We start from the raw sequence: 115,343 nt of genomic DNA, 5'->3' as shown, positions 1-115,343 counted from the left end.
TTATGAAGGGACTCCGTCGGAATGGATCTGCGGCAAGGACATGATACTCGCTCTGATAGGAAAGATCGGGGTAGAGGGAGCCCGCTACATGGCCCTCGAATTCCACGGAGAGGCTCTTGGAAAGCTTGGACTTGATGACAGGTTCACCCTGTCAAACATGGCCATTGAAGCAGGGGGAAAGACAGGTCTGATAAACCCTGATGAAAAACTCCTCCAATACGCCCGCGAACGTGCGGCGAGGCATTTTGAGCCGATCTTTGCCGATAAGGACGCAGTCTATGCAGCTTCCCTCACGATAGATGTGACAGATATGGAACCTCAGGTGGCAATGCCGCACCTGCCTGAAAATGTAAAACCTGTATCTGAGGCTGCAGGAACACCTGTCGACCAGGTCTTCATCGGCTCCTGCACCAACGGCAGAATCAGCGACTTAAGAAGTGCTGCCAGGATACTCAAAGGAAAGAAAGTACACAAGAAGACAAGGCTTATGGTCATCCCGGCATCTTACGAGATCTACCGCCAGGCGATGAAGGAAGGGCTTTTTGATATATTCCTCGACGCAGGAGCAGCGATCTCGACCCCAAGCTGCGGCCCATGCCTCGGAGGCCACCTTGGTATCCTTGCCGCAGGCGAACGCTGCATATCGACAAGCAACAGGAACTTCGTAGGCAGGATGGGATCGCCAAAAAGCGAGGTAATCCTGGCCGGTCCTATGGTAGCGGCAGCATCCGCAGTTGCAGGCCACATCTGCCATCCAAAAGAAATAATGGCATAGGAGGCAAAGAGATGGACACGACATTAAAAGGAAACGCCTGGGTTTATGGCGACAACGTTGACACTGACGTAATAATCCCCGCAAGATACCTTGTTACAAGCGACGAAAGATCTCTGGCTGCCCACTGCATGGAAGATATCGATGAGACTTATGCAAAAGGAGTATCGAAGGGCGACGTTATAACCGCAGGCAACAATTTCGGCTGCGGCTCAAGCAGGGAACACGCCCCTATCGCAATAAAAGGATCCGGTGCATCCTGTGTTATAGCAAAATCATTCGCACGGATATTCTACCGGAACGCAATAAATATCGGTCTCCCGATCCTTGAATGCACTGAGACAGACCGAATTGCAAAGGGAGATCTCATTGAGATAGACCTGACAAAAGGAACTATTACAAACAGAACAAAGGGCGAGACGTACCATGCCAAGCCTTTCCCTGAATTCCTGCAGAGCCTCATCGGTCTTGGGGGGCTGGTCCCCTACGTCAGGACAAGACTTTCTGAACAAGGACGGTAATCAAAATGAAAACATATAAGATAGCGGTAATACCCGGTGACGGGATAGGCCCCGAAGTGATCGGGGAGACCATAAAAGTTCTTGAAAAATCCGGCGAAAAATTCGGCTTTTCTTTCGAGTGGGAAAAATACCCTTACGGAGCAGGGCACTACCTGGCGACAGGTGAGGTAATTCCTGAAGAGGCTATTGAAGAGATGTCGAAATGCGATGCCATGCTCCTCGGCGCTATCGGCGACCCGAGGGTAAAGCCCGGCATCCTGGAACAGGGCATCCTGCTTGCCTTCCGCTTCCGCTTTGATCAGTATGTCAACCTGCGTCCCGCCTTTTCACTGCCGAAAGTCCATACTCCCGTCGACCTAAAGGGGGCGAAAATGGATTCTGTGGTAGTCCGTGAAAACACTGAAGACCTTTACATGTGCATAGGTGGTACTACAGAAACAGGTGTACTTGAACTTCCCGTAGATGTCAGCAGGGGCAAATATGAACTCAAAGGTATGGTCAGCCTGAGAACAGATCCGGGGTATCCCTTCGCTGCACAGGCTGCCATTAACAGCAGACCGGGCGTGGAAAGGATCACTAGATACGCATGCGAGCTTGCAAAAAAACGCGGAGAAGATACAGTGACAGTAGTATCCAAATCCAACGCGGTCTCTGCACTTTACGGATTCTTCGAAGAAACAGCAAAAAGGGTAATGGCAGAGGAATACCCAGGGCTCAAATATGCCATGGTAAACGTGGATGCCCTCTGCTACCACCTGGTTCGCAACCCGGCGGCTTACGGAGTACTGCTCTGTCCGAACCTCTTCGGTGATATAATCAGCGACCTGCAGGCCGGACTGGCAGGAGGACTCGGTACAGCCGCGGGAGGAAACATCGGGGACGGTCTCTCGATGTTTGAGCCGGTACACGGCTCTGCGCCTGACATTGCTGGCACAGGCAGGTCAAATCCTGTTGCGGCGATACTTTCTGGAGCCCTGATGCTGGAACATCTTGGGGAGCAGGAAGCCTGTAAAGCTGTAAACTGCGCCGTATCAGATTTTCTTGAAAATGCAGCTGAAAATGAGCTGCCATTTGAATTCGGCGGAACAGCCGCCTTTGACCAGGTGGGAGAGAGTATCAGAAAGTATATTTAGCAAAGTTACACACCGGCCACTGATCCGAGGCTCAGGTGGTGTCGCTTTTACAATAGGAGGTATTTCCAATGGCTAAAATGAACGGAGCCCAAATGGTGGTCAAGTCCCTTGAAGCAGAAGGTGTGGACACGATATTCGGCCTGCCCGGCGGAACTGTTATCCATCTTTATGACGCAATATATGACTCAAAGATCAACCACGTGCTGATGCGCCATGAACAGGCAGCTTCGCATGCCGCTGACGGATATGCGAGAGTGAGCGGAAAGCCCGGGGTATGCATAGCCACATCCGGTCCCGGAGCAACAAATCTGGTGACCGGTATCGCCACTGCAAACCTGGACTCCGTTCCCATGGTTGCTATCACCGGACAGGTAGCAACCACGGTGATCGGAACAGATGCTTTTCAGGAGGCAGACATCATGGGAGCTACTATCCCACTTGTAAAGCACAGCATGCAGGTGAGGACTCCGGAACAGATACCCTCTGCAGTAAAAAAGGCTTTTTACATCGCCTCTACGGGAAGGCCGGGGCCTGTCCTGATAGATGTACCGGCGGACGTACAGAAAGGTTTCGGAGAATTTGAATACCCCGAAAACATAAGCTTCCTGGGGTATGATCCTGAGAGAGGATCAGATCTTTCTCAGCTTGACGATGCTGTCTCTCTTCTTGAACATGCTGAGAGACCGGTCATCTTTGCAGGGGGCGGCGTGATAAGGTCTGGAGCAGCCGGAAAACTTACAGAACTTGCGGAGAAGCTGGAGATACCGGTAGTCACATCCCTTCTTGGAAAGGGAGCTTTCCCGGAATCACATCCGCTGGGGCTCTCACTCGGAATGGCAGGAATGCACGGTCATCCTGTAGCTAACAGGGCACTCATGACAGCTGATGTCATCCTCGCGATCGGATCCCGTTTCAGCGACAGGACCACGGGAAAGAGATCGAGCTTTGCTTCTGCGGCAAAAATAATCCATATCGACCTCGATCCTGCAGAGATAGATAAAGCTATAGGTTCTGAAGTCTGGCTTGTGGGCGATGCAGGTAAGATCATTGACGCGATCACAAGCTCAATGAAGAAAAAATACTTCGACCGTTCAAACTGGCTTGAAGAGCTTGAGATGATACGGCAGAAAGAGCCGCTTCCCAGAAACGAATACGCAGGAGAGATAGCTCCCTGGCAGGTAATAGAATCTCTGCGCGAGATAACCGGCGGCAAATCAGTGCTTACAACAGAAGTTGGCCAGCACCAAATGTGGGCAGCTCTCCACTACAAAGTCGAAGAACCGCGCCGCTTCGTGACATCAGGAGGTCTCGGAACCATGGGATTCGGCTTTCCAGCGGCGATAGGAGCTGCACTAGCATGTCCCGGCCAGCACGTCTGCTGCATCGCAGGTGACGGGAGTTTTATGATGAATATCCAGGAGCTCGACACCTGTGCGCGGTACAATATACCTGTCAAGGTCTTCATCCTCAACAATTCCTGCCTCGGTATGGTCCGTCAGTGGCAGCAGCTCTTTTATGAACACCGTTACTCTAATACTATCTACAACCGCAATCCTGATTTCGTAAAAATTGCAGAGGGTATGGGCGTAAGCGGTTTCTCAGCTACCAGACCGGAAGAGATAAGGAAAACGATAGAGGCGGCTTTGAACGTCCCGGGCCCCGCTCTAGTAGATTTCAGGATCCCGCAGGGGGCACTCGTGCTTCCCATGGTCCCTCCGGGCGGATCGATAGACAAGATGATACTTAACTGAGGGGAAGGATCTAAGAATGAACAGCGACAAGGCAAAAAAGGGTTATCAAAGAAGCCCTCACCGCTCCCTGCTTAAGGCGGCGGGATATACGGACTGGGAGATAGAGCGCCCATGGATAGGCGTGGCGAACTCTTACAACGCCATAATACCGGGACACGTTCATCTTAAGACCATAACAGAGGCTGTAAAGGCCGGCATATACGCTGCCGGCGGACTCCCAATAGAATTTCCTGTGATAGGAGTCTGCGATGGTATAGCAATGAACCATGAGGGCATGAAGTTTTCTCTGCCAAGCCGCGAGCTGATCATGGATTCGATTGAAGTCATGGCCCGCGGACATGCCTTCGACGGTCTTGTCCTCGTTACCAACTGCGACAAGATAGTCCCCGGAATGGCTATGGCTGCAGGCAAACTTAACCTCCCTTCCGTCGTGATCTCCGGCGGCCCTATGATGGCAGGCACCATGAAGGGAAGGGTCCTTGACCTAAACAGTGTTTTTGAAGGGGTCGGGATGAAGGCGGCAGGCAAAATTTCAGATGAAGAACTAAGGGATGTCGAAGACAATGCCTGTCCCGGATGCGGATCATGCTCGGGGATGTTCACGGCAAACACCATGAACTGCATGATGGAGGCACTCGGACTCGGGCTTACCGGAAACGGTACGATCCCGGCCGTCCATGCCGGTCGTGTCAGGCTAGCCAAAGATGCGGGACGGGCAATAATGACACTCGTTGAAAAGAACATAAGGCCAAGGGATATCCTTACGATGGAAGCTTTTGAAAACGCTCTTGCCGTCGATCTCGCCCTTGGAGGATCTACGAACACCTCGCTCCACCTTCCTGCGATTGCATGGGCCGCAGGACTTAAACTCCCTCTAGAACTCTTCAACGAGATCGGAGCAAGGGTCCCCCATCTCTGTTCAATGAGCCCAGCGGGTCATCACCATATTGAGGACCTCTGGCAGGCCGGGGGAGTCGAGGGACTTATGGCAAGACTTCTTGAAAAAGGCCTGATACACGGAGAACTGATAACTGTCACAGGAAATACCGTAAAAGAAAACCTCAAAAAGGCAAAGGTCGTAAACGACAACGTTATCCGCCCGGTCGAAGACCCTTATCACAAAGAGGGCGGACTGGCCTTTATGAAAGGCACTCTGGCTCCGCTAGGAGCTATCGTAAAACAGTCTGCCGTGCTTCCGGAAATGCTCGTACATGAAGGACCCGCAAGGGTCTTTGACTGTGAAGAGGAAGCAAGCAAAGCCATCCTGAACAATGAGATAAAGGACGGAGATGTGGTAGTCATCCGTTTTGAAGGACCTAAGGGAGGCCCCGGAATGCGTGAGATGCTCACACCGACCTCCGCCATAATGGGTCAGGGCAAGGGAGGCACAGTCGCACTCATAACAGACGGCCGTTTTTCCGGAGCTACGAGAGGCGCTTCCATCGGACATGTTTCTCCTGAGGCAGCTGTAGGCGGTCCTATAGGACTAGTTGAAGAAGGAGATATCATATCGATCAACATTCCGGCAAAAAACCTTGATCTTAAGGTAAGCGAAGAAGTGCTCGCAAAGAGAAGAGAAAAATTCGTTCCCCGAGTACAACCGACAGACAGTCCTTTCCTCACAAGATACAGGGCATTTGCAAGTTCCGGTGTCGAGGGAGCGGTACTGAGGGATAAACCACTATAAGTGGCACGACCCAAAGAACCCGACTGTTATCATTAAAAATGATAGTATTTGATGTTTTCGGGGGTGTCCGCTGCATGGACATCCCCTATTATTATGCCTAAAAGCAATTTTTACGAGATAGATCCGGGCCAATAAAAAGCTTTAATGCCCAATAGTCGCAACAATGTTGCAAAAACAAAGAGGCTCTACTATAATCCTCTTGTTGATACTTAGTTGCAATAGGAGGTCTTTAATGTGATTGTGCCAAAATCTTTTAAGTTCTCTCTTCTTTCTCTGTTCTTATTGATCCTCTCTCTCTTCACACTTCCGTTACCCGCAAACGCCGATACAAACCTGACTGTATTCGCTGCGGCGTCAATGACAGAATCTATGAATATGATCGCGGAAGCGTACAAAAAAACAGTCCCTGACGTAAAGATCATCTTTAATTTTGATTCAAGCGGCACCCTGAAAACACAGATCGAACAGGGTGCGGAGTGCGATATTTTCATATCGGCAGGCCAGAAGCAAATGGATCAGATCGACATTAAGGCGGCTTCCAAGGTAAACACCAAGAAACTTGACCTTGTAATGGATGGGACACGTTTCAACATAGTTTCCAATAAAGTTGTGATGGTGGTTCCAAAAGGGCACAATCCCAAAGGGATCAATGACTTTAAAGATGTAGTCACAGAAAAGGTTTTTATCATTGCACTCGGTAATTCGGATGTTCCGGTCGGACAATACTCGGAAGAAATATACAGAAATCTTGGCCTTTGGGACAAACTTAAAAGCATGAACAAAATAAGCTACGCAAGTAATGTAAAAGAAGTTCTTTCACAGGTCGCTGCCGGAGCCGTTGATTGCGGTGTTGTATACAGCACCGATGCCGCAACATCAAAAGGTGTGGATGTTGTAGCAGAAGCACCGAAGGGAAGTCACCGGCCGATAACTTACCCTGCAGCAATTTTGAAGAATGCGAAAAATCCCGAAGCGGCGAACGCATTTATTGCTTTTCTTAAGGGACCGGAAAGCTTAAAGATCTTTAACAAAATTGGATTCGCTGTTCCAGCCAAATAAGAGAACCCGAATTAATTAAGGGGTGGTCATGCATGGATAAGACGTGGCCATCCTTTTTCATAACTAACTGAATAGGGGTAAAACATGGACTGGTTTCCTCTTTATAATTCGTTGAGAGTAGCATTGATTTCAACATTCATTACATTTTTCCTGGGAATATTTGCCGCGCATTACATTGCAAAAACACCTCGGCTTATTAAAGGGGTGCTTGATGGTATTCTGACTTTGCCTCTGGTTTTGCCCCCAACTGTGATTGGATTTTTCCTGCTAAAAATTATAGGCCCGTTGGGACCGGTAGGTTCGCGGGTTCTTGAAGTATTTGGCTTTAAATTGACTATGACGTGGTATTCGGCTGTTTTCGCAACAACAATAATTTCCTTTCCCTTGATCTATCGCACTGCCCGAGGCGCGTTTGAATCATTTGACAGCACACTGCTCTACTCAGGACAAACTCTCGGATTATCGAATACCTTCCTATTCTGGCGGGTCGTGATGCCAAACTGCAAACAGGGTATCCTCGCCGGCGCAGTTCTCTCTTTTGCGCGTGCGCTTGGAGAATTCGGAGCTACAACAATGGTCTCCGGCTATATTCCAGGCAGGACCGCAATAATATCTACAACGGTATACCAACTTTGGAGAGAAGGAAACGACGCTCTTGCCTATAAGTGGGTATTTATAAATCTTATAATTTCGTTTATAGTACTGGTAACGGTAAATATGCTCGAAAATAGCTATAAACAGCCTGTTGGGGCAGCGAAAGATCATTTTGAGCATGAAGATTAGAGGTAAAAATGTCAATATACGTTAAAATAATTAAATCGTTCGGTAATTTCGTCCTTAACACCGAGTTTGAAGCGGGGAATGAGATACTGGCTCTGCTGGGATCTTCAGGTTCCGGCAAAAGCATGACGCTGAAATGCATAGCTGGCATAGTCAAACCGGATGAAGGACGTATCGTCGTAGACGGCGTAACATTGTTTGACTCAGACAAGAAGATCAACCTGAGCCCTCAGGAAAGACATGTCGGATTGCTTTTCCAAAACTACGCCCTTTTTCCTAATATGACAGTGGAGCAGAATCTTTATACCGTTCTGAAAAACTGTAATGGGCAAAAGAACACAAAAGAACGGTTAGACCTCCTTCTGGAAAGTTTTTATTTAACAGGACTTGAAAAACATTATCCTGGACAGCTTTCAGGGGGACAGCAGCAGCGTGTTGCTCTTGCCAGAATTATGGCAAGTGATCCTAAAATCATAATGCTTGATGAACCATTATCGGCCCTTGACAGTTATCTGCGTTGGCAGGTCGAAAAGGAACTCACAGAAATCCTTGGTAAATACAAAGGGAGCACTCTTTATGTATCTCATAACAGGGATGAAGTTTACAGGCTATGTAAGAAGGTATGTGTCATAAACAAAGGCCATTCTGAAAAGGTCAGTTCGGTCAATGAATTCTTCAATTCTCCATCAACATTAGCGTCAGCTTTGCTATCAGGATGCAAAAACTACTCAAAAGCAGAAAAACTATCACATAACACTGTGCATGCTTTCGACTGGAAAGTTAACTTAAGGTGTAATACCTTTATACCTGATGATACGAAATATATTGGCGTACGGGCTCATAGAATCCTTCCTTTTCGCATGGGTGATGAATGCCAAAACAAAGTTATTTGCCGCGTACTTGAGATCAGACATGACCTTTTTTCCGTTATTATTACACTGACACCTCAGGACGCTGATCCAAAAAAAGAATTTTCTCAAATTCAAATGGAACTGCCTTCTATTGAAGATAATTTTGTTCTGCCGGGAGATATTATGGCAGTAAACATCCCTATTGATATGATTATGCCCTTAAGAAAATAGGTAAATACAAAAATAAGCATATTTGGTCGTGCCACATAATTACAGCCCAAAAATTTATCCGCACTCCCAAAATCAGGCTTGTTGGTGATTGAGACAAAAAACCCCGAGTGATTTCAGCAGTTTTTTCAGGTCGAAGCTGCAGGATGCCATCAAGACCGTTTATTTCATCCCCCGATTCTGCCCTCCTGCCAGTTGCCTGCCATAACATAGTATTCTTTCAGCTGTCATATTGCCGATTTTCATGTAACTTTTTACTCCTGTATCCTTTGTCGCAGTAAACATCTTCCTGACAGCGGCCAGCTATTTCCTCCACTGGTTCAGTGTGTCCGACGGTGCAGCGATGTCATTCGGTGATCCCTTGTATGTCCTTGTTCCAGGTGTCCAATTGCCTTTCCGGATTGTGACTGATGCATTCAGCAAATTTTTTATTCAATAACTAATTTATTCATGCTTTTCAGTGACGATTTAGTAATTTGAAGCTAACTGAGCTTCTGCACATAATCACAAATGGATGACAATAGGAGAATCACGAATCGATAATAAATATTACTAAAATTAATGTTTTTAAATTAAAATAAATAATATAACTACTTTTAGTTACTAATTTTACTATATGATTTATTTATTTCTGTAAAAATACAAAAACATCTCTTGACTCGATAATCTGATCAGGTTATCATACTCGCGACACTTAAATGCAACCTAGTTGCATTTAAAAAATATCAAGGGGGTTTTTGGTTTGAGCAACGCTCTTTTTAGTTATGAAAAACCGTTTAATGATGTATCCAGAGATTACGCTCCGGGATCAATGGATAGAAAACTTCTAAAAGAAGCCATTGAGGAAATATCTTCTAATGTCGCAGAAATACCTCTTATCATAGGTGGAGAAGAGATCCGTACCGGCAATACAGGCAGTGTCGTTATGCCTCACGATCACAAACACAGGTTGGCGGTCTATCACAAAGCAGGAAGTGCGGAAATGGAAATAGCAATCAAGGCGGCCCTTGATGCCCACAATAAATGGGCGGGCATGTCTTACACCGACCGCGCAGCAATCATTATGAAAATAGCGGAGCTGATAAAAACAAAATATCGCTACATATTAAACGCAGCTACGATGATGGGGCAAAGCAAAAACGTATGGCAGGCTGAAATAGAATCAGCCAGCGAGACCATTGATTATTTCCATTACGGCGTCCACTATATGAGCGAAATTTACAAAAATCAGCCAACATCAGAGGATGGGGCCATTAACTGTGTTGAATACAGGCCTCTTGAAGGTTTCGTTTACGCAGTATCTCCTTTCAATTTCACCGCTCTCGCGGCAAATCTCCCGATGGCCCCTGTGCTGATGGGAAACACCGTGGTATGGAAACCGGCAACCACATCACTGCTGTCAAGCTACTATCTGATGAAGATTTATGCAGAAGCGGGACTGCCCGCAGGGGTTTTAAACTTCATGCCAGGCCCTGGATCGGTGGGCAGCAAGGTAGTACTTGCGCATAAGGATCTTGCCGGCGTACACTTCACAGGTTCAACCCAGGTTTTTAACGGTTTGTGGAAGGGTATAGCTGAAAATCTGAACACATATAAGTCATACCCCCGTCTTGTCGGTGAGACAGGCGGCAAAAACTTTGTTTTCATGCACAATTCAGCAGACGCAACAGAAACTGCAACTGCTATGATAAGAGGCGCTTTTGAATATCAAGGGCAAAAATGTTCTGCAACATCACGCTGCTACATTCCCGTAAGCCGCTGGGGCGAAGTTAAGAACCAACTGGATGAAATGATGGTATCCATAAAGACAGGAGATCCCCGTGATTTCCGTAATTTTGTAAATGCCGTCATTGACGAAAATTCTTTTGACAACTGCATGAAGTACATAAGTTACGCAAAAAAGTCGTCTGAAGCAGAAATAATCCACGGCGGCTCGGGGGATAAAAGTATAGGATACTTTATCAAGCCTACGATAATTAAGACCGTCAATCCGCACTTTTTGACAATGGAAGAAGAAATATTCGGACCTATCCTCACTCTTTTCGTTTACGATGACGATAAATTTGAAGAAACAATGGACATCTGCAATAACACATCTCCATACGCCCTTACAGGAAGCTTCTTTGCAAAAGACCGTGCGGCGATAAGAAAATCGCATGAGGCACTGAAATACGCAGCAGGCAATTTCTACATAAACGACAAAACGACAGGAGCCTGTATAGGGCTGCAGCCGTTCGGCGGCGGACGGGCATCAGGGACAAATGACAAGGCCGGGAGCCAGTTGAACCTCTTAAAATGGGTTTCCCCGAAGACAATAAAAGAAATCCTTATGCCGCCGCGTTGGTATTCATATCCTTTTATGGAAGATAAATAGACTCTGACAAACCTCTGTCTCTCCTTTCTCCTGGTGCCACCTACTTCAGGTTGGCGCCGATAAAAAAGAGCGGGCCGAAGATTTTTTCCTTTCTTCGTCCCGCTTTTATTGATTTGTTTGTACGTTCTGATCGGTCCTTGTTAGGCGGACAAGCTTCAATGTGTCTGATGAGGCAGTGGCAGAAACCTTGTCAAACAACCTCTCTTCACACTTCAGTTCAAGTAGATGTTTTTGATACAGTGATTTGAAAATATCCCCTATTTCCTGCAATATACAGTATCTATAAGGGTCCCGTCGCGATATTCAACTACTGCGGCAATTTTATCGTGATCAAATTCAGCAGGACGCGGGACGCCTGTGAGTTTTTCGACTTCCTTCTTCAATTCCGTGATATCAACGACCGGGAGCCCTGATTTTAAAGCAGAGCCAAGAAGATCTTCCCTGCGGGGGTTAATGCAGATCCCCCTCTCAGTTACGATGGCGTCTACTGTCTCACCGGGTGTCGTTACTGTTGTGACTTTGTTCTTTATTGAGGGAACGCCCCCCCTGAAAGAAGGAGCGACCACTATAGAGAGTTTTGCCCCCGCGGCAGTATCCTGATGTCCGCCGGATGCGCCTCTGAGTACTCCATCATGTCCTGTGAGTACGTTTACATTAAAATCCGTATCGACCTCAAGAGCTGCCAGGATGACGCAGTCCAGGTTGTTTACTATACACCCTGCATTAAAGGGACTAGCATACCAAGAGGCATCTATTTCGATGTGTTTCGGATTTTTCTGCATCGAATTTGTAACAGCCGAATCAAAACTCTGGACATCAAAGACTGCGTCAAAGAGCCCCTCCTCAAGCATGCCCGCCATATACCCACCCACTCCGCCAAGTCCGAAGCTGCCGCAGAGACCTTTTTCCTTCATATATTCCCCGAGATATTTTGCCACAGCCAGGCTTGCTCCGCCCACTCCCATCTGAAAAGAGAAACCAGGCTCTAATATTCCTGAAGCTTTCATCAGCCGGAAAGAATCTTTGGCGATCTTCAGGTCAACAGGGTTCCTTGTTATCCTTGCAGCTCCTGTCGCGATCTTTTTCGGATCTCCCAGACTGTCGACACATACTATGCTGTCTACCAGGTACTGCGGTATAGAGATTCTGGGATTAAGCGGATATTCCACAAGGTTGTCCGTTATAGCGACGACATGCCGCGCATATCTGGCATCCGTTATTGCATAACCAAGGGAACCGCATGCGGAAGGCCCTGTACTGCCTGTGATATTGCCAAGTGGATCGCAGGCAGGAGCTGCAAGGAATGCGACATCTATAGATATCGATCCTTCCTCTATAGCCCTGGCCCGTCCACCATGGCTGCGGATCACTACGGGTATTTCCAGCTCGCCGCCGGATAGAAGCTTCCCGAGTTCGCCGCGGACTCCAGAAGTATAAAGGCGGTTTATCAGGCCGCTGCGGATATAGTCAGCAATACAGTCGTGGGCATCCGGTATCGAGCTTGGAGCAAGGGTAAGACCTTTAAAACCCATTTTTCGCAGGACATCAAGGACCATGGGTATCACGGCATCACCATTTCTCAGATGGTGGTGGAACGAGATCGTCATTCCGTCTTTCAGTCCCGACAGTTCCACAGCCTTTTCAATATTTTCAACGACCTTGCTCCTGGCAGGCGCCGGACGGCGCAGCTGCATCTGAGCCCCCACAAATGCGCCGGGCTGACCGAGCATGGCAAATGGTGACTCATATGGAGCAAAAGACCCGACTCCGGGAAGTTCAAGAGGAACGTTTCTGCCCAGGGAATTCAGAGTCATATACATTACGAGCCACTCCTTTCAAAACCATAGAGATCTGCAAGGTCCAAAAGATGGCGGGCTCTTGCCACAACAGGAGCATCTACCATTTTGCCGTCAACAGAGATGACACCTTTACCCTCTTTTTTCGCATTTTCCGCGGCTTCCATTACACGAATCGCTTTTCTGAATTCTTTTTCGTTCGGCATGAAAGCCTGATGGATCGTTTCTATCTGATCGGGATGTATGGCCGCCTTGCCGGTAAATCCAAGACCCACTATCGATCTGCATTCCTTGAGCAGTCCTTCTTTATCACTGATGTCTGCCCACACCGTGTCATATACATCCACACCGGCAGCACGTGCTGCAACTACGACTCTGCTTCTCGCATAAAAAAGTTCCCAGCCCTCTTTAGTTTTCTGGACACCCATATCTGCCGTAAGGTCCTGTCCTCCAAGTGTAAGGGCCTGGACACGAGGGCATGCGGATGCTATAAAGAATGCGCTCTCTACACCCACGGCTGTTTCGATCATTGCATGTATTCTCACTTTTCCGACAGGAATGGAATTCGCTTTTTCTATCTCTTCAATTTTTTTGTCCGCGGCCAGAACATCTGCGGGACCATTGCATTTTGGGATCCTGATGGCAGCGGGGGAACATGGGATGATCTCCTTCAGGTCGTCATCAAAAAATTCCGTATCCGCGCCGTTTACCCTGACAGTTACAATGAGATCCTTAAAATCATAATCCTGTAAGTAGCAAGCGACCATTTTTCTTGCTGCATCCTTCTCCGTGAGAGCCACTGCATCTTCAAGGTCAAGCAGTATGCTGTCAGCTCCAAAGACTGGCGCGTGCTGGATCATGCCGGGAGAATCGCCTGGAATATAAAGCATTGAACGGCAGGGCTTCATTCTTTCGCCACTCCCTTTATGGCACGTATGAGAGCTGTTTCGAGTCGCGCCTTTATCGTTATCTCAAGGGCACCCTGATCCTGGATCGATATCTCAGCTCCGCTGAGGCCGTATCTTTTTGACACGTTCTCAACAAGCGCCATCGTCCTTTCAGCAAAAACTTCGCTGTTGGCCCCTTTATATTCCAGTTTAAGCTTTTCAGCCGGTGAAACCGTCACCAGGCAGTCGGATGATTCCAACGTCCCGGCGCTGGCGGTCTTAAGCAATATCAATCTGCCCATCACCTTTCATTCTTAGTCAACGGAGGAGGAAAATTTCTTTCCTCCTCCCTTTGATTATATTACTTTATCTGAGCTTCTCCGCTACTGCATGGAGAAATTCTTCCGTTGTAACGACCTTTTTGTCGTATATATCAGCTATAGATGCAATGTCCTTGGTCATTATTCCCGATTCTATCGTCTCTGTTGAGGCTCTTTCAAGTCTGTCGGCAAAGGACTGGAGCTCTTTTATCCCATCAAGCTCCCCACGCTTCCTGAGAGCACCCGACCATGCGAAAATAGTCGCCATTGGGTTGGTGGAAGTCGCTTCGCCCTTGAGATATTTGTAATAGTGGCGGGTAACTGTACCATGTGCCGCTTCGTATTCAAAGACGCCATCAGGGGAGACAAGGACCGATGTCATCATTGCAAGACTTCCGAATGCAGTGGCTACCATATCTGACATAACATCACCATCGTAGTTTTTGCAGGCCCAGATAAAGCCCCCTTCAGAACGTATTACTCTTGCTACCGCATCATCGATCAGGGTGTAGAAATATTCTATCCCGCATTTTTCAAAATCCGCCTTGAATTCTGCATCGAATATTTCCTGGAAAATATCCTTAAAGCGGTGGTCATACTTTTTTGAGATGGTGTCTTTGGTTGAAAACCAGAGAGGCTGTTTAGTAGCAAGCGCATATTTGAAGCATGAACGCGCAAAGCTCCTTATTGACCTGTCAAGGTTATGCATGCCCATAACGACACCGCCACCCGTAAAGTCATGGACCAGCTCTTTTTGAGCTTTTCCCTCATCGCCGTCAGCAGGCTCAAATGTCATATAGACCCTGCCAGGAGTATCAATGACCATCTCTACATCCTTGTATATATCACCGTATGCGTGACGTGCGATCGTGATCGGCTTGTTCCATGTTCTTACAGTGGGACTGATACAGTCAAGAAAGATAGGAGACCTGAAGACGGTTCCGTCAAGTATCGCCCTTATTGTCCCGTTTGGGCTCTTCCACATCTGTTTAAGATCATATTCTTCGACTCTTTGCTGGTTCGGCGTTATTGTGGCACATTTTACTGCTACGCCGTATACTTTTGCCGCCTCGGCGGCTTCCACAGTTATCCTGTCATCTGTTTCATCGCGTTTCTTTAGTCCAAGGTCGTAGTATTCTGTTTTCAGGTCAATATAAGGTTCAAGCAGGATCTCTTTTATTTCCCCCCAGATGACCCTGGTCATTTCATCCCCGTCCATCTCGACCAACGGTGTCTTCATTCCAATTTTCATATCATTCCCACCCTTCTCTTTGGATATCTAAATGTATTTGATCACTGCTTTTTTTCTGTTTATCTCACTCTGAAGATCGTTCTGCAGCGAGTAATAATTCATAAGGCATCCTGCAAGGATGATCTCCCTGTCCTCCCTGGTGAGGCCCGGCATCTTAAGCGTGATATCCGTCCTTGAAGCTCCGTGTATCACGACAGCATGGATCTGATCGTGGCCTTCCATGACTGCGCTGCGGATCCCGGGTATGAATATCCAGTCTCCTACGGAAAGTTTTTCCCTGTTTTCCCGGGCGATGATAAAGGGTATCATTCCCCAGTTGATGAGATTGCTTCTGTATCTTTTGGTTGCATACTCTTCTGCAATGTTTGCCTGGCCACCGAGTACTTTCTGGGAAGATGCCGCCTGTTCACGGGCAGAACCGTCCCCCGGTTTTACAGCGAATATTGTGCTGCCTATTCCTGTATTTTTTAGGGGATCGTTTGTTTTAGTCAGTGCAAGCACGGATTTAAGGTCAAAAGGTACCTCCCCGGATCCGGCATCAGTCGTCTTTCTGCGCGTGTTTTCAAGAGCCTGGACCGCTTTTGCCCTGCCTACATATCCCGGATCCTTGCGTGAAAGGGCGTATTCAGCCAGTTTCAGCGGATTGGAGCGAAGAGATGACGTCTCACCGGACGGAATAAGTTCATCCGTGGTCGTAACAGGATCGGTAATTACCGAGGCCACGCTGAGCATCAGATTTTCTGCCAGGGGATAGACCCTGGGCCACGGACGGATATTGGGACCATATACGAGTTCCCTTTCGGACTGAGGCTTTCCAAATCCGCGATAGACCTTTTTGTCGTATATCTCTTTTCGAAATGTATATTCGACATCATGGAGGAATTCCCCATATTGCTCCGCTGAGGTGAGGATCCCGCCATTCGCGGCAGTAGCCGCTATCGATCTGGCATCCATAAGAGCTACAGAAGCAAGCTGCCCGCCGTCAGGTTTTGAGCCCTCCCGGTTAGGGAAATTCCTGGTGGTATGTCTGATGCTTAGCCCATTGTTGGCAGGAGTGTCACATGCTCCGAAACATGGACCGCAGAAGGCTGTCCTTACAGTCGCTCCCACAGACATCAGGTCATAAAGGGTGCCGTTTTCCACGAGCTCCATCTTTATCGGCTGGCTGCCCGGATATACGCTCAGCGAAAACTCGCCGATCCCTGATTTGCCTGCCTTGAGTATCTGCGCCGCTGCTACGATGTTGTCCGGTGTACCTCCCGCGCATCCGGCAATGACGCCATGATCGACACAGAGACGTCCGCTGCGGATTTTATCCTTAAGGGAAAGCGTGAGATTGGGATTCTCTATCTGCCCTGAGGCTTCTTTCTCTACCTTTTCCAGTATATCCCCGGCATTTTCGTTCAGGTCATCTATCGTATAAACGTTGCTGGGGTGGAAGGGCAGGGCGATCATTGGCTTGACTTTATCAAGATCGATCACCACGGCTCCGTCATACCACGCAGCTTCATCTGGATCAAGCTGCGTGTAATCAGCGGGTCTTCCGTGTATCTCATAATATTTTTTCACACTGCCGTCAGTCCTCCATATAGAAGAGAGACAGGCTGTTTCAGTTGTCATTACGTCTATCCCGTTCCGGAATTCTACAGGCAGGCTGCTGACGCCCGGACCAACGAATTCCAAAACTTTGTTTTTTACAAAACCATCTTTGAAAACCGCCCCTATGAGAGCAAGGGCAACATCCTGCGGACCTACGCCGGGATGCGGCGAACCCTTAAGATAAACCGCTACGACCTCTGCACGAGGGAAGTCATAAGTATGGCTCAAAAGCTGTTTTACCAGCTCCGGACCTCCTTCACCTATCCCCATCGTTCCGAGCGCACCATACCTCGTATGGCTGTCAGAACCAAGGATCATCCTGCCGCAGCCCGTCATCATCTCCCGTACATATGAGTGGATAACAGCCATATGCGGAGGAACGAAATCCCCCCCGAATTTCTTTGCTGCGGAGAGTCCATAGACATGGTCATCCTCGTTTATGGTCCCGCCAACGGCACAAAGGCTGTTATGGCAGTTTGTCAGCACATAGGGTATCGGGAATTTTTTCATGCCGCTGGCTATCGCAGTCTCAATTATCCCCACATAGGTAATGTCATGTGATGCCAAGGCATCAAAATGTATCTTTAATTTTTCACCCGTCTTATCTGCATTGTGCGCCTGCAGGATACGACAGGCAATGGTTCCGTTTGACGCTTTCATCTTGTCGGGCAGGACACTTCCCATTGGATCGAGGCCTGCGTTTGTCAAGCGGTCGTTTATCTCATCCATGTTGATATTTTCCGCCTCTTCTACCAAGAGGTTTCCGCGGAGCAAATATACTCCTTTTCTGACCAACTTCAGCACTTCCATCCACTCCTTTTTGATTCTTCAGCTCTGTTCCTGCCATTTCACAAAATCTTACAGATATTCTGTTACCAGGATCAATAAGCCCATCTCACCTCCTCCACAATTACTTATAAAAAACCAATGATGCCCTTAAATGTAAACATTAAAATTTGCTAAAGATAATTTTAAAGAATGAAGTTTATTGTTTTGTACTCGTTTTGAATTCTACGGACAGGGTCAGGCTAATAAAAGTTTTGAAAATTAGCATTTTTTGTTAAATTATCTGAAAACACAAATTTTTATATTTATTATCGATAACGCTCTTAAGCTTGAAAATCTGCAGACAGATCAGATGAATCAAATGCTCTCTGTTATCCATGCCCCTGCTGCAGAGTGACTTTCCCCTGCAAATGCAGATACCTTGTTGCTTGCTAGTCTTTACTATTAAGGCCGGATGTGGATCTTTTATGATATTTACAAGCTATACCGCTTTCTGCTTTCGTTGTGTGTTACACATATATATACACATTTTGCTAAAACGTCAATATAATTTTCACAATTTGAGCCATATTTTGAATAGTACGTTAATTGCAAGCAATTCTAACATGAAAGATATCGGTAAATTTGACAATGTCTGACTATTTTTTCTGTGAACATCTGACCTGTCATGCTTCGGAACAACAAAAAAGACCGAAGGATCGTCCCTTCGGTCTTCCATATCTATTTTCGGGTTAAATCGGGTAAATGTCCCTGTCAGTCCTGCCTTCTCTTGAGAAGGAGCTTTATCGGCCTTGCCGCAGGCACAGCAACAGGGACTTTGTCAAAAGACCCTTCGGCCTTCATGTCCTCGCCTTCCGGCTGAAGCTTTTTGTCTTCCTCTTTCCTGTAAAGGACCTGCATTGACTTTGAGCCGTCGCGATATATCGTTATTCCCTTGCATCCCAGTTTCCACGCGAGGACATAAGAATCAAGCACGTCCTTCTTTGTGCTCTCGTGTGGGAGATTGACCGTTTTTGAGACCGCAAGGTCTGTGTATTTCTGGAACACTCCCTGGGTGCGGACATGGGAGAGCGGAGCCACATCATGGGACGTGATGAAAACAGATTTTATTACATTTTCCGGCAGTTCTTCTTTGAAGGCCTCGGCATAATGCCTGTTCACCTGTTTCATGATCACCTTTGTACCGTCTATCTGGGTGCGTACCCGGGTGTGCTCAAGCGCGAAGAGGGGTTCGATCCCCGAAGAACAGTCCGCAAGAAGAGCTATCGTTCCGGTGGGAGCGATGCATGTAAGGGTCGCGTTGCGGCGCCCAAGATGTTCAAGCGCTCCTGGTATGCCCTTTTCTTTTCCAAGTTCAACTGATGTTTTGTGCGCCGTATCTTTGATCAGGGACATTATCTTTTCTGCAAGCTCTATGGCCTGTTCGCTGTCATAAGGGATCCTCAGCTGGAAAAGAAGGTCAGCCCAGCCCATCACTCCAAGCCCGATCTTGCGCGTATGCCTGACCGCTTCGGATATTTCCGGAAGCGGATAGTGGTTTACGTCTATCACGCTGTCAAGGAACCTCGTAGCAATAGCTGCTGTCTTCTTTAAAAGTTCATAATCAAACTCGCCTTTTATCGCCATTTTGGCCAGGTTTATCGATCCCAGGTTGCAAGCCTCGTTAGGATATAGGGGTGATTCGCCGCAGGGGTTGGTACTGGTAAGAGGGCCAAGATCAGGGGTTGTATTTCCCCTGTTGATGGCATCCAGGAATATTATTCCCGGATCTCCTGTCCGCCAGGCTGTCTCTGCGATTTCGTCAAGAAGTCCGGCTTCAACTCCATCAGGGGCAGCCTCTGCTTTCTCCATAAAACTGTCGAAAACACCCACAGAAATATTGAAATTTGCGATCGTCCCATCTTTGTCCTTACAGTGTATGAAGTCGCGTATATCCGGGTGGTCAACGTTGAGGATGCCCATGTTGGCTCCCCTGCGCATCCCGCCCTGCTGGACCGTTTCCGTTGCCTTGTCAAAAAGGCTCATAAAGGAGATCGGACCCGATGCCCGTCCGTTCGTGCTGTTAACTTTTGCCCCGCTGCTGCGCAGGTTTGAGAAATTGAAACCTGTTCCTCCTCCGCTCTTGTGGATCAGCATCTGTTTCCTTATCGCCTCACATATGCTTTCCATAGAGTCTTCAATCCCTATAACAAAACAGGCAGCCAGCTGACCATGGGGGGCGGGGCGCCCGGCATTCATGATAGTGGGACTGTTGGGCAGAAATAGAAGCTTTGCCATCACATCGTAGTATTCGTCGGTCCATACATACTGGAGCGGGGCGGTTTTTTCGGCAGACGCGACATGCCTGGCTACACGCAAAAGCATCTGCTCAGGTGTTTCAGATGAATTTCCGAAATCGTCCTTCCACAGGTAGCGGTCGTTGAGTATCTCTCTTGCTGGTTTATTAAATTCCGGTTTCTGCAACATAATGATATAAAACCTCCCTTTGATCTTAAGGGCAATAATTCCGTCAAATTATCTGATGACAATAATTATAATAACATAAAAATTTATATATGTAAGTGGCAAAACACTATATGCAATAGAACCTTATCCACCAAACACTACATATTGTGTGGTTATCTATGTGGATATCAGTGAATGGGAAGGGGAAAGAACCGAAATTTGATATTTATCTGTGCCAGGTGTCCTTTGAGAAGAGCACGAGGATCGTGTACAGCTCCAGCCTTCCGCAAAGCATGCAAAATGAATATATCCACTTTGCGGCGTCATGCTGGGAGGCAAAGTTATCAACTGGGCCTACAGCCCCAAATCCGGGACCAACATTTCCAAGCGTTGTGGCTACGGCGCTGAAAGATGTTATCAGATCCTCTCCTGTCGCTGACACAGCAACGGAGGAAAAGACGAAAATCAGGACATATAAAACAATAAAGGTCGCCGTGGAAGCCACCATCCTGCTCTCTATCGTCTGATTTCCCACCCTTACTGTGATCGCTGCATGGGGATGGATAAATCTTTTTACTTCAGCAGCGATCTGCCGGAAAATGACCTGGATACGGATACATTTGATGGATCCTGCAGTGGAGCCCGCGCAACCTCCGATGAACATCAGTGATAAAAGCAGTACCTGCGTGAATGGAGGCCAGAGCGAATAATCCGCTGTTACATATCCTGTAGTGGTCATTATGCTAACAACCTGGAAGGCACCGTAGCGTAGAGCGTGCATAACAGTGTGTGAAAAACCCTGTGTGTAAAGGTAAAAGGATATGGCAAAAGTTGCTGCAAAAGCTGTCTTCACATAAAAAATAAACTCCGGATCTTTGTATGGGTTGAGGCTCTTCTTTTTTATTGCCAGAAGATGCAGGTTGAAGTTAGCTCCCGACAAAAACATTATTATGGTAAGCGCCCAATCAAAATACGCTGAATCATAGGCCGCTATACTGGCGTTTCTTGGAGAAAACCCTCCTGTGGATACAGTTGTGAATATATGGCAAATAGACTCATAAAAACTCATGCCTCCTGAGAAAAGCACGGCTATTCCAAGGATAGTCAGGCCCATGTACACCTTCCAAAGCATCGTCGCGACATCCTGTATCCTCGGACTTATTTTTTCCAGCACTGGTCCGGGTACTTCTGCCTTGAAAAGCTGGGTAACGCTCATTCCAAGCATGGGGAGCAGGGCAAGGGTCAGAACAACTATACCCATTCCTCCAAGCCATTGGGTCTGTGCCCGCCACATAAGAATACCCCTGGGATTCATCTCAATATTGGTGAGTATTGTTGCTCCTGTCGTGGTAAACCCGGACATCGCTTCAAAATAAGCATCTGTGAAGGAGGGGATGTAGCCTCCTGCAATGTAGGGAAGGCACCCCTGGAGAGAGGCGAATATCCATGCAAGAGCCACAGCGGCAAATGCCTCTCTTGTTCCCATATCCTTTGCCCTGGCCTTGCAACCAAATAAGAAGAGGATCAGCGAAAAGAGACAACCCGCTGCGATCGAAATTGTAAAGGCTCTGATGTCGCTGCTGCCATCTTTAACTGCCCATCCGAGCGGCATCAGCATGCATAATGAAATCAGAAAAACTATAACGGCAAGAAATCTTGCGACCACTCTTAATTTCACCTTGCTGATTCTCCAAGAACTTCCATTACCTGCGGCATTGTGTTCGCAGAGGCAAATACAACTATTTTGTCTCCCTTTTTAAGTTCTGTCCTTCCTGTTGGAATGAGTAGTTCCTGATTTCTCTCTATAAGGCCTATTATCGACCCGGCAGGCATGTGAAGATCCATAAGAGCCATGCCCACGGATGGCGATTCCCCTGACAGGGTCAGTTCAAGAGCTTCGGAACTGATTTCTTCAAAGACAGTGAGTACCCTTGAAGAGCCGGGGTAGCGGACGTATCGTATTATGACCTGTGCTAGTGTCTGGTTTCTGTTTACTATGGAATCCACTGGGATATGCTCTGTCATTCCCAGGTAATTCGACCTTTTGACCACTGCTATGCTCTTTGAAACTCCCAGGGTCTTGCCAAGAACTGCAAGCATAAGGTTGGTCTCGTCCTGATCTGTTGCGGCAACAAAACCATCCGCCTTGTCGACTCCTTCTGAAAGAAGCAGCTCAGAATCCGCACCGTCCCCGCATATCACCAGCACTTCAGGAAGTTCGGCCGCTATGCGCTCGCTCTTGGCTTTGTCCTCCTCGACTATACAGATCTCGATCCCGGGCGTTCTGGTTATCAGACGTTTGGCTGTCTGAAAACCTATTTTTCCTGCTCCTATTATGAAGACCCTTCTCAGTTTTTTTGAAAGAGAGGGCTGAAAAAGCGATTCAAGCTCATGAACCTGGTCCCGATAGCACATTGAATAGCATATGTCACCGGGCAGCAGAGCATCGTTAGCTTTCGGAACAAAACTTTTGCCATCTCTCTGGATCGAGACAACAAGTGTGATAAGATTTGGATTTTTCTTCCTTACATCACATAAGGGCATCTCTTTTATTACTGAGTCCTCTGCTATCCTGAAGACGTATATGCCCGCCTTGCCACCTGCGATCTCAACGGCATGGAGAGCTCCTCTTACCTCAAGAAGTTCCTCAAGTTCCCTTGCAACTGACCTTTCCGGAGAGATAAGCATATCTATGCCAAGGTCCTTTGCCCAACCCTCGTTATCTGTGAATTCAAGGCCTACAGCTCTGGCAATGACATGAGGTACACCCATTTTTTTTGCGATCCAGCATGACATTATGTTGACTTCGTCCTTGTTGGTACAGGCAATGAGAAGGGGTATATCCTCAGCTCCCGCCTTGACTCCGGCTTTTTCAAGGACACTGGGCCTGGCTCCGTTTCCTCTCACTACCATAACGTCGAGGTCGTTCTCGACACGGATGGCCCTCTCTTCGTCATCTTCAACCACAATTATGTCGTGCCCATCGGCAGAAAGATCTTTAGCAACGTTGTAACCTACTTCTCCGGCTCCGACAAGAACGATCTTCAAATCTATTCCGCCTTTCAAATAAATCAAATATTTGCTTCAATCAACTTTAGTAAATATCTTATAGCACCATACACGATAAAAGCAAGCTAGTAGAGTATATTTGCAACTATACCTGAACTATAGAAAACGGAGGCGGCTTAAGCCGCCTCCGTTTTCTTCTTTAAAATGCATTTATAAAAGTTACAGCCTAACCCTTTTTCTTCATTTTTTCAGCATCCATTGTCCTTTTAAGAGCCCATGCAAAGGAACCGAAACCAACAGCGATGCAAAACACCATGTTGAGCTGCCACATATTTATTTCCTCCTTTTTCCACTCAGGCCGGAGTTAATCCAGCTTGTTGGAATGGACAAGTTTCTTTGCCATGGTTCCGTTAAGGATGAAGAGGATCACAGCAAGGAGAGTCCATTCAACGACCATGGATCCGGGGGTATAGGCGTACTTCTGCAGCGGCCAGAACTTGAACCACTCTCCGGGATACCATGTCATTGACTGATATACCCACCAACCCCAGACCAGTGCAAATTCAACGGGGAAGAATCTGATCACAGTCCACATCCACTTGACATGCATATCTGAGCAGGGGGCGATTTCTTCTTTCCATAGCTTTTCAACACCAAACTTCATAGCAGCTATTGAATAGAAGAGTCCGACCATCAGAAGAGCCACTCCCCAGACCATGTCCTGGTTTTCGAAGATACCATTGTCGAGGGCTGACCAGCTTCCAACTACGAGGAAGAATGCAGTTACGAAAACTGTCGCCTTCGGACGGCTGAAGCCCATGTCCATAAGGTTGCGGCATCCAAGCTCGACCATCGCTATGACCGAGCTGAGCGCAGCTGAGAAGAGTGCTATAAAGAAGAGGACCGCCATAATGAATCCTCCGGTTGTATGGGCAAACAGGTTTGTAAGGTTGACAAAGGTCAGTCCGTTTGCGCCTGATTTCATTACTGCCATAGGATCGGGAGCGAGCGCAAAGACTGCCGGAAGTACGACCATGCCTGCCAGCATCGCTGCGACCATATCTCCGAATGTTGCGGTGAAGGCGTTGAGCATGATGTCCTCATCCTTGGCTGCATATACGAAATAGACGTGGAACATTCCCCAACCTGCTCCGGATGACCAGGCTGCCTGAGTAAAAGCTGCAAGCCAGACATTGGGGCGGGTGAAGTCGACCAATTCTACGTGGTACATGTACTCCAGGCCTTTCCATGCACCAGGGAGCATGATCACTCGGACGAGAAGGATAGCCAGAAGGATAAAGACCGCTGGGATCATTATTTTGTTTGCCTTCTCGATACCGCCCTGAACACCGCGTACGATAATAGCAGCAGCGATAAGGACCGCGGCCACAAACCACATCCATGCCTCAACTGCAGGAGGAGTTGTGGCAAAGTTCTTCCAGACTTCGGAAGTAAGCTCTGTGCCGCCTGCCTGTACCTGCGTAAGGAAACCGGTAAAAATCAGAGCAAGGTACTTCATGACCCAGCCAAGAACTACGACGTAGTAGCAGCCGAGCATTACGCAGACCATCGCACACCAGGCTCCTACCCAGGTCCAGTTGTCGCCCAGAAGCACCTTGAAGGCTCCAGCGTTGGCCATACGGGTCTTTTTTCCAAAAACGGATTCAGCACAAATCAGAGGTACCGCCCAGAAAAATAATGCAATGAAACAGATAAGAATAAACGCGCCACCATTGTTGCTTGCTACTTCACGCGGGAAACGCCATATATTTCCCGTACCGACTGCCATGCCAAGAACTGTTGCAATAAGTCCCCAGCGGCTTGAAAACTGATCGCCGCCCTGTTTGATTTCAGCCATACGTTAGACCTCGCTTTCTTATCGATATTTCTTATTTTGAATTAAATAATAAAAAGCAAAACAGACAGTTGCTCTCATTCGGGCCTGAATATTGACAGAAATACTTTGCAAATCCCCCTTTCTTAGTCATAGTCAATGAATTCGAATATATATACAAAATAGATATTCAGAACCCAACTTATTAACAGCTTACCATATATGAACTTTAATATCAATAATATAAATTTTGATAACCTTTGTCTTTTTTACCAAAAAATATTTGTGAAATATCTGAACAATCTGGAAGTACAAACTTTATTTATGCAATAAAGCACCGTTTATTTCAATTTTTTTCTAAATTTGGCTTTAAAACTTTCAAATTTGCTTCATAAAAAATTCAGTTCAGAAACATCAAGAAATATCTTTTTTAATATAAATTTTTATAAAGTATGACATATATGTCAGAATATTTAGAAATAACTATCAATTTGTTGGCATGTTTATTTTGGGATGGTATGACGAAAAGTGACAGACAAGGATATCCAACTTCCACAAAGACAACGATCGGGCAAAAAACGGTGCCCGATCGGGGAAAAAGATGTTCTTATTGTATATTTATATTAACAAAGAAGACCTATTGTATCGAATTTCGTTAAAAACTAACATAAATAAATAAAATTATTCAAACTATGAATATATATAATTTAATTCTTTAATTTTATCTCTTGTTTTTCTTCTAATTTTTTTTCCAGCCTGAGCAGTTCGTTTCTGGTATCAGAATCCATATTCTTCATGATCTCATTCCGATAGAGCATGCCAATGTCATTCCTGGAAAATCCCGGATGCGACTCAAGTTCAGTGTATGCGCTCACCTTTTTATCCTTAAAAAAAACATCAAAGTCTGCAAAACGCTGTCCCATCTCGTTGTATTCCAGTCCCATGGCTATCTTTTTAATTTCCTGCACTTCCATCGGTGTAAATATCTTCACAAGGTAGATCGGTACGCTCATCATCACCATAGCCTGGTCCTTGCCCCATCTTTCCGCAAGGACTACGCCCACCTGAAGGCCCTGGGTGGCCATCCAGAGCCTCTGTCTGTGTATATCAAAATATCCGTTTGCGTCATATATTTTGATCTCGACATCATTCCAGTCAGGGGTGCCCATTGCATCTCCGAGATACTCTATCCCTCTGATCCCAAGGTATTGGATAATTGCACCCTTTGACCTGTCATGTATCAGCAGCGCCTTTTCGTACATGTCGTTAGCGGAGACAGCTCTGTTTATCGCTTTTTGGGTAAAATATATGACTGACGATGTTCCTGGTATGTAATTTCGGAACATCGGATCCCTGCCGATTATTTCCCCGCCCAGATCTTCGTGTATCGCCCGGATGCCGTTCTCTATGTTGCCCATCAATCTCATCATTATGAAGCCTGGCATCATTTTGACCTCTTCAACACCACTTATAAGCCTCTTGTTGATCAGTGTACAGAGAAGGAGTTCAATAGAGTTTTCAGATACGAATGTCTCCTCTTCTTCTTCTTCGGTGAGCAGGTCAGAAGATGAAATAAAAAAAATCAGCCTCCTGTTGTTTCCATATATGCCCAGTGCTTTTTCAGGGTCCAGGGATACCAGTGAACCCCACTCATTGAGATATTTTTTAATTTCGCCAACCTTATCTGTTGCATGAAGGACAAGACTTTCCGGACCGCTTCTGACAAGAGAGAGCATTAAGAAAACCTCCTATTATAATGATATGCGTTTACGTTCGAGCCTGGCATCATTCGTCCCCGGCGGATATTTGAAAGGGATCACATCTCCTGTCTCCATGTGTATCAGGTGCATTTTTTCAAGTCCGTTCAGAAAAAACCTTCCGCATTCATCTATAGAAGTAGGATGTTCCATACTGTGTCCAAAGAGGTTGTACTCTCCGGCATCGTTCATTACGTCCTCATAAGTATGACCGGCCCTGAAACGGAAACTTCCTATGTAAAAACGACCGGGCCTGCTCCATACCTGGATCGAAGAGTTCTCTGTCATTTCAAGCAAACTCGGAAGATGGTCATGGTTTCCGGTAAGAAGGATGGCCCCACATGTTTCGTCAGTGAGCAGGTTCAAAAGCACACGAAGTTTTTTTCTGTAAAGATCTATCATGCCCGGCCTGGTCTCAAGCTTTATGTCATCTACGAGATCCCCTGTATGTACTATCCATGCCGGACGAAGACGCTGTATGGCTCTCCGCAGGTAGGGAAACATGGCCGAAGGGGTGTCAGAAATGTGAAGGATCATGTCCCTGCCGTCCAAAGGAGGAGGATTGAGGCCCGCCCGCACTGCAATATTATCTATTCTGCTCCTGATAGGACAGTTTCTTATCTCCTCAAGCGTCGGCTTGGGCAGGTTGCTCGGCAAGTGCAGAGTCGTCATGTTCTTCACCTCTTAAATTAAAAACTGGATTTTTATCTGAACTTCTATTCAAAATCAGACCTTTTCCAATGATATTATAGCAGGATGATGCATAAAAACCATTTCAAACTGCATGAGCACTTATGAACAAAATACTTGTTTTTTTACCAACCAACATGTAGGATAGCAAAAGTAATCGATTGTTCTCCGAGCCTGTCCGCCTAAAGATATTATCCATGGGGGCCGGGCCGTTAGGGTTTCGCTGGAAACGGCGGAGCCTCCCTTTGGAAAGGAGAACGGCTGTCTGTACTTTATTCGGCCGTCTTCTCCAGTGAGGACGGCCGATTTCTGTTTTTAAGGGATATTACACAAAATCCCAACCCTCCCTTGCGAGATCGCCCCCAACGATCTCGCATCTTCATTATTTATAACTGCAATTAAGTTGCAAATAATAGTAAGTTTTCTTTTTTTCTATTAAATTCACGACAAAAACAAATAAATAGTGTAGAATTACGTCTATGCCATATATTTTACTTTTATGGCTTTTGTCTCCTGATCAAATCAAGAGACTACCCTGAATCTGTTTTTCCTGCGGCGCATGCTATGGAAAACAGACGTTAGGGCGGATCTGGAAACGGATCCGTCTCCCATTGTGGAAAGGGGGCAAATATTTCGCCACGTGCGATATCAATATCAATGCCCTCCTATTCTTCAAGGTCTCAAAAAGGTTTTTAGCACCAATACATCTTTTAAGGAGGGGTATCCCCATGAAAAGCAACAAACGTTTCTTACTTTTTATCACCATCATTGCAGTATGCATGCTCACTTTGGGCTCATTTGCATATGCCAAACCGCCCGTTCTCAGAATGGCAACAACTACCAGCACCGACAATACAGGCCTTCTCGATTATATGGCTCCTATCCTGCTGAAGGATACAGGGATCGAGATCCAGTGGGTATCCGTCGGAACAGGAAAGGCACTTGAGTACGGACGTAACGGAGATGTTGACGTAGTCCTTACCCATGATCCGGCAGCCGAAGACAAGTTTATGTCAGACGGCGCAGGTGTTAACCGACGTAAGGTCATGTACAACGACTTCGTCCTGATCGGCCCCGCAAACGACCCGGCAGGTATAAAGGGCAAACCCATAACCCAGGCGATTGCGACAATAGCCGCGAAGGGACAGCCTCTTGTGAGCCGCGCGGACAAATCCGGTACACATTCAGCAGAACTTAAACTTCTCAAAGAGGCCGGAGTCAAAGATTTCGACAAGGCGACCTGGTATGTACAGACAGGACAGGGAATGCTCAATACGATCAACATCGCTGATGAGCGCAAAGGGTACGCCCTTGCTGACAGAGGCACATTCATTAAATATGACGCAAATCTCAAAGGCAAACCGGGGCTCGTTATAGTAGTAGAGGGAGACAAACAGCTCCTGAACATGTACAGTGTTATGGCTGTCAACCCTATCAAACACCCGCATGCAAAGTACGACCTTGCCATCAAGTACATCGACTGGATCACCTCTTCAAAGGTCCAGAAGGATATCGCAAACTTCAAGCTGGAAGGCAAGCAGCTCTTCTTCCCCAACGCCGAGATCAGAGCCGGACACTAAACTATTTTTAAATAAGATTTGACCGGACTGGGTCCTACCTTCAGGGCCCGGCCTGGTTCTAAGGAGGGTAACGGGTGGATTTCATTATTCAAGGTTTTTTCCAGTCCATAGGGCTTATTGCATCAATGGACGAGGAAACTGTGAATATTGTGCTTACAACTCTGAGACTGACCGGCCTTTCCATGCTCTTTATTCTTGGACTTGGCCTGCCGCTGGGCTTTGCGTTGGGTTATTTCGATTTCCCCGGTAAACACCTTCTCAGAACCATAACAGACACCCTGCTTTCACTTCCTACCGTTGTAGTGGGGCTTCTCGTTTATGCCTTTATATCGAGAAGAGGTCCCCTCGGTGATTTTCAGCTTCTTTTCACCATTCGCGGAATGGCGATAGGACAGATCATACTAGGGCTGCCGATCGTTATTTCTTACACGGCCACTGCTATAGAAGGCCTTGACAACAGGCTGAAACTTACTCTGCAGACGCTCGGGGCTTCAGGCGCAAAACTTGCTGTAACAAGCCTCTGGGAAGGACGTTTTCAGATCCTTGTCGCCGCGCTGACCTCCTACGGAAGGATCATAGGAGAGGTAGGTTCAGCGATGATGCTGGGCGGAAACATCAAGTGGCACACAAGAACGATAACTACTGCGATAACGCTTGAGACAGGCAAGGGAGATTTCGCCCTTGGCATAGCCCTGGGAATAGTTTTGCTCTCAATTTCATTCGCATTGAACATCTCCCTTTCTTTTCTAAGGAGAAGAGTGGGAAACAGCTAGGCAGAAAAAATTTTGCATATTTCGGAGGTTGCTCTTTCATGAGAAAGGTCAGATCAGCACTTGCATTAACCCTCATATTGCTATTTTCCATCCCCGCATTTGCCGGGACAATTAAACTCTCGAGCACTATCGGTCCGGTAGACGCCGGAATAATCCCTCTTCTCGCTGAAACATATAAAGCGAAGACCGGAACTGACTTCGTAATTGAAAAGGCAGGAACAGGCGCCACACTTAATAAGGCAAAGACCGGAGATTTTGACATGGTCGTCGTACACGCGAGAGCTCTTGAGGACCAGTTCATCAAGGATGGTTTCGGACAGAACCGTAAGGACATAATGTACAATGACTTTGTCATCCTCGGTCCAAAGGAAGATCCTGCGGGGATCAAGGGCATGAAGTCGGCCGCCGAAGCGTTTAAAACAATAGCCGCAAAGGGTGTTCCCTTTATCAGCCGCGGCGACATGTCCGGGACCTACGTTTCAGAGATGAACGTATGGAAGGCCGCAGGCATTACGCCCGACGGAGAGAAAGACGAGTGGTACACAGTTTTCTCGCTTGGCAAGCTCGGCAACGGAGCAACAACTGATTTCACAGACAAGCGCAACGCATATACGATAATGGACAGGGCAACATACCTGACCAAGAAAAAGGGATTGAAGATCGTTCCGCTTGTAGAGGGCGATCCGATCCTTCTCAACCTCATCGCTGCGATAGAAGTCAGTCCCAAGAGATTCCCGAACGTCAACAACGCAGATGTTGTAAAATTCGTTGACTGGCTCTGCGATGACGACGCTCAGATGATAATTAAGGATTTCAAGGTCAAGCAGTACGGAGAACCGCTCTTCTTCCCCAACTCAGACCAGTGGAACAAAAAGCATCCCAAGTAATATAATCAGATCATCGGCGGGTCCGGCCACATTATATATATGGCCGGACTTCCTGCCCCGGGCATTCATCATTACCCGGGGCCCGTGCAAACAGTAAGACCGGAGGAGAAACAATGGATCCCAGGATCATTTATGAGATCAAAAACCTGACTCACAGCTACGGAAAAGGGCCTCAGACTATCAATATCGACTATCTGAGAATATGCGAGGGCAGCGTAACCGGAATAGTAGGCCCCAACGGAAGCGGCAAATCAACACTTCTGAGGGTCCTGGCTTTCCTTGAACCTTACACAGGCGGTTCTCTTTTTTTCGGCGGCCTTGATCCTTCGGGTAAAGAGGTCGACATAAGAAAAAATGTCACATATCTCCTTCAAAATTCCTACCTTCTGAAAAGGTCTGTTTTTGAAAACATCGCATATGGACTGAGGCTGAGAAGTGAGACAGCCGGCCTTGAAGAAAGAGTCCATGATTCTCTTGAACGGGTTGGACTCTCTCCATCAAAATTTGCCCATAGACCATGGTACAGACTCTCCGGCGGTGAAGTCCAGCGTGTGGCCCTGGCCGCAAGGCTGGCGCTCCATCCCAAAGTACTTATCCTTGACGAACCTACCGCAAACGTGGACGAATCAAGTGCTTTACTTGTCAAAGAGGCTGCTGTATCAGCATGGAAAGAGTGGGGAACAACTGTAATAGTAGCCACTCACGACCTTCCCTGGCTTACTGAGGTATCTACGGACATAATAAGCCTTTTCCGCGGGAAGATAATAGGACACGGGACCGAAAACCTGATACACGGACCGTGGATCAGGGAGAACGGGAGCGTAGTCAGAACATTGACCGACGGACAGAAGATCCATGCCCTCATAAAGGAAGAGGCGGAACTTCACGCAGCAGTGCTAAACCCTTCGGATATCGAGCTGATAACGGATAGCGAAATAGTCTCTTTATATGCGAACAGGCTCAGGGGAACGGTCACAAGCATGGCGCTTGAGAGAGCAACCGGATCAGCCCTCATTTCAGTTCAGACAGGCGATATTATCCTGAAGTCACGGATGCCGGTCGAAAAAATAAAAGAAGTGCAGATCTCCCCTGCATCAGAAGTCACTCTGTCCTTTTCACCGGAAAACGTCCGCTGGATTTAGATAGCCGCTTATACTGTTTACCAAACAGATTCCTGTTTAAGTGAAAATAATGTAGAATGATATGGTGTTGCAGCAAACTTTTGCTTATGTCTGCTGCAAATGATCAGCGTGAGAGGATGATATATATGTGCGGCATCATGGGATATATTGGAGATAGAGACACAACTAAGGTTATCCTGGAAGGGCTGGCAAAACATGAATACAGGGGCTATGACTCTGCAGGAATAGCCGTTATAAAAGATGGCGTTATCCATGAGCTCCGTACCACAGGAAGAGTCTATCAGCTTGCAGAAAAAGTCGCAAAAGAACATTTCAACGGAGATTTCGGCATTGGCCACACCAGATGGGCAACACACGGCGGGGTAACCGAGAACAACGCCCATCCTCATATGAGCAGCGACAATAAGGTGGTCCTGGTCCACAACGGTATAATTGAGAATGCGAGAGAGATCAGAGCTGACCTTGAAGCAGAAGGGATAAAATTCCACACTGAGACAGACACTGAATCAGCGGTCCAGTACCTTGCCTCGGTCTACTGCGGAGACCCGAAGGAAGCCATAGTCAAACTTACAAAGAGAATAAGAGGCGCTTTTGCCCTTGTGATAATGTTCCACGATAAACCAAATGAGATATGGGTGGCGAGAAAAGGTTCGCCGCTGGTAGTCGGACATGCAGGAGAAGAGGGTTTCTGCGCTTCCGACCCGACCGCATTGCTGGAATTCACCAGGGATGTCTGGTTCATGGACGACGACGAGATCGCCATGATATCAAAAGGCGGCTGCACTTTCTACGATTTCGACGGAAACCCTCACGAAAAGGAATCCATGCATCTGGACTGGGAAGCTGCCATGACCAGCAGAGGAAATTACCCGCACTTTATGCTGAAAGAGATACATGAGCAGCCGGAAGTAGTTACTCATACTCTTCTTGGAAGGGTCGCCTCCAACAGAGTGGATCTGAGCCATGAGCTGGATTGGACACCGGAACAGATATCAGGATGGAAAAAGATCCATTTTGTTGCCTGCGGCACCTCGCATTATGCAACGATGGTAGCAGCGCGCATAATGGAGGAGGTCGGGAACTTCGAGATAAGGACCGAGGTCGCCTCGGAATACCGCTACAGAAATATCCCCATCGGACCCGACACCCTCGCCGTATTCGTATCCCAGTCAGGGGAAACGGCCGACACTCTGCATGCGGCAAGGCTTGCCAAAGCAAAGGGAGCAAAATGCATCGTCGTGACAAATGTGCGGGGATCAACTATCCACCGTGAGGTTGGTGAAGCACTGATAACACCGGCCGGACCCGAAATAGGCGTGGCCGCGACAAAGACATTCATGGCTCAGATAACGGTACTCACCCTTCTGGGACTTTACCTTTCAAAGCTGAAAAACGAACTCTGCCCGGAAACTGAGCAAAGGATCGTTTCTGCGCTGATGGACATACCTGCCAAGCTCGCTTCGATCCTGGAAAAAGAAAAGGAGATAGAGGCTGTGGCCAGGAATTTTGCTGATGCAAGAGGCTTCTTCTTTATTGGAAGAGGTCTGGCCTATCCGCCCGCACTGGAGGGCGCACTCAAACTAAAAGAAATCTCCTATCTGCACGCTGAGGCATACCCGGCAGGAGAGATGAAGCACGGACCTATCGCGCTGCTCGACAAGGAGCTCCCGGTGGTCGCGCTTGTACCCAAAAACGACCTTTGGGAAAAGACCATTTCAAACATTGAAGAATCAATGGCAAGGAACTCGCCGATAATAGCCCTTGCAACAGAGGGAGATACTGAAATTGAACACTATTCAAAAAATGTCATATTCACACCCGAAACCGAGCCGGAGCTGTTCCCCTTTATTGCGGTCGTGCCGCTGCAGCTTTTTGCTTACTATATAGCAAGGCAGCGCGGCTGTGATATAGACATGCCCAGAAACCTTGCCAAGTCTGTGACGGTGGAATAAAGACCCTAACAAAGAGATATCAGGGGAGGCTCTTTGCAGGCCGGCTTGACGCCGCCGGAGGGAGCCTCTTTGTTTTTTGCTGATTTCATTATTAAAAGGGGATAAATCTTGAAAAAGAATAAGATCGTAGCGATATTTATGCTCATATTGCTTTGCCTGACCTGCGTGCTGCCCTCTTTTGCATGCGCATCCGACAGCGATGATACGAGCTTTGAGACATTTTTGTCTGTTCTTAAGGCGTGGGGGACTTTTCTTGCCAAAATCACCGGATCCTACGACACCCTGGACAATATTTCCATCTTCTCAAATTTTGCAAGGATGTGGCACGATTTTGTAGGATCGGAAGGTTTCAGCGTTGAAAGGCTTTTTGACGCTATCATGAGGTGGCTTGGCATTTCCATCATGATGCAGCAAGAGGAAGGGCCTCAGGAAAGTTATTCGATATGAAAGCATGGGTGTACATCCTACGGTGCTCAGATGGTTCCCTATACACAGGGTGGACCAACGATATAGAGAAGCGGTTTGCTTCGCATAACCGGGGCACAGCCTCAAAATATACGAGGGGCCGGAGACCTGTCGAGATCGTCTTCAAAGAGGGGTTCGAGACAAAAGAAGAGGCTATGTCGCGAGAGGCAGAGATTAAGTCAATGACAAGAGCAGATAAGCTCCTGATCGTTGATCAGGGTAACAAATAATATAATTATTGATAAACGTATGCTATATATAGTACAATATATTGTAACTCAAATTTAATGTAAGGATATTTGTCTTTTGTTTCTTTGAATATCCGTAAAGAGGGGTCAGGCATGAAAGGTCGTACAGATGTAATTGTTGGCGTTCAGTGGGGAGACGAGGGCAAGGGGCGCGTAGTCGACGCACTTGCAGGCAAGTCAGGCGTAGTAGTCCGTTATCAGGGCGGAGCGAACGCAGGACATACCGTGGTAGTTGAGGACGAAAAATATGTCTTTCACTTACTCCCTTCCGGCATCCTCTATCCCGGCAAAGTTTGTGTCATCGGAAACGGGGTAGTGATAGACCCTGAAACGCTCTTTGCGGAACTTGATGATCTCAGGGATAGGGGAAAGACCCTTGCCAGGCTGATCGTCAGCCATGGCGCGCATATTGTCATGCCATATCACAAGCAGCTTGACAAACTGGCTGAGGGAGCAAGGTCAGAGGGCACAAAGATAGGAACTACAGGACGTGGGATCGGTCCATGCTACTCCGATAAGTTCGAAAGGGTCGGAATAAGGGCGGAAGATCTTGTAAACCCGGAAATTCTGAAAGAAAAACTTCTGATAAACATAGAACTTAAAAATAAGATCCTGACAAGGATCTATGGCTCCGAGCCCTTGGATCTCGATAGTACGTACGAGACAGCCCTTGAGTGGGGCAAAAGGATAAAACCGCTTCTTGGAGACGCTTTCCTTGAGATACACCAAGCGCTTGATTCAGGAAAGAACGTCCTATTCGAAGGAGCCCAGGGGACCCTCCTTGATGTCGACCACGGGACATATCCTTTTGTCACGAGCTCCAGCCCATGCTCTGGAGGAGCCTGTACCGGAGCAGGGATAGGACCGGGAAGGATAGACCGTGTGATAGGAGTCACCAAGGCTTACTGCACCAGAGTAGGAGAGGGTCCCTTCCCTACCGAGGACAAGGGCTCTCTGGGGGAACAGTTGAGGACAAGGGGCGGGGAGTTCGGCGCTACGACCGGACGTCCAAGGCGCTGTGGCTGGAACGACCTTGTGGCAGTAGACTACGCGGTAAAGATAAATGGAATAGACGGGCTTGCGCTGACAAAACTTGATGTCCTTTCAGGATTTGAAAGAATCCAGGTCTGCACTGCTTATGATATCGAAGGAACCATACATAAGAATTTTCCAAGCAGCTGTGCGAAACTGGCAAAAGCAGTTCCGGTTTTTGAGGAACTACCGGGTTGGAAGGAGGATATCAGCAAGTGCAGAAGATTTGAGGATCTTCCCTCTGCTGCACAAGACTATGTCCGTTTCATCGAGGAAAGGGTGCTGACACCCGTCATACTTATCGGAGTCGGACAGGGAAGAGAAGATACTATTCTGAGAGGTATATGAAGCTAAAAAATATATGTACTGTACTGCTTCTGCCAAACCTGAAAATGGGAAAATGATGAAAACCGATAAAAACAGAAAAACAGTAATCGTAAGAGGCGGCGGAGATCTTGCCACAGGCATAATATACAGGCTATGGAGATCCTGTTTTGATGTTTTGTGCCTTGAGATCCCCCGCCCCACTGTTGTAAGGCGTTCCGTTGCTGCAGCCCTGGCTGTTTACGACGGAAACTGCCGGATAGAAGATATGGATGTATGCCTGGCAGAGAACCCTGATCAAATAGATTTCAGCAAAGGGATAAACGTATTGATAGACCCTAAGGGAAATTCCATCGCCGTACTTAAACCATTCGCTGTCATCGATGCTATGATGACGAAAAGAAAGACCGGGACCAACAGAAATATGGCAGATCTTGTGCTGGCGATAGGGCCGGGCTTCAAGGCGCCTGAAGATGTTCATGGGATCATTGAGACAAAGAGGGGACATTCCCTGGGAAGGCTCATCACCAAAGGACGTGCAGAAACCGATACGGGCATTCCCGGAGAGGTCCTTGGATATACATGTGAACGTCTCTTAAGGTCTCCCTCGGATGGATACCTCTCCCCGGCCTCATTGATCGGAGAGAGGGTAAAAGAAGGGGATGTCATCGGATCGGTAAACGGCATCCCGGTAAAGGCTCAGATAGGAGGCGTAGTTCGCGGTCTTATACACCCTTCAGTATTAGTCAGGGAAGGCTCCAAAATAGGAGATATCGATCCCCGGAATGAACCGGGCAACTGCTGCATTATTAGTGACAAAGCCCTTGCCGTCGGAGGAGGAGTCCTTGAGGCGATACTCCGTTTCGAAGCAAGGGGCAGGTTGGATTAATCTTCTTTTCTAAGAGCGGTAGCAGGCAGCTCCACTATATCGCCTTCCTGTTCCTCATCATGATCGATAGGCTCGCTTCCCGCAAAATCTGAGTGATCTTCCCAACTTTCGTCCGTTGTATCTATCACTTCGGAATTGCTCTTTCTATAGCTTCCGCCGCTGAAAGGATCATAGCTCTTCGATGTATAGACCCTGACTCCGTTGCCTCTCAGTAACCCTGCAATGATCAATGCAAAGAGAACTATTCCCACCAGTCCCGCGATGAGTATTATGGCCGGGAAGGCAAATCCGAATATCAGCGTTCCGATAAGTAAAAAGACCAGTAGTCTCATTAAGTCTCTCTCCTTCAGGATCTTTTCTGCCTGTTATCCTTTGTGGCAGTACGTGGTTTCTTTTTCCTGCTTTCGGCCACAGGTTTTCCTCTTCCGGTACCGCCAGCCGCCACAGGTTTTTTAGCAGATTTATTTATGCTTCTTTTTTTCTTTTCATCCGTCCCCGAAGGACGGTCTGCACTTTGTCCTTCGGATCCAGCCCTGTAAGAAGGCCTTTTTGCGGCTCTTGTTGTGCCGCTTTCTTTCTTCTCATCCGTCCCCGAAGGGCGGTCTGCACTTTGTCCTTCGGATCCAGCCCTGTAAGAAGACCTCTTTGCGGCTCTTGTTGTACCGCTTTTTTTCTTCTCATCCGTCCTCGAAGGGCGGTCTGCACTTTGTCCTTCGGATCCAGCCCTGTAAGAAGACCTCTTTGCGGCTCTTGTTGTGTCGCTTTTTTTCTTTTCATCCGTCCTCGAAGGACGATCTGCACTTTGTCCTTCGGATCCAGCCCTGTAAGAAGGCCTTTCTTCTTTCATCTTGCCGCTTCTGTATCTCTCTTTCGGCGGGGCGTCAGTCTTCCTTCGTTTATCCTCTGAGGCAGGTCTCTTTGCTCCGCGCTCTTCAACAAATCCACCGGATGCCTTTGTCCCCGCTCTCTCTGTTTTTTCCCTCTTCTGTCCGACCGCATCGGATCCGCTTTTGCCCCTGGAGGGTCCTGACGTTCTTCTGGGATCTGACGCCTCCCTTTTGGGTGCACGAGACTCTTTCTTTTTTGCCTCAAAAGCAGGTTTTACCTTTGGTCCCGGTTCAAGTATGCATGGATCACCGGCCATCGTTTTTCTTCTCAGCTGACCGCATGCAGCGTCAATATCGGAACCCAGTTCCTCCCTTATCTCTGCTTCGAAACCGGCTGTGACAAGTACCGAACGAAACTTAAGGATGTTTTCAGGAGAGGGTTTCTCATAACGGCCGTCGACCTGGTTGAACGGGATCAGGTTGATGAAGACATGTATGCCCTTCAAATAGCGCAAAAGCAGTCTGGCATGTTCAACACTGTCGTTTATTCCTCCGAAGAGCGCGTATTCTATTGTGATCCTGTTGCCTGTTGTCTTCTGATATTCCTGCATGGCCTTCCTCAGCTCATCAAGCGGGAATGTCTCGTTGACCGGCATAAGGCTGCTTCTCAAATCATCATCAGCCGCATGCAGGGATACTGCAAGGCGAACTCCCAGGCCGGATGCTGCGAGATCCCGTATGCCGGGCACTATACCCGAAGTAGAGATCGCAATGTGTCTGATGCCAAGATTTCTCATATCCGGATCGTTAAGCATCCTGACTGATTTGAGTACCGCCTCGGTATTGAGGAAGGGCTCACCCATCCCCATGTAGACTGCGTTGTTGATATCGCGGCCAACAGATCTTTCCATGGCAAGGAACTGGCCTGCGATCTCTCCGGCAGAAAGGTTCCTTACATAGCCGGAAAGCCCCGTGGCGCAGAATGTGCAACCGAGAGGACATCCTACCTGTGTCGAAATACAGGCCGTCAGCCTCTCTCCCTGTCTCATAAGGACAGATTCGACACTTTGGCCGTCACGCAGCTGCCAGAGATATTTTCTTGTTCCGTCGATCGATGAACGCTGTTCCTTTATCAGCAGGGGAGCCCCGAAATCTATCTTTGACTCGAGCAGATCCCTAAGCGTCTTTGAGAGATTGGTCATCTCAGCGACATCAAAGGCCCTTTTCTGCCAGATCCACTGGCAGATCTGATCCGCACGGAACCTGGGCTCACCAAATTCCTTATCAAGGATCTGTGACCATTCGCTGTTATCAAGATCCAAAGCATAAATTTTATCTGTCATTAATTTGCCCAAGGCTCAGCGAGGTCGGGATATAGAGGAAATCCATCTGTCAGTGCGGCCATGCTAGCCTTTACTTCTTTCTTTATCAGATTGTTTTCCGGATTTGAAAGTACTTTTTCGATAGCATCAGCTATTTTTTCCATTTCAGGCTCTTTCATCCCTCTGGTCGTTACGGCGGCTGTTCCAAGCCTTACTCCGCTTGTAACCATTGGCTTGGCAGGGTCGAAGGGTATCATGTTTTTATTGGATGTAATGCCGACTTCTCCCAGAAGCACCTCTCCCTCTTTGCCTGTCACGTTCCTCGAACGTACGTCAAGCAGTATGAGGTGGTTGTCGGTACCTCCCGAAACAAGGCGGAAACCTCTGTCAGTAAGCGCTTTGGCAAGGGCAGAGGCATTGCTTACTACCTGGCTTGCGTATTTTTTGAACTCTTCAGTCCCCGCAAGCATGAATGTGACTGCTTTTCCTGCTATCGAATGCACCAAGGGCCCGCCCTGTATCCCCGGAAATACTGTCCTGTCAAGGGTCTGAGCATACTCTTTTTTGCAGAGCACAAAAGCTCCTCGTGTACCTCTGAGTGTTTTATGCGAGGTCGAGCTGACATAATCAGAATAGGGCACAGGGTTGGGGTGCGCACCTCCTGCTACAAGCCCCGCAATGTGGGCCATGTCCACGAGAAGTACCGCCCCCACCTCATTTGCTATCGCACGGAAGCGGGCAAAATCTATGAACCGGGGATAAGCGCTTGCGCCTGCAACTATGAGTTTGGGCCTCGTCTCCTTAGCCAATCTCTCTACCTCGTCATAGTCGATCGTCTCTGTTTCCCTGTTTACTCCGTAGCCTACGATGTTGTAAAAACGGCCTGAAAAATTGACCGGGTGACCGTGTGAAAGATGTCCGCCGTGATCTAGCTTCATTGAAAGGACCGTATCCCCCGGATCGACTGTGGCAAAGAATACTGCCTGGTTTGCGCTTGCTCCTGCATGCGGCTGTACATTGGCATGTTCGGATCCGAAAAGTTCACAAGCCCTTTTTATGGCAATTTCTTCTATCTCCTCAACAAACTCACACCCGCCGTAGTACTTTTTATAAGGGTAACCCTCCGCGTATTTATTGGTAAGGATAGAACCCTGTATCTCAAGCAGGGAACGGGGGACAAAGTTTTCTGACGCGATGAGCTCTATGTGGACCCTCTGTCTTTCCAGTTCGCTTTCAGCAAGGCCATATATCTGCGGGTCCAGACTTTTCAGCGTCTCTGTCATAATCTTATTCATCTATTGCACTCCTTTTTTATTATTCTTTATATGATCCTTATGATTATACCAGTTCAAGAACAGAATGAAGGAGAACATTACAGCCGTTCTCCAGGTCTTTGATATCAGACCATTCTTCGGGGCAGTGGCTTCTCCCTCCGACAGAAGGAACGAATATCATAACAGTTGGACAGAAAGAAGACAAAAACTGAGCATCATGCGAAGCCCCGCTTTTCATCTTCATTGAATCAAGCCCGAGAAAAGAGGCTCTGGATTCGACAAGTCCGACCATACCACTGTCAAAAACTACCGGAGCCGCCTCAGCTGCCTTTTTGAATTTGTATTTTAGTCCCCGTCTGACCGCACAGGATACTATCAGCCTTTCAACTTCCCTTTCACCCTCTTCAAAAAGCTCTGTATCAAACTGCCTGAAATCCAAAGTAAAGGAGCACTTTCCGGGAACTATGTTTATAATGTCTGGCCTGGGAGCTATTCTTCCCATAGTTGCAACGCTTCCCCTGCCCAGCCTGAGTGCCAGTTTCTCTGCTTCAAGGGCAAGCTCTGCGGCAGCAAGAAGTGTGTCTTTTCTCATATCCATCGGAGTTGAACCGGCATGGTTCGACTCGCCGTAATACTCTCCCGTCCACCAGGCCAGCCCCTGTATGCCCTCAACGATCCCTATGGAAACACCTTCTGCGTGCAGCCTTGGCCCCTGCTCTACGTGCAGCTCCAGATAGCAGCCGACAGGCGTAGAATTCGTTCCTCTGTAGCCTATGCGGTCAAGTTCTTCTGCTACTGTTACACCGCTGTCATCCCTTGAAGATAGCAGTTCTCCAAGTTCGACCTTCCGTGTGTAGTAAAGGCTTCCCATCATATCCGGCTGGAAACGCGCACCCTCTTCATTCGTGAAGGCGGCAACGACAAGAGGCCTTTTAGCAGAGACTTCATTCTCATTCAGGGTCCTTATCACTTCCAGACCGCCAAGGACACCGTACACTCCATCGAACATTCCTGCGTCCCTCACTGTATCTATGTGGGAGCCCATCATCACGGGAAGCTCTGAAGGATCCGATCCCTCTCTTATCCCGAATATATTTCCTATCTCGTCAATTTTTACTTCAAGACCCTCGTCTCTCATCCATCTGCAGAGAAGATCGCGTCCGGCTTTGTCTTCATCAGTAAGTGCCAGCCTGGTCCGGCCGCCGCTTTCGGGGTCGAAGCCGACTGATCCCATTTCCCTTATTGAGCTGATAAGCCTTTCTCCGTTTATCCTCAAATGTGGCCTGATTTTATCGTTCATTTTTCCTCATTGTCCTCCCGGAACTTTATTTATGTATAATTATGACTGACCGGTAAAAAAATGCAAATATAACTATGCTTATTTAGAGGAGGGCTTCTCCTGAATATCATTGATGCCCATGTGCACATTTATCCGCCGGAAATAGAACGTGAAAGAGAAAAGATATCGGAAAAAGAACTATGGTTCGCAGGAATGATAAATTCAAAAGTGCACAAATGGGGCACTGCTGAATCCCTTATAAGCCACATGGACCTGTATGGAATAGAATCGTCCCTCGTTACGGGGTTCGCTTTTCGCGACCAGGGTCTTTGCAGGATCATGAACGATTACGTCCTTGATTCAGCGAAAAGATACAGGGGCAGGATAATTCCTCTGGCAGTTGTCTCTCCCTGTGCAAAAGGCGCCATGGAAGAGATCCTGCGCTGCGCGGAACTTGGAGCCGTAGGGATTGGGGAGCTTTTCCCTGATGGGCAGGGCATGGATATATCCGATCCCGGGCAGACATGGCGCATGGTCGGAACCTGCATGGAAACCGCGATGTTTATACTTTTCCACACAGCTGAACAGGTCGGTCACCAATATACAGGCAAGGGTCACACAGGGCCCGAGGATGCCGCAGCTTTCTGCATGAACCACCCCCAGATCAAGGTAGTATTCGCCCATTTTGGCGGAGGGCTCTGGGCATATGAGTCGATGCCTGAAATGAAACTTGCCCTCTCTAACGCCTATTACGATACTGCCGCATGGCCATGGCTCTACAGCCACAAGGTAATCGAAGGGATATTCGCTGCCGGGGCAGGATCAAAGGTCCTTTTCGGATCAGACTGGCCAATTCTCCAATATCCACGATACGAAAATCTTCTCTCCCTCACGGGGCTATCTCAGGGACAAAAAGAAATACTGCTCTGTCACAACGTCCGTGACTTTCTGTCATCAGCAGATCATGACCAGGACATATAAAAGGAAACCCCTGGCAGGTGGACCGCCAGGAGTTTCCTTTTATATGGTTTGTAAATAGCGGGGTTTTCCCCGGTTTCCTTATGCAGACAGGGAGAGCAGGGAGCGATAGTTTGGGTAAGCCATGTTGTCCGACGATATGTAAATCTCGACGGAATCAGAAATCTTCCTGATATCTGTCATCAGGGGAACAGCCTCTTCCACCAATGCGTCCGCATGCTTCCTGAGGCTGAGTTTTGCCATTCTTTCCTTCATCTCGACAAGTTCTTTTGTCTTTTCCATAAGGTTCAGTTTCGCCTGGGCAAGTCTGGCAATATGTCTCTTCCATGCGTCAAGACCTTCTACATCACACCCCTCGGCAGATGAGAAGGATGCTTTCTCCAGGATGATCTGCTTAGATAGGGCAGGCAGTATGCCTTCCCATATCATGTCTCGAAGCACCGACATTTCGATCTCTACGTTCTTTACGAAGGATTCCATCCGTATTACATAGAAGGATTCCATCTCTTTTTTCTTGAATATCCCCAGTTCTTCAAGCATATCAAGGGTCTTAGGTTCAACGAAAAGGTCTATTCCTTCGGGTATCGTCCCGGCTTTGACTATGCCCCTTCGTTCCGCCTCTGCATGCCATTCATCTGAATAGGCATCTCCCTCGAACCGGATCTTCCTGTTCATCTTCGAAACTTCTCTAATTGTGCAGAGGGCTGCATCTATTGCATCTTCACCCTTGTTTATACGATCTTCGAAGATATTGATGAATTTTTCCAAACCTGCTGCCCATACAGAGAGTATTGCGGTGACCGGGACAGCCATTGCCTGCGAAGCACCCGGAGCACGGAATTCAAACTTGTTTCCGGTAAAGGCGATCGGACTTGTCCTGTTCCTGTCGCTGTCAAAAGCTATAATTTCGGGAAGCTTTGAAAGTCCGATATCCATTGTGTTCTTTGCAGGCATGTCTCCGTCACAATTGCCATCTTCTATCTCTCTTATTATCCTGTCTATCGCCTGTCCCAGATAAACGCTGATGATGCTTGGCGGCGCTTCGTGACCACCAAGCCTGTACATGTTCCCGGGAGTCGATACAGATGCGTGGAGCAGTCCTGAGTAGTCGGCCACACCCATAACGAATGAAGAGAGGAAGGAGAGGAATATCACGTTCTTCCTGTGGTTTGAGGATGGCTTAAGAAGGTTCCTGCCTTCGCTGTCCTGGAGTGAAAAGTTTATGTGCTTGCCGCTTCCGTTCATATCCATAAAGGGCTTTTCGTGGAATAAAAGACGCAGTTGGTGCTGATGGGCCATTTTCCTCATCGTTTCCATTATCAGCTGGTTTTGGTCGCAGGAGAGATTCGCCTCTGTAAAGTTGGGCGCGAATTCAAACTGGCAGCGCGCAACTTCATTGTGCCTCGTGGCAAGATCGACACCCAGCCTTGCAAGGTCTCTCTGGACGTCTTCCATGTAGGCAAGTACTCTGGTGGGGATGGAGCCGAAGTAATGGTCTTCCATCTTCTGATCCCTTGGCGGCGGAGAGCCAAGGAGAGTCCTGCCGCAGAAGCGGATATCGGTCCTCTGCTGAGCACGCGGCCTGTCAAGAAGGAAAAATTCCTGTTCTCCTCCAACCGTTGCCCTCACATACCTGACACCTCTGTTGCCAAAAAGCTTCAACATCTTTAGGGCGCGGCTCTCCACAGCTTCCATAGACCTCAAAAGATATGTCTTAAGATCGAGAGGGGAACCGTCATATGCCAGAAATACCGAAGGAATGCATAGGGTGCCTCCCTTGGGGCTTTTTATAATAAACGCGGGGCTTGTTGGATCCCATGCGCTGTATCCCCTTGCTTCAAAAGTGCTCCTTGTTCCTCCTGAGGGAAAGGAAGACGCGTCGGGTTCGCTCTGCATAAGATCCTCCCCTCTGAAGGTCTCAAGAGGAAATCCGTTGTCATCTGCAGTCACAAATGCAGTGTGCTTCTCAGCCGTCAGCTCGGTCAGCGGATGGAACCAATGTGCCCAGTGGCTTGCCCCCTTGCTGACTGCCCAGTCCTTCATCGCAAGGGCAACAGTATCTGCTATGCCTGAATCCATCTTCTGCCGTCCTTCGATCGCACCTATCAGGTTTTCATATACATCCCTCGGAAGGCGCTGCTTCATTGCTTTTGGATCAAAGACAAGTGACCCGTAAATTTCTCTCATTTTTGGAAATTCTTTAATTTCCTGCATCCAACATCCCCCCAAGGGTAAAATAAAAATATCACTGTTGGTTTATATCACTTTATAAGCACTATGACAAGCGTATTTTTTTGCTTAGCTCTATAGATTATCAGTCAAAAACTGTAAATTTGTTATTTTATGCAATAGACAATAGTTTTTACAAAAAAATGTCCGCACTCATCGTGAAACAATAGATGGTCTTTTCCGTGAAAAAAGTGTATAAAAGACTAGCGTGCAAATAAAAAATACAAACCGATCAAAATGTTAGATTCCCAGACATCACAGCATAATTTCCGGTTAAGAAGCAACTGATTTTTCTAAAGGGAGTGTGGCTAATGAAACGATCAGGCTGTATTTTTCTCTTGTTTTTGTTTATTTTTTCTCTTCTTTGCCCCTTTTCTCCTTTGCATGCGGCTGAAAACGAGGAGACTTCTGAATGGACTTTTTCCGCAACTCCCTACGTCTGGTTTTCCGGCCTCAACGGTACGGTGGGAGTAAGGGGGCACAAGGGCCGCATAAGCTTGAGCTTCTCCGAGATCCTTTCGGACATGAAAACCACCGGGATGGTGGCCTTACAGGGACGCAAGGGAAACCAGTATTTCTTTTTCGACGGCATGTATCTTGATCTCTCGGACACCGAGCAGGTTTCCGCCGCTATGTTCACTGACATCGGCGTTAAGATGACCCGCCTTCAGGCCGCGTGGGGTTTGCGCGTAAAGGAATGGGAGTCGTCCTCTCTTGACGTTTTTGCAGGTTTGAGATATTGGAATATCAACAGCGATCTTACTTTCAGAACCGTGTCGGTCCCCTTAAGGCACTACAGCGAAACCGAATCCTGGCTGGACCCGATCGTTGGCTTCCGCTTCACGAAAGATCTCTCTCCAAATCTGGCATTTGTTGCAATGGCCAACGGGGGCGGTTTCGGTCTCGGATCGGATTTTACCTGGGAAGGAATGGTAGATCTGTCGTGGAGGCTTTCTGACAGGACATCCTTAGAAGTCGGATACCGTTATCTTTATGTCGATTATGAAAATGACGGCTTTGTGATGGACACTTATAATGACGGATTTTTCATAGGCTTCACTTGGAAATTTTGAGGTAATGCTGCGTCCATTTTCTTCCGCCCCGCCGCATTCTATTTTTGCTAATATTGCTTTGAAGATTTTTATAAAAAACATTATGACGGGACAATCCAAAATCATCGGAGGTGTTTTGCGAATGAAATTGATAACGGCTCTTGCATGCGGACTTCTTACCTTTTCATGTGTCATAGCTCCCAAAGCCGAAGCGTGTTCCCGTGTGGTGTACCATGGCCCAGAGAATACGATCCTTACTGGAAGGACCATGGACTGGAAGGACATGGACATGAAGACTAAACTGTGGATCTTCCCCAAGGGTATAGAACGGGACGGAAGATTTAACGACGCGCCTTTCAAGTGGAGATCCAAGTACGGCAGCGTGATCGTCTCTGTCTACGATGCCGCAACTTCGGAGGGAATGAATGAGAAGGGACTGGTCGCCAATATACTTTGGTTGGCCGAATCCGAATATCCCGATCCGTCATCCGGAAAACCTCTTATGAGCCTTTCCGCATGGCCCCAGTATGTACTTGACAGCTTCGCTACAGTTGAAGAGGCGGTCAAGATCCTGGCCAGGGAAGAATTCACCGTCATCACCGGGGAAATGCCCGGACGCGGCGGACTGGCGGACTGTCATCTGGCACTTTCAGACCCAACCGGCGACAGCGCCATCTTAGAATACGTCGGGGGCAAACTTCTTATACATCACGGCAGGGAATATGTCGTTATGACGAACTCTCCCCTCTATGATCAACAGCTCGCGCTGAACTCCTACTGGAAAGAGATCGGCGGACTGTCTATGCTGCCGGGGACCAATCGCTCAGCCGACCGTTTCGTCCGTGCCTCTTTCTATCTGGACGCTATTCCTAAGACGGCGAACATACAAATGGCCGTGGCAGGCACTTTCAGCGTGATAAGGAATACATCCGTCCCCCTGGGCATCACCACACCTGATCATCCAAACATCTCTTCTACCCTGTGGCGCACCGTCTCTGACCAGAAGAACCGTGTATTCTACTTCGAGTCGGCCCTGGAGCCCAGCTTATTCTGGGTGGACATGAAGAAGGTGAACTTCTCGAAGGGAGCCCCGGTCAAGGTGCTTGTTACACAAAATGGACGTTTTTTTGCCGGGGATGCGTCAGCGTACTTCGAGCCGGCGAAGCCGTTCGAATTCCTCGGGGAGGACCAGCTCTAAAACTAAAACTGAGATAAAACAGACTCTGCCGGAAGGACCCCCTTTTGTGTTTTTGTAACTCTCCGTTACAATTTTACAAAACAGGGCCTTCCTTTTTTTGCAATCTCATTACAACGATTTTCACCTGCAAGACAGCTGAAATAGCTGATATTATAAAAGAAAGAAAGAGGAGGACAAAATGAAAGAAATAAGATCAAAGATCACAGTAATAAAGGGCGACATAACAAAGGAAGAGACCGATGCCTTAGTTAACGCGGCAAACAGCACCCTCCTCGGAGGAGGGGGCGTAGACGGCGCGATCCACAGGGCTGCCGGTCCCGAACTTCTCGCTGAATGCTCGGGACTTGGGGGCTGCCCGCCGGGAGAGGCCAAGACCACTGCTGCATACAGACTTCCTGCAAAATTTGTCATACACACAGTCGGACCCGTCTGGAGGGGCGGGAACTCGAATGAAGAAAAAATTTTAGCAAATGCTTACAGGAACAGCCTTAAAGAGGCTCTCCGCGTCGGGGCAAAAACAGTTGCATTCCCCGCGATCTCCACCGGCGTCTACCGCTTTCCTCCGGACCTTGCCGCCGATATTGCTGTCATGACCATCATTTCGTTCCTCAGGGAGCATGATGCGATCGAAGAGGTCAGGCTGGTATGCTTTTCAGACGGATCGGCGGAGCACCACAGGAAGGCCCTGGATAAACATTTATCCTGATAATTTCTGCCTAAACCAATATTTACTATATAATATCCGGTGTTCGCTGATAATTCGGGAGGTAACATAAACTGATCGAGATAAAAGATCTCCAGGTAAATTTTAAAGAGAATATAGTCCTTGACAGGATAAGCTGGTTTATAACCCCCAAGAGCAGGATAGGGCTTGTCGGTGACAACGGAGCAGGAAAAACTACCCTGCTCCGTGTCATCGCCGGTGAGACGGAATATGACGGGGGCAGCCTGACCATACCCAGGGACCATAGGGTCGGCTATCTTCCGCAGGACCTGGTGGAGATAGACGAAATGCCGCTCCTTGACTACCTCAAAAGGCGCGCAGGACTTGAGGATCTTGCCGCTAGGCTCTCTGAAACAGAGCATATCATGGCCTCCCTTGATGAAAACTCACAGGAACTGCGGTCGATGCTTGCCGTTCATGAACGCCTGCAGAGAGAGTTCGAGGCAAATGGAGGATTCGGCTTTGATGTTGAGGCAAAACAGGTCCTGAAGGGACTGGGATTCCGCCCCGAAGAGGATGCGGTACGCATGACCTCAGAGTTTTCCGGAGGTTGGAAGATGCGCGTGGCTCTTGCCGCTCTGCTTCTCTCCCGGCCTGATATTCTCCTGCTCGACGAGCCCACCAACCACCTTGACACAGAGAGCATGGAGTGGCTGGAAAACTGGCTGAAAGATTTCAGGGGTACTATCATTGCAGTATCCCACGACCGGAGGTTTCTCGATAAAATGGTCACATCCGTCGCGGAGCTTACGGGGGGCAGGATCAACCTTTATTCCTGCGGCTACGAAAAGTTCCTTAAGGAACGTGAAGAACGTCGGGAGAGGCTTGAAGCAGAATGGGAACAGCAGAAGGAAAAGATCGAAAATATCCAGCGCTTCGTTGAGAGGTTCAGGTATAAAGCGACCAAAGCCACACAGGTGCAAAGCAGGATAAGGCAGCTCGAGAAGATGGAGATAACAGAACTCGAGGGACCCTCAAAAAGCGTTCACTTTAAGTTCCCTGATTCTCCAAGAAGCGGTTACGAGGTCTTGTCTTGCAAAAACCTGACAAAAAAATACGGCAGGAAGACTGTTTTTGAGGACCTTGAACTAACTGTCCAAAGGGGAGAAAGGCTGGCTCTGGTCGGCATAAACGGAGCAGGGAAATCAACCCTCCTCAGACTGATGAACCTGTCGGAAGGGCCAACAAGCGGGGCCGTCACATACGGACTGAACGTAAAAAAAGCATATTTTTCACAGGAAAGCGCTCAGAACCTTGATTACAGCAATACTATATGGCAGGAAATAAATAATACAGGCTCAAAGATGCTGGAGGGGGCAAAGCGCAATCTTCTGGGAGCATTCCTTTTTTCCGGAGACGATATACACAAGCCAATATCTGTCCTGTCGGGAGGAGAAAAATCGAGGGTAGGCCTGCTGAAGATGCTCCTCTCAGAATCAAACCTCCTGATCCTTGACGAACCTACCAATCACCTTGACTATGCCACAAAGGAACTATTTCAGAAAGCGCTCCTTGAGTACGGCGGTACGATAATCATCGTCTCCCACGACCGCGCGTTCCTGGATGACCTCGTGGAAAGAGTTATAGAGATCAGGGACGGCCGTCTGTACGACTATCCGGGCAACTATTCCTGGTTCATAGAGAAAAGAACGATGCAAACAACCGCTGAGAGTGAAAACGACGAAAACGAAAAAACCGATCAGTCTCAGGCAGAGAGATCAAAAGAACAAAAAAGGATCGAAGCGGAAGAACGCAACAGGATCTACCGCGAGAGAAAAGCCATTAAAGACAGACTATCACCAATTGAGAAAATGATAGAAAAAGATGAAAAGCGTAAAGAGGAGATATCCGGGCTTCTGTGCGAACCTGAGGTCCTCGATGATTCGACTAAAGTGCAGTTACTTATGATAGAACTGAAAGATACTGAGAAGCGCCTTGAAGAGAACTACCCACTCTGGGAGGAGCTTGCGGCAAAAATAGAATCGATAAAATAGCTGGCAAAAGACGGGAGGCTGCAATTAATGCTTTATGACAGCATAGAAAACTTCATCAGGTACGCTCCGAAAATGATTCCGGAGTCAAATTTCCTCATACCCTTTCTTGAAGCTGTCGGATCAAGGTCGTTTGAAGAGATAAAGAATATGGAGCCCGGTGCTCTGGACCTCCGGTTCGGTGAGTATGAGACCCGGGGTGCAGAGGAAGTTCCCTTTGAATCACACCGGACATTCTGGGATCTGCAGATAGTAATGGATGGTGAAGAGCTGGTGGGGTATTCCCCGCTTGGAGCTCTCAGGGAGACAGCCGAATACGACCCAGTAAGTGATATTACCTTCTACTCCGGCAGCGGCCAGATGTTCAGGCTGGAAAAAGGCATGATGATGCTTCTCTCCCCCTTTGACGGACACCAGCCCGGAGTGAGTTCAGGCAAAACTCCCTCCCGGATACGCAAGATCGTTGTTAAACTTCCCTGGTAAATAAGTAATGGGAACTCTGCTGCGGTTCCCGTTACCTTTCTTCTTGTTTAAGTTATCGGTGTTAATACTTTTCCTCAGTTCGGAGGCAGACTGACCAGTAAGTATCGCCCTGGCTATTTCCCTGCCAGTCCAAGCTGCAGGACGGCAAGGGCAGCACCCGGCTTAACATCAAGGCCGCATGAAATTGCGGCTCGTTCTATAGCGGCAATTCCCGATACAAGCATGTGCTTGTCAAGATTTCCCATGTGTCCCATCCTAAACCCTTTTCCTGCATATTCTCCGAGGCATCCTGCCAGTAGCGCTCCCTCATCTGCACAGGCGGCACGGAAAGAGGCGTCGTCCACCGGCATTTTTTCTGGATAGAGGAAGATAGAAAGGGTCGGGGAGCGATATCCATTTTCGGCAAGAGGCCTGAATCCTATAGCGGCCATGGCTTCAACTACAAGGCCGGCATGATCCCTGTGACGACGGTATCTCTCCTCAAGTCCCTCTTCCAGCATGATCCTTACAGATTCTTTGAGAGCTGCGATGTTGTTGACCGCAGGAGTGCCCCAATATTTCTTGGTATCTGTCATAACAGGTATCCAGCGTGCGTAATCTATGTATGATTCCCTGATGGATCCCATCTCTTCGCGTTTTTTCAGCGCCCTCTGTCCGGCCCAGACTATCGCCATTCCGGGGACAGAGCAAAATGCCTTCTGAGTGCAGGTGAAATAAACATCTATACCCCAGGCCATGTCAGCTTCAACACCGCCGCCGGCAGCCACTCCGTCAACAACAAAAAGGACCTCGGGGTGTTTTTCTTTCATCATTTTCGCCATTTCCTCAAGAGGAAGCTCGACGCCCGTTGATGTTTCAACGTGGGTAACAACTGCGACAGTATAGCCTCCTTTTGAGAGTTCGCTGTCAACTTCCTCCGTTGTTACCGATTTTCCCCACTTCGCCTCCATGGGCGTAATGTCCAGGCCCCTGTTTTTACAGATTGAGATGTAACGGTCTCCGAAATGTCCGTTTGAACAGACCAGCACCTTGTCCTTCTCACCAGCAATATTTGCTATCGCCATTTCCATTCCCATGGTCCCTGAACCTGCCACAAGGAAGGCTATCCCGTCGCAGTTCATGATCGATCTCAGTTCAGCAAGAAGGCACTGGAATTCGGCGATGAAATCCGGATCTGTGTGTGCCTTGACTTCGCTTCCAAGTTTCTGGAGCACGCTTGGCGAGACAGGTACGGGGCCCGGTATCATAACAAGTTTTTTTGTGGGAATCATCATTTGACCTCCAGTCATATTTCAGCTTTCTTTGAAACTCATTAAATATCAAACATATTATATGATATGGATCTATTTTCTGCCTTCAAATACCGCTCCGCAGATAAAAAAGATACACACTCTTTTCTTTCTGCTAGAATACTTCTGCTGTGAGAAAAGCAGGGGAGACATCAGGAAAATGAAATCCAAAAGTGAAGAATTTAAGGGCGGGCTTTATGTCGTAGCGGCAGGAATGTGCTGGGGCATGACAGGAACTGTACAGGCACTTGCGCCTGAAAATGCCACACCCCTGACGATAGGTTCAGCTAGGGTCTTCGGGGCGGGGCTTCTCTTATTGATATGGACTTTTTTTTGTCGCAAAAAGATCATTAGCGGGGAAAAATGGAACTGGACAGGCATTCTTATTGCCGCTTTAGGTCTGACTGCATACCAGTTTGCCTTCTTCTCTGCAGTGAGGCTCACCGGAGTCGCGATCGGCACCATGGTGGCGATAGGATCAGCTCCTGTCCTCGCCGGGATACTGGGCAGGTTTTTTTTCAAAGAATGCCTTTCACCCAGATGGTTCATCTCGACCCTGCTTGCCATAACAGGATGTTTTCTGCTAGTGGCAGCCGGCAACAGCAATTTCAGCTCTGTCAGCATCCCCGGGGCAATTCTTGCCTTCGGAGCCGCGCTCTCTTATGCGATGGAAGGAGCAGGACTGAGGATAATTGGAAAGAGGGATCCTGTTGAAACGGTCTCCCTGATCTCCATGCTAAGCGCTGTCATGGCGCTGCCTTGGCTGATAACCGGCGATATTTCATGGATCTTTGAACTCAGAGGCATGATCTGCGTTATCATCCTCTCGGTCTTTACAACGATACTTCCATTTTCTCTTTTTACAAAGGGTATAGAGAAGATAACCCTCGGGAAGGCATACACCCTCTCCCTCTCGGAACCTATGACCGCCTGGCTGCTCTCTGCCTTGCTGCTTGGTGAACGACTCTCTCTGATTGGATCGCTGGGGGTATTGATCCTTTTCAGCGGAATAATTACTCTCGCATGCGATAATAGTAAATAAATTAATCTTCTTTTTTAATGTTTTTTACCCAAATTATATTTTATTATAATATATATTGTAAGCATTATCTTCTTTTAGTTTAAATATTTCTGATATGTATGAAAATCGCTTGACTTATATTGCCTCTCGGTTATTATAATCCGTGCGCAAAGAGTACCTGTTTGGGTGAATATTCAGAACCTTTTCACTCTTACAGTCCCCGACACGCAAGGAGGTAATCATGCGAAAGATATGGAAAATGCGGAAGATCTTTATTCCGCAGGCAGTCGCGTTGCTGTTTGTATTAACAACAGTGGTCCTTTCTCCCAATACGGGACTATGCAGCGTGCCAGCCAATAAAACATTAAGCAACACCTCTGCTGAAGGAGCCATCATCACGACCACATATGAAACAAAAAACGATGAGGGCAAGCTTGTAGTAAAAACTACATCTTCAGTAAAAAAGAGAGAGATCGCACTTCCACGCGCCGCCTCAGGCGAAGATACCAATACCAGCAGATTTCTTAAAGGACTTGACGTTTCAGTTGTGAACGCGTTGGGTAAGATGGGTCTTGCTCCCGAGCATATTGACAAATGGATAGGCAACCATCCAGATTCAACCTTGAAAGAGCTAAACAAAATGCCTGCCAACAAACAACGTAAGGTAGCAAATATTGCGACCTTCATCAGATCCATCAACACAAAAATATCTCCTCAGATAGCATGGAGAGAGGCTTCTGCTCTTGTTTTCTACAGCGCTAAATACAACGTTCCGACAGACCTGTCTGTAAGCATAGCAAAGACAGAGAGCCTCTTCAACCCTAGCGCGATGAGCAACAAGGGTGCTCTGGGGGTAATGCAGGTAATGTGGAAGGTCCACCACGGAATGCTTAGTGCAAGAGGCGTAGCTACGACAAAAGATCATATGTTTGATCCTGAGCGCGGTGTAGAGGCAGGAGTACTTTTGCTTTCCCGCTACATAAGCGCATACGGGACAGTCCAGAAAGCTCTCAACAGATATTACGGGGGTATTTCCGTTTCGTACCTCAAAAAGGTCAACAACAACATGGCTCAGCTGAAACGCCATTCGGAGAAAACGGGGTTCTGATCTATAACAATAACTACTTTAAGCGCAGAGAAAAGCCCTATCCAAATGGATACGGGCTTTTCTCTGCCTAAACTTCAAAAGAACCGACGACCGCAGTGTGGTCTGACGGGCGTTCCATTGCCCTGAGAGATCTTTCGACCCATACCTTCCTGCTTGCTTCTGCCATAACTTCAGTACCGACTATATGGTCTATCCTCCAGCCGATATTTCTTGAAAGCGCATCCTTTATCCTGTAATCCCAGAAGGAATACTCTCCATCTCCCGGCAGGTGTTTTCTAAAAATATCAACTAACCCCCAGGACATGACCCCGGCAAATGCATCTTTTACATCACTGTGGAAGCATACATGGTTCGTCTTATTTTTCGGATTGGCGACATCGAGTTCTGTAGGTGCAACGTTAAGGTCGCCAAGCCATAAAAGTTTATCTTTGGGAGTGAAGTTTCTTTCGAACAGATCCCGCACCCTATGAAAGAACTTCAGTTTATACAGGTAATCGGGATTGTCTATCTCTTTGCCCTGAGGAATGTAGGTGTTCAGGATGTTCAGGTTCCCGAATCTTGCCAGTATCACGCGGGCATTCTCCGATTCCTCCCTCTCCGGGTCAACAGCCCCGTCGTTAAGTCCGAATGAAGCCTCGTCAGGTTCGATCTTCGAGATGACAGCGACACCGTTATAAGATTTCATTCCTTTATAGAGGCAATGGTAGCCCAGTCCCTTAAAAAAATCCCGGGGGAATTCCTCATCGCGGCATTTGGTCTCCTGAAGGCATAAGATATCAGGGGCTCCTCCTGAAGTGAGAAAGTGTTCAAGTACCGAGATCCTGCTTTTGACAGAATTTACGTTGAAAGTGCCAATATTGATCAGAGACATTCTATTCCCTCCCTGTAAATGTTTATTACATAATAATGTATTAAGTATACACTCAACTAATAATAGAGAAAGATCGAAATATATCAAAAATATATCACAAAATATATCAGAAATATTGCATTAATTGGGTATGCCTGTTAAAATATCTCACATGATAAAAATTGCGGCTTCTCACTTTGTTTCTGTATACTGCTGTTGTATGGAGGGCTTCGGAGGTTGATCCGCGCTGCCCGGTTGGCTGTTGCGGTCATAGACTTAACAGCAGGTATTTAAAAATTTGATTAGGAAACATAAGACCTGCTCCGGCAGGTCTTTTTTATTAGAAAAAACATAGGACAAATCGATTTGAAAAGGGTGATATGAATGTCAGCTTGGGAATATATCAAAAGTGATTTTGAGGCTGCGATGCGTAACGATCCTGCGATACCCAAAGGTATAAGGGGAGTACTTGAGGTCGTCCTCTGTACCCCTGGGTTCCTTGCGATCACATTCCACCGTGCCTTCCACTTCATGCATTCAACTATGCACATCCCGGTACTGCCCCGTTTCCTCTCGCTGATAGTAAGATGGTGGACAGGGATCGAGATCCACCCGGGAGCAAAGATCGGCAAGGGTTTCTTTATTGACCATGGAGCAGGAGTGGTTATCGGAGAGACAGCAGAGGTCGGCAACAACGTTACCCTCTATCAGGGAGTTACACTGGGCGGGACAGGCAACGAGAAAGGTGCGAAGAGGCATCCGACCATCGAATCAAACGTTTTCGTCGGCAGCGGAGCAAAAATACTGGGACCGATAACGGTCGGGGCAAATTCCAGGATAGGAGCCAACAGCGCCGTGCTTAAAGATGTCCCTAAAAACGCCACAGTTACCGGAATGAGGGCAAGAATAATAAAGATCGACGGCAAAAGAGTAAGCGAGTGCGCGGCATGCATGAACCCGGAAGAACTCTGGGCAAAGCTCTTAAGGATGGAGGAAGAGATGGCCATGCTTAAAAAAGAGATAAAGCACCTTAAGGGAGAAAAAGATGAGCCTGTGATCCCTTCTCATGTAGAGGTCGAGGTTCTTCATAAAAGAAAAGAATGATTTCTCGAGCCAACTTAAACTGGTCTGTTATTCAGTTTCTTCCGCAGTCCCGGATCCTTTCTCAGGTCCCGGGACTCTTCTTTGGGAAAGATAGACCCCAAGCAGTATGAGCAGTCCGCCAGCTGCGGCAAAGATGGTGATCCTCTCGTGAAGGACAACAGCAGCGGAGAGCATAGCTATCGGAGGAGTAAGGTATATCAGGTTGTTTGCCCTTACTGCACCAAGTTCCCATATGACTTTGTTCCAGAGAAGAAAGCATAGTGCAGAAGCAAATACCCCGAGAAAGATAAGGTTCCCAAAAACTTCCTTCTCCATAAGTACTCCTGGATCCCATTCAAAGAGCGGGGTAAAAAGAAGCGGGATAAGAGACAAAAGCGAATAAAAAAAGGTTTTCCTTGTTATCACGACTGCTGAATAGACAGCCCTGTTCAGGTCCCTGATAATTATCGAGTAGAAGGCAAAAGAGAGCGCAGCAATTATCGCCAGTATGTCACCTACAGGGTTAAGTTTAAGGACAAAATGACCGTTGAATACTATAAGGAAGACTCCTGCCAGTCCGAAGACACACCCGTATATAAAGTTGACCGAAATTCTTTCATTTTTAGTCATAAAATGTGAGACCAGGCCGGTCAGCATCGGAGCAGTCGCGACAAGCAGAGAGACATTTGATGCTGTGCTGAACGAGAGGGCAAAATTTTCACAGAGAAAATAGAGGGTAACGCCCAGAAAACCTGCGAGGGCAAATTTTGCCTCGTCACGTGAGTTAAGCGGCCAAATGATCTTAGGGCTTGCAGCAAAGAAAAGAAGATAGGCTATCACATATCGGTAAAAAAGGATCTCCGTAGGTGACAGATGATCAAGAAGAATTTTTGTTGAGACAAAGGTTACGCTCCATATAAAGATAGCAAGCAATGCCAGAGAATAACTGAGTATTATGTTTTTGCGCATTGGCAGGTAGTCTCTTTTCCCTTAATATTCCTGTCCCGCGCTGTTTTTCAAGGCGGCCAGACTGACAGGTGATATTGTATACTGTTTTTTATCCGGTGTCTTGATATTTTGCATTTTTGGGGTCAAATTGTTAGAATCAACAGGGCATGTGATACATATAAATCGGGGGCAAAGAGATGGACGATAAAAATTACCCACTGGTAAGAATGAAGAACATCGATAAAATCTTCTATGGCTCATACGCAAACAGAAATGTTGATTTTGAGCTTTTCAGGGGTGAGGTCCACAGTATTCTGGGCGAAAACGGAGCAGGCAAAACTACTCTCATGAACTGCCTCGCAGGAATATATCTGCCTGATGCAGGAACTATAGAAATTGAAGGAAAATCGGTAATACTTTCCAACCCGCGCCTGGCGATAGAGAATGGAATAGGCATGGTCCACCAGCACTTTATGCTCGTTCCCGTATTTACTGTCTGGGAAAACATGGTTCTTGGTCTCAAAGATGAGCCTCTCAACCTGAATAAAAACAAGATAATCGAAAAAATCCGCGGCCTCTCAGAAAAATACGGCCTCAAGGTCGACCCGGAAGCAAAGATATGGCAGCTTTCTATAGGAGAGCAGCAAAGAGTGGAAATACTAAAAATGCTCTACAGGGGGACAAAAGTTCTTATTCTTGACGAACCTACCTCCGTCCTCACCCCTCAGGAGACGAGGGAGCTTTTCCGAACAGTTAAAAACATGATCAGCAACGGACATGGCATAGTCCTTATCTCACATAAGATAGAAGAGATCATGGAAATATCCGACAGGCTCACGATCCTCAGGAAGGGGGTAAAGGTCGGAACCGTGCCTGCAAAAGGGATCTCCAAGGAGGAGATCGCTGAAATGATGGTCGGGCATCAGCTTGAAGGAATAGTCATTTCGGAGGACAGGCCCAAACCGGGAGAGACCTTTCTTGAATGCAGGGGCGTCTGCGTTAAAAATGACCGCAATATCCAGGCCCTGACAGATCTCACGCTTTCACTGCGGTCCGGAGAAATACTGGGGATAGCCGGCGTTGACGGCAACGGTCAGGAAGAACTCTGCGAGGTGCTTGCCGGACTCCGTGCCCCTGAGAACGGAGTGATCGTGATAGGAGGAAAAGACATTACAGGATCCTGCACAAGAGACTTTATCAATTCGGGCGTGAGCTACATCCCCGCAGACAGGAAGGGCGTAGGCCTTATTCCCAACATGAACGTTGAGGAGAACATGCCCCTTAAAAATTACTGGGAGCCTCCGGTAGAGACAAAGAAATACTTTATGGACTGGGAATACATTGCAAAATTTGCTGTAGAGAGAGTAAAAAAGTATGATGTACTTGCCCCTTCAATGCGTGCGCCTGTAAGGATCCTGTCAGGAGGCAATCTGCAGAAACTGATGCTGTCCAGAGAAATTTCCGATGGAACAAAGGTCATCATAGCCATGCAGCCAACATGGGGGCTTGACGTCGGAGCAGCTGAATTTGTGCATCAGCGCCTCATGGAGGCAAGGGACAACGGAGTGGCCATACTGCTTATATCCAAAGATCTGCAGGAACTGATGTCTATCTCAGACAGGCTGGCTGTTATCTACAGCGGTTCAATAGTAGGCGTGATAGAGGATCCGCGAAGCACCGATGCAGAGACTCTCGGGCTTATGATGGCAGGAGTAAGGCCGCAGACCTAAAAAATGACAAGTGCCGGCTTTTCAATGAAAGATACTCCGAAAAATCTTTTCTCTGGTGTGCTGCAATAAACAGAATATTCAGCTGTGATACCGGTATTTTTATGAACCGGACATTTTTACAGCTGCACCTTTTATTTTTTCATTTAAATGATAGAATCTAACCTGCGCCACTTATCGGTGCTTTTTATGCTTTGATATAGAAGTTTTCGCTTTATAGGACAAGAGGAGGAAATCTATATGAAACTTCCGTCATTCTGGGGAGGAATACACCCGCCCCAGAAGAAAGATCAGACTGTCAACAAAAAAATTGAGAAGTACCTGCCCAAAGGAGATCTTGTCTTTCCAATGGCACAGAGCCTCGGAGCACCATGTCAGCCAGTGGTGAAAAAGGGAGACAGGGTACTTGTGGGACAGAAACTGGGTGACAGCGAAGCGTTCGTTTCAGCACCCGTCCTCTCAAGCGTTTCGGGAACGGTGAAGGATATCGCGCTGAGACTTACATCAGCAGGGATCTATGAAAACTGTGTCATAATCGAAAACGACAACTGCTATGAAAAAGACCCATTCTGGGCGCCTCTCGAAAATTACGCCACCGCAGACCCCAGGGAGTATCTTAAAAGGATAAGAGAAGCAGGCATAGTCGGTTTTGGGGGCGCGACCTTCCCTACAGCGGTAAAACTTTCCCCGCCGCCGGACAAGAAGATCAAATGGCTGATAATAAACGGCGTCGAATGTGAACCATACATAAACTGTGATAACCGACTCATGCTGGAAGAACCGGAAAAGATCGTTGAAGGCCTTAAGCTTCTATTGAGGCTCTTCCCCGAGGCAGAGGGAATCATAGGCATAGAGAACAACAAGCCTGAGGCGATAAAGACAATGGAGTCCGAAATCGCTAAACAGGGACCAGGAAATATCTCCGTTGCAGCTTTGGCAGTAAAGTATCCCCAGGGAGCAGAAAAAATGCTCATCGAAGCCGTGACAAAACAGGAGTACATCATGACCGCTCTTCCTGCCGACGTAGGATGCATAATCCTTAACGTACGCACAGTGCATCAGATAAGGGAGGCAATTGTTGCCGGAGATCCTGCGTTGACAAGAATAATCACAGTGACAGGCGAAGCTGTGGCAGAACCTAAAAACATCCATGTGCCGCTCGGGACTTCGATGCGGGAATTGATCGACTTCTGTGGAGGTTTCAGGGAACAGCCGGTCAAGGTTATCTCAGGCGGTCCCATGATGGGAGTCTCCCTCCGTTCAATAGATATCCCGGTAGTTAAAAGCACTTCGGGGATCCTTGCCCTGACAGCTTCAAACTCTCATCTTGCCCCTGAATCAGCCTGCATAAGATGCGGACGCTGCTTTGAGGGATGCCCCATGGGCCTTATGCCCAGCGTCCTGAACCCGCTTGTCCTGATGAGAGACTATAAGGCTTTCGAGGAGACCGGCGGGATGAACTGCATCGAATGCGGGGCATGTTCCTATAGCTGCCCGGCAAACAGACATCTCACCCAGTCGTTCAGGGACGGCAAATCAACTATCATGGCAATGCGCAGAAAGGCGGCGGTCAAGTAATGGAAAGACTGCTTGCAGTATCAAGTTCACCTCATATTCATGCGCCCCAAGACACCAGGGTGATAATGGCGTGGGTCCTTGCCGCCCTCGCTCCTGCGGGTCTGGCAGGCATATATTTCTTTGGGCTCAGGGCCGCCGCAGTAATGGCCGTCTGTGTAGCAAGCTGCAAAATATCCGAGTATGTCTGGCAGAAGCTGGCAAAACAGAACGTCACGGTAGGAGATCTTTCTGCCGCTGTCACAGGCCTTCTCCTGGCCTATAACCTCCCGCCCTCTATCCCTTTCTGGATGGCGGCAGTGGGAAGCGTCTTCGCAATAATCATCGTAAAACAATTCTTCGGAGGCATCGGCTGCAATATCGTCAACCCTGCCCTCGCGGGAAGGGCCTTCATGGTATCAAGCTGGCCCGTTTCAATGACATCGTGGACCCTTGATGGTGTTTCCGGCGCAACACCTCTTGCCATGATAAAAGAGGGCTCGATAGAGAACCTGCCGGGGATATACGATGTATTTATCGGCAACATAGGAGGCTGCATCGGAGAAACTTCTGCCGCAGCCCTTCTGATAGGTTTCGCCATACTGCTTTATAAAGGCATCATCAGCTGGCACATACCGGTGGTCTATATCGGGACGGTAGCTGCTTTGACTGCGGTGCTCGGAAGACCGGCAGGACCGATGTATGAAGTAATAGCAGGGGGTCTTTTCCTGGGAGCCATCTTCATGGCTACGGACTACACAACTTCCCCTATGACGAAAAAAGGACAGGTGATTTTCGCTCTGGGGTGCGGACTTCTTACCTCACTCATCAGGGTCTTCGGAGGATACCCTGAGGGTGTTTCTTACTCAATACTGATAATGAACCTGACTGTTCCGCTGATAGACAAATTTGCACGACCCCGTATATTTGGGGAGGTGAAGAAGCATGGCTAAGATATTGAGACTCGGCGCTGTGCTCTTTATCATCACAGCTGTGACAGGACTTATACTTGGCGGAGTCTATACTATGACACTCGAACCGATCCGCTCAGCAAAAGAAAAAGAAAAAATGGCGGCATTGGCAGAAACTCTTCCGGAAGCCTCTGATTTTGAGGGAATGGACAGCCCGCTGGATCACAGTATCATTAAGGAAGTAAACAAAGGATCAGCGAACGGAGAGACTGTGGGATACAACATAACGGTGACTCCGAAAGGATACGGCGGCCTCATAGAGATGGTGGTCGGGATCGACGACGAGGGCAAACTGATCGACATCAAGATACTAAGCCATACAGAGACCCCGGGACTTGGCGCAAAGGCTGCCGATCCTGCTTTCTCTGATCAGTTCGAACAAAAGAACGTAGACAGGGTAGTAATAACAAAGACAACACCGGCTGAGGAAAACGAGATCCAGGCCATATCAGGAGCCACCATAACTTCAAGCGCAGTGGCTAATGGTGTCAATACAGCGCTTGAATACTGGGCAAAAAACCTGAAAGGGGAGGGGAATAAGTGATGATGAGTCCTCTCAGACTGCTTAAAAACGGAATACTTACAGAGAACCCGACCTTTGTACTTGTGCTCGGTCTATGCCCGACCCTGGCGGTCACCACGAGCGCTTCAAACGGTTTCGGGATGGGGCTTGCTGCTATGGCAGTGCTTATGGGCTCCAATGTCATGATATCCATGATAAGGAAATTCATACCCGACGAAATTCGCATCCCGGCTTTCATCGTAGTCATTGCGGGATTCGTGACCATAATCCAGCTCCTGATATCAGCATACGCTCCTGCTCTCGATAAATCACTGGGCATATTTATCCCTCTGATCGTCGTAAACTGCATAATACTTGCCAGGGCTGAGGCATTTGCTTTCAAAAACGGGGTGATCGACTCTCTTTTCGACGGGATCGGCATGGGGCTTGGATTTACATTCGCCCTCACATTCATCGGAGGGATAAGGGAACTTCTGGGAAACGGCTCTATTTTCAATTTCTCGGTGATACCCTCATTTTACCAACCTGCCCTACTTGTCATACTGGCTCCCGGCGGATTCATCACACTGGGAATTCTTATAGCCCTTTTCAGGAAGATCCAGCTCAGGAAAGAGGAAGAGTCCACAGGCTTCAAACCTGACTTTGACGGCTGGAAAAAACTTGATTCCTGTGAGGGCTGCGGACTAAAGAAATACTGCGGGGGCGGCGGATTAAGCCTGCCCTGTACGAAAGAAGAAAAGGAGGGTGACGCATAATGTCTCTGCTTGCGCTCTTCTTCGGAGCCATTTTTGTAAACAACATTCTTCTGGCACGCTTCCTCGGCTGTTGCCCATTTTTAGGTGTATCAAACAAATTGGAAACAGCAAGGGGAATGGGCCTTGCCGTAATATTCGTTATTGTGCTCGCATCGACTATGACCTGGTCGGCATACACTTTTATCCTTGTACCATTGGGCCTAGAATACCTTTACACTCTATCGTTCATCCTAATAATAGCTGCCCTTGTACAGTTTGTTGAGATAGTGCTCAAAAAAGTCCAGCCGGGGCTCTACAAATCGCTTGGCATATTTCTCCCGCTGATCACAACCAACTGCGCCGTTCTCGGTGTAGCGGTCATTAATATGAACGAGAAATATAGCTTCATAGAATCGATCGTTCACGCCGCAGGAGCATCTGTCGGATTCCTTCTGGCGATATTACTCATGGCGGGCATAAGGGAAAGAATTGAGATAAGCCAGAATATGCCGAAGTGTCTAAGAGGGCTGCCTATTGCGCTTGTTACCGCGGGACTCATGTCCATCGCTTTCATGGGCTTCAGCGGGCTTATCAAATAGGGGGAAAATGATATGACTGGAATGATGTATCCTGCAATAATTATGGGAGGCCTGGGGCTGATTTTCGGCGCCCTTCTGGCGTTTGCCTCAAAAAAATTCCATGTTGAAACGGACCCCCGGCAGGCAAATATCCGCGCTATCCTTCCGGGAGCAAACTGCGGAGGCTGCGGCTATCCCGGGTGCGATGGTTTTGCTGAAGCTCTTGCAAACGGTACAGGAAAGATCACCGGCTGCGCTGCGGGAGGGTCCGCCCTGGCAGATAGTATTGCTGCAATACTTGGAGTCCAGGCCGAAAAAGATGAGCCGAAGATAGCCTTTCTCAAATGCAAGGGATCAAACGACAAAACGGTGAAGAACTGCGTTTACTTCGGCGAATATGACTGCAGAGCCGCGGCTGTGGTCCCTGGAAAGGGCCCCACTTCATGCGCATACGGATGCATGGGCCTCGGTACATGTGTAAGTGTCTGCGCCTTCCACGCCATGACCATTAAGAACGGCCTTGCTGTGGTGGATGCTGAAAAATGCGTTGGATGCGGAGCCTGTGTCGAAAACTGTCCGAGAGACGTATTGGTGCTGGTGCCAAGGAAATCAAAGGTCAATGTATCCTGCAACTCGCCCCTTAAAGGGCCTGATGTTAAAAGGGTCTGCTCAGTCGGATGCATTGGATGCACCCTTTGTGTGAAAAGCTGCCCGGTACAGGCAATAGAGATGAAGGGCGCCCTCGCTGTGATCGATCCTGCAAAATGCATCAACTGCGGCATCTGCGCAACAAAGTGCCCAACAAAAAGTATTACCGACAGAAGGTCCGATGAGGAAAAAACCGCTTCGACTGCTAAGGAAACAGCCTCAGTCTAGCTAAAAAATGACCAGAGGGGGTCCCGGCCTTGGCCGGGACCCCCTCTTTTTCTTTTATTGCAAGGCTTTGCTACTTTTTGTACTCAGCCGCAAGCTTTTCGAATGCCGGCAGAGAGTCTTCTATCTGGTCGGTCCTCACACAATATGAGATGCGAGCATATCCAGGACATCCAAAACCATCGCCGGGGACGAGCAGAAGCTCATATTTCTTTGCCTTCTCGCAGAATGCCACGGCATCCGGTTCGAGCGCCTTGACAAAGAGATAGAAGGCTCCGTCAGGCTTGGCACATTCATAACCCATACTTGCGAGACCGCTGTAAAGGATGTCCCTGTTTCTTTTATATATCGATATATCTGCTGTCCGGCCAAGACATCTTGCTATCAGATGCTGGAAAAGGCTCGGGGCACAGACATAACCAAGAGCTCTGCCCGCCCCGCAGACCGCTGCATAAACATCCTCTCCGTCCTTCATCTTATTTGAAACCAAAACGTAGCCGATTCTCTCTCCAGGGAGTGAGAGTGATTTGCTGTAGGAATAGCAGACGAAGGTGTTGTCGTAATGGTTGAGGAGGAAGGAGACCTCGACATCTCCGTAGACCAGTTCCCGGTATGGTTCATCTGAAATAAGGTAGATCACATGACCGAATTCCTTTGATTTTCTCTCCATTACCGAACATATCTCTTTGATAGTCTCAAGCGAATAAACGACGCCTGACGGGTTGTTGGGCGAATTAATTATTACAGCTTTGGTATTTTTGTTTACAGCTTTTTCGAATTTTTCAAGATCCGCCTGAAAATTATCTGTATTGGCCGGTATGACTGACAATACAGCCCCTGCCGACTCGACATAGACTTTGTACTCGGGGAAATATGGCGCGAAAGCCAGAAATTCATCTCCGGGAAGAGCCAATGCCCTGCAGCACATAGAAAGGGAAGCTGCCGCTCCGGCGGTAAGATAAAAATTATCTGCCGTGATGTCGGTACCGTATTTGCTGTTTATGTGATCGGCCAGCGCTTTCCTGACACTAATATCACCCTGTGCCGACGTGTAGCCATGGATCTTAGTAGGGTCTTCATTCATGAGAAGGTCGATAATGTTATCCCTTATGAATTCAGGGGCAGGGACATTCGGGTTCCCGATGCTGAAGTCGAAAACTTTATCAGCGCCTATCTCGCTTCCCCTTTTTTTGCCATATTCGAATATTTCGCGGATCTCCGATCGTTTTTTTCCCAGTTCAAGCATTTTTCCAGAAATCATTTGGATATCACTTTCCTCTCAGCAGACAAATGTTATTGCTATATTAATTTTTGTACTTCCCATAAATCTTCCCTGAAACAATTTTTATTGACGGTCCGATAAAATTATATTCCATACGACTGCAAAAACAAAATATCACTTACATCCGACAAAAATCTCCGCCCTATTTGTGAAATATATCAATTCAAACATATCTGTAAAATAGATGATTTATGTAAAGGAATTACATGGCAAAAAATTTATTGTTATGATATTCTTACACTGCAGTTAAGAGGTCAGCAAACAAGCGATCATCAATCAGGTCTCCGCAGTCGGAGATCAAATCAAGGGGAGGATCTTTTAAAATGAAAAAACGCGGAATTATTGCATTTTTACTTGTTCTTTGCTTCGCTGCAGCAGCGTTCGCAGCTTTGGGCCCGATCAAAATGAGCGACCAGAAACCGACATTCGTATATGTCGGTCCGGTAGGTGACGGCGGCTACAACTTCATGCACGACCAGGGCCGCAAAATGATGGAGAAGCTCAACCCGGGCATAAAGGGCTCGATAGTTGAATCTGTCCCTGAAGGCCCCGATGCAGAAAGAGTCATGGAGACGGCTGTACGCAACGGATCTAAGGTCATTTTCGCAAACTCATTCGGTTACATGGATCACGTCATCAACGTAGCCAAGAAATATCCCGACGTATATTTCATGCACTGTTCAGGCTACAAAGTTGCCCCGAACGTAAGCACCTACTTCGGCCGCATGTACCAGCCCCGTTACCTCTCAGGACTGGTCGCGGGCAAAGCAACGAAATCCAACCTTATCGGTTATGTAGCAGCCTATCCGATCCCCGAAGTCATCCGCGGGATCAACGCTTTCACCCTCGGAGTCCGCAAGGCCAATCCAAAAGCAAAGGTAAAGGTCGTCTGGTTGTTCTCATGGCATGACCCGGCAAAGGAAAAAGAGGCGACAAAAGCTCTTTACGATGCGAAATGCGATACAATAGCGATGCACGCTGATACAGGCGGGGCTCCCCAAGCCGCAGAAGAGCTCGGCATGTGGGTCATCGGATACAACAACCCGATGGACAAGTATGCTCCTACACGCCACCTCGTAACTCCTATATGGAACTGGGGCAAGTACTATGACTACGCAGTAAAGAACATCGAGAAGGGCACCTGGAAGTCCGAGCAGATCTGGTGGAGCATGAAGGATGGAATGGTTGATCTCTCTGCTTACGGAAAGGCCGTTTCTGAAGATACAAAGAAACTTGTAGCTGCGGAAAAGAAAAAGATTCTCGATGGAAAATGGGACGTCTTTTACGGACCCATCAAGGGACAGGACGGTAAAGTCGTTGTCCAGCAGGGCAAGAACCTCAACGACGGAGAAATGCTCAGCATGAGCTGGTTCGTCGAGGGCGTAGAGGGAACGATCCCCAAATAAAAAGTTGCATCCTGATGAATAAGAGGAGGGGCATTTAACACGCTCTTCCTCTTATTTAATTCTTTTTTACTGTAAAGCAATTTCATGATATACTTTATTTTATGTTGAGTTCAACCGAACATTTGCCTCGTTAAATCAATTATTTAAATTATATTTTACTGTATGGATTTTAAATAAATACACTCCTTCGGTTTTTGTGTGATCTGCCTTATTGATTTGATCGACCTGTTTCTAAAAATTCAGATCCGTACTAGGGTGAGCCAATGAAGGAGAAAACCGGAATTAAAAACGATGCTTATTTTGGAAGTGTCCGGTTCTTCAGACATGTTATTTACCTGTGTTTTTTTCTGATCGTTATCACACCCTATTTATCCATGATGGTACTTTTTTATCAGAATAAACTCCTTCGATCTGAAATAACCTCCCTGAGATCAAGATCATTTGATAAAGGCGTTTCACCCGACAAGACCCCTGCTTCTGAAAACAGCAATATCGTTTCGAGCCCGGAGTATCAGAAAAAATATCCCGACCTTTACTGCACCCCCCGAACTCCTTTTGTAAAAAAGGAAAAAACCGTCTATCTGACGTTTGACGACGGTCCATCAAGACACACAGATAAAATTTTAAGGATCCTCGGAAAATATAATATTAAAGCTACCTTTTTTGCCGTTGGAAAAAATGATCCAAAAAGCAAAAAATTTATGAGGCGAATAGTAGAAGAAGGTCATACTCTTGCACCTCATTCTTACACACATGCTTACAATAAAATATATACCTCTGTGGATTCATTCCTTGATGACTTTAAAAAAATAAACGATCTGATCTATGAAACAACCGGAGTGAGACCAAATATCCTCAGGTTCCCCGGAGGGACCGTTAATGTATATAACAGGAGGATCTTCAGGGAATTATCAGCTGAAATGCTTCGTCGTGGCTATACTTTTTATGATTGGGATGTCTCAGCTGCTGATGCGACTAAAAGCGCAACTGCAGATTCTGTAATGAAAAGCATAATTTATGGCGTCCATGAGAACAGAAGAAATATAGTACTGATGCATGATACCTCTGAAAAGACCCTTAAAGCGCTTGAAAAGACTATCATTTATCTTAAAAACAAGGGATTTGCATTTGACAGACTCACAAACGAAGTTGAACCTGTAACTTTTTATTACAATTACCTAGAAAAGGGAGGGGTTTAATAGTGGGATACATGGATAATTTCAAAACTTCATTGAATGAGGTCTTCCGGCTTTCGCCCACAGACCTTGAAGACGAAGAAATACGCGATGATGCTACAGTCGCGGTTGAAGAAACGGAGAATATTGAAGAAGGACCGGTTATCGATGAAACTCCGCGTTCACAGCATTTTATCAGCAGTCCCGGCTATCGGCATAATGACAAAACTTCGGCCTGCAGCACAGCAAGGGATTCTGTCATTTCTGCAGACACCAGGATCATCGGGAAGATAATGTCCAACGGCAACCTGCTGATAGGCGGCGATGTCGAGGGCGATATCATAGCAAAGGGAGATGTGCGAATAAAGGGAAAAGTTCGCGGAAACATCTCTGCAAACAAGGTGGAACTCAGTGAATGTTCAGTATTGGGAAACCTCCGCGCGGAAGCATCGCTGATGATCGATTCGGGCTCTGAGGTGATCGGTGACATCGAATCGGGAGATACCTCTATTGACGGAAAGATCAAAGGGAATGTAATATCAACAGCTGATGTTGTCTGCAAAAAAAATTCTTTTATACTGGGCAATGTATCGTCTGACAGCATCTCCATAGAAAAGGGGGCCGTGGTCTGCGGTGAGATCCATATAAAATGCAGTGAAAATCCTGATGAACTTTTTTCAAAATATTTCAGCTCTGTAAAACAAGAATCATAGCCATTTTTACTGTTTTTATACTTAAAGCGGGCAAAAAACTGTAAAAATCAGTTTGCCCGCATTTTTATATGTATGAAATATATAATAATTTTCATATAATACTTGCCACAAAACGTCCTGCCCTTCGGTCTGTATATATATAATGATATTAAAAAGGGCGGCAGTGTCAAACATCATAACAAGAGGCAAAAATATGGAGGTCTGATCCTTGAGAAGGACAATTATTTTAGCGGTGATTTTTAGTTCATTTATCTTTTTTGCTGTGCCGGAAACGGCGCATGCTCTCGAACAGAGGCCATATGATGTGGCGGTAATAGGAGCCGGTTCGGGCGGATGCTCAGCAGCCATACAGGCGGCTAGGATGGGAATGTCCGTTGCCCTTATTGAGGAATCCGACTGGATAGGCGGGCAGATGACAGGGGCTGCCGTCTCGACGATGGATGACAAAACAAAGACCCGCACAGGTATATATCTTGAGTTCATAACTAAGGTCAGGGAATACTATTCGGCCAGGAATACAAGCGTTAACATTTGCTACTGGGGAAGCGACACCATCGCATTCGAACCTTGGGTCGGGCAGATGATCCTTAAGGAAATGCTCAGTGAGGCAGGCCTCGTTGACATAATTCTTAAAGCCAGACCGATATCGGTAAAAGTAACTGAAAACAGGGTCCGTTCGGCTGTTGTAAAGGTGGATGGAAAGGAAGTTCTACTTTCAGCAAAAGTATTCATCGATGCAACTGAGTACGGAGATTTTATTGCTTTGTCCGGTGCCCGTTACCGTTCCGGAAACGCGATCTCTCCTGTGATCGACAAAAATGCGATAATTCAGGACATAACATACCCTGTCGTCATAAAACAGTACAAAGGGGGACTGCCGCCAGAACTAAAAGTCCAGGGGGCGCCTCCGGGATACACCGATCATCTTTTCAAATTCAGGATGACGATAAGAAAAAATGGAAGCACATGGCCGGGGGATTACCCGTTCAGCCCTGTCGTGCATAATGCCTACCGTGCTATCCCGGATCCCTCGAATAACGCCATTATCGACGGAGGCAAGCCGGAAACATGGACAAGTATCACAAAGACTGTTATAAACTGGGCAAATGATTATCCCGGCCAAAATGGCAGTTCTCCCAATCTGTCTGTTGATTTTCTTGAAAGCCCAAACTTCAGGGCCCTCGCAACTAGGGAGGCAATGTTGAAGACCCTCGCATTCCTTTACTATATGCAGACCGAACTCGGCATGTCAGACTGGTCTGTTGACAACAGACAGGGTTATGGAGGCTGGTTCAGCACTGATTGGGCTGACTGGGCGGAATTTCCCGAAAAATACCGTCCGATCCTCTCTCTCTTCCCCCCTTTTCCTTATGTTAGGGAAAGCAGGAGGCTGGTTGGCATACAGACCATGACGGTCGATGACATCCTAAGGGATGAAAAACTGGGCAGGACGCTCACTTCAAAACCGCACAGTCTGGCCTTGGGCGAATATCCCATAGACATACACGGCAAAAACGACAGCATATACCTTGAAGCGGACCTGGGAGAGACGAAGGAAAAGATCCCGAATGACTGGAACGGGGATGGCGGGCTATTCCAAATACCCTTTGAGGTCTTTGTCCCGGAGAAGCTAGAGGGACTTCTGGCAGCGGAGAAAAATATCTCCGTTTCAAGGGTGGTAAATGGCTCAACAAGGCTCCAGCCCGTTACGATGCTGACAGGGCAGGCTGCTGGAGCGATCGCAGCAGTATCCGTCATCCAGAAAGTACAACCTCGAAAGCTGCGCCCCCTTGATGTCCAGACAGAGCTTTGGAGATCGAGGAGCAGGCTTTCCCTATTTGATTTTGAGGATGCTCCCAATTACTCCGCATCATGGGAAGGGGTCGAAGCAGCAATGCTTTACGGCTACATGGACCCTTTGACGGAGAAATTTTTCGGTGTATACGACGAAATGCACTGGGTAGAAGTAAGGGATGCCCTTAGAAGGGCTATGGGGATACAAAAATTCCCGGATAAGAACCTTCAGGCACTTGTCACGGTCAGTGAGTTTTCCTCATGGCTTGAAATACTTTTCAAAAAAGACATAAAAAGATACCAGGGGGTAATAGATGGCCTGACAGGCGACAAGCCCCTTACTAAAGGAAAGCTAGCAAGCACTGTTCTGGCCCTTTTGAAGGTTGCGCCTGAAATTAAAAATAAAAAATAACTGAGGATATATCAGTAATTTTTGAGTCCCTAGTTTTTTACAGGCTGTCTTCTCCTTGTTGGAAGGCCGCCTGTTTTTATTATCTGCCACCCACACGGCATATTTTTTATATTGAACAGGGTTTTCTCCTTGATGTATGATTAGCAGAAGCGTACTATTTTTGCTTTAGAGAGAGCGCTGACAGGAAATATGATCACAGAGGAGAGGGGCAGCGGAATGAAAAAATATTTAAAGATCATCGCTATCGCTGGATCTGCATGCCTCCTTGTATACTCCTCTGCTATGAACGCAGAGGCTGTGGTCATCTCGATCCTTGCTCCTTCTGCAGATGAGCAGGTTCTTGAATCAGGAAGGGACTTTTACGTTATCGGCAGAATAGAACGTGATGGTGTACGTCCTGAGGACATACCTTTTGATATCAGGGTAGATGTTGCAGAGACCGGTCTCGTCCGGGACGGAAAGATGATCCCCCTCAGGACCTTCAGCAGCCACGTTGACCCTTTTACAGGGCTGACACCGGAAAGAGATATTTACTTCAGATATGAAGGAAAAGCTCCATGGGTGGATATAAGCCGTGAGGAACTCTACCAATATCCTCCCCCGGACCTCGTATACCGACACGGGGATCCGGAAAGTTTCTATGACCCCTCACTGAAAGCCGTGGTGACTAAAGACCGCTTTGCAGTCCTAATACAGGGCGGCGTAACCAAAGATTTTGACACTGCTTACAACTACCCGGATGACCTCGGATGGAAACTCTACAGGATAATAGTGACCGCAGTTACAGGAGATAAAGTACTTGCCCGCACAGAGGAAGATGTTATGTTCGGAACAGTCCAGGAGAAGGTCCTCGCAAGGTTTTCACCCGATGAACACATGAGGTCTGTCGTCTCTTTTGCGGAAGAAAACGGTTTTCGCATATACAGGGACCTTTTCCCCGGATACTGGCCTTGTGCAGACGGGTCAGTATATGAGATTCCACGCAGATGGAGGGCAAATGATGCCCTCGAGTATGTTGGGGGAAGAGTACATGCAGTAATTTATAACATAAGAGAAAAAAGGTGTGCGACCCAGGAGGTCGAGATCGGGCGCATGGCCTTCGAGGGGTGGCTTGATTCCGAAGATGTCATCTACTATCACTACGACATAGGAGAACCCTCCCTGCGGTTTGGAACATGGTACGGATCAGACATAAAGAAAGGGAAAATCATCGCGTTCAAAAACGGCGACAGGCTTGAGCTTTTACGTGCCGAAACAGGGGATATAAAGGATCGGTATTACCCGGAAGATACTATCGGAACAGTTGACTGGGACGTTCATGATTCCGTATCCGTAGACCCGGATACGCCGCTTGCGATCTGCGGAGCGGTAACTCCCATCCAGCCGATGCTCTCCGAGGTCATCCCGAACGATGACGGAACTTTTGAGGTGGAAAACCAGATACGCCACATACGGTACAGGTTCGTAGATATGATGGATGGCGTTCTCCACGAGGAATCGAAAGAGGTATTCCTTGAAAGGAATTACAGGAACTCTGATGGAGAATGGTCTCTTGATTCGATATATGAATTCCGCCATTTTTTCGATCTGCCCGAGATCCTCAACGGTAGGATAATGACCGTATACGTTGATGCTTACGATAATAAGGGCATTGAGATCGAAGGGGCCTCGGAAGCCTTTTATCTACGGATCAGATAGACCAAAGACTAATGTACCCTCCGAATCCATTGATGTATAATGACCCGGCTTTGATCCGTGAGAGGATGGACCTGAAATAACTCAGCTTGAAAAGATCGAAAACAAGCAAATGCTGATAGATGAGGAGAAGATACCAAAGCTCCTGATCCATTTTGCAATGCCTGCAATGGTCGGGATGGTAGCCGGAGCTATCTACAACATCGTTGACCGTATTTTCGTTGGAAGATACGTCGGAACAAGCGGACTGGCGGCTATCACACTCTCTTTTCCGGTAATGCTGCTGATGTTTTCCTTCTCTCTCCTCATCGGAGTTGGCGGATCCTCAAGGGTCGCAATATTGAGAGGTGCAAAAAAACAGCGCCCTGCCGAACAGGCCTTGGGACACACGCTGATGCTTCTTGCCGCTGTCGGCTTTGCAGGTATGGGGCTCAGCGTATACGGCGTTGATATGCTTCTGAGGCTATCCGGCGCAAGCGAGGAAATTTTGCCCCTGGCAAGAAATTACCTGAGGATAATCTTGATCGGGGGCCCCCTGGCACTTATGGGGCATGGGATCAATTCCCTGATAAGGGCATGCGGAAGTCCTCGTTACGCAATGGGAACACAGATTCTCGGAGCTTTTTCGAACATCCTGCTTGACGCCCTCTTTATTGTAAAAATGGGTATGGGGGTAGAAGGGGCAGCCCTGGGGACTATTATGGCACAAGGAGCAGCCACGGTCTGCGGGCTCATGTTCTTCTATTCGGGATCAAGCCCTTTGCGGATAAGGCTTCATTTCCTCGTCAGGCTTAAGATGAAAGTGATCAAAAAAATATTCGCTGTAGGGAGCTCTCCTTTTATAACAGAGCTATCCTTCGTCTTCTATATGACATTGATGAACAACATGGTAAGAAAATATGGAGGGGATATCGGCCTCTCAGCAATGGGAGTTTTCCTGAGCCTCGATTCTATCCTCTTCCTTCCCGCACTGGCGATAGGCGAAGCTGTACAGCCGGTGATAGGTTACAATTACGGCGCCGGAAAACCGGACAGGGTAATAATGGCGATAAAATACGCTATCAAGATGGTCACCTGTTTTTACGTTTTGAGCTTCGTGGTCGCGGAGATCTTCGCCGAAAAGATGATACTGCTCTTCAATGATGATCCTGAGCTTCTGGCAATAGGCGTTCCGGGCATGAGGATAGCCTACATTGGGATAATCTTCATGGGAGTGACTATAATAACAAACTCCGCCCTGCTTGGACTTGGAAGGGCAAGGGAAGCAATAACGCTCTCCGTATTCCGTCACGCAGTTTTCCTTTTTCTACCGCTTGTCACCCTGCCGCGATTTTATGGCCTGTGGGGCATCTGGATGTCTTTCCCGGTGGGCGATATTTCCGGCTGCCTCATCGCAGCTTTATTTTTAAAGAGGCTCTTCAATTGGCTTAAGGGCGATTCAGCTGTCTTTAGCGACTGAATTTGTTTTTTCCTGCGCCCTTTTCAGAGTAAGCGGCGATATTCCGGTAGCGATGAAAGAGACTCTTTCTGCAAGGTTAAGCACATGATCAGAAATACGCGAGAGATGTCTCAGAGTAAGGGTCACTATGCAAAAAAGCTTCAGTTTATCACTTTCACACGCTGTTTCGGATCCTAATAGCACATCAAGATTTGATATTGCATTTTTTCTTGTAAACTTAATCGTCTTTCTGCGGTCCCTTGCAGAACAGATGACAGTTTCATCATCCCCGGCAAAGGCCTCCGTCACTTCCCTGATCATCCTGATGTTTTCTTCGGCCATTCTCTCAACATATGGAACGATCTCTTCCGGAAAGTGAAGGCCATTGGGAAGATCAAGCACATTCATTGCTATATTCACCGACTGGTCTCCTATCCTCTCAAGATCAACGATGATCTTCATCACTGAATAGACAAAGCGAAGATCCTCCCTTACAGGCTGCCTCATCGCGATCGAATAGAGACATTCCTGATCTATCTGCTCTTCTTTTTCATCTATCAGGTCGTCTTCTTCTATCACTTTTTTTGCCAGTTTAGGATCTCCCGTTTTGAGTGCAAGAACTGCATTTTCAATAGAAGCTGCCGCATTTTCCGACATCTCATGCACAAGAAGCCTCAGTCTCTCTTTATCAGATACGTAAAGATAACTTTGGACACTGCTTTGATTCTTGTCTTCTATTCTCTTTTTATTCATCCTGATCTTCCCTTTCAAAAAGGTATTCTTAACAGGGGTTTTCGCGTTCAGGCATTATATAAAGTTCTTCATCCTCAGCCAGTATTTTCGACATGCCAAAGAAACCCTGCATCAGCGATATCACTCTTATTGCCTTGGAAATATCCCTTCCGTAAGAATAACTGCCGGTGATCTCATCCCTTATTTTTTTGCAGATCTCACCATATTCCATTTCCAGTTCCCTGGTTTTCTTTATCAGTCCCTTTTCGCCGATAACAAATGCCCTCAGGCTTGTACGCATTATTTTTCCTGAATGCTCAGACCACTCGCTCCAAAGCTTTTTGCCTGCTCTTTCCCTGATCGCGGCATACGCAGCTTCATCTGAAAGTATCTCGCTGATCTCTCCGCAAAGAGTTTTTGACATTGAGCGGAGGATAGACATCGTCCTGCTCACTGACGCGAATTTCTCCTGCAGCTTCGGATCTTCTGCGGTCACACGTATCCTGTAGGAATAATCCTGGCATGACTTGCTCAGCTCTTCTATAGCTTCGGGTAATTTTTCAAAAACAGGAACTTCTCTCTCAGAAGGTATCATGAGCATCTGCAGATAGGCTTCGATATAGTTCGAAAGCCTGGTCATCTCCCTTGAGAGGAGCAGTACGGCCACGGAAGGCACTGAAAGGAGTTCCTCTTCTATATACATCGGCTGATCCAATTCTCCGGAGGCAGTCACCAGACGCACAGAAAGGCCGCTGAGCAAAGAAGAAAATGGCAGAAAGATCATTATGTTGATCAGGGCGATAATTATCTGTCCATAGACAAGCTCCTGGACGACATCAAGACCTGCGCCATTCAAAAGCCTGTGGACAGGAGGTATCATAAAGGCAAAAGCAAGAGAGCCGATAAGGTAATAAACGGAGGAGCAAAACCCCAGCCTTCTGGCACTGAGCCTTCCTCCAAAGCTCGCCGTGACCGCGATAAGGGACGACCCCAGATGGGCTCCAAGAGCGATAGGCAGGGCAGAAACAGCCGGAAGAGCATCAGAAAGAGCAAGCGCTATTCCAAGCCCTATTATCGCAGACCTGCTTTGAAAGATAGCGGCAAAAACAAATGCTGACACGCCCATCAGAAGAGGGGACGATGACCAGGATAGCGCTATCTCTCTTGCTTTGCCATCTTCAAAGAGCGATCCTGCCCCGATCCGTAAAAACATCATCCCCAGGAAAATGATGGTGATGCATCTCAAAACTCCGGCAACCATGCGTATCTTCCTGTTGTTCAGCTTGCTAAGGAAAAAAGCCCCTGCAAAAAGGAGAGGCGCATAATCAAAAATATTAAAACTCAGAAGGACAGAGACAAGAGTACCTCCCAGGCTTGCCCCCATGACCATCAGCAGGGAATCTGCAAGCGAGAGTATCCCCGCATCGACGAAACCTATCCCGAATGAGATGGCGATCGCGCTGCTTTGCGCAACAGCGGCAAACAGAGTTCCAAGGAGGAAAGATCTGCTCTTGTTACCTGTGAGCCTTCCTATTCCCTCTTTTAAGCCTCCGCTGATATTCTGCCTGAAAAAACTGGCGCTTTCCTGGGCGCCGTAAAGGAACAGCGCGAGACCTCCTGCTATGCTGACAAAACTGTTTATCGCCTCCGTCTCACGCACCTCCCTTTATATAGACCGCCCTAATTAAACTGATGCTGCCCTCGGATCATGCTGGACAAAATACCGTGCCTGAGGCCCTTGTCGCTGACAACTATTTCGCTGCACCCGGCAAATCGCATTGCGTATCTGATAATGCATGCGCCTGCAAGGATAATATCCGCCCTTTCAGGATCAAGACCCGGAATTTTGCGCCTTTCCTCCGGGCTCTTAACTGAATATTCCCTTATCTGTCTCTCGACTTCTTCTTCCGGGAGGACCGTTCCGTGTGCTTCTTCCGGATCATATTCCTCCATCCTTTTGTAAACAGAGGCCATGCTTGTGACATTTCCTCCGATGCCAACAGCCATATCGACCTTAAAAGGGGGCTTTACGCTGCCAAAGACCTGTTTTAATTCATAATCCGCATTTTCAATATCTTTTCTCAAAATCGTATCATTTGAAAAGAATTTTTCCGTGAGGAGCAGCGCACCGGTTTTTAGGCTGGCCTTGCAGACAATCTCTCCCTTTTCGGCAAATACCAGTTCTGTGCTTCCTCCGCCCGTATCGATCGTGCAGTACCTGTTCACATTACTCAGGTCAAAACCTGATACAGCCCCTGAAAAAGAAAGCAGCGCCTCTTCCTCTCCGGAAAGGACCTCTGTCTCAATTCCCGTGAGTTCCCTTAGCTTATCTGAAAGTTCCCCTGCGTTGGATGCTGAACGGAGAGCCATTGTCCCAACTATTCGGATAACGCCTGCGCCGTTCTTTTCAGCATCAGCAACAAATTCTTTGACCGCATCTGTTGTTCTTTGAAGTGCCGGAAGGCTGATCAGCCCTGATTTTCTCAGGCCTACCCCCAGCTTTGTTATCTTCACGGCATCTTTCAAGACTGTTGCACCTTTTTCACCGTCAGCCTGCGCAAGCAGGTACTTAACAGAGTTTGTTCCGATATCAACTGCTGCTAATATCATTTTTATTGCTCCCCCTGAAATTTCATCCTAACAACGCTTTAAATTGATTATAACCTGAGCCCGAATGTGCTGCAATAAAGCTGTTCTAATGTCATTTTAGCCAATGATGCTGTAAAATTAGGTACAAATCCCCTTTTGCAGGGAGGAACCAAAATTGCAGACCGAAAACGTGCTTCATATAATTAGCCACACCGACCTCGACGGGGTCGTCTCCGCAGCTCTTGCCTGGCATGCAAACAGGTCGTTCCGGCTGCCGATAAAAGTCTCGCTCATGGGTTACGGTGAAATCGACAACGCAATACTGGAATCGCTTGATTCAGGGCAAAAGCTCACCGTTCTCGATCTTTTCTGCCAACGGGAACAGACCGTTGACCAAATTGACCGTACTTTCACTGAAAGCAGTCCACCTTTTGTATTTGACCATCACAAAAGCACCTACGACAGGTACGGCAACAGGAAATGGGCTGTGGTCGATACCGGGTACTGCGCGGCAATGGTATATTGGAGATGGCTCAGGGAACAAAAGCTGGATGACAATACGAGAAAGATCGTTGAAGAAATTGAGCCTCTCATTAAAATAACGAACGACAGAGATCTATGGCTTGGAGAGATCCCTGAAAGCCGTCTCTGGCAAGGTCTCGTGACAATATGCGGACCATGGGGAGTTCTGATGAGGCTGGTCTCAGATTCTTCTGCCGAGCTGACCAAGGGAGAGAGAGATTCAGCACAGAATTTTGTGGATCTCCAGGAAGAGAGGTTCGAGCATGCAAAGGCCCGGATATTGAGGACCGGAGATGATCTCTCCTTTGTTGGCGACGGGTTGCTCGAATTTGGGGACGTTTCGGACTTCTGCGGACTGATACTTGACAGGGATCCTAATCCTCCCATGCTGGCCGCAGTTTCTGCAAAGAGGATGGGGGGCGACTGGGCTCTTTCGCTTCGCAGCCGCGACGGACTTGCCGGAAAAATAATAACTCTGCTAAAAGATGGCAAAAAGGTCAGAGGCGGCGGCCACGGTGATGCTGCCGCGCTCTATTTTCCTTACAGCTATAATGAAGTTCAGATACGTGATACTGTACTGGCTGCTATAAAACAGGAGAAAGAAAGAACCCAGGCCCCCAATGTAACACTTGGGGATATATTCAAAGGGCTTGATAAAATTTGAGATCGATCGCCTTTCTTTACGCCTCCGAAGGAACGGGGCATAAAGCCGCTGCCGAGAATCTGAAAGAATGGTTTTTAGAGAGCGGCTCCGAAAATACTGCGATGTGCCTTGATGTGCTCGAAGTCCTGCCTTTATGGCTGCGCGGGACTGTTTCAAAGGGCTATCTGCTTATCGCGCGCCACGTTCCATGGATATGGGGCAGATTTTACTGGGGATCAGACAAACTCTCCATTCAGGCTTCCATCTTCGATCATATACATTCACTTCTGTGCAGCATCTACCTTCCAGAGATCGAAGATATCGTTTCCTCTTCCGGAGCAGAGGCTGTTGTCTTCACCCATTACTTCGGAGCATCGCTCTTTGCTTCGAGAAACCGCCTGAAGATCCCTGTATTCTACGTAAACACAGATTTTGTCACTCACCGGTTTCAGAGAAGCCCCGTTTTTTCTGCATCATTCACAGCAAGCGAGGCCGCACTTGAACAATACAGGATCGATGGTATCGGCAACGTTTTCAATACGGGAATACCCGTTTCAAAAAAATACAGCTCTCCGATTTCAAAAAAAACTGCGAGGGAGCAGCTTGGGCTCGATCAGAACAAAAAGACCGTACTCGTTACAGGAGGAGGAATCGGCGCCGGACCTGTTATCGATGTAACAAACTCTCTTGCTGAAGAAAAGGGTATTCAGACCCTGGTCATCTGCGGAAACAATTCACAGCTATACAAAAAACTCTCCTTAAAATACAGCGGCAATGAAAATATCAGGATCATGTCATTCGTGGACAACATGCCTGAATATTACTGTGCTTCCGATCTTGCTGTGATGAAACCCGGAGGGCTATCTCTCTCTGAGGCTCTTTCCGCAAAACTTCCACTTCTTCTTATGGAACCCATTCCGGGTCAGGAACAGCTCAATATGGATATCCTATGCGGCAGTAATGCAGCGAGGCGCTTAAAAAACAGCATCAGGGCATCAGAAGAAACCCTGGAAATACTGGGAAACCATCTGGTTCTGGAGAGTATGATCGAAGGAATTGAACGATTTTCGAGGCCAAGTGCAGCAGAAGATATCCTTGAAATAATAACAAAGCACAAATAACAGCAGAAATTATACAAAGAGGCGGGACAATAAATATGCCCCGCCTCTTTTTATGTTGAACTGTAGCGACCTTTTAACTATTTGCTCTTGGGAGCGAACTGCTTACGGAACTCGTTCATAAGATCCTTGCCCATGTTGGCTTCAAGCTTGACCCAGCTCTTTGAGATCGCTTCCTGAATAGGCGCAAGCTCTTTGTCTGTGTATGTGTAGACCTTGATCCCTTTTTTCCTCATAAGATCCATGTAGAGTGCGTCATCTTTCTTAGCCTGATCAATGGACTTCGCGGCAACCTTGGTCACTGCGTCAAAGATGATCTTCTGGTCTGCCGGCTTAAGTTTGCCCCATGTCTTCTGGCTCATAAGATATGATTCGTTTTCAAGTGAGTAGTTTGTCTGGTACCAGTACTTCATCGCATCTTTAAGAACTGTGTAGGCCAGTGCCGGAGGGATGGAAGATACTGCATCGCAAACGCCTGTCTGCATCGCCTGGAAGATGTCTGCATAGGGGAGGGAGATAGTCTTGTAGCCCATTGCCTCTACGCCTGTCTTGTAAACGTCCATAAAGGGAACTCTTGTCAGCACGCCCTTGTTGACTTTGGGATTAAGGGGATCCCTTACAGGTTTTGTGCTTCCAAGCCCAATCATTCCTTCAACGTTGAAACCAAGGAATTTAACTCCGAGCCTGGTGTGGAAATCGTCCATCTTCGTGGCCATCCATCCCTTAGGCTGGAAGGCTTTCTTTATCCCATCGTAGCCTGTAACAAAGCCATTGATGTAAACAAGTTCCATTCTCGGGTCGAACTGGCTGGGGACGGAAATAAGAGCCATGTCAATAGTTCCGCGGATAAGCTCTTCGTAGACGAGGGTGTAGTCTCCCAGCTGGTTGGCGGGGAAGATTTTGATGTCGATGCGTCCGTTGCTCTTTGCGCTTACTTCTTTGGCAACTTCTTTCATGAATCCTGTTGCAGTATGGTCAGGCGGAAACTGTCCTGCAAAACGAAGGGTCGTCTCAGCTGCTGATGCGGCAGAGACCATTGCGATAAGGATCATGATCGCAGCAAGAACAAGTGCTAGCTTTTTGGTGTTTTTCATGGTTTATATTCTCCTCTCAAGTTTTGGTTCTATTATTTACAGCCACAGGAAATGACTGATATTTATGATTACTTGTATATTAATTCACATTATTTGAATAATAGGCATAATTGCACAACACGCTATATCTTTTTCCGTGAATCACAATATTTCCTTTTGTTTATCGTTTCATGTGATTCACAAGATATATCAGTTGGAGCATGTTGTCAAGGAAAGACTATTTCACTTTAATTTATGCATAACGGTTTATTATGTTAAAAATTTTAAATGTATAGTTCAGCGTTAGTTCTGGAGAGAGATTATATTACTCTATTGCAGTCTGAGAGGGGCTTGCTGCCTATGATTACAGATTACGTAGGGAGGAAAATAAGCAATTATTGCAAAAAATATCACGCCCTCAACACGAAGGGCGTGATATATCAATCTCGATATTTGTTTTTGTTGATCCTAATTTTAGTCTCCGAGTGGAGGGAGGGGACCTATTTCATCCTCTTTAGAAAATTCCTTTTTAGGAAAGTAACGTTTTTTTAATGACTCAAATCTGGTGTTTAGATCTTCAATCATCAAAGTCGCCCATAGTGGATCGGGCCATTTTTTTCTGTGAGCTGTTGTAGAAAGGCAAGCACACATCATAGCTCCAAAATAGAAGTAGGCGTCATTGAAGGCAAGTGCTACGCCAAAAAATATGAAACATAGAGATGCAAATAGGTCCTTGTAAAAATACACATTATCGCTTCCAATCTAAAATACTTCAGATGCCCAACTAAGTATTATATCAGATTCTGTTTAATCTTTCCCCAAGAAAGATCAATTTGCGCACATATGCCTAATATGCAGTGGATACTTCAGTATAAAAAATTGAAGCTCCCAGCCAATGCCGGGGAGCTTCAATTAAATGTTTGCTGATTCTTCCTTGCTCTGACTTATTAAAGTCTGTTACCAGGGAAGGCCAAGTATTACATGGGGAAGGAAAAGAGAGACCTTCGGTATGTAAGCAGTGACCGCAAGCACCGGGATCCAGCAGAGAGCCATGAACGTAAGTGCCGGTTTCATGATCTCGTTGATCGAGGCGCCTCCTACTCTTCCACTCAGGTAAAGCACCGGTGCACACGGAGGTGTGATGCATCCAAGAGCAGTATTTACTCCTACTATTGCAGCATAGTGTACAGGATCTACTCCGAGTTTCACTATTATCGGGAGCAGGATCGGCGTTGTCAGAACAACTACGCTTATGTCATCCATGAGCATCCCCATGAGGACCAGGAACACGTTTATCATGAACATGATTATGTAGGGGTTAGTCGAAATCGAATAGAAGAGATCGAGCACCTTGCCGGGAAGGTCCTCGAGGATATAGAGCCTTGAGAGCATGGAAACGGAATAGAGCATTACCATGATAACTCCAGTCGTTATCGAACCTTCGACCACTATGTTGAAAAGAGTCTTCCAGTTCAGCCCCTTATAAACGTAAAGTCCTATGGGGATACAGTATACGACAGCAAGGGCGGATGCTTCTGTAGTCGTCATTACTCCTCCGTAAATGCCTCCCAGTACCATGAACGGCATAAAAAGAGCAGGGATCGCAAGACGTCCGCGTTTCATGAACATTTCATAGCGTTCCTTAGGAGAACGCTTCTGTTTAACAAGAACATCTTTGTTATTGCGAAGCATCCAGAGGTTTACCACACTCAGAAGGATTATCGTCACAATCCCGGGGCCTATGGTCGAAAGGAAGCATGCAAGAACAGAAATACCGCTTATCCATGCGAAAATTATCAAAGTCGCGTTCGGGGGTATCAGAAGACCCAGAAGGGATGCGTTCGCCATAAGGGCGCAGGCATGTCCCATCGGGTAACCACCGGCTTTGAAACGTGGAAACATGATCGCGCCTATGCAGGAAAGGGTAGCGCATGCAGCTCCGCAGATGGATCCGAATATCGCACAGGAAATGATCCCGACTACACCAAGACCACCTCTGATATGCCCGACGAATACATCGACCATATCTATCATCTTTTCAGCTATTCGGCCTCTCTCCATAATACCGCCTGCAAGAATGAACATTGCTATGGCGATGAGGGAGACGGAGTTCATCTGTGTGAAACCATAGGGCAGAAGCTGTGTGGCCTGGTAACCTACCTGATCAACTCCTCCGAAGAAGATAAGCCAGGCGCATGAAGCCATAAAGCTGACAGGGACCGGTACACCGATCACCAGACATACCATCAGTATTACAAGTGCGATATAGATCATTCCGTCTTACCTCCCGTAAAAAGCGCTTTTGCGGCTCTTATCATATCCCATAAAAAATAGTAGGACATGAAAAAAAGACCTATCAAAATTGGGAGGTAGCCTGTCCACAGAGGTATCCTCCATGCAACTGTCTTTGGGATAGCAACTCCGGTACCGAGAGGACCAGCGAAACCAAAATAGAAGAAGTCCCATCCATACCATGTGAAAAGAAGGGTGACACCCAAAGTCACTACTGTTTTTGTGAAGATCAGCAGCCGCTTGATAAATCCTTCTTTAACATAAGACTGAACAAGGTCGGCGGAGACATGCGATCCGGCAAAAGCTCCGTAACCCGCTCCCATGAAATAGAGCCAGAAAGCGAATATCTTTATCCATTCCTCGTAGCCGTAAAGGTCCATTTCGAGTACATAGCGCATAACTGTTGCCGCGCTGATAATTACGGCAAGCACCATGGCCATTACAAAACATACTATGGCGAAAGTTCTGGTTACGATCTTGTCAAAGGGGTTTGTTGCAACTCTTACTGTTGAAATTGGTGCTTCGTATTCTGTTTCTTCGATAAACTTACACTGCGCCTGTGTCATAAATGGGGCTCCTTTCAAAAAAGGAAAATCCGGGGAGGATATCCTCCCCGTGGACTTCCCGGATGCTGCTTTAATGATCGGTAATTTTATTTACCGAGGTGCTTTACAAATTCCTTCATAAGTTCTTCAGTCATGCCGCGCTTGCCAAGCTCTGTCCATGTTGTGATGCATGCTTCTTTGATCGGCTTGAGTTCAGCTTCGCTATACTTGAAGACTTTGATTCCCTTTTTCTCCATAAGAGCCATATATTTGTTGTCTTCAGCTTTCGCATTGTCTATAGAGAGAAGGGTGTATTTCTTTGCTACTTCCTGGAAGACCTTCTGGTCTGCAGGGGTAAGTTTCTTCCATGATTTGTCGCTGACCATGATTGCAAGGTATTCCATTGAGTAGTTGGTGTGGTACCAGTACTTAAGTACGTCTCCGAGGATCGTGTATGCCGCTGCTACAGGGTAGCCGTCAACTGCGTCGCATACGCCGGTCTGCATTGACTGGTAAACATCTGAGTAAGGGATGGTGATTGGGCGGAAACCCATTGCTTTTGCTCCGAGAGTGTAGACATCCATGTTCGGTACTCTGGCAAGAACGCCCTTGTCTACCTTCGGGTTGAGGGGTTCTTTGAGGGGCTTCGTTGATCCGATACCGATCATTCCTTCGATGTAGGATCCGATCAGCCTTACTCCGAGGGCGGAGCTAAGTTCATTCAGCTTGTTGGGCAGCCATGCACCGGGAACAAAGACCTTTTTCGCATCATCATAGCCGCTTATAAATCCGTTCACGTAAACGAGCTCGAGGCGGGGGTCAAATTCGCTTGCGATCGACATAAGGGACATGTCGACTGTTCCGCGGATCATCTCTTCCATAACAAGTGAGTAATTTCCGAGCTGGTTTGCGGGATAGACTTTGATCTCAACGCGACCGCTGGTCTTCTGTGCTATTTCCTTGGCCATGTCGTTCATTGTCTTGGTCGCCATGTGGTCGGGCGGTGACTGACCTGCGAAACGGAAAACGATAGGAGCTGCTGTTGCCGGGCTTACTGCTGCTACGAACAGAAACATTACTGCAAGGATAATTGCAAATTTCTTCATCAAAAAAACTCTCCCTTCAAGTCTCTATTTCTTGTTCTTGGATAATGACTTTAAATACTATCTGCAGATGCATGAGCTAAATAAAAAAGCTGTACAAATCGCTCTTCCTTACAGCCCTCCTTTCCCGCATGACAGAGTGAAACTGTATTTTTTTGTATAATTCCCAAAATTGCAAAACCTAATATTTCAAATTCACCCTTCAGTAACATTTGAACAATTAACTGAAAAACGGGAGAACCACGGGAACAAATTACATCAAAGAGACCTTTTCGTCAATCTTGCGTCCATGCTATTAATATATCTGATATTTCTGCGGCCATATTATACTCGTATGTTTTTAATGAAAAAAGTCCCTCTCAAATAATTTATTTTTGTTTTTGAAAATTATTAACCATGTTCTCCCTTTTGGGAATCATCTCGTACCGTAATAATATTTCAGGAAAATATGACCGCACCAATTATACCGTAAATAACAAGGAGTACGGGAGGGTAATTTTTAAAAAATTTGCATGTTCGGAGAAGTAGGATGCCTAAAATCAGCATCGCCATAGCCGTAACGCCGTTTTTGGCCGTTACTGTAAGCGGAGAAATAAGGGAGAGTGTAAGTAGGCCTCCCACTATCGGACGCAGCATATCTTTGAATTTTCTGCTTTTTTCTGCCTCTAATTTTTTTAAAAGGCACAATGCGCCGCATAAAATCAAAACCGGTACGATAACGATTGATAAAGTAGAGACAATGGACCCGGGGATCCCAGCCTGCTGAAATCCAACGAAAGTTGCCGCATTGATCGCAATAGGTCCCGGAGTTACCTGCGAAAGAGCAAGTACCTGGCTGAACTGGGAAGGTGTAAGCCAGCCAGTCGCCCTAACAAGCTGATATTCAATAAGAGGAAGCGTCGAGAGTCCCCCTCCGAAAGCACCCGCAGCTATCTGTGAAAAAGAAAAAACAAGTTCCAGAAGAACTTTCATCGCAATACCAGCTTTTCCCTCGTCAGCTGGACTAAAAATGCCGCGAGCATTGAAAGCAGTGGGTTGATTCCAAAAATTCCTATCAAGGCGATGACCACGACAAACGGAACAATATTCCACCATCCGCATGAGAGCGTCGATCTGACATTGTCAAATACGACCATTGTAATGATAGCTCCCGTACCGGCCAGGACACCTTTAAAAAACCCCTGTACCTCCGGAGTTCCTGAATATTTAAGAATTATCGGGGAGAGGATAAGGATTATTACAAAAGGAGGAAGGACAGCTCCCGCAACTGCAGCCATGCTCCCTTTAAGCCCTCTGTAATACCTGCCAAGGAGCCATGCTATAGAGACGGCAAGCGGGCCTGGCACTGATGCTGCAAGGCTTACCATATCAGAAAATTCTCCTTCAGAAATATCCTGTCTTTCTGCTATGCCAAGCTTTACCATTCCCAGGATCACTATTCCACCGCCGAATGTGACAGCGCTTATCCTAAAAAAGAAAAAGAAGAGCTGAACTATCGTCATTGAAGTCCTCGCAATCGACAATTGGCTTGTCGGTTCATTTTGCATTAATTATCGCTTCCTTAATGATAGTTGAAAGAAATGAAAATGAAAACATCATTGATATTGCGTAGAAAATTTTGAAAAGAGAGCTAAAATTAAAAAAAATGATTTATTGGAGGATCTTTGATGAAAAAATATATGTTTTTGATCCTTTCTTTGTTATTCACATCCTGTACCATGAACCTGCCTGCTCATGCAGCTCTGCAGAATGCCCTTCCGGAGACCATAGGGAAAAACATCGCAGCTGTATTCAGGCCTGAATCAGCAGCAGTAACAGTTAAAGGTCAGACCGCGTGGATAGAGATCAACGGAGGAATAATAGACGGTATAAGGATAGAAAAAATGAAGCTGCTTGCGATCCTGCAGGAGGTTTCCACTCCGGATGGATCAACGGACAGCACATCGTACCTAGCTCAAATGATCAAAAGCTCAAAAGGCGAGGTTGTTCTTGCTGAAAAGGATGTCAATGATTATTTCAACAAAAACGAAAATCCTGAAGGCTTCTCTGACCTGCGGTTCGACTTTAAAAGGGAGGGCTTTACCGCATCAGGAAAATTCAGGACACGGATCATTATAGACATTGAACTTCCGATATCAGCAAAAGGGGTCTTGGGTCTCCGCAACGACGGGGTATATCTGGAAAATACAGTCATAAAAGTTGAAGGGATGAGTCAGCCTGAGGTACTTACCAATATGATACTGTCAAAATTAAATCCTTTGCTTGAATTTAAAGATATACCATTTCCTGTTACATTTGAAAAGATCACTATGACAGAAAAAGCGGCCATCATGACAGGGGAACCGAAAGAATTTAAAGGCGGAGATACTTGGAAGTGGAAAAACCTTCCGTAATTTAATCAAAGTGCCCTCAATATATGATATTCATAACAATGCTCTGCCGGTAATGAGGCAGGGCATGTATTTTTTATTTTGATAGTCAGAGAAAGTCTAATGTTACACACACAATAAACAGTATTTAATCATGTAGAATCGGCATCCTAGCCCTTATAAATAATACATCGGACCCATTCTTAACACCCATTAGACACATGATCCGCGATTGTAGTTTAATGATCATGCTAAAAGACTAAAAACATAACTTGTTCCCCTTTTTATATAATGAATTCTCTTTTTCTTGATGCAAGTTATTATTTTCTGAATTTTAGGCTACATACACACATTTTCTATCCACATACTGTGGATAAACATAGAAATTCCTTCGCTTTTTCACTCTCTCTGCGGTTATTCAAAAAAATCACAAGCCAGGCATCACCAAAATCTTGTTCCCAAAAAGCGCGTTTGTTTACTCATTAGTATCATCATATCCACAAAAAACGAATACTGGGTAAAGGTTATCCACTGCTGTAAAAACAGCATGGTCATCTATGGTCTAATTTACTTGACTTTGTTATATTTTACGCTTGAGCTTTTGTTCCGTACTTTCCCGTCATCCACATAAACACGGAACATGTTTGTGGACATGTGGATATATCCTGTGGATTTAATTTGTATTTTTTGTTTTTTCTCACAAAGAGTTCTTCATGATACAATTGTTCGGACAGACTTTCTTCGTTACTATCTGTCCCCTGGGGTGAAAATTGATGGCCAAAGATTTAGATATATTATGGAGTGAATTCAAGACTCACTGTGTTGAAGTAATTTCCAACTCTGACAGCGCTATTAGGACTTATTTGGACACTTGTCTTCCTGTTTCAATGAAAGATGGTGTTTTTGTTCTTGATGTGCCTACCCCTTTTGCCAAGGAGCAGATAAAATCCCGCTTTCTTAATAAAATGAATGACCTTCTGGTCGAGACAGGGTTCGGCACAAGCATCGAGATAGAGGTCAGCCAGGAGATAAAAGAGGATGTTGGGGCTGCAGGAAGGGCTGTCGCTGCTGCTTCCCCGGCAAAACTTTCTCTCAGCAGGAATGGACTCAATCCCAATTATGTTTTTTCTTCTTTCGTAGTTGGAAAGTCAAACAGGCTTCCTCACGCAGCATGTCTGGCCGTAGCAGAATCTCCGGGAGTTGCATATAATCCTCTTTTTATTTGGGGAAAAGTAGGGCTCGGAAAGACACATTTGATGCACGCTATAGGACACCACATTGAAAAGACGCAGCCAAATACCAAGGTCCTTTATGTAAGCGCAGAAAAATTTACGAACGATCTGATAACCTCTATAAGAAATAATACAAATAATGAATTCAGGTCCCGTTACAGAGAGCTGGACGTTCTCATGATAGACGATATTCAGTTCATTGCAGGGAAAGAACAGACCCAGGAAGAGGTATTCCACACTTTTAACGCGCTTCACAATTCAAAGAAGCAGGTAATTATCAGTTCAGACAGGCCTCCCAGAGATATTCAGGGGGTTGAGGACAGACTCGTTTCCCGTTTTGAATGGGGACTCGTGACTGACATCCAGCCGCCTGATCTCGAGACACGCGTTGCAATCCTGCAAAAAAAGGCCGAGATAAAGAGTTATGAAATTCCTGACGACATAATTCTTTTTATAGCCCAAAATATTCCCAGCAACATCAGAGAACTTGAAGGGGCCCTTAACAGGATCGTAGCATGTTCTGAATTCAACTCAGATCCAATGACAATGGAAAATGTTTCTATATGGCTCAAAGACCTGCTTCACGATACGCGTTCAGGTCCTGTAAATATTGGACTTATCCAACAGTTGGTTGCGGAGACATTCGGCATCTCAACAGAGGATCTGATTTCTCCAAAAAGAACGGCAGATCTCGCTCTTGCAAGACAGGTTGCAATGTACCTTGCAAGAAACAGGACCGGTGAAAGCCTGCAGCAGATAGGATATGCGTTCAACAAAAAAGACCATACTACAGTTATTCATGCATGTAAAAAAGTTGAAGAACTTCTAAAAAATGACCTACGGGTCCGCTCTTTTGTGGATAATGTTGTAAGTAAGCTGTAGATTCTCTGGTTTTTTTCGTGTATATTTTTGTGTGTAAAAATGTTTTTCAATTTTTTTCTTGTATTTTGTGATTTATGTGGATTAATAATTTTTCTGTTTCTGTTTTTATTCACATAATAAAATCAATACCTGTAAGTGTTTTTATGTGTTTTAAACAAATCCACAGCCCCTACTACGCCTATTACTTATTTTTGATTATATACAGATAAGAGCAGGAGGTCATCCTTATGAAACTTTCGATAAACAAGAAATTATTCCTCCAGAGCTGGGGGCTTGCTGAAAGAAGCACTTCAAGTTCCAGCTCAATGAGCATTCTTTCCTCTGTCCTTGTTAAAGCGTCACAGGACCAGGTAACTTTGCAGGCAACAGATATAAGAACATCAATAATCTGTACAGCATCCGGCATAAACGTCCTTGAACCGGGAGAGGCCGTTTTTCCAGTAAAAATTGTCAGTGAACTTTTTAAAAAGGCTCCCGGCGAGGAATTCAATCTTACTGTTTCTGACGGGAAGGTTGTTTTGAAAGCAGGAAAGAGCAAATATAATTTCAGCACTTACCCTGTGAGAGAATTTCCTTCACTTCCTACATCGGCAGATGCAAAACTCTTCTGCAGACTCTCTGTAGGAGAACTTGCAGAGGTAATTGAAGAGGGAACGCTTGCCGCATCCTCAGGTGAGGAATTTCCTCTTTATCTCTCTTCAGCTAATTTTCAGATATCAAATAATGTATTAAACATCGTTTCAACGGACACAAGGAGGCTTGCTCTCTCAGGAGCAGCAGTAAATGAAGGTGTTGATTCAGAAAGCGCCCTTCTGCCAATGAAGGGAATCAAAGAGATACAGAGAATACTGGCTTCTCTGAATCCTGAGTATCTCGTAGAGATACTTTATGACGATGCACAATTTTATTTTAAGGCAGATAATGTTGAATTTACAGTAAGAAGAGTTGAATCTCATTTTCCAGCCTATGAAAAGATCCTTCCCAAAACACATTCAACAACAGTAGTACTTGACAGAGGAGCTCTGATCTCTGCTCTCGAAAGGGTAGATGTAATCGTAAAGGATTACAACAGAATGGTCATCCTTGATATAGCCAAAGAAAATAGGTTTGTAATGAGGGGAAGGGCACCGGATTTCGGAAATGCAAAAGAAGAGATATTTGCAGAAATATCTGGTGATGACCTCAAGATAGCCGTAAATTCAAAGTTTTTCATGGAATCACTCAAAGTGTTGAGAGAACCGCATGTAAGACTTTCTTTCAACGGATCGTCAGGACACATGGTAGTCAGAAGGTCAGACGGAGAAAAATTCATCTGTCTTATAGCACCTATTAACCTTACAGAAGAAGAACTCAACTTAGGTGAAACAGAACCGGATTCTGGAGATGGGATATAACAGGGTACGGTTCAACAATTTCAGAAATATTGAACCCCGGGAGATAAAATGGTCCCCGGGGTTGAATTTACTTACCGGTCCAAACGGTTCGGGCAAGACAAACATCCTTGAGGGAATAAATATAGTCTCCGGATGGGGCCCCCTAGAGCGGGGGACCAGATCTTCATCGCTACCGACCTGGAACAGCGGAACTTCTGAGATCCAGCTTACAGGTCAGCTCAATGATGAAAACGGTGAGATAATAAAAGTTAAAATTTCATCAAGATATACTATCAAAATAGAGGAAGAAACAATAACAGCAACAGACTTAAGGTGGAAAATACCTGTCCTCTCATTTCTTCCCAACGATATGTCGATAATAGAGGGATCTTCTGTCTTCAGAAGGAGACTGATGGACATGGTCCTTACGCTGATAGTGCCGGTATATGCCTCAAGGCTCCACGATTACAGGCGTGGCATAAAGCAGAAAACTGCTATCCTCAGAAACGGAGGCAGGACAGATCTTATAGACAGAGCCCTTCTTCCGCTTGCGTCGTGGATCTGGAAGATGAGAGAAGAGGTCCTTGTAATGATATCGGAATCGATGAAGGATATGAGCGGTCTAATTGCCCATCCGACCGAGATAAGCCTTTTAAGAGGAGGGTCAGGTTCTCTGCCGCTTCCGGAAGAAGATTTCAGATATTCGCTTAAAATAAATAAAACCAGGGAAGAGGTCCTGAAGGTCCCGGTGGTAGGACCACACAGAGATGACATGCTTATTACTACAAACGGAACCCCCGCAGCACTTTCGCTCAGCAGGGGATTCCGGCGCCGTGTTGCTGTTGCATTGATACTTGCTGCCGCCGAAGGTGTAAAAAGGAAACTTGGTAAAAACCCTGTCCTTCTTCTTGACGAGATCACCGCGGAACTGGACTCAGAGGGAAGAAACATACTTTTCTGCGCTCTCTTGGAGAGAAAAACACAGGTTTTTGCCTCTACAGCCGAGCCCTTTACCGAAAGTTTTCCCGGCAGGTTATATGGTGTTGATTCAGGGAGAGTGGATATAATTAATGAAAATTGAAGAAAAATACGATGTCATAGTTGTAGGCGGAGGTCATGCAGGCTGCGAGGCGGCGCTTTCAGCCGCACGAATGGGGTCAAAGGTGCTTATGCTAAACCTCTATTTGGACAACACGGCAATGATGCCCTGTAACCCTTCGATCGGAGGTCCTGCAAAAGGACACCTGGTCAGAGAGATAGATGCTCTGGGAGGAGAGATGGCGAAGGCGGCGGATAAAGCAACCCATCATCTCAGATGGCTTAACACATCAAAAGGACCGGCGGTAAGGACCCTCCGAGCTCAGTGTGACCCTGTAAAATATGGAAATCATTACAGAAGTGCCATACTGACATGTCCAGGCTTGGAAGTCCATCAAGCAATGGTAACAGATCTGCTGACAGAGAAAGGCAGCGTTGTGGGTGTAAAGATACGCACTGGCCAGACCTTCCTTTCTAAGACAGTGATAATAGCTACAGGCACCTATCTTGCCGCGAAGATACACATTGGCCTCACCTCCCATAAATCAGGACCTCTTGGGATGGTATCTTCGTCCGGGCTCGCGATGAGCATACGTAAAACAGGTCTGACGGTTGGCAGGCTAAGGACCGACACGACCCCCAGAGTGCTTGCGGATTCTATAAACTGGCAAATACTTGACCGTCAGGAGAGCATAAAGGAGCCGGAGTCTTTTTCTTATTTTGGAGAAAAGAAGGTGCATGAAGGAATCATTTGCGGCCTCACCAGGACTAATAAAGAGACACATGCGGTCGTGAAAAAGTATTTTGACCGCTCTCCGCTCATACAGGGCACCCTTGACTCAGAAGGTCCCAGATATTGCCCCTCCATAGACGACAAGATCATCAAGTTCCCGGAAAAGGATACCCATCCCATATTTCTTGAACCCATTAATCCTGAGGGCAGGGAGGTCTATCTTCAGAATTTTTCAACTTCGATGTGCCTTGAAGCGCAGTTTGAGTCCGTCAGGACGCTCAGGGGATGCGAATCTGCCCATATACTGAGGCCGGGCTATGCAATTGAGTATGATTTTGTTGACCCGACACAGCTTCATCCCTGGCTCGAGACAAAAACGATAGCCAACCTTTTCCTTGCGGGACAGATAAACGGAACCTCAGGATATGAGGAAGCCGGTTCTCAGGGACTCATGGCAGGGATAAACGCTGCGCTGAGAGTCAAGGGCCTTGATCCGCTGGTATTGAGACGAGACCAGGCGTATATCGGCGTCCTTATCGATGATCTTGTTACAAAAGGAACCAGCGAACCCTACAGGATGCTGACCAGCAGGTGTGAATACAGGCTGTTGCTGCGTCATGACAATGCAGACGCCAGACTATCACCGACAGGAAAAGAGATAGGCCTCTTACAGGACAATGAATGGAATATTCTCCAAAAGAGGTGGCGGGAGATGGAAGAAGAGACTCAAAGGATAAAAAACATTAAGATTCCTCCATCCGAAAAGATAAACCAAATACTGCGAGGTGCTGTATCTTCACCTCTTGATGAGGGTATACCAGCAGCAGAGCTTCTAAAAAGGCCGGAGATAAGCTGGGGAGTCTTCTCGGAAATCACTTCAAGCACTATAGAAAAGGAGCTTGGGGAGAGGATATCTGTTTCCGCAAAGTACAAAGGATACATCGACAGGCAGATGCGCCACGTAGAAAAATTCCGCAGGATGGAGATACTCAAATTTCCGGAGGACTTTGATTTTTCTGAGGTCACCGGGCTTTCCGCGGAAGGAAAACAGAAACTTTTAAAATTTATGCCTCTAACACTTGGACAGGCCTCAAGGATATCAGGGGTCCCTCCAACTGACATTCAGCTTTTATGGGTTGCAGTGGAAAACAAAAGGCGATCAAAGGACGCAACTACAGATGTCTGACATAATAAAAACAGCTGATGCGCTTAAGGGCAGCGTTCCTTACAGCCTGAAACTCTGTCTCAAGCTTGCAGAACTGGAAAAGCAATGGCATGAAGTAGTCGGAGCTGCAGCGGCAGAGAGGAGCTCTCCTGTTTCCTGTGAGTTTTCTGAAGAAGGACTGCTCATATCTATCCATGTAGATTCTCCGAGTGTCCTTCCGGCGCTGAAATCAAGAAAACCGCTTATTTCACGTTCGATCAGCGGGTATCTTGGAATAAAAAATGTCAAACTGGAGATAAAGGTTGGAAAGGTGAAGAAACCATCTTCTGTCAAAGATCCTCTTCCGGATCATCTTAGGCGTCCCCCGGTCGTAATTTCAGAGAGCAGCCTCCAAAAAAACATGAAAGATATATGCCGTGATGTCAGCGACGAAGAACTTGCAGAGAGCCTGGCAAAATTAAAAACTATCATAGAAAAACGAAACAGAAGAAAATAATGATATTCTTTTATCATATTTTGCTTAATGATTTGAATTGCTTAATGCAATGCAGTAAAAATGCGGATTGTGGCCAATAATGAACTAAGTTAAAAATATAAGGACATCATCATGATAAATATAAATATGAATCGGGGGGCGTTTTAATGAAACTAGGAAATTTAATACAGAGCGGAGATTTTAAAGGAGAGAAGCATGTGCCTGTAATTGAGGCACCTGCAAAGGTAAAGGCAGGAGAAGCATTTAAAGTTTTTATTTCCGTAGGTAAAGAGATCCCTCATCCCAATAAACCGGAGCACCACATTTGCTGGATGCAGCTTTTTTACAAGCCGACCGATGGTAAATTTGTGATCGAGCTGGCAAAATTTGATTATACAGCGCACGCGGCATCAATGGATGCCGCTGCGCCCGGTCCTGCAATGACCGAGCCAAGCAGTTCCGCCCTCGTAAAACTTGCAAAATCAGGCACACTTATCGTACAGAGCTACTGCAATATCCACGGCCTCTGGGAATCTGCACAGGAGATAGTAGTCGAGTAGTATTTTTTTGATTTGACAACGGACCAAAATAACATCAAAGGGGGAGGGTCTTAAACCTTCCCCAATTTTATATATTTGGAATAGAATATACGCGGTTAAGGTCGCACATACTATACAATACGAACATTTAGATAAATTTATTATAAATGTTAGCACGCTTACCCCTGTTTTCCACTTGTTTAATCGAGCAATAGACAAAAACAGAGGAATCTCTGCCGAAGAAAACAGAGTTGGTCACAAAAATATCCACAAAAAGTGGATAACGTTGTAAATAAGGAGGTGAAAATATGACACAAAATCATTTTTACCAGACCACCAAGTATAAAACAGGCATAATTATGTCTCTCATGACCTTTATCTTTATATTAATGATCCAAGGAACTGCTCTGGCATCCAAACCTCTTGCGATAATAGATGATCTGCAGAGAAATGTAGAATTGCCGCGCCCTGCAGTCAGGATAGTATCCCTGAGCAACTCACATACCGAAAATCTTGTCGCGATAAGAGCAGTAAGACAGCTTGTCGGAGTTAATTTTTCTGCAGACACTAAATGGGTCCTAAAAAACATTCCAAGGCTCTCCAGACTGCCCTCGGTAGAACAGATAGCAGGGCTGAAGCCAGACATCGTGATTATGGATGCTGATTGGGCTAAAATTAACAAGGACCTCCTGAAAGACCTTGACAAAGCCAAGATCAAGTATGCAGCCCTGAACAGGCCTAAATGGGCTGTCCTTGAACGATATCTTGAAAAATTGGGGACACTTTCAGGCAGGTCAAAAGAGGCTGCGCAGACACTGCTTCTCTCTGAAAAATCACTCTCAAAGAGCGAGATCAGGTCTGCAAAGATGCGAAAATTGAAGGTCTTTGTAGTAGCTGGTGCAGATTATTCAACTTGTGCTCCAGATTCATGGGGTGCGAGGCTTATCAATGCGACAGGGGCACAGATACTTACCGATGTTAAGGGAACAAAGGTCCAGGATTTTTCCTGGTACATTTTTTATGGCCCGCAGAAATTGGCTAATAACACAAAGAACGTCGACGTCATAATAACGCTCAAAAATATTGGGAGGGGAGTTCCTCCAGTCTCAAGGGAATCGATAATAAAAGATATAAGGTTCAAAGAGACACCGGCGGTGAAATACGGCAGGGTCTGGGAGATGGATGAATCAGATTTGATGCTGCCGTCACTTGTAAGGCTCGATTCTTCTCTTATAAAATGCTGGCAGCTGATAGGTTACGAGACTAAATAATAAGCCGGGACGCAGGTATTTTCCTCTTTGAAAAGTCCCGGCTTTTTTCGTTATCTAACGGCACTCTTTGTGATAGCCGCACCAAGGACAAGTTTTACTTCACCTGTATTCAGTATGCCGTGAGAACGGCCCTCCCTGCAAAGGAAAACATCTCCTGGAAGTGCCGAGCATTCCTCCCCTTCTTCAGTATAAAGGCCTTTTCCTGTCATAATGAAATATACCTCTTCCGTACCTGTGTGCTTGTGATAGCCCACAGAAGCTCCGGGATCCAGTTCCAGTCTTGTTGACATAATAAAAGCTCCGTTTTCATCGGGTATCGTCACAGGAAAAGTATCTGCCGCACCGATGCCGCATCCGCCCAGTTTTTCCCTTCTTTCTGCTGCAGAAGAATTTTTTAATACCATGGACTTTTGCCTCCTTGTTGTTTGAGTATCTGACTAATTTTACATCATACTTTCTTCCTGGATGCAGTCATTAAAGATTGCAGTTTTCTTGGTAATGGCGTGTTTTCAAATCTGATCATCAATTGCACGATAAAAAATATTTCGTAGAACAGTATAAAATCATTAACAAATGTGTAAGTGCCTATAGACTAATATTGACTAATTGAAGATATAACCAAGAGTGTCTTCTCTTTTAACCCCATTTGATAATTGCGTTTTTAAAAAAAAGGGATTATAACTGTAAGTAATTGATGCACCATGCTAAAGAAATGCCGAATTATTATATTTTTAAAGGAGGGCTAATCACAGACCAGAACGAAGATTTAAAAAGTAATTATTTTTTGGAAATCAAAATAATATAAATGGAGGTATTGTAAAATGGCAGAACAGGCAGCAAAGAAAATTTTTAAAGTTCCTCACACCTTTGTTATTCTCTTTTTTCTTATCGTAGTAGCAACTATCGGAACGTATATTATCCCGGCAGGTGTATATGACCGTGTAACAGATCCTATAACGAACCGTTCGGTAGTCGATCCCCTTTCATACCATCTCGTTGAAGCGACTCCAGTCGGATTCTTCCAGATGTTTATAAACCTTTACAAGGGACTGATAGATGCCGGGGACATAATCTTCTTTATAATGATCTCTTACGGCACCTTCTACCTGATACTTGAAAGCGGAGCGTTGCACGCAGCTATTGGATCTCTGCTTAGAAACACAAAAGGCAAAGACATCTTTGTTCTTCCGCTCTTCACTTATCTTTTTGCAACAGCCTCGACATTTTTCGGCATGTACGAGGAGGCTTTCGGTTTTATCCCGATCTTTGTCGGTCTGGCTATAGCGATGGGCTATGATGCCATAGTAGGAATGTCGGTGGTAGCTTTAGGATGCGGGCTGGGGTTTGCCGCCGCCTTTATGAATCCCTTTACCGTAGGCCTGGCACAAAAACTTTCAGAGCTGCCGCTCTTTTCGGGCCTTGGATTCCGCGTCGTTGCATGGTTCGTATTTGTTACGATGGGTGTAATGTGGATGATGCGCTATGCCGCAAAGATCAGGCATGATCCCAGTAAAAGCCTCATGGCGGGGATAGACATGGGCGCGATGGCGCTTGACCATGACGAACTTGTAAATACAAAGTTCACCGGCCGCAACAGAGCAGTACTTCTTGTTCTGTTTATTGGAATGAGCATCCTTATCTGGGGCGTTCTGAAAAAGGGATGGTACTTTGATGAACTTTGCGGAATACTGCTAATAACTGGTATAGCCGCCGGAGTAGTGAATGGTTATGGCCCCAGCAGGATCGCTGTGATATTTATTGATGCATGGAAGGACATAGTCTTTGGGGCATGTGTCGTAGGTATTTCGCGAGGTGTTCTGATCGTAATGAGACAGGGGCAGATCATCGACTCCGTCATTCATGGTCTGGCACAGCCCCTTTCTTCTATGCCGAAATGGGTAGCAGCGGAAGGAATGCTTTTCGTGCAGACGCTGATCAACTTCCTGATCCCCTCCGGATCAGGGCAGGCTGCAACAACGATCCCCATCATGGCTCCTCTTTCTGACATTCTCGGTATCCCGCGTCAGATAGCAGTACTTGCATATCAGTTCGGCGACGGATTCTCCAATATACTCTGGCCGACCACACTGTTGCCGGTCATGTGCGGTATAGCCAAGGTTCCGATCGAACGCTGGTGGAAGTACTTCGTTCCCTTCTTCTTCCTGCTCTTTGCTGTACAGATGGTATTTATATTTGTAGCAGTGATGATCAACTACAGCTAAAAAGACAGACATGCCTGTATATGATCTGGTGATTCAGGGAGGAGTAGTACTCCTCCCTGAACGCAATAAAGAAGAAAAACTTAATATTGGCATCTCACAGGGAGTCATAGCCCGTCTTTCCTCTGATGAGATGGAGGCAAAAGATAAGATCGATGCTTCCGGGTCATACGTCTCCCCCGGATTTATCGACTCTCATATGCATGATGAAGAGAAAGAAGACGGGGGCATTATAGAAAAAGCGCTCCTGAGACAGGGTGTTACGACTGCAATAGCAGGAAACTGCGGATCAGGTCCGTTAGGTGCTGAAATACTGCCTTTCCGAAAGGAGCCCTGGGTCAACCTTGGTTTCCTTACAGGACACAAAAAACTGCGTGAAGCCGCTGGAGCGACAGACAGATATTTGCCTGCGGGACAGCATCAGGTCGAAATGATGAAAGACCTTCTCAGGAAGGAGCTTGAAAATGGCTCTTTCGGGCTATCAATAGGTCTTGAATATCTGCCTAATACCCCGATCAGTGAACTTGAGGCCCTCTTTGAGGTCGCTGTCGATTTCAAAAGAATATGGGTACCTGTACATATAAGGGAAGATGGTCCCGCTTCGATAAGGGCGACTCAGGAAATACTGGACCTTGCCGCAAAATGGCCGCTTCGTTTCCAAATATCACATACAGGCAGCATGACGGGGTTCGGACAGCTTAAAGAGGTCCTAACGCTTATCGATAAAGCGAGAGCGTCAGGAGCGGATGTCACTTTCGACTGTTATCCCTATGATGCTTTCTGTACAGATCTCGGTTCAGCTGTTTTTGACCCCGGGTTTGAAAAAAGATGGGGCAAAGGAAAAGAATCCCTTGAAGTTGCAAGCGGTCTAAACCGTGGCAGGTGGCTTGACGAGGAGGGCCTTTTTGAACGTTTGAGGCAAGAAGAACCTGAGTGCTTGATCATAGCGCATGTAATAAAACAGGAAGAGGTGGAGCTCTGTCTTTCTCATCCCGACTGTGCAATAGCTTCAGATGGTTTGTTAAAAGGCGGGCGTGGCCATCCAAGAGCTGCCGGAACTTTTCCGAAAGCCCTCAGGATGCTGAGAAAAATGGGTTACTCCTGGCCGGAGGCAGTGCGAAAATGTACATCGCTTCCTGCGGAGATGAACTGGCTTGATAAAGGGGTCATTAAAGAGGGTTTGGATGCGGATCTAGTAATCTTTGACGGAGAAAGGCTTTGCGACAAAGCTACCTTTACTGACGAACTGCTTCCTCCGGAAGGAATAAAATGGGTGATCATCGGAGGGCAGAAAGCTGTTAAAGACAGCGAGGTGCTGGGTGGACCAAAAGGAAAGCTAATGAGAAGAAGTTTATTTCAAAAAGAAAAAAACTGAAAAATGTCCAGCAAAAACCTGTAGCAGAGGCCCAAGTACGCTTTCTGCTGCTAAAAGGAGGGCATAATATTGGATAATAATAAATTTATACAACGCCTTTACTCGGAGATAAATAAACAATGGCTGGAAATGGCAGAAATGAGCGATGCCTTTGCTGCTGCGCCCGAAATTTCAGGAGCGGAGTTCAAGACGAGCAAAAAGATAGTTGATGTTTTGAAAAAAGCAGGATTCGATGTCGAATATCCATTTATTGGTCTTCCGACAGCATTCTTCGCAAAAAAAGGAAAACCCGGAAGCGGCGGAAAGGTTGCCCTTCTTGTAGAATATGATGCCTTACCTGAGATAGGACATGCCTGTGGTCACAATCTCCACGGAGCGATGTCTGTTCTTGCCGGATTGGGACTCCTGCCCCTGATGAAAGAGATCCCCGGAGAATTGCTTGTAATTGGGACCCCTGCAGAGGAAACAAACGGAGCTAAAGTGGAAATGGCCGAGAAAGGTGTCTTCGACGGCTGTGATTTCGCTATCATGATACACTCCCATTGCGGTAAAACGATAGTTAAGTATCGCTCGCTGGCAATGGATGCGGTGGAATTCACATTTAAAGGAAGAACTTCGCATGCAGCGGCAGCTCCCTGGGAGGGAGTGAACGCCCTGAATGGACTGCAGCTCTTCTTTCATGCCATAGACATGCTTCGTCAGCACGTTAAGCAGGAAGTGAGGATGCATGGCATCTACCACGAGGGCGGCACTGCTCCTAATATAGTCCCGGAAAGGGCGAAGGGGCGTTTTTATTTCAGGGCGCCCAAAAAAGCCTATCTTGATGAGATAATGGAAAAGGTCTACGACTGTGCCCGGGGAGCAGCACTCGCAACAGGGACCGAGGTGACATGGGGCAACTTTGAAGCCAGCTTCAAGGATATGCTTCCAAATGAGACTGCGGAAGAACTTTTGGAAGGTCTTTTTGCAGAATTTGACATCCCGGTTACCCGGATAGAGGGATTCATGGGATCGTCAGATGTTGGGGATGTAACTTATAAATGTCCTGCCGTGCAGCCTGAAATGGACATTTGTGGTAAAAACATCGAAGCCCATACGAGGGCATTTGCAGAAGCCACCACGACGGAGAGAGCGCACGAGGCCCTGAAAACAGGGGCAAAAATAATAGCAAGATCGGCGCTTGAAGTTTTACTTGACGAGAAGCTTCGTGAAAGAATGTGGGAAGACTACAGGAAAGAAATGGAAAAAGGAAAGGAACACTGACAGGCATGGAAAGATCAAAGGTTTACTTTACAAACCTCAGGACTACACCGGAGAGGAATATCCTTCAGAAACTGGACAGGCTAGTAAGGAAAGCCGGGATCGAAGAGATAGACTTCAAGAAGCAGTATGCTGCCATCAAACTCCATCTCGGAGAACCGGGAAACCTTGCATATCTTAGGCCAAATTATTCCAAGGTAATAGCCGACATCGTAAAAGGACTGGGAGGAAAGCCCTTTCTGACAGACTGCAACACTCTGTACGTAGGAAGGAGAAAGGACGCTCTTGAACACCTTGATGCCGCATATGAAAACGGCTACAACCCATTTTGTACGGGGTGCCAGGTAATTATTGCCGACGGTCTCAAGGGGTCTGACGAATCTCTTGTGCCTGTGCAGGGCGGAGAATTTGTAAAAGAGGCTAAGATAGGAAGAGCAATTATGGACGCGGATATCCTTATCTCAATGACACATTTCAAGGGGCACGAACAGAGCGGTTTCGGAGGAACGGTCAAAAACATCGGCATGGGCTCAGGATCACGAGCCGGCAAGATGGAGATGCACAGCACAGGCAAGCTAAAGGTAAAACAGTCCAGATGCAGATCCTGCAGGAAGTGCATAAGCGGATGTGCGCATGAAGCTATCACTTTTAACGTCGAGGGCAAGGCGGTCATCGACAAAATTAAGTGCGTAGGTTGCGGACGATGCCTTTCACTCTGTCCCTTTGACGCTATCAGTCCGGCTGATTACGAATCAAACGATATTATGTGCAGAAAAATGGCAGAATATACTAAAGCCGTGCTGAACGGAAGGCCCCATTTCCATATAAGCTTTGTTGTTGATGTATCTCCGTTCTGTGACTGTCACGTGGAAAACGACCTTCCTGTTATCCCCGATGTCGGTATCTTTGCATCAAAGGATCCGATAGCCCTGGATCAGGCATGCGCTGAGGCTGTAATTAAAGCACCGGTCATATCGGGAAGTCTGTTGGACGAAAAGATGAGAGGGTGTAAAAAAGAGGACCATTTTCATACGATACATCCGGACACTCACTGGCAGACGACGCTCGAGTACTGTGAGAAACTGGGGATAGGGGTCAGAGATCACGATCTCATAGAGGTTTAAGGGAAGATTTGTTTCAGGCTTTGATAAGTATATTCAGAGCTACAAGGATTAGCACGACTCCGCCCGAATATTCGGCGTAGATACCGATCTTTTCCCCGAGTTTTTTCCCTCCCAGCGCTCCTGAGAAAGAAAGTAAAAAAGTTATCACTCCGGCGGAGAAGGCAAGAAGCAGAGCTGATCCCCCGGAGCTTTTTATTGAGAATCCGACTATCAGCGCGTCAAGGGAAGTGGCAAATGCCAAGATCAGGACGTTCATCAACGTTATGTTCATGCAGGAGTTGGTCTTGTCCTTTCCGAGATAGGCCTCCCTTATCATGCTCAATGCCACCCAGATTATGAGGGCTGCACCTATCCAAGGAGCCCAGCTGTTCAGAAGGCCTGTCATGTTGGCAGCTATGAGGGCCCCAAGGAGGGGCATCCCAAACTGCGAGATCCCAAAAGCCCCTCCCAGAGTAAGAGCGTCGCGCCGGTCAAGGTCTCCATGGCATATGCCCATGCATACAGAGACAGAGAAAGCGTCCATAGCGATAGAAGCCGCTGTTGCCAAAGTGCTGAGATCGAAGCTCATTGAACAGGATCCTCATTTTTTTTCACATAGCAGTGAGAGCGGTAGAGATCAAATATCAGGAGGAAAAGTACCAAAATAAGCGGTCCAAGAAAAACACCCAGAAAACCCCACTTTATTACCCCGCCGAAGAGTCCCAGTATCACAAGCAATGTAGGGATCTCTTCTCCCGTTCCTTTGCTCTTGCCTCCGCTTATCAGGAAGGGGCGCAGAAGATTGTCGATAGTTCCCACTACGATAGAACCCCATGCGAGAAGCAATATGCCCCCTTTAAGGTCTCCGGATAGGATCAGGTATAACCCTCCCGGTATCCACACAACGGCGGTACCGGCCGGGAACATCCCAAAAAAGAACATCAGCATTCCGAAGAACGCAGGGGTGCTCAATCCGACGAACCACCATCCGATTCCCCCAAGTATTGCCTGAATGGCCACTGTCAGAAGTATCCCGAAGATCACAGAATTGAGGAGTTTTTTTGTGCGCGAGAAGAACATAGTCTTCTCTTCCTCTGAAAGCGGTGTAACGCTTTTTACATATTCGACAATATTTGCCCCGTCCCTGATGAAGAAGAAGGATACCATCATTACAACTATCATCTCTACCAGGATCGAAGAAGCGCCTTGGATCAGCGATTTTGAAATATTGGTAAGATTTCCCCCTGCCCACTGTGCTGTCTTCTGAACGAAACCCCTAACAGATCCGGAGTCCAGAAGAAAATCTTTGAGGTAGTCTTTAAGCCAGCCCGGTAACCATTCGGGAATGAGATAAACAAAATCTCTTGTCTGGTTTATCTCGTTTATCGAAATAAAATCTGTAATAGCTCCGATAATTTTTGAGATCTCGTTTCCAAGGGAAGCTATGATGTATATGAGAGGTATTATGAACAGGATAGCAATAAGGCAGAGCGCAGCAGCGGCAGAGATATTCCTGAAACGCCCTTCTGTGAGATTTGTTAAATAACGGTAGACAGGCTGAACGATAAAAGAAAGCATACCTGCCCATATCAGGGCCATCATTAATGGATGGGTGACCTGCCATGCCAGGAAGGCAAAAACTGCCATAAAAAAAATAAAGGCTGTGCGGTCGCCCGGAATGTTATCCTTCCTTTTACATTTTTCTTCGTTTAAATCCAACCGTGCCTCTCTCCTCTGTTGTATAATGGTGTTGGAAATGTTCTGATTATACATCAACAACAAACGGGAGTGGTGGACAATTGAGTATATCGGCAACAGAGCTTTGCTATCCGTATCCCGAGGAATCCGAAGGGACATCAAAGGCGAAAACTCCTTCCACACAAAATAGATCTGAACCTGCACGCAGAGAATCCATAAAGGTCATTGCTGTAGGAGGCGGCGGCGGGAACGCACTCAACCACATAATCACAAAAGGAATAGAGGGTGTTGATATCCTCGCAGTAAATACAGATATAAGAAGCTTGGACATGTCTCTCAGCCACAATAAGATCGTTCTTGGCGAGAAAGTCACGAAGGGGCTGGGAGCAGGAGCTCTGCCTCACATAGGAGAACAGGCGGCAAGAGAATCACTCTCCGAAATACGCGAGTATCTCCGAGGGTCAGACATGGTTTACCTGACTGCCGGTATGGGCGGTGGTACAGGTACAGGTGCTCTTCCGATAATAGCCCAAACCGCAAAGGAAATGGGCATACTTACAGTTGCGGTAGTTACCAAACCATTTATGTTTGAGGGAGCAAGAAGGATGCGCTACGCGGAAGAAGGCATCGCCAAACTTCGACAGTGTGTAGATGCTCTGATAGTGGTGCCTAATGACAGGCTTCTTCAGATATGCCGCAAAGAGACTCCTTTAAGCGAATCCTTCTCGATGGTCGACGAAGTCCTGAGGCAGGCGGTACAGGGCGTTACGGACCTTGTTATGCGTCCGGGAATGGTCAATGTTGATTTTGCTGACCTTAAAGCTGTCATGAAGCATGCGGGCATTGCTGTAATGGGCGTAGGCTGTGCGAAGGGTGAAAACAGGATCGATAATGCACTCAGGGAGGCATTGGAAAGCCCGCTGATGGAGTGTTCAATGCATGGAGCAAAAGGAGTCCTCATGAACATAACATGCGGAGAGGGTCTTGGAATCTTCGAAGTGCAGCAGGCTGCCGCATATATTGAAGAAATCATCTCAGAAGATGCGACCTTTGTCTGGGGATGTGCTGAAGACAGCGATATGGAAGAAAGCGTTGAAATAGTGATCGTTGCTACTGGATTTGAAGACGACCATTCAGAACGCGATGGATTCCATCAGGAATCACCTGTCAGCCCGCAAAGGTCTGTTTTCAAACAGGAGATCCAAAGGCCGGTCTGGCATGAACCCCTTTCGACTGCAGCAGAAGAAAAGATAGAAAAGGATACTGCCCCTGTGGCCGAAGTCAGAAGAGGGCCGTCATGGCTTGAAGAAAAAAAGGGACCACAGCTTGAAGAAGCGATTCCCAGGGAATTATCCGAGGAATTGGACGAACCTACGTTCCTCAGAAAAAACAAGACCTCCGGCAAACCTCAGATAGTCTGAACCTCAGATTTAAATTATATATAACGTAAAGCAGGACGCCTCCCGTATTTTTTAGGGGGCGTCCTGCCTGTTATGTTGAACGGGGATTATCGTGAGGGAAAAAGCAAAGAGTGTATAACGGGATCTTCGTGACGTAAAAAAGCTAAAGAAGGAAATAAGGTCAAGTTTAGTCAACGCTTTAACGCTCATTTTTACTCTTAATATAGTCCAGATAAGGGTCATTTTCCCGAAAACGATGACTTCCAGTGATATAATTTGACGAGTTTAATTGAGCGGTCATAAGGCAGCCGAATAACAGGAGGAATAGAGATGGCAGTAAAAGCCAGTTCAGAGTTTGATTATGAGATATGCAACAACAGGATCAGACCTATTGCGGAGGCCCTCATAGCGAAATATGAAGAGCTGCGACACATAGATCCGGAGAAGATACTTTTTCTTGTCAACCACAAAAGCTCCGGAAGCAAAAAACAGATGGTGCTTGCCAGGACCAACAGGATCTCTCCCAAATGGACAGAGATACTTTATCAGCTGGGAGCCTGTTCGTATTTTTATACGGTCGAATTCTATGCGAAGACAACGGCGGCAATGGACGAAAGCCAGATGGTAGCGCTGGTCTACCGTGAATTGAGAAGGATAGGCCCGGAAGGCGAGATACTGATACCCGATGTACACGACTGGTGGCAGATACTCATGGGCCTGGGAAGGAAATGGTTCTACCCCGACAGCACATGTCCTAACCTTCTTGATGACAATGTCGACTGGAAAAAACTTATGGGACAGTACTACGAGGATATTCATTCTGCTGAGTAGGTACAGAGTCATTTATTCAGCGGATATCTTCGGGAGATAAAAGTTAAAGCCCCGCGCCGCGGGGCTTTGTTGTTATCAGGCTCCAGGTTTGATGCGTTCGTAACCTGGTTCTCCGTTTTTTTTGTTTGTGATCTCAAATATCTCGAGTATCGGTAGTTTTTTCCAGATCCGCTCTTTGCCGGAGGAGTATATTATCTTAATGTCCGTGAGTCCGAGGATGCTCTCCCTTTTGATGTCAAGGCCCGCATTCTCTCCGTTTTTAAGAGAAGTATCCTTTAGGAGATTTTCGGACCAGATATTCCTCCCTGTTTCAGATAGGAAGATCCCATTTATTTCTGAACCCGAGCTGTTTATAAACTCAAGGGGGATGCCCTTTTCTTCCTGCTTTTCTTCTGCCGGAGTCGTGGTGCTGCAGACCTCTGCAAAAGCAGGCAGGGCAAGAAAGAGAAATATGATCGCCGCAAGGGCTGGTATCTTCTTCATTAGATCACTCCTTTTATTATTATTCTGTAATGTAATATCATTATGTTCAATAGGTAAAATAGCCTGTCTGAGTTATTATTTTCTCGGGTATTATCGGTAAAGATGTGGATCATATTATCTCTTCAATTTAGGACGGGGTGATGGGCATGCTTTGGAAAACGTCAGAGAAGAACCTCCTTGGGATACTCTCGGTCATTGCTTTGATATTATTATCTTTCGGAGCGCTCCCTGCTCCCGGAGTCGGTGAAAAAGAATTCCTTATAAAAAATTTTACTCCTCAGGGAGAGGTCAAGGGAAGAATTGAGATCAAAGCAGTTTTTAACCGTCATGCTGCCCCTGAAGGCAGGATAGGGGCACCTCTTTCTCCTGACGAGCTGCCATTTAAATTTACACCGGCAATTCAGGGTACCGGAAAATGGGTGGATGACACGACCTTTGTCTACTACCCCAAAGCCGGCCTGCTGGATAAAGCTACCTCATACACAGTAACTGCCAAAGCCGGACTGAGGGACAAAGAGGGCCTTCAGCTCTCCGGAAAGCAATCCTTCCTTTTCAACACAACTGCTCCCATGTTTATTGGCGCAAAACAAACAGATTTTGATATTGAACGAGAAACAGTTAGCTATGAACTGGAATTTTCACTTCCGGTATCACCGGCAAGGCTTCGAGGGTACACCGAGGTGAAAGAGACGTCGGGAAAGCCGGTAGAGTTCCAGATAGAACAGGGACCTGTGTCAAGAAAAATAAGGATGAAAGTGTTCACTCCAGGAAGTCCCAAAAACATGAGACTCTCCATATCTGCAGGAATGCCTGCATCCGCGGGTAATCTAGGTCTGGCAAAGGGAATTTCTGTCAGCCTTGATATTGCTCGGAACATGGAGATCAGGGATTCAAATGCCTTTTCAAGCATAAACAACGGGGAAATATATGTTGAGACGACTGCTCCAGTTGATTTTTCCAAAGCCGGCGCATTCATTGAACTAAGCCCGAAAAGCAGTTACACCATCGAACCAAGGGACAGGGGATTCGCTATCGTCGGTGCGTTCGAACCCCAGGACAGAGTAAAACTGACCGTCAGAAAAGGTTTTCCTGCGCTGGGAGGCAAGCCTCTTGGTGTTGAGTGGCACAGGACTTTTATATTTCCGGAGAAGGAGCCGGAGATACGCTTTACAGCACCGGGAAGGATCCTTTCTCCCGCAGGAAGCATGAGGATCCCCATAGAGACAGTGAACATAGATACTGTCCAGATACTTGTCTGGAAGCTCTTCGAAAATAACATTCCGATTGGCATGAGGAGCCCATGGTCGGAATATCCAATTGATCTTTCTTCGATGCTGGCAAACAAAGAATATAAGGTCCAGGGAGGCCTTAACAAAAAAGTACGCAGTGCCCTGGATCTCAAACCGCTGATAGGAAACGAAAAAGGAGTATTCCTGCTGCTTGCCCAGAACAACAGCGGAGAGTGGACCGAAAGCAGGCAGGTTGTTAATGTTACTGATATCGGAGCCACAGTCAAGGCCGGTCCGGATTCTGCGCTCTTCTGGATAAATTCAGTGAGTACAGGTGATCCTCTGCACGGAGCGGAAGTTACACTCTGGTCATGGTCGAACCAGCCTGTCGCAAAAGGCCGGACAGACAGAAAGGGTCTTTTACAGGTGAGATACAACCCTGACAGAGATCTCTATCCTGTCATGGCAACTATAAGCAAAGGCTCTGATACTGCCTTTATAAGATTTGACAACGGACTCTACGGAGGGAAAGAAGTATTCGATACGAACGGAGATCCCTGGATCTACAAAGGTTACAGCGCATACTGTTATACCCCGCGGGATATTTTCAGGCCGGGTGAAAACATTCCCCTGGCAGCGGTTGTAAGGGACGCAGGGAATGTATTTTCCAAACCCTTCCCGGTAAACATAAAGATATTCAATTCAAAAGGTACCCTCTCATTTTCACATACAGAGACGCTGACAAAAGAGGGGACGATTTCCAAAGAATTTCACGTCCCAGCGGATGCCCCAACAGGAACGTGGTCCGTGAGCATCCATATCCCGGGAGAAGATGAGCCGATCGGTCGGAAAGAATTCTATGTTGAGGAATTCGCTGCCCCAAGGCTTTTTGTAGAAGCTGGCGCCTCTCCGGAGATCCTGATCGGGAAGGCCGGAGCCGAGATCTCGATCTCATCAAGATATGTTTTTGGGAGCCCTGCTTCCGGCCTGCCGTGGGAGTCTGAGATGAGGACAGAAGAAAGAGAATTCAGCCACGTCAATTGGAAGGGGTTTACCTTCAGGGATTCTGAGAAAAAATTTCAGCCTGAATCTGAATACATAGGTTCGGGAAAACTGGATCAGGAGGGCAGGGCTAAACTTAATCTGCCCGGCAGGGACCGCACGGCTCCCTCTGTACTTGATATCCTCGTGGGAGCCTCCGTCTTTGAGGAGGGAGGCCGCAGGGTCACCAAGACTGCGGTTCTGAGGTGGTATCCGTCTGAAGTATTGCTCGGCATAAGCCTGCCTGAGGGAGTTTTTTCTCCCGGAAAACCGATAAATTTTACTGTAGGAGCGGTAAAACCAGACGGGACCCCCGCATCTTCTGAGGCAATAAAGTACTCCCTTTTCAGAGTTGTGGAACAGAGGGTGACCTATCAAAAAGACGGAAGGACGGACACCCGTCTGCAGCAGGAACTGCTGCCCAGGGGAGAAGGAAATCTTAAGCTTTCTTCGGGCAAGGCTTCAGGAAGCTTTATGCCTTCAGAAGCAGGCAGGTATTTGCTCAGGGCAGAAGATACCTCCGGTGGATCGCGTGCCTCGCAGTATATCTATGTATACGGAGACGAAACCGCCGATTCTGACGTCGGCCCGGACATGGTCGAGATCATGACTGACAGGGAGAGGTACAGGCCCGGAGAAAAGGCTGTTGTAAAGATTAGGTCTCCCCACAGCGGAAAACTTCTGATAGGGGTAGAGACCTTCCGTGTAGTCCATAGTTCTGTATATGACATCAAAGAGGGAGATACGGAAATATCATTCAAAGTAACAGGCGAAATGGCACCCAATGCTTGGATAACAGCTCAGGTAATAGAAAAAGAAAAGGGCGGGGAACGTTCAAGGGCATACGGAGTCGCACCGCTTTATCTTGATAACAGGGATAAGAAATTAGAGGTGACAATCGAAGACCCGGGAAGGATCAAGCCGGGGGCAAATGATTTCAGGCTGAAAGTAACAGACAGCAGCGGCAGGGCAAAGGAAGCCGATATTACTGTAATGCTGGTCGACGAGGCTATACTCGCGCTTACCGATTACAAGACACCCGACCCCTGGAAGCACTTTACTTCGAAGAGGATGCTCGGAGTAGAGACCTATGACATTTACGATTCAATAATCAAACCGGAGGATCCATCCTCGCCAATGTTGAAGGCGGGAGGAGGAGGTCCCTCAGAGATGGCTCTGAAAAATTCGAACCTGAGTCCGGTCCAGGCCAAAAGGTTCAAAATGCTCTCGCTTGTAAAAAAGGTGCGTTCAAATTCAAAAGGGGAATGCGTTTTTTCATTCACTGTACCGGAATTTGCAGGAAAGGCCAGGCTGATGGCGGTCGCAGTAACTCCTGCCGAGTCAGGGGGAGCTTCTGTGGAAGTGGACATAAACAGGGAGGTCGTAGTCGAGCCTTCGCTTCCGAGATTCCTGGCGCCGGGAGACAGGATCACCGTTCCATGTCAGGTTTTCAACAGGAGCTCAAAAAACATAAAAGTCAGCCTCAATGCCGAAACAAGCGGACCTCTTCAGATAAAGGGAGCAAAAAGCTTCAGCACTACGTTGAAACCGGATTCAGATCACACCTTTAGGATAAGTTTTGAAGGTACCGGAACAGGAACCGCGAGCGCTTCCTTTACAGCGAGGTGGGGCAGCGAGGTCCTTAAGACCAAACTGGAGATCCCTGTAAGGCCGGCGTCGCCTAAAATCACAGAAAGTCTCTCAGAGATCATAGAGCCCGGGAAGACAAAAGATATTAAAATACCCGGCGGCTGGATGGAAGGTACGTTGAGCGGTACTCTCGTGATGTCGGCAATGCCCTCAGCGAACCTTCAGGATATTGCACGCTTTTTGATAACATATCCGCACGGGTGCATGGAACAAACAGTCTCTTCGGCGTGGCCGCTTCTTTTGCAGCGCGACCTTGCCTCCTCGATCGACAGCTCCATCGGAGATCCCGATCCCATGAAAAATTCTCTTGAACTAAGGGTACAGAAGATATTGGGACTCCAGAATTATGACGGAGGTTTTACCAGATGGCAGGGCGAATCCTGGTCCCAGCCCTGGGACAGCCTCTACGGTACCCATTTTCTTGTAGAAGCTGGGAAAAACGGTATAAAGATCCCTGAGGAAAGACTGAATGAGGCGCTTAAATATTTGAAAAGGCAGCTTTCCGTGGAGCCATACGACGTAAATGATGAAAACGTCTGGCGTCAGGCGCTCTCGAGAAGGGCATACGCCTGTTATGTACTTGCCCTTGCAGGAGAGCCTCCTCTAGGCTGGATGGAGAGCCTGAGGGACAAAAATGACTCACTGGACTCATCAGGCAGGTTATTTTTGGCAGCGTCCTATGCTGTTTCAGGGCAGAAGGGCGAGGCTGAAAAAATGCTTGGCAGGAAGACCGGAGCAAAAAAGGAAATCCCTGGCGGAAATGAAAATTATGATTCCAATCTAAGGAATGAAGCCCTCGATCTTCTGGTCAGGGTACACATAGACCCCCGAAGCTCGGGGTCGGCATCCTCGGCATCCGGTCTGCTGGGATCGGTCAGGAAAGCGAGGTACCTGAATACTCAAGAAGGGGCATTTGCAATGCTTGCCCTATCAAAATTCTTCAGAGCGCAGCCGGCTTCCGGGAAACCTTCAGGAGAGCTTTTCTCAGGCCAGAAAACTTTAGGAACAGCCAACTCAGAGAAAAGGACGATATCAGCTCCCCTTGATGGAAGGACTTCTTTCAGGGCCGTCAACAAAGGATCTTCGAGGCTCTTTGTGTCCTGGAGCGCTGAGGGCATCCCCCTTGGAAAAGTTAAAAACAGAGATAACGGCATGGAAGTGAGACTCTCTATGTCAGACCGTAAAGGGAAGCCTGTGGGACAGAAGATCGAGCGGGGTACAGCCCTAATATCGAATGTCTCTGTTTTGCCTGGGGCAAAGGACCTCAGGAACGTCGTGGTCATTATCCCGCTTCCGGCAGGCCTTGAAATCGAAAATCCGAGGTACAGCGCGGACGCTGAGCCCATTCCTCCCTATGTGAGGGTGGAAGCAAGGGATGACAGACTCCTCCTCTACATAGAAAAACTTGAAAAGAGGCTGGACTGGAAATTCATACTCAGGGCAGTGACATCAGGGGCTTTTGATGTGCCGCAGATATCTGCAGAGTGTATGTACGACCCAGCTGTTTCCAGCGTAAGCGGCGGCGGCAGGATAGAGATCAGGTAGGATATCAGCTCATCCGATCCTTTGATATGAAGCTCAGACAATACTTATCTGATACTTCGAAAAAAGACTTCCGTAAGGTCCGTAAAACGTGGCCCTTGCTGCTTATCCTTGTTTTTGTCTTTCTAACAGCGGCCCTTTCTGTTCCTGGTGAAAAAATAACAAAGTGGCACTGGTCAACAGTAGTTACAGATAAGCGGGGTGCGCCTCTTCAGGGATATCTTTCAAAAAACGAAGAGTGGTCCCTGCCTGTTCCATTGGAGGAAATGGGAGCGTGGATGCCAAAAGTGGCAGTTGCCCTTGAAGACAGGAGGTTTTTTTCTCATCCGGGAGTTGACGGAATATCCCTCTTGAGGGCGATGATCCAGAATATGAGGGCAGGGAAGGTAATATCCGGGGGCTCAACGATAACTACACAGCTGATAAGACTTTCTTTACCAAGGAAAAGGACACTCAGAAACAAGGCGGCAGAGTTCTGGCAGGCTATACAGCTGGAAAGACTGATGACGAAAAGAGAGATACTTGAGCTCTACCTCAACAAGGCTCCGTTCGGATCCAACATTAGGGGCATCGAAGCAGCCGCCAGGGCCTGGTTCAGCAAACCCGCCAAAGAACTATCCCTTTCGGAAGCGGCAATTCTTGCCGGATTACTGCGAGGTCCGGCATTATACCGCCCTGACAGACATCCTGAAAGGGTCCTGGCATTAAGGGACCGTCTTCTAGACAGACTTGAGGAGCTCGGTATCGCTTTCCCTGATGAGATCCGAAGGGCGAAGCTCGAATCTGTCCCGGCAAAGCGCTTTGCTATACCTTCTTCATGCAGGGAAGCTTCGGCGCATGCCGCAGCTCAGGGGGCTTCCCCCGGACTTCGTGACAGATACGGACGCATAAGATCTTCCATAGACAGAAGGATGCAGGATATTGCCGAACAGGAACTCAGACTCGCACTTTCGGGACTTCCCAGTGAGATCACGGCTGCAGCTGTTATAGTTGAGAACGAGACCGGCCTGGTCCGAGCCTATGTGGGTAATATGAGGGAAGAAGGAGACGGACCGGCATCCTGGGTCGATTGCGGCAGCTCGCCCCGTTCTCCCGGTTCCCTGCTCAAGCCATTCGCATATGCGCTTGCTTTTGAGTCAGGAAAACTTACCCCCTCATCCCTGCTTGCTGATACACCCATGTCGATGGGACAAACAGCGCCCCGCAACTTTGACAGGATTTACAGGGGACCGGTTTCGGCAAGAACAGCCCTTGCCGATTCCCTAAACGTTCCTGCAGTCAGAGTCCTCAGGAATATTGGACCAAACAGGCTCCTGGACCTTTATAGGAGGCTCGGTTTCAGCGGCATCACAAAGGATGCCGGGTGGTATGGAGACAGCCTGGTACTTGGCGGGTGTGAGGTGACCCTTTTAGAGACGGCAGGAGCATACCGGACTTTGGCAACCGGAGGGAACGCGGGTCTTATCAGCTGGATAGAAGAAGCCCCCTCGGTCGAAAAAAGAAAAATCATATCAAGCGGAGCCGCTGCTTTAACGATAGACATATTAAAGGACGAAAGGAGGCTTATGCCTCTTTACAGGGAACTTTTCGGCGAAGATGGTACGGTTATTGCCTTTAAGACCGGAACCTCGTATGGTTTACGCGATGCATGGACAGCCGCCGTTACAAAACCGTATACGCTTGTTGTCTGGTTTGGAGATCCGACCGGGAAACCCCACCAGGCGCTGGTCGGAATAAAGACAGCTGCGCCGCCGACCGTACGCATTATGAGAAAGATAACGCCTCCCGGCACAAACTGGTTTGAATATCCTTCTGAAGTAAAAAAGGGAGAGGTATGTCCCCTCTCCGGTTCTCCGCGCAATTCGCTCTGTCCGAGGGGAGTAATAGATATCTTTATTGAGGGTCTCTCTTCAAGAGAACCCTGCAGGCTTCACGTAATGGGTGATAACGGGCCGGAGGTGAGGTGGCCTCCTGAAATCGAGCTTTTCCTCTCGGACAGGGAAATTGAGCGGACAGTTTCCATGATAGAGATAACATCGCCCAGGAATAATGCGTCCTACATAATGGGAAGCGGAGGAGGAAAAATACTTCTGAACTCAAAAGGCGGCGAGGGAGAAATCTATTGGTTTGTTGACGGAGGGCTCTGTCCTCCCGCAGAAGGTTCAGGGGAGGTCTGGTGGCAAATGAGTGAAGGCAAGCATAAGATCTCTGCTGCTGACGCATTTGGTAATTCTGCCCATGTATGGATAACGGTGATATCAGGGAAGGTAAAAGAGCAGGAGGAAGAATTACCGATCCTTGAAGAAGTTGAATAAAAGCAGCGGGGCAAAGGATTTTTCGTTCAGTGCCTGACTATTGGTACAGCACTCTTTCCCCATTCGAGTTTTTGAAGCATGCCCCTTAAAAACATCTCTTCAAGCGAGGGGGCTATCTCTGCTTTTGAAGAACATGGAACATATAGTTTCATCTCAACGTTTTCCCCGTACAGGGCGGAGACCCTGTCTTCCCCGAAACCCCATTTTTTCAGCGAAGAGGAGAGGGTTTTTGAGTATTCGTAGCTGCAGGAGAGATCAAGCTGAAGGTTAAGCTCCATTTCGACAGTACCTGCCTCTGTGACGGCAAGTTCGGCTACCTCGCCGTAAGCCTCTATGAGTCCCCTTACCCCGAGTTTGATCCCGCCGAAATAACGAGTGACCACGAGAAGGGTGTTTTGAAGGGAATGCCTCTTGAGCATCCCTAAAATCGGCCGCCCCGCTGTACCGGCAGGCTCTCCGGCATCAGAACAGTGTTCCAGTATGTTTTCTGTCCCGATCCTGTAAGCCCAGCAATGATGATTCGCCTTGGGAAATATTTCGGCAAAACCTTTTAACTTTTCTGAGGCCTCATCCGGGTCTAAAGCTATACGCACAGATCCAATAAAACGTGACCTTTTGACAGTCAGCTCAACGTTGATCTCCTTTGCCGGAGCTATAAAAGAATAGCTGTTTTCTACTCCGGCCACTTTTCCCTGAGCCTTTTCCAGGTTGAATTAAGGGCCTCTGATACTACGCGGACCTCCCCCAGGACGGGCATGAAGTTTGTGTCACCGTTCCAGCGCGGTACCACGTGCATGTGGAGATGCTGGTCTATCCCTGCACCTGCAACTTTTCCCAGATTCATTCCCATGTTGAACCCGTGGGGTTTCATTACTTCGGTGATGACCCTGTGGGATGTCTGGCACAGTGACATCATCTCTGAAAGTTCTGAGGGGGTCAGACCCGGTAAATCCGCTGTATGACGGTATGGGACTACCATCAGGTGTCCCGGATTGTAGGGGAACGCGTTAAGTATGACGAAGCATTCTTTGCCCCGGTGGAGTATGAGGTTCTTTTCGTCATCGTTCATTTTTGGAAATTCACAAAATATGCATCCGGGTTCCTTTTGTTCGTTGTCGTCTGAATTTGATAGGATGTAGGCCATCCTCCAGGGAGCGAATATCTTGTTCTCCATACATGAGCCACCGCCTTGTCTCTGCCGATCTGATAATTATTATAGTGCTTTTTACATACCAAATGCCAATACTTGTGGTATAGAATTAAGTGCGTGTTTGAAAAACCAAGCGAACAGGGGGAATATACATGAACAAAACTTCAAAGTCCCGGGCGTTGATCCTTATTTTGGCAGCAGTCGTTATCTTCTCGACAGGCTTCACAGCATTTGCAGAGGAAAAAGCACACGAAAGAAGAATAAGGCTTTCTGCCGAGCTTGTACGGGATATGGCAGCCCAGGATGATGCAGCAAGCATGGCCGACGTCATCAAGTCGGGAAAGGGAGTTGCGATCTTCCCTGCTGTGACAAAGGCCGGACTAATGATTGGAGGACAGGTAGGAGAGGGCCTGGTCCTCCTGAGGAATCCCAACGGGACATGGAACGGTCCCTCTTTTATGGGCCTTTCAGGCGCATCGATAGGGATCCAGATAGGAGCACAGTCTGTTGGCCTTGTATTGGTAATTACGAATGAAGATGGCCTCAGGGCGTTTACAGGTGGAAACAGCTTCAAGCTTGGCGCTGATGTTGCGATAGCTGCCGGTCCCGTAGGCAGGGATACCTCAGCTGCCACTGACAGCAGAGCCAAAGCCTCGATCTACAGCTACTCGATGTCAAAGGGTCTGTTCGCAGGAATGACGTTTGAAGGCTCTGTGCTGAACCAGAACAGGGATGCCAACAGGGCTTACTGGGGCAGGGACATGTCTGCTGAAGCGGCACTTAAAAAACCCGCCAATGACAAAAGGATAAAAGAACTTGTAAACAGTCTTAATGCTCTTGTCAAAAAGGCTCCCAAATAACAGGCAATTGGGGCATCTCGCGGCGCTAGCTTAGCAACACGCGATGCTCCTTCACCTCAACGTATTGATATACGCCTCGTATATTGATGTAAGTATTTCAGTTGTTCTGTAAAGACGGGTGAAATACAATGCAAGCAGC

96 protein-coding genes and 2 riboswitches (1 of these 98 running past the window's edge) are annotated in these 115,343 nt (G+C 47.1%); of the genes, 59 read left to right on the top strand and 37 right to left on the bottom strand.

Going from position 1 to position 115,343, the window contains the following annotated elements:
- The 9 genes from CVV54_02460 to pruA all read left to right on the top strand — a co-directional run.
- On the top strand, nt 1–775 hold the 3' portion of the coding sequence (locus CVV54_02460) for a 3-isopropylmalate dehydratase large subunit (GenBank protein ID PKL05151.1). 485 nt of this gene lie to the left of the window's left edge; only the last 775 of its 1,260 coding nucleotides appear in the window; its start codon lies off the left edge, out of view; it ends in the stop codon at nt 773–775.
- A gap of 11 nt (nt 776–786) precedes the next feature.
- A complete protein-coding gene (gene leuD / locus CVV54_02455) occupies nt 787–1,293 on the top strand; it encodes a 3-isopropylmalate dehydratase small subunit (protein PKL05150.1) in 507 nt (168 codons plus the stop codon).
- 5 nt (nt 1,294–1,298) lie between these two features.
- Nucleotides 1,299–2,426: a 3-isopropylmalate dehydrogenase gene (locus tag CVV54_02450; protein PKL05149.1), complete on the top strand. Its 1,128-nt coding sequence runs from the start codon at nt 1,299–1,301 to the stop codon at nt 2,424–2,426.
- 68 nt (nt 2,427–2,494) lie between these two features.
- A complete protein-coding gene (gene ilvB, locus CVV54_02445) occupies nt 2,495–4,177 on the top strand; it encodes an acetolactate synthase, large subunit, biosynthetic type (protein PKL05148.1) in 1,683 nt (560 codons plus the stop codon).
- Between the two features lie 16 nt (nt 4,178–4,193).
- Nucleotides 4,194–5,864: a dihydroxy-acid dehydratase gene (gene ilvD, locus CVV54_02440; GenBank protein ID PKL05147.1), complete on the top strand. Its 1,671-nt coding sequence runs from the start codon at nt 4,194–4,196 to the stop codon at nt 5,862–5,864.
- A 234-nt stretch (nt 5,865–6,098) separates the two neighbouring features.
- On the top strand, nt 6,099–6,923 hold the full coding sequence (gene modA / locus CVV54_02435) for a molybdate ABC transporter substrate-binding protein (protein PKL05146.1): 825 nt from the start codon (nt 6,099–6,101) through the stop codon (nt 6,921–6,923).
- Nucleotides 6,924–7,007: 84 nt separating this feature from the next.
- On the top strand, nt 7,008–7,706 hold the full coding sequence (modB, locus tag CVV54_02430) for a molybdate ABC transporter permease subunit (protein PKL05145.1): 699 nt from the start codon (nt 7,008–7,010) through the stop codon (nt 7,704–7,706).
- Nucleotides 7,707–7,714: 8 nt separating this feature from the next.
- The gene (locus tag CVV54_02425; protein ID PKL05144.1) at nt 7,715–8,785 is read left to right on the top strand and encodes an ABC transporter; all 1,071 of its coding nucleotides are present in this window, start codon (nt 7,715–7,717) and stop codon (nt 8,783–8,785) included.
- Nucleotides 8,786–9,524: 739 nt separating this feature from the next.
- The gene (pruA, locus tag CVV54_02420) at nt 9,525–11,156 is read left to right on the top strand and encodes a 1-pyrroline-5-carboxylate dehydrogenase (GenBank protein ID PKL05143.1); all 1,632 of its coding nucleotides are present in this window, start codon (nt 9,525–9,527) and stop codon (nt 11,154–11,156) included.
- Between the two features lie 257 nt (nt 11,157–11,413).
- Here the strand turns inward: pruA and citF are convergent, their stop codons facing one another.
- The 12 genes from citF to CVV54_02360 form a co-directional block, all read right to left on the bottom strand.
- Complete coding sequence (gene citF / locus CVV54_02415; protein ID PKL05142.1) at nt 11,414–12,976, bottom strand: citrate lyase subunit alpha; 1,563 nt, start codon at nt 12,974–12,976, stop codon at nt 11,414–11,416.
- The gene (locus CVV54_02410) at nt 12,976–13,860 is read right to left on the bottom strand and encodes a CoA ester lyase (protein ID PKL05141.1); all 885 of its coding nucleotides are present in this window, start codon (nt 13,858–13,860) and stop codon (nt 12,976–12,978) included. Before CVV54_02410 ends, citF begins: the two co-directional genes overlap by 1 nt.
- Complete coding sequence (gene citD / locus CVV54_02405; protein ID PKL05140.1) at nt 13,857–14,141, bottom strand: citrate lyase acyl carrier protein; 285 nt, start codon at nt 14,139–14,141, stop codon at nt 13,857–13,859. Before citD ends, CVV54_02410 begins: the two co-directional genes overlap by 4 nt.
- Before the next feature lie 64 nt (nt 14,142–14,205).
- The gene (locus CVV54_02400; GenBank protein PKL05139.1) at nt 14,206–15,411 is read right to left on the bottom strand and encodes an isocitrate dehydrogenase (NADP(+)); all 1,206 of its coding nucleotides are present in this window, start codon (nt 15,409–15,411) and stop codon (nt 14,206–14,208) included.
- A 27-nt stretch (nt 15,412–15,438) separates the two neighbouring features.
- A complete protein-coding gene (locus CVV54_02395) occupies nt 15,439–17,814 on the bottom strand; it encodes a hydratase (protein PKL05138.1) in 2,376 nt (791 codons plus the stop codon).
- Nucleotides 17,815–18,549: 735 nt separating this feature from the next.
- Nucleotides 18,550–20,262 (bottom strand): ribonucleoside-diphosphate reductase, adenosylcobalamin-dependent, encoded by a 1,713-nt coding sequence (locus CVV54_02390; GenBank protein ID PKL05137.1) that lies wholly within the window; start codon nt 20,260–20,262, stop codon nt 18,550–18,552.
- Nucleotides 20,263–20,467: 205 nt separating this feature from the next.
- Entirely contained in the window at nt 20,468–21,919 is a 1,452-nt protein-coding gene (locus CVV54_02385; protein PKL05136.1) for a potassium transporter, read from the bottom strand.
- Complete coding sequence (locus CVV54_02380; GenBank protein PKL05135.1) at nt 21,916–23,289, bottom strand: Trk system potassium transporter TrkA; 1,374 nt, start codon at nt 23,287–23,289, stop codon at nt 21,916–21,918. The genes CVV54_02385 and CVV54_02380 overlap by 4 nt, the downstream gene beginning before the upstream one ends.
- Nucleotides 23,290–23,476: 187 nt before the next feature.
- The gene (locus CVV54_02375; GenBank protein ID PKL05134.1) at nt 23,477–23,581 is read right to left on the bottom strand and encodes a hypothetical protein; all 105 of its coding nucleotides are present in this window, start codon (nt 23,579–23,581) and stop codon (nt 23,477–23,479) included.
- Between the two features lie 33 nt (nt 23,582–23,614).
- A complete protein-coding gene (locus CVV54_02370; GenBank protein PKL05133.1) occupies nt 23,615–25,108 on the bottom strand; it encodes a sodium-dependent transporter in 1,494 nt (497 codons plus the stop codon).
- 683 nt (nt 25,109–25,791) lie between these two features.
- Entirely contained in the window at nt 25,792–26,820 is a 1,029-nt protein-coding gene (locus tag CVV54_02365; GenBank protein ID PKL05132.1) for a hypothetical protein, read from the bottom strand.
- Between the two features lie 15 nt (nt 26,821–26,835).
- A complete protein-coding gene (locus CVV54_02360) occupies nt 26,836–27,513 on the bottom strand; it encodes a hypothetical protein (GenBank protein PKL05131.1) in 678 nt (225 codons plus the stop codon).
- 172 nt (nt 27,514–27,685) lie between these two features.
- Nucleotides 27,686–27,803, top strand: a riboswitch (molybdenum cofactor riboswitch).
- A 250-nt stretch (nt 27,804–28,053) separates the two neighbouring features.
- Nucleotides 28,054–28,171: riboswitch (molybdenum cofactor riboswitch) on the top strand.
- Between the two features lie 88 nt (nt 28,172–28,259).
- Here CVV54_02360 and CVV54_02355 point away from each other — a divergent pair.
- The 9 genes from CVV54_02355 (at nt 28,260) to CVV54_02315 (ending at nt 36,823) form a co-directional block, all read left to right on the top strand.
- A complete protein-coding gene (locus CVV54_02355; GenBank protein PKL05130.1) occupies nt 28,260–29,111 on the top strand; it encodes a tungsten ABC transporter substrate-binding protein in 852 nt (283 codons plus the stop codon).
- A 74-nt stretch (nt 29,112–29,185) separates the two neighbouring features.
- Nucleotides 29,186–29,884, top strand: a complete 699-nt coding sequence (locus tag CVV54_02350) for an ABC transporter permease (protein ID PKL05129.1) — start codon at nt 29,186–29,188, stop codon at nt 29,882–29,884.
- A 38-nt stretch (nt 29,885–29,922) separates the two neighbouring features.
- Nucleotides 29,923–30,771, top strand: coding sequence for a tungsten ABC transporter permease (locus CVV54_02345; GenBank protein PKL05128.1), 849 nt, complete (start codon nt 29,923–29,925; stop codon nt 30,769–30,771).
- 113 nt (nt 30,772–30,884) lie between these two features.
- A complete protein-coding gene (locus CVV54_02340) occupies nt 30,885–31,913 on the top strand; it encodes an ABC transporter ATP-binding protein (protein PKL05127.1) in 1,029 nt (342 codons plus the stop codon).
- 125 nt (nt 31,914–32,038) lie between these two features.
- Nucleotides 32,039–33,865, top strand: coding sequence for a glutamine--fructose-6-phosphate transaminase (isomerizing) (gene glmS, locus CVV54_02335; GenBank protein PKL05126.1), 1,827 nt, complete (start codon nt 32,039–32,041; stop codon nt 33,863–33,865).
- Nucleotides 33,866–33,973: 108 nt separating this feature from the next.
- A complete protein-coding gene (locus CVV54_02330; protein ID PKL05125.1) occupies nt 33,974–34,312 on the top strand; it encodes a hypothetical protein in 339 nt (112 codons plus the stop codon).
- Nucleotides 34,309–34,560 carry a hypothetical protein gene (locus tag CVV54_02325; protein PKL05124.1) on the top strand — a complete coding sequence of 84 codons (252 nt, stop codon included), beginning with the start codon at nt 34,309–34,311 and terminating at the stop codon, nt 34,558–34,560. Before CVV54_02330 ends, CVV54_02325 begins: the two co-directional genes overlap by 4 nt.
- Before the next feature lie 111 nt (nt 34,561–34,671).
- Entirely contained in the window at nt 34,672–35,958 is a 1,287-nt protein-coding gene (locus CVV54_02320) for an adenylosuccinate synthase (protein ID PKL05123.1), read from the top strand.
- A gap of 55 nt (nt 35,959–36,013) precedes the next feature.
- Nucleotides 36,014–36,823, top strand: coding sequence for a molybdenum hydroxylase (locus tag CVV54_02315; GenBank protein PKL05219.1), 810 nt, complete (start codon nt 36,014–36,016; stop codon nt 36,821–36,823).
- Here CVV54_02315 and CVV54_02310 read toward each other — a convergent pair.
- The 4 genes from CVV54_02310 to CVV54_02295 are packed head-to-tail and all read right to left on the bottom strand — an operon-like array spanning nt 36,820 to nt 41,546.
- Entirely contained in the window at nt 36,820–37,155 is a 336-nt protein-coding gene (locus CVV54_02310; GenBank protein ID PKL05122.1) for a hypothetical protein, read from the bottom strand. The genes CVV54_02315 and CVV54_02310 overlap by 4 nt on opposite strands.
- Before the next feature lie 14 nt (nt 37,156–37,169).
- Nucleotides 37,170–38,993, bottom strand: a complete 1,824-nt coding sequence (gene rlmN / locus CVV54_02305; GenBank protein PKL05121.1) for a 23S rRNA (adenine(2503)-C(2))-methyltransferase RlmN — start codon at nt 38,991–38,993, stop codon at nt 37,170–37,172.
- Nucleotides 38,993–40,267 carry a serine hydroxymethyltransferase gene (locus CVV54_02300; GenBank protein ID PKL05120.1) on the bottom strand — a complete coding sequence of 425 codons (1,275 nt, stop codon included), beginning with the start codon at nt 40,265–40,267 and terminating at the stop codon, nt 38,993–38,995. The genes rlmN and CVV54_02300 overlap by 1 nt, the downstream gene beginning before the upstream one ends.
- 43 nt (nt 40,268–40,310) lie before the next feature.
- Nucleotides 40,311–41,546, bottom strand: a complete 1,236-nt coding sequence (locus CVV54_02295) for a Zn-dependent hydrolase (protein PKL05119.1) — start codon at nt 41,544–41,546, stop codon at nt 40,311–40,313.
- A 99-nt stretch (nt 41,547–41,645) separates the two neighbouring features.
- On the opposite strand from CVV54_02295, the gene CVV54_02290 reads away from it, so the two are divergent.
- Nucleotides 41,646–42,506, top strand: a complete 861-nt coding sequence (locus CVV54_02290) for a metal-dependent hydrolase (protein PKL05118.1) — start codon at nt 41,646–41,648, stop codon at nt 42,504–42,506.
- A 78-nt stretch (nt 42,507–42,584) separates the two neighbouring features.
- On the opposite strand, the gene CVV54_02285 is transcribed toward CVV54_02290, so the two are convergent.
- Entirely contained in the window at nt 42,585–44,717 is a 2,133-nt protein-coding gene (locus CVV54_02285) for a glutamine synthetase type III (protein PKL05117.1), read from the bottom strand.
- A gap of 326 nt (nt 44,718–45,043) precedes the next feature.
- Here CVV54_02285 and CVV54_02280 point away from each other — a divergent pair, with 326 nt between their 5' ends.
- The 5 genes from CVV54_02280 (at nt 45,044) to CVV54_02260 (ending at nt 50,180) form a co-directional block, all read left to right on the top strand.
- Nucleotides 45,044–45,805, top strand: a complete 762-nt coding sequence (locus CVV54_02280) for a hypothetical protein (GenBank protein PKL05116.1) — start codon at nt 45,044–45,046, stop codon at nt 45,803–45,805.
- Between the two features lie 121 nt (nt 45,806–45,926).
- Nucleotides 45,927–46,982, top strand: a complete 1,056-nt coding sequence (locus tag CVV54_02275; GenBank protein ID PKL05115.1) for a choloylglycine hydrolase — start codon at nt 45,927–45,929, stop codon at nt 46,980–46,982.
- Nucleotides 46,983–47,160: 178 nt separating this feature from the next.
- Nucleotides 47,161–47,688 (top strand): O-acetyl-ADP-ribose deacetylase, encoded by a 528-nt coding sequence (locus tag CVV54_02270; GenBank protein PKL05114.1) that lies wholly within the window; start codon nt 47,161–47,163, stop codon nt 47,686–47,688.
- 71 nt (nt 47,689–47,759) lie between these two features.
- On the top strand, nt 47,760–49,700 hold the full coding sequence (locus CVV54_02265; GenBank protein PKL05113.1) for an ABC transporter ATP-binding protein: 1,941 nt from the start codon (nt 47,760–47,762) through the stop codon (nt 49,698–49,700).
- Nucleotides 49,701–49,727: 27 nt separating this feature from the next.
- On the top strand, nt 49,728–50,180 hold the full coding sequence (locus CVV54_02260) for a hypothetical protein (GenBank protein ID PKL05112.1): 453 nt from the start codon (nt 49,728–49,730) through the stop codon (nt 50,178–50,180).
- 113 nt (nt 50,181–50,293) lie between these two features.
- On the opposite strand, the gene CVV54_02255 is transcribed toward CVV54_02260, so the two are convergent.
- Complete coding sequence (locus CVV54_02255; protein PKL05111.1) at nt 50,294–51,451, bottom strand: aminotransferase; 1,158 nt, start codon at nt 51,449–51,451, stop codon at nt 50,294–50,296.
- Nucleotides 51,452–51,482: 31 nt separating this feature from the next.
- Between CVV54_02255 and CVV54_02250 the strand changes: the two genes are divergently transcribed.
- Together CVV54_02250 and CVV54_02245 are read left to right on the top strand one after the other, a co-directional pair.
- Nucleotides 51,483–52,511 carry an EamA family transporter gene (locus CVV54_02250; GenBank protein ID PKL05110.1) on the top strand — a complete coding sequence of 343 codons (1,029 nt, stop codon included), beginning with the start codon at nt 51,483–51,485 and terminating at the stop codon, nt 52,509–52,511.
- Nucleotides 52,512–53,130: 619 nt separating this feature from the next.
- Nucleotides 53,131–53,598, top strand: coding sequence for a hypothetical protein (locus tag CVV54_02245; GenBank protein PKL05218.1), 468 nt, complete (start codon nt 53,131–53,133; stop codon nt 53,596–53,598).
- 67 nt (nt 53,599–53,665) lie between these two features.
- On the opposite strand, the gene xth is transcribed toward CVV54_02245, so the two are convergent.
- On the bottom strand, nt 53,666–54,469 hold the full coding sequence (gene xth / locus CVV54_02240) for an exodeoxyribonuclease III (protein PKL05109.1): 804 nt from the start codon (nt 54,467–54,469) through the stop codon (nt 53,666–53,668).
- A gap of 363 nt (nt 54,470–54,832) precedes the next feature.
- Here xth and CVV54_02235 point away from each other — a divergent pair, with 363 nt between their 5' ends.
- Nucleotides 54,833–55,552 (top strand): serine acetyltransferase, encoded by a 720-nt coding sequence (locus tag CVV54_02235; protein ID PKL05108.1) that lies wholly within the window; start codon nt 54,833–54,835, stop codon nt 55,550–55,552.
- A gap of 27 nt (nt 55,553–55,579) precedes the next feature.
- On the opposite strand, the gene CVV54_02230 is transcribed toward CVV54_02235, so the two are convergent.
- On the bottom strand, nt 55,580–56,500 hold the full coding sequence (locus CVV54_02230) for an EamA family transporter (GenBank protein ID PKL05107.1): 921 nt from the start codon (nt 56,498–56,500) through the stop codon (nt 55,580–55,582).
- Nucleotides 56,501–56,676: 176 nt separating this feature from the next.
- On the opposite strand from CVV54_02230, the gene CVV54_02225 reads away from it, so the two are divergent.
- The 7 genes from CVV54_02225 to CVV54_02195 all read left to right on the top strand — a co-directional run bounded on the left by CVV54_02225 (nt 56,677) and on the right by CVV54_02195 (nt 63,442).
- Nucleotides 56,677–58,209 carry a heme ABC transporter ATP-binding protein gene (locus CVV54_02225; GenBank protein ID PKL05106.1) on the top strand — a complete coding sequence of 511 codons (1,533 nt, stop codon included), beginning with the start codon at nt 56,677–56,679 and terminating at the stop codon, nt 58,207–58,209.
- Between the two features lie 237 nt (nt 58,210–58,446).
- Nucleotides 58,447–59,784, top strand: coding sequence for an electron transport complex subunit RsxC (locus CVV54_02220; protein ID PKL05105.1), 1,338 nt, complete (start codon nt 58,447–58,449; stop codon nt 59,782–59,784).
- Nucleotides 59,784–60,713 (top strand): Na+-transporting NADH:ubiquinone oxidoreductase subunit D, encoded by a 930-nt coding sequence (locus CVV54_02215; protein ID PKL05104.1) that lies wholly within the window; start codon nt 59,784–59,786, stop codon nt 60,711–60,713. The genes CVV54_02220 and CVV54_02215 overlap by 1 nt, the downstream gene beginning before the upstream one ends.
- Nucleotides 60,706–61,275, top strand: a complete 570-nt coding sequence (locus CVV54_02210) for an electron transporter RnfG (GenBank protein PKL05103.1) — start codon at nt 60,706–60,708, stop codon at nt 61,273–61,275. The genes CVV54_02215 and CVV54_02210 overlap by 8 nt, the downstream gene beginning before the upstream one ends.
- Entirely contained in the window at nt 61,275–62,009 is a 735-nt protein-coding gene (locus tag CVV54_02205; protein PKL05102.1) for an electron transport complex subunit RsxE, read from the top strand. The genes CVV54_02210 and CVV54_02205 overlap by 1 nt, the downstream gene beginning before the upstream one ends.
- Nucleotides 62,009–62,587: an electron transport complex subunit RsxA gene (locus CVV54_02200; GenBank protein ID PKL05101.1), complete on the top strand. Its 579-nt coding sequence runs from the start codon at nt 62,009–62,011 to the stop codon at nt 62,585–62,587. Before CVV54_02205 ends, CVV54_02200 begins: the two co-directional genes overlap by 1 nt.
- A 12-nt stretch (nt 62,588–62,599) precedes the next feature.
- Nucleotides 62,600–63,442, top strand: coding sequence for a ferredoxin (locus tag CVV54_02195; protein ID PKL05100.1), 843 nt, complete (start codon nt 62,600–62,602; stop codon nt 63,440–63,442).
- A 70-nt stretch (nt 63,443–63,512) separates the two neighbouring features.
- Here CVV54_02195 and CVV54_02190 read toward each other — a convergent pair whose 3' ends face one another.
- A complete protein-coding gene (locus CVV54_02190; protein ID PKL05099.1) occupies nt 63,513–64,700 on the bottom strand; it encodes an aspartate aminotransferase in 1,188 nt (395 codons plus the stop codon).
- 344 nt (nt 64,701–65,044) lie between these two features.
- Here CVV54_02190 and CVV54_02185 point away from each other — a divergent pair, with 344 nt between their 5' ends.
- The 6 genes from CVV54_02185 to CVV54_02160 all read left to right on the top strand — a co-directional run bounded on the left by CVV54_02185 (nt 65,045) and on the right by CVV54_02160 (nt 73,375).
- Nucleotides 65,045–66,127, top strand: a complete 1,083-nt coding sequence (locus tag CVV54_02185) for a BMP family ABC transporter substrate-binding protein (GenBank protein PKL05098.1) — start codon at nt 65,045–65,047, stop codon at nt 66,125–66,127.
- Nucleotides 66,128–66,504: 377 nt separating this feature from the next.
- Complete coding sequence (locus CVV54_02180) at nt 66,505–67,326, top strand: polysaccharide deacetylase (protein ID PKL05217.1); 822 nt, start codon at nt 66,505–66,507, stop codon at nt 67,324–67,326.
- Between the two features lie 2 nt (nt 67,327–67,328).
- A complete protein-coding gene (locus CVV54_02175; protein ID PKL05097.1) occupies nt 67,329–68,015 on the top strand; it encodes a hypothetical protein in 687 nt (228 codons plus the stop codon).
- Nucleotides 68,016–68,235: 220 nt separating this feature from the next.
- Entirely contained in the window at nt 68,236–70,221 is a 1,986-nt protein-coding gene (locus CVV54_02170) for an FAD-dependent oxidoreductase (protein ID PKL05216.1), read from the top strand.
- A gap of 216 nt (nt 70,222–70,437) precedes the next feature.
- Nucleotides 70,438–71,919, top strand: a complete 1,482-nt coding sequence (locus CVV54_02165) for a hypothetical protein (protein PKL05096.1) — start codon at nt 70,438–70,440, stop codon at nt 71,917–71,919.
- 109 nt (nt 71,920–72,028) lie between these two features.
- A complete protein-coding gene (locus tag CVV54_02160; protein PKL05095.1) occupies nt 72,029–73,375 on the top strand; it encodes an MATE family efflux transporter in 1,347 nt (448 codons plus the stop codon).
- Here CVV54_02160 and phoU read toward each other — a convergent pair.
- Genes phoU through CVV54_02145 form a run of 3 tightly spaced genes read right to left on the bottom strand, consistent with a single transcriptional unit; the run spans nt 73,355 to nt 76,696 of the window.
- On the bottom strand, nt 73,355–74,107 hold the full coding sequence (phoU, locus tag CVV54_02155) for a phosphate transport system regulatory protein PhoU (GenBank protein ID PKL05094.1): 753 nt from the start codon (nt 74,105–74,107) through the stop codon (nt 73,355–73,357). The two genes, CVV54_02160 and phoU, sit on opposite strands and share 21 nt — an antisense overlap.
- Before the next feature lie 28 nt (nt 74,108–74,135).
- Nucleotides 74,136–75,746 carry a hypothetical protein gene (locus tag CVV54_02150; protein ID PKL05093.1) on the bottom strand — a complete coding sequence of 537 codons (1,611 nt, stop codon included), beginning with the start codon at nt 75,744–75,746 and terminating at the stop codon, nt 74,136–74,138.
- A 20-nt stretch (nt 75,747–75,766) separates the two neighbouring features.
- Nucleotides 75,767–76,696: a Ppx/GppA family phosphatase gene (locus CVV54_02145; protein PKL05092.1), complete on the bottom strand. Its 930-nt coding sequence runs from the start codon at nt 76,694–76,696 to the stop codon at nt 75,767–75,769.
- Between the two features lie 154 nt (nt 76,697–76,850).
- Here CVV54_02145 and CVV54_02140 point away from each other — a divergent pair, with 154 nt between their 5' ends.
- Both CVV54_02140 and CVV54_02135 read left to right on the top strand, forming a co-directional pair.
- A complete protein-coding gene (locus CVV54_02140; GenBank protein PKL05091.1) occupies nt 76,851–77,861 on the top strand; it encodes a phosphohydrolase in 1,011 nt (336 codons plus the stop codon).
- Nucleotides 77,858–78,961: a galactosyldiacylglycerol synthase gene (locus tag CVV54_02135; GenBank protein PKL05090.1), complete on the top strand. Its 1,104-nt coding sequence runs from the start codon at nt 77,858–77,860 to the stop codon at nt 78,959–78,961. The genes CVV54_02140 and CVV54_02135 overlap by 4 nt, the downstream gene beginning before the upstream one ends.
- Before the next feature lie 77 nt (nt 78,962–79,038).
- On the opposite strand, the gene CVV54_02130 is transcribed toward CVV54_02135, so the two are convergent.
- The 7 genes from CVV54_02130 to CVV54_02100 form a co-directional block, all read right to left on the bottom strand.
- Nucleotides 79,039–80,052, bottom strand: a complete 1,014-nt coding sequence (locus tag CVV54_02130; GenBank protein PKL05089.1) for a C4-dicarboxylate ABC transporter substrate-binding protein — start codon at nt 80,050–80,052, stop codon at nt 79,039–79,041.
- A gap of 453 nt (nt 80,053–80,505) precedes the next feature.
- A complete protein-coding gene (locus tag CVV54_02125; GenBank protein PKL05088.1) occupies nt 80,506–80,778 on the bottom strand; it encodes a hypothetical protein in 273 nt (90 codons plus the stop codon).
- 210 nt (nt 80,779–80,988) lie between these two features.
- A complete protein-coding gene (locus tag CVV54_02120; GenBank protein PKL05087.1) occupies nt 80,989–82,305 on the bottom strand; it encodes a TRAP transporter large permease in 1,317 nt (438 codons plus the stop codon).
- On the bottom strand, nt 82,302–82,889 hold the full coding sequence (locus CVV54_02115; GenBank protein ID PKL05086.1) for a TRAP transporter small permease: 588 nt from the start codon (nt 82,887–82,889) through the stop codon (nt 82,302–82,304). The genes CVV54_02120 and CVV54_02115 overlap by 4 nt, the downstream gene beginning before the upstream one ends.
- Nucleotides 82,890–82,975: 86 nt before the next feature.
- The gene (locus CVV54_02110; GenBank protein ID PKL05085.1) at nt 82,976–83,974 is read right to left on the bottom strand and encodes a C4-dicarboxylate ABC transporter substrate-binding protein; all 999 of its coding nucleotides are present in this window, start codon (nt 83,972–83,974) and stop codon (nt 82,976–82,978) included.
- Between the two features lie 435 nt (nt 83,975–84,409).
- Complete coding sequence (locus CVV54_02105) at nt 84,410–85,072, bottom strand: hypothetical protein (GenBank protein PKL05215.1); 663 nt, start codon at nt 85,070–85,072, stop codon at nt 84,410–84,412.
- Nucleotides 84,940–85,518: a hypothetical protein gene (locus CVV54_02100; protein PKL05084.1), complete on the bottom strand. Its 579-nt coding sequence runs from the start codon at nt 85,516–85,518 to the stop codon at nt 84,940–84,942. Before CVV54_02100 ends, CVV54_02105 begins: the two co-directional genes overlap by 133 nt.
- A gap of 120 nt (nt 85,519–85,638) precedes the next feature.
- Here CVV54_02100 and CVV54_02095 point away from each other — a divergent pair, with 120 nt between their 5' ends.
- The 8 genes from CVV54_02095 (at nt 85,639) to CVV54_02060 (ending at nt 95,048) form a co-directional block, all read left to right on the top strand.
- On the top strand, nt 85,639–86,364 hold the full coding sequence (locus CVV54_02095) for a hypothetical protein (protein ID PKL05083.1): 726 nt from the start codon (nt 85,639–85,641) through the stop codon (nt 86,362–86,364).
- 749 nt (nt 86,365–87,113) lie between these two features.
- Entirely contained in the window at nt 87,114–88,454 is a 1,341-nt protein-coding gene (locus CVV54_02090) for a chromosomal replication initiator protein DnaA (protein ID PKL05082.1), read from the top strand.
- Nucleotides 88,455–88,681: 227 nt separating this feature from the next.
- Nucleotides 88,682–89,848, top strand: coding sequence for a DNA polymerase III subunit beta (gene dnaN / locus CVV54_02085; GenBank protein ID PKL05081.1), 1,167 nt, complete (start codon nt 88,682–88,684; stop codon nt 89,846–89,848).
- Entirely contained in the window at nt 89,838–90,908 is a 1,071-nt protein-coding gene (locus CVV54_02080; GenBank protein PKL05080.1) for a DNA replication and repair protein RecF, read from the top strand. The genes dnaN and CVV54_02080 overlap by 11 nt, the downstream gene beginning before the upstream one ends.
- Complete coding sequence (locus CVV54_02075; protein PKL05079.1) at nt 90,898–92,784, top strand: tRNA uridine-5-carboxymethylaminomethyl(34) synthesis enzyme MnmG; 1,887 nt, start codon at nt 90,898–90,900, stop codon at nt 92,782–92,784. Before CVV54_02080 ends, CVV54_02075 begins: the two co-directional genes overlap by 11 nt.
- Nucleotides 92,777–93,259: a hypothetical protein gene (locus tag CVV54_02070; protein PKL05078.1), complete on the top strand. Its 483-nt coding sequence runs from the start codon at nt 92,777–92,779 to the stop codon at nt 93,257–93,259. The genes CVV54_02075 and CVV54_02070 overlap by 8 nt, the downstream gene beginning before the upstream one ends.
- Nucleotides 93,260–93,405: 146 nt before the next feature.
- Nucleotides 93,406–93,798: a Neelaredoxin gene (locus CVV54_02065; protein ID PKL05077.1), complete on the top strand. Its 393-nt coding sequence runs from the start codon at nt 93,406–93,408 to the stop codon at nt 93,796–93,798.
- 287 nt (nt 93,799–94,085) lie between these two features.
- A complete protein-coding gene (locus tag CVV54_02060) occupies nt 94,086–95,048 on the top strand; it encodes a hypothetical protein (GenBank protein PKL05076.1) in 963 nt (320 codons plus the stop codon).
- A gap of 50 nt (nt 95,049–95,098) precedes the next feature.
- Here the strand turns inward: CVV54_02060 and CVV54_02055 are convergent, their stop codons facing one another.
- On the bottom strand, nt 95,099–95,452 hold the full coding sequence (locus CVV54_02055) for a cupin (GenBank protein ID PKL05075.1): 354 nt from the start codon (nt 95,450–95,452) through the stop codon (nt 95,099–95,101).
- 417 nt (nt 95,453–95,869) lie between these two features.
- On the opposite strand from CVV54_02055, the gene CVV54_02050 reads away from it, so the two are divergent.
- From CVV54_02050 to CVV54_02035, 4 genes are all read left to right on the top strand, one after another.
- Nucleotides 95,870–97,270 carry a YfcC family protein gene (locus CVV54_02050; protein ID PKL05074.1) on the top strand — a complete coding sequence of 467 codons (1,401 nt, stop codon included), beginning with the start codon at nt 95,870–95,872 and terminating at the stop codon, nt 97,268–97,270.
- Between the two features lie 10 nt (nt 97,271–97,280).
- Nucleotides 97,281–98,642, top strand: coding sequence for an aminoacylase (locus CVV54_02045; protein PKL05073.1), 1,362 nt, complete (start codon nt 97,281–97,283; stop codon nt 98,640–98,642).
- A gap of 129 nt (nt 98,643–98,771) precedes the next feature.
- Nucleotides 98,772–99,905, top strand: a complete 1,134-nt coding sequence (locus CVV54_02040) for an amidohydrolase (GenBank protein PKL05214.1) — start codon at nt 98,772–98,774, stop codon at nt 99,903–99,905.
- A gap of 5 nt (nt 99,906–99,910) precedes the next feature.
- Nucleotides 99,911–101,026 carry a 4Fe-4S ferredoxin gene (locus CVV54_02035; protein PKL05213.1) on the top strand — a complete coding sequence of 372 codons (1,116 nt, stop codon included), beginning with the start codon at nt 99,911–99,913 and terminating at the stop codon, nt 101,024–101,026.
- A 13-nt stretch (nt 101,027–101,039) separates the two neighbouring features.
- On the opposite strand, the gene CVV54_02030 is transcribed toward CVV54_02035, so the two are convergent.
- Together CVV54_02030 and CVV54_02025 are read right to left on the bottom strand one after the other, a co-directional pair.
- The gene (locus tag CVV54_02030) at nt 101,040–101,594 is read right to left on the bottom strand and encodes a hypothetical protein (GenBank protein PKL05072.1); all 555 of its coding nucleotides are present in this window, start codon (nt 101,592–101,594) and stop codon (nt 101,040–101,042) included.
- Nucleotides 101,591–102,862: a hypothetical protein gene (locus tag CVV54_02025; GenBank protein PKL05212.1), complete on the bottom strand. Its 1,272-nt coding sequence runs from the start codon at nt 102,860–102,862 to the stop codon at nt 101,591–101,593. The genes CVV54_02030 and CVV54_02025 overlap by 4 nt, the downstream gene beginning before the upstream one ends.
- Between CVV54_02025 and CVV54_02020 the strand changes: the two genes are divergently transcribed.
- Together CVV54_02020 and CVV54_02015 are read left to right on the top strand one after the other, a co-directional pair.
- Nucleotides 102,811–104,124, top strand: coding sequence for a cell division protein FtsZ (locus tag CVV54_02020; protein ID PKL05211.1), 1,314 nt, complete (start codon nt 102,811–102,813; stop codon nt 104,122–104,124). The genes CVV54_02025 and CVV54_02020 overlap by 52 nt on opposite strands.
- Nucleotides 104,125–104,433: 309 nt before the next feature.
- Nucleotides 104,434–104,934 carry a hypothetical protein gene (locus CVV54_02015; GenBank protein ID PKL05071.1) on the top strand — a complete coding sequence of 167 codons (501 nt, stop codon included), beginning with the start codon at nt 104,434–104,436 and terminating at the stop codon, nt 104,932–104,934.
- 75 nt (nt 104,935–105,009) lie between these two features.
- Here CVV54_02015 and CVV54_02010 read toward each other — a convergent pair whose 3' ends face one another.
- Nucleotides 105,010–105,417, bottom strand: coding sequence for a hypothetical protein (locus tag CVV54_02010; protein ID PKL05070.1), 408 nt, complete (start codon nt 105,415–105,417; stop codon nt 105,010–105,012).
- 140 nt (nt 105,418–105,557) lie between these two features.
- Here CVV54_02010 and CVV54_02005 point away from each other — a divergent pair, with 140 nt between their 5' ends.
- Together CVV54_02005 and pbpC are read left to right on the top strand one after the other, a co-directional pair.
- Nucleotides 105,558–110,882, top strand: coding sequence for a hypothetical protein (locus tag CVV54_02005; GenBank protein ID PKL05069.1), 5,325 nt, complete (start codon nt 105,558–105,560; stop codon nt 110,880–110,882).
- Between the two features lie 26 nt (nt 110,883–110,908).
- Nucleotides 110,909–113,194 (top strand): penicillin-binding protein 1C, encoded by a 2,286-nt coding sequence (gene pbpC / locus CVV54_02000; GenBank protein PKL05068.1) that lies wholly within the window; start codon nt 110,909–110,911, stop codon nt 113,192–113,194.
- Nucleotides 113,195–113,220: 26 nt separating this feature from the next.
- Here pbpC and CVV54_01995 read toward each other — a convergent pair whose 3' ends face one another.
- Together CVV54_01995 and CVV54_01990 are read right to left on the bottom strand one after the other, a co-directional pair.
- Nucleotides 113,221–113,850: a thymidylate synthase gene (locus CVV54_01995; protein PKL05210.1), complete on the bottom strand. Its 630-nt coding sequence runs from the start codon at nt 113,848–113,850 to the stop codon at nt 113,221–113,223.
- 17 nt (nt 113,851–113,867) lie between these two features.
- On the bottom strand, nt 113,868–114,368 hold the full coding sequence (locus CVV54_01990) for an HIT family hydrolase (GenBank protein PKL05067.1): 501 nt from the start codon (nt 114,366–114,368) through the stop codon (nt 113,868–113,870).
- A 128-nt stretch (nt 114,369–114,496) separates the two neighbouring features.
- Here CVV54_01990 and CVV54_01985 point away from each other — a divergent pair, with 128 nt between their 5' ends.
- Nucleotides 114,497–115,204 (top strand): hypothetical protein, encoded by a 708-nt coding sequence (locus CVV54_01985; GenBank protein ID PKL05066.1) that lies wholly within the window; start codon nt 114,497–114,499, stop codon nt 115,202–115,204.
- Nucleotides 115,205–115,343 lie beyond the last annotated feature (139 nt).

The sequence above is a fragment of the Synergistetes bacterium HGW-Synergistetes-1 genome (assembly GCA_002839185.1).
Lineage (GTDB): Bacteria > Synergistota > Synergistia > Synergistales > Synergistaceae > Caenicola.
Note: the sequence above shows the minus strand (reverse complement) of the source record. Positions and strands in the feature narration are given on the sequence as shown.

Excerpts from the sequence above, each read along its gene's own strand:
- CVV54_02345 (PKL05128.1), top strand. The coding sequence starts at position 29,923 with ATGAGAAAGGTCAGATCAGCACTTGCATTAACCCTCATATTGCTATTT.
- CVV54_02355 (PKL05130.1), top strand. The coding sequence starts at position 28,260 with ATGAAAAGCAACAAACGTTTCTTACTTTTTATCACCATCATTGCAGTA.
- CVV54_02045 (PKL05073.1), top strand. The coding sequence starts at position 97,281 with ATGCCTGTATATGATCTGGTGATTCAGGGAGGAGTAGTACTCCTCCCT.
- CVV54_02285 (PKL05117.1), bottom strand. The coding sequence starts at position 44,717 with ATGCAGGAAATTAAAGAATTTCCAAAAATGAGAGAAATTTACGGGTCA.
- CVV54_02115 (PKL05086.1), bottom strand. The coding sequence starts at position 82,889 with ATGACACAGGCGCAGTGTAAGTTTATCGAAGAAACAGAATACGAAGCA.
- CVV54_02065 (PKL05077.1), top strand. The coding sequence starts at position 93,406 with ATGAAACTAGGAAATTTAATACAGAGCGGAGATTTTAAAGGAGAGAAG.
- pbpC (PKL05068.1), top strand. The coding sequence starts at position 110,909 with ATGAAGCTCAGACAATACTTATCTGATACTTCGAAAAAAGACTTCCGT.
- phoU (PKL05094.1), bottom strand. The coding sequence starts at position 74,107 with ATGAATAAAAAGAGAATAGAAGACAAGAATCAAAGCAGTGTCCAAAGT.
- CVV54_02070 (PKL05078.1), top strand. The coding sequence starts at position 92,777 with ATGTCTGACATAATAAAAACAGCTGATGCGCTTAAGGGCAGCGTTCCT.
- CVV54_02225 (PKL05106.1), top strand. The coding sequence starts at position 56,677 with ATGGACGATAAAAATTACCCACTGGTAAGAATGAAGAACATCGATAAA.
- ilvB (PKL05148.1), top strand. The coding sequence starts at position 2,495 with ATGGCTAAAATGAACGGAGCCCAAATGGTGGTCAAGTCCCTTGAAGCA.
- CVV54_02425 (PKL05144.1), top strand. The coding sequence starts at position 7,715 with ATGTCAATATACGTTAAAATAATTAAATCGTTCGGTAATTTCGTCCTT.
- rlmN (PKL05121.1), bottom strand. The coding sequence starts at position 38,993 with ATGACAGATAAAATTTATGCTTTGGATCTTGATAACAGCGAATGGTCA.
- CVV54_02015 (PKL05071.1), top strand. The coding sequence starts at position 104,434 with ATGGCAGTAAAAGCCAGTTCAGAGTTTGATTATGAGATATGCAACAAC.
- CVV54_02190 (PKL05099.1), bottom strand. The coding sequence starts at position 64,700 with ATGATTTCTGGAAAAATGCTTGAACTGGGAAAAAAACGATCGGAGATC.
- CVV54_02005 (PKL05069.1), top strand. The coding sequence starts at position 105,558 with ATGGGCATGCTTTGGAAAACGTCAGAGAAGAACCTCCTTGGGATACTC.
- CVV54_02275 (PKL05115.1), top strand. The coding sequence starts at position 45,927 with ATGAAATTGATAACGGCTCTTGCATGCGGACTTCTTACCTTTTCATGT.
- CVV54_02390 (PKL05137.1), bottom strand. The coding sequence starts at position 20,262 with ATGTTGCAGAAACCGGAATTTAATAAACCAGCAAGAGAGATACTCAAC.
- CVV54_02360 (PKL05131.1), bottom strand. The coding sequence starts at position 27,513 with ATGACGACTCTGCACTTGCCGAGCAACCTGCCCAAGCCGACGCTTGAG.
- CVV54_02075 (PKL05079.1), top strand. The coding sequence starts at position 90,898 with ATGAAAATTGAAGAAAAATACGATGTCATAGTTGTAGGCGGAGGTCAT.
- xth (PKL05109.1), bottom strand. The coding sequence starts at position 54,469 with ATGTCTCTGATCAATATTGGCACTTTCAACGTAAATTCTGTCAAAAGC.
- CVV54_02365 (PKL05132.1), bottom strand. The coding sequence starts at position 26,820 with ATGCTCTCTCTTGTCAGAAGCGGTCCGGAAAGTCTTGTCCTTCATGCA.
- CVV54_02210 (PKL05103.1), top strand. The coding sequence starts at position 60,706 with ATGGCTAAGATATTGAGACTCGGCGCTGTGCTCTTTATCATCACAGCT.
- CVV54_02230 (PKL05107.1), bottom strand. The coding sequence starts at position 56,500 with ATGCGCAAAAACATAATACTCAGTTATTCTCTGGCATTGCTTGCTATC.
- CVV54_02270 (PKL05114.1), top strand. The coding sequence starts at position 47,161 with ATGAAAGAAATAAGATCAAAGATCACAGTAATAAAGGGCGACATAACA.
- CVV54_02180 (PKL05217.1), top strand. The coding sequence starts at position 66,505 with ATGGTACTTTTTTATCAGAATAAACTCCTTCGATCTGAAATAACCTCC.
- CVV54_02255 (PKL05111.1), bottom strand. The coding sequence starts at position 51,451 with ATGATTCCCACAAAAAAACTTGTTATGATACCGGGCCCCGTACCTGTC.
- glmS (PKL05126.1), top strand. The coding sequence starts at position 32,039 with ATGTGCGGCATCATGGGATATATTGGAGATAGAGACACAACTAAGGTT.
- CVV54_02100 (PKL05084.1), bottom strand. The coding sequence starts at position 85,518 with ATGCAAAATGAACCGACAAGCCAATTGTCGATTGCGAGGACTTCAATG.
- CVV54_02450 (PKL05149.1), top strand. The coding sequence starts at position 1,299 with ATGAAAACATATAAGATAGCGGTAATACCCGGTGACGGGATAGGCCCC.
- CVV54_02280 (PKL05116.1), top strand. The coding sequence starts at position 45,044 with ATGAAACGATCAGGCTGTATTTTTCTCTTGTTTTTGTTTATTTTTTCT.
- CVV54_02260 (PKL05112.1), top strand. The coding sequence starts at position 49,728 with ATGCTTTATGACAGCATAGAAAACTTCATCAGGTACGCTCCGAAAATG.
- CVV54_02215 (PKL05104.1), top strand. The coding sequence starts at position 59,784 with ATGGAAAGACTGCTTGCAGTATCAAGTTCACCTCATATTCATGCGCCC.
- dnaN (PKL05081.1), top strand. The coding sequence starts at position 88,682 with ATGAAACTTTCGATAAACAAGAAATTATTCCTCCAGAGCTGGGGGCTT.
- CVV54_02370 (PKL05133.1), bottom strand. The coding sequence starts at position 25,108 with ATGGCTGAAATCAAACAGGGCGGCGATCAGTTTTCAAGCCGCTGGGGA.
- CVV54_02340 (PKL05127.1), top strand. The coding sequence starts at position 30,885 with ATGGATCCCAGGATCATTTATGAGATCAAAAACCTGACTCACAGCTAC.
- CVV54_02295 (PKL05119.1), bottom strand. The coding sequence starts at position 41,546 with ATGAACGATAAAATCAGGCCACATTTGAGGATAAACGGAGAAAGGCTT.
- CVV54_02030 (PKL05072.1), bottom strand. The coding sequence starts at position 101,594 with ATGAGCTTCGATCTCAGCACTTTGGCAACAGCGGCTTCTATCGCTATG.
- CVV54_02145 (PKL05092.1), bottom strand. The coding sequence starts at position 76,696 with ATGATATTAGCAGCAGTTGATATCGGAACAAACTCTGTTAAGTACCTG.
- CVV54_02120 (PKL05087.1), bottom strand. The coding sequence starts at position 82,305 with ATGATCTATATCGCACTTGTAATACTGATGGTATGTCTGGTGATCGGT.
- CVV54_02235 (PKL05108.1), top strand. The coding sequence starts at position 54,833 with ATGTCAGCTTGGGAATATATCAAAAGTGATTTTGAGGCTGCGATGCGT.
- ilvD (PKL05147.1), top strand. The coding sequence starts at position 4,194 with ATGAACAGCGACAAGGCAAAAAAGGGTTATCAAAGAAGCCCTCACCGC.
- CVV54_02400 (PKL05139.1), bottom strand. The coding sequence starts at position 15,411 with ATGAAAATTGGAATGAAGACACCGTTGGTCGAGATGGACGGGGATGAA.
- CVV54_02060 (PKL05076.1), top strand. The coding sequence starts at position 94,086 with ATGACACAAAATCATTTTTACCAGACCACCAAGTATAAAACAGGCATA.
- CVV54_02410 (PKL05141.1), bottom strand. The coding sequence starts at position 13,860 with ATGAAGCCCTGCCGTTCAATGCTTTATATTCCAGGCGATTCTCCCGGC.
- CVV54_02090 (PKL05082.1), top strand. The coding sequence starts at position 87,114 with ATGGCCAAAGATTTAGATATATTATGGAGTGAATTCAAGACTCACTGT.
- CVV54_02245 (PKL05218.1), top strand. The coding sequence starts at position 53,131 with ATGCCTGCCAACAAACAACGTAAGGTAGCAAATATTGCGACCTTCATC.
- CVV54_02040 (PKL05214.1), top strand. The coding sequence starts at position 98,772 with ATGGCAGAAATGAGCGATGCCTTTGCTGCTGCGCCCGAAATTTCAGGA.
- CVV54_02320 (PKL05123.1), top strand. The coding sequence starts at position 34,672 with ATGAAAGGTCGTACAGATGTAATTGTTGGCGTTCAGTGGGGAGACGAG.
- CVV54_02130 (PKL05089.1), bottom strand. The coding sequence starts at position 80,052 with ATGAAAAACACCAAAAAGCTAGCACTTGTTCTTGCTGCGATCATGATC.
- citD (PKL05140.1), bottom strand. The coding sequence starts at position 14,141 with ATGGGCAGATTGATATTGCTTAAGACCGCCAGCGCCGGGACGTTGGAA.
- modB (PKL05145.1), top strand. The coding sequence starts at position 7,008 with ATGGACTGGTTTCCTCTTTATAATTCGTTGAGAGTAGCATTGATTTCA.
- CVV54_02080 (PKL05080.1), top strand. The coding sequence starts at position 89,838 with ATGGGATATAACAGGGTACGGTTCAACAATTTCAGAAATATTGAACCC.
- CVV54_02205 (PKL05102.1), top strand. The coding sequence starts at position 61,275 with ATGATGAGTCCTCTCAGACTGCTTAAAAACGGAATACTTACAGAGAAC.
- CVV54_02035 (PKL05213.1), top strand. The coding sequence starts at position 99,911 with ATGGAAAGATCAAAGGTTTACTTTACAAACCTCAGGACTACACCGGAG.
- CVV54_02185 (PKL05098.1), top strand. The coding sequence starts at position 65,045 with ATGAAAAAACGCGGAATTATTGCATTTTTACTTGTTCTTTGCTTCGCT.
- CVV54_02300 (PKL05120.1), bottom strand. The coding sequence starts at position 40,267 with ATGAATAAGATTATGACAGAGACGCTGAAAAGTCTGGACCCGCAGATA.
- CVV54_02160 (PKL05095.1), top strand. The coding sequence starts at position 72,029 with ATGCTGATAGATGAGGAGAAGATACCAAAGCTCCTGATCCATTTTGCA.
- CVV54_02165 (PKL05096.1), top strand. The coding sequence starts at position 70,438 with ATGAAAAAATATTTAAAGATCATCGCTATCGCTGGATCTGCATGCCTC.
- leuD (PKL05150.1), top strand. The coding sequence starts at position 787 with ATGGACACGACATTAAAAGGAAACGCCTGGGTTTATGGCGACAACGTT.
- CVV54_02105 (PKL05215.1), bottom strand. The coding sequence starts at position 85,072 with ATGCGGATGGTGGAATATTGTTCCGTTTGTCGTGGTCATCGCCTTGAT.
- CVV54_02050 (PKL05074.1), top strand. The coding sequence starts at position 95,870 with ATGGCAGAACAGGCAGCAAAGAAAATTTTTAAAGTTCCTCACACCTTT.
- CVV54_02325 (PKL05124.1), top strand. The coding sequence starts at position 34,309 with ATGAAAGCATGGGTGTACATCCTACGGTGCTCAGATGGTTCCCTATAC.
- CVV54_02195 (PKL05100.1), top strand. The coding sequence starts at position 62,600 with ATGACTGGAATGATGTATCCTGCAATAATTATGGGAGGCCTGGGGCTG.
- citF (PKL05142.1), bottom strand. The coding sequence starts at position 12,976 with ATGTATATGACTCTGAATTCCCTGGGCAGAAACGTTCCTCTTGAACTT.
- CVV54_02055 (PKL05075.1), bottom strand. The coding sequence starts at position 95,452 with ATGGTATTAAAAAATTCTTCTGCAGCAGAAAGAAGGGAAAAACTGGGC.
- CVV54_02110 (PKL05085.1), bottom strand. The coding sequence starts at position 83,974 with ATGAAGAAATTTGCAATTATCCTTGCAGTAATGTTTCTGTTCGTAGCA.
- CVV54_02315 (PKL05219.1), top strand. The coding sequence starts at position 36,014 with ATGAAAACCGATAAAAACAGAAAAACAGTAATCGTAAGAGGCGGCGGA.
- CVV54_02220 (PKL05105.1), top strand. The coding sequence starts at position 58,447 with ATGAAACTTCCGTCATTCTGGGGAGGAATACACCCGCCCCAGAAGAAA.
- CVV54_02095 (PKL05083.1), top strand. The coding sequence starts at position 85,639 with ATGAAAAAATATATGTTTTTGATCCTTTCTTTGTTATTCACATCCTGT.
- CVV54_01990 (PKL05067.1), bottom strand. The coding sequence starts at position 114,368 with ATGGAGAACAAGATATTCGCTCCCTGGAGGATGGCCTACATCCTATCA.
- CVV54_01985 (PKL05066.1), top strand. The coding sequence starts at position 114,497 with ATGAACAAAACTTCAAAGTCCCGGGCGTTGATCCTTATTTTGGCAGCA.
- CVV54_02375 (PKL05134.1), bottom strand. The coding sequence starts at position 23,581 with ATGTGGCAGCTCAACATGGTGTTTTGCATCGCTGTTGGTTTCGGTTCC.
- CVV54_02310 (PKL05122.1), bottom strand. The coding sequence starts at position 37,155 with ATGAGACTACTGGTCTTTTTACTTATCGGAACGCTGATATTCGGATTT.
- CVV54_02025 (PKL05212.1), bottom strand. The coding sequence starts at position 102,862 with ATGTCCCTTCGGATTCCTCGGGATACGGATAGCAAAGCTCTGTTGCCG.
- CVV54_02200 (PKL05101.1), top strand. The coding sequence starts at position 62,009 with ATGTCTCTGCTTGCGCTCTTCTTCGGAGCCATTTTTGTAAACAACATT.
- CVV54_02010 (PKL05070.1), bottom strand. The coding sequence starts at position 105,417 with ATGAAGAAGATACCAGCCCTTGCGGCGATCATATTTCTCTTTCTTGCC.